This is a genomic window from Rhodococcus sp. 2G (genome assembly GCF_001886355.1).
Lineage (GTDB): Bacteria > Actinomycetota > Actinomycetes > Mycobacteriales > Mycobacteriaceae > Rhodococcus > Rhodococcus pyridinivorans.
Genome location: NZ_CP018063.1, coordinates 3965899 through 4081241, shown reverse-complemented (window position 1 = coordinate 4081241; position 115343 = coordinate 3965899). Strand labels below are relative to the sequence as shown.

The 115343-nt window shown below is 67.5% G+C and carries 106 protein-coding genes and 7 pseudogenes (2 of these 113 only partly in view); 59 read left to right on the top strand and 54 right to left on the bottom strand.

Annotated features, from left to right (window positions below; translation table 11 throughout):
* The 8 genes from BO226_RS27215 to BO226_RS19150 form a co-directional block, all read left to right on the top strand.
* Positions 1 to 72, top strand: the 3' end of a protein-coding gene (locus tag BO226_RS27215) for a glycine-rich domain-containing protein (protein WP_156895274.1). 1005 nt of this gene lie to the left of the window's left edge; 72 of the gene's 1077 nt are visible here — the last part of the coding sequence; the start codon falls outside the window, past its left edge; its stop codon occupies positions 70 to 72.
* Between the two features lies 1 nt (position 73).
* Positions 74 to 874, top strand: a complete 801-nt coding sequence (locus BO226_RS28735) for a glycine-rich domain-containing protein (RefSeq protein ID WP_373922173.1) — start codon at positions 74 to 76, stop codon at positions 872 to 874.
* Positions 875 to 877: 3 nt separating this feature from the next.
* Positions 878 to 1192 (top strand): hypothetical protein, encoded by a 315-nt coding sequence (locus BO226_RS19170; RefSeq protein ID WP_071935911.1) that lies wholly within the window; start codon positions 878 to 880, stop codon positions 1190 to 1192.
* Positions 1189 to 2835: an SGNH/GDSL hydrolase family protein gene (locus tag BO226_RS19165; protein WP_071935910.1), complete on the top strand. Its 1647-nt coding sequence runs from the start codon at positions 1189 to 1191 to the stop codon at positions 2833 to 2835. Before BO226_RS19170 ends, BO226_RS19165 begins: the two co-directional genes overlap by 4 nt.
* A gap of 3 nt (positions 2836 to 2838) precedes the next feature.
* The gene (locus tag BO226_RS19160; RefSeq protein WP_071935909.1) at positions 2839 to 5607 is read left to right on the top strand and encodes a right-handed parallel beta-helix repeat-containing protein; all 2769 of its coding nucleotides are present in this window, start codon (positions 2839 to 2841) and stop codon (positions 5605 to 5607) included.
* A gap of 199 nt (positions 5608 to 5806) precedes the next feature.
* Positions 5807 to 6703, top strand: a complete 897-nt coding sequence (locus BO226_RS19155) for a hypothetical protein (protein ID WP_071935908.1) — start codon at positions 5807 to 5809, stop codon at positions 6701 to 6703.
* Positions 6687 to 6911 carry a hypothetical protein gene (locus tag BO226_RS27205; protein WP_156895272.1) on the top strand — a complete coding sequence of 75 codons (225 nt, stop codon included), beginning with the start codon at positions 6687 to 6689 and terminating at the stop codon, positions 6909 to 6911. Before BO226_RS19155 ends, BO226_RS27205 begins: the two co-directional genes overlap by 17 nt.
* Before the next feature lie 139 nt (positions 6912 to 7050).
* A complete protein-coding gene (locus BO226_RS19150; RefSeq protein ID WP_083543686.1) occupies positions 7051 to 7968 on the top strand; it encodes a tyrosine-type recombinase/integrase in 918 nt (305 codons plus the stop codon).
* A gap of 54 nt (positions 7969 to 8022) precedes the next feature.
* Here BO226_RS19150 and BO226_RS19145 read toward each other — a convergent pair whose 3' ends face one another.
* From BO226_RS19145 to BO226_RS19100, 12 genes are all read right to left on the bottom strand, one after another.
* Positions 8023 to 8850 carry an acyltransferase gene (locus BO226_RS19145; protein ID WP_071935906.1) on the bottom strand — a complete coding sequence of 276 codons (828 nt, stop codon included), beginning with the start codon at positions 8848 to 8850 and terminating at the stop codon, positions 8023 to 8025.
* 151 nt (positions 8851 to 9001) lie between these two features.
* On the bottom strand, positions 9002 to 9259 hold the full coding sequence (locus BO226_RS19140) for a hypothetical protein (RefSeq protein ID WP_156895271.1): 258 nt from the start codon (positions 9257 to 9259) through the stop codon (positions 9002 to 9004).
* Between the two features lie 124 nt (positions 9260 to 9383).
* Positions 9384 to 10181 (bottom strand): helix-turn-helix domain-containing protein, encoded by a 798-nt coding sequence (locus BO226_RS19135; RefSeq protein ID WP_071935904.1) that lies wholly within the window; start codon positions 10179 to 10181, stop codon positions 9384 to 9386.
* The gene (locus tag BO226_RS19130) at positions 10178 to 10507 is read right to left on the bottom strand and encodes a hypothetical protein (protein ID WP_071935903.1); all 330 of its coding nucleotides are present in this window, start codon (positions 10505 to 10507) and stop codon (positions 10178 to 10180) included. The genes BO226_RS19135 and BO226_RS19130 overlap by 4 nt, the downstream gene beginning before the upstream one ends.
* A complete protein-coding gene (locus BO226_RS27200) occupies positions 10504 to 10677 on the bottom strand; it encodes a hypothetical protein (RefSeq protein WP_156895270.1) in 174 nt (57 codons plus the stop codon). Before BO226_RS27200 ends, BO226_RS19130 begins: the two co-directional genes overlap by 4 nt.
* Entirely contained in the window at positions 10677 to 11468 is a 792-nt protein-coding gene (locus BO226_RS19125) for a replication protein (protein WP_232237996.1), read from the bottom strand. Before BO226_RS19125 ends, BO226_RS27200 begins: the two co-directional genes overlap by 1 nt.
* 360 nt (positions 11469 to 11828) lie before the next feature.
* The gene (locus tag BO226_RS19120; RefSeq protein ID WP_024102440.1) at positions 11829 to 12971 is read right to left on the bottom strand and encodes an XdhC family protein; all 1143 of its coding nucleotides are present in this window, start codon (positions 12969 to 12971) and stop codon (positions 11829 to 11831) included.
* A complete protein-coding gene (locus BO226_RS19115) occupies positions 12964 to 14076 on the bottom strand; it encodes a vWA domain-containing protein (protein ID WP_064256802.1) in 1113 nt (370 codons plus the stop codon). Before BO226_RS19115 ends, BO226_RS19120 begins: the two co-directional genes overlap by 8 nt.
* The gene (locus BO226_RS19110; RefSeq protein ID WP_006550765.1) at positions 14073 to 14966 is read right to left on the bottom strand and encodes an AAA family ATPase; all 894 of its coding nucleotides are present in this window, start codon (positions 14964 to 14966) and stop codon (positions 14073 to 14075) included. The genes BO226_RS19115 and BO226_RS19110 overlap by 4 nt, the downstream gene beginning before the upstream one ends.
* A 56-nt stretch (positions 14967 to 15022) precedes the next feature.
* A complete protein-coding gene (locus tag BO226_RS19105) occupies positions 15023 to 15235 on the bottom strand; it encodes a hypothetical protein (protein ID WP_019290577.1) in 213 nt (70 codons plus the stop codon).
* Between the two features lie 72 nt (positions 15236 to 15307).
* Positions 15308 to 15472 carry a hypothetical protein gene (locus tag BO226_RS27195; protein WP_153811622.1) on the bottom strand — a complete coding sequence of 55 codons (165 nt, stop codon included), beginning with the start codon at positions 15470 to 15472 and terminating at the stop codon, positions 15308 to 15310.
* Positions 15473 to 15597: 125 nt separating this feature from the next.
* Positions 15598 to 15927: a MerR family transcriptional regulator gene (locus BO226_RS19100; RefSeq protein ID WP_006550764.1), complete on the bottom strand. Its 330-nt coding sequence runs from the start codon at positions 15925 to 15927 to the stop codon at positions 15598 to 15600.
* Between the two features lie 157 nt (positions 15928 to 16084).
* Here BO226_RS19100 and BO226_RS19095 point away from each other — a divergent pair, with 157 nt between their 5' ends.
* On the top strand, positions 16085 to 16510 hold the full coding sequence (locus tag BO226_RS19095; RefSeq protein ID WP_064256803.1) for an Hsp20/alpha crystallin family protein: 426 nt from the start codon (positions 16085 to 16087) through the stop codon (positions 16508 to 16510).
* Between the two features lie 56 nt (positions 16511 to 16566).
* On the opposite strand, the pseudogene BO226_RS19090 reads toward BO226_RS19095, so the two are convergent.
* Positions 16567 to 17747: pseudogene (locus tag BO226_RS19090) on the bottom strand (zinc-dependent alcohol dehydrogenase).
* A 227-nt stretch (positions 17748 to 17974) separates the two neighbouring features.
* On the opposite strand from BO226_RS19090, the gene BO226_RS19085 reads away from it, so the two are divergent.
* Entirely contained in the window at positions 17975 to 18220 is a 246-nt protein-coding gene (locus BO226_RS19085) for a DUF6480 family protein (RefSeq protein WP_006550761.1), read from the top strand.
* Positions 18221 to 18254: 34 nt separating this feature from the next.
* On the opposite strand, the gene BO226_RS19080 is transcribed toward BO226_RS19085, so the two are convergent.
* Entirely contained in the window at positions 18255 to 18719 is a 465-nt protein-coding gene (locus BO226_RS19080; protein WP_006550760.1) for a response regulator, read from the bottom strand.
* Entirely contained in the window at positions 18716 to 20356 is a 1641-nt protein-coding gene (locus tag BO226_RS19075; protein ID WP_064256804.1) for a sensor histidine kinase, read from the bottom strand. The genes BO226_RS19080 and BO226_RS19075 overlap by 4 nt, the downstream gene beginning before the upstream one ends.
* A gap of 264 nt (positions 20357 to 20620) precedes the next feature.
* On the opposite strand from BO226_RS19075, the gene BO226_RS19070 reads away from it, so the two are divergent.
* Positions 20621 to 21493: an LLM class F420-dependent oxidoreductase gene (locus tag BO226_RS19070; protein ID WP_198040578.1), complete on the top strand. Its 873-nt coding sequence runs from the start codon at positions 20621 to 20623 to the stop codon at positions 21491 to 21493.
* Between the two features lie 39 nt (positions 21494 to 21532).
* On the opposite strand, the gene BO226_RS19065 is transcribed toward BO226_RS19070, so the two are convergent.
* A complete protein-coding gene (locus tag BO226_RS19065; RefSeq protein ID WP_006550757.1) occupies positions 21533 to 22303 on the bottom strand; it encodes a thioesterase family protein in 771 nt (256 codons plus the stop codon).
* Positions 22300 to 22959 carry an SACE_7040 family transcriptional regulator gene (locus BO226_RS19060; RefSeq protein ID WP_006550756.1) on the bottom strand — a complete coding sequence of 220 codons (660 nt, stop codon included), beginning with the start codon at positions 22957 to 22959 and terminating at the stop codon, positions 22300 to 22302. Before BO226_RS19060 ends, BO226_RS19065 begins: the two co-directional genes overlap by 4 nt.
* A gap of 89 nt (positions 22960 to 23048) precedes the next feature.
* On the opposite strand from BO226_RS19060, the gene BO226_RS19055 reads away from it, so the two are divergent.
* From BO226_RS19055 to BO226_RS19035, 5 genes are read left to right on the top strand one after another with little or no spacing between them, the layout of a single operon-like run.
* Positions 23049 to 24668: a carboxyl transferase domain-containing protein gene (locus BO226_RS19055; protein ID WP_064256805.1), complete on the top strand. Its 1620-nt coding sequence runs from the start codon at positions 23049 to 23051 to the stop codon at positions 24666 to 24668.
* 8 nt (positions 24669 to 24676) lie between these two features.
* Positions 24677 to 26710, top strand: coding sequence for an acetyl-CoA carboxylase biotin carboxylase subunit (locus tag BO226_RS19050; protein ID WP_064256806.1), 2034 nt, complete (start codon positions 24677 to 24679; stop codon positions 26708 to 26710).
* Positions 26710 to 27873, top strand: coding sequence for an acyl-CoA dehydrogenase family protein (locus tag BO226_RS19045; RefSeq protein ID WP_024102433.1), 1164 nt, complete (start codon positions 26710 to 26712; stop codon positions 27871 to 27873). Before BO226_RS19050 ends, BO226_RS19045 begins: the two co-directional genes overlap by 1 nt.
* Entirely contained in the window at positions 27870 to 28364 is a 495-nt protein-coding gene (locus BO226_RS19040) for a MaoC family dehydratase (RefSeq protein ID WP_019290589.1), read from the top strand. Before BO226_RS19045 ends, BO226_RS19040 begins: the two co-directional genes overlap by 4 nt.
* A complete protein-coding gene (locus tag BO226_RS19035) occupies positions 28361 to 29182 on the top strand; it encodes an HpcH/HpaI aldolase/citrate lyase family protein (RefSeq protein WP_064256807.1) in 822 nt (273 codons plus the stop codon). The genes BO226_RS19040 and BO226_RS19035 overlap by 4 nt, the downstream gene beginning before the upstream one ends.
* Positions 29183 to 29189: 7 nt before the next feature.
* On the opposite strand, the gene BO226_RS19030 is transcribed toward BO226_RS19035, so the two are convergent.
* A complete protein-coding gene (locus BO226_RS19030) occupies positions 29190 to 29963 on the bottom strand; it encodes an IclR family transcriptional regulator (RefSeq protein WP_019290591.1) in 774 nt (257 codons plus the stop codon).
* A 202-nt stretch (positions 29964 to 30165) separates the two neighbouring features.
* On the opposite strand from BO226_RS19030, the gene BO226_RS19025 reads away from it, so the two are divergent.
* Both BO226_RS19025 and BO226_RS19020 read left to right on the top strand, forming a co-directional pair.
* Positions 30166 to 30927, top strand: a complete 762-nt coding sequence (locus BO226_RS19025; protein WP_071935901.1) for a CoA transferase subunit A — start codon at positions 30166 to 30168, stop codon at positions 30925 to 30927.
* 3 nt (positions 30928 to 30930) lie between these two features.
* On the top strand, positions 30931 to 31584 hold the full coding sequence (locus BO226_RS19020; RefSeq protein ID WP_024102429.1) for a CoA transferase subunit B: 654 nt from the start codon (positions 30931 to 30933) through the stop codon (positions 31582 to 31584).
* Here the strand turns inward: BO226_RS19020 and BO226_RS19015 are convergent.
* On the bottom strand, positions 31571 to 32107 hold the full coding sequence (locus BO226_RS19015; protein ID WP_024102428.1) for a J-domain-containing protein: 537 nt from the start codon (positions 32105 to 32107) through the stop codon (positions 31571 to 31573). The genes BO226_RS19020 and BO226_RS19015 overlap by 14 nt on opposite strands.
* A gap of 138 nt (positions 32108 to 32245) precedes the next feature.
* On the opposite strand from BO226_RS19015, the gene BO226_RS19010 reads away from it, so the two are divergent.
* The 4 genes from BO226_RS19010 to dmpG all read left to right on the top strand — a co-directional run bounded on the left by BO226_RS19010 (position 32246) and on the right by dmpG (position 35919).
* Positions 32246 to 33001, top strand: coding sequence for an IclR family transcriptional regulator (locus tag BO226_RS19010; RefSeq protein ID WP_033097576.1), 756 nt, complete (start codon positions 32246 to 32248; stop codon positions 32999 to 33001).
* Between the two features lie 91 nt (positions 33002 to 33092).
* Positions 33093 to 33938, top strand: a complete 846-nt coding sequence (locus BO226_RS19005) for a 2-keto-4-pentenoate hydratase (protein WP_064256808.1) — start codon at positions 33093 to 33095, stop codon at positions 33936 to 33938.
* Positions 33935 to 34867: an acetaldehyde dehydrogenase (acetylating) gene (locus BO226_RS19000; protein ID WP_019290597.1), complete on the top strand. Its 933-nt coding sequence runs from the start codon at positions 33935 to 33937 to the stop codon at positions 34865 to 34867. Before BO226_RS19005 ends, BO226_RS19000 begins: the two co-directional genes overlap by 4 nt.
* Entirely contained in the window at positions 34864 to 35919 is a 1056-nt protein-coding gene (dmpG, locus tag BO226_RS18995; RefSeq protein WP_064256809.1) for a 4-hydroxy-2-oxovalerate aldolase, read from the top strand. The genes BO226_RS19000 and dmpG overlap by 4 nt, the downstream gene beginning before the upstream one ends.
* Positions 35920 to 35938: 19 nt before the next feature.
* On the opposite strand, the gene BO226_RS18990 is transcribed toward dmpG, so the two are convergent.
* The 6 genes from BO226_RS18990 to BO226_RS18965 all read right to left on the bottom strand — a co-directional run bounded on the left by BO226_RS18990 (position 35939) and on the right by BO226_RS18965 (position 39254).
* Complete coding sequence (locus tag BO226_RS18990; RefSeq protein ID WP_064256810.1) at positions 35939 to 36229, bottom strand: GNAT family N-acetyltransferase; 291 nt, start codon at positions 36227 to 36229, stop codon at positions 35939 to 35941.
* 91 nt (positions 36230 to 36320) lie between these two features.
* The gene (bfr, locus tag BO226_RS18985; protein WP_016693088.1) at positions 36321 to 36797 is read right to left on the bottom strand and encodes a bacterioferritin; all 477 of its coding nucleotides are present in this window, start codon (positions 36795 to 36797) and stop codon (positions 36321 to 36323) included.
* A gap of 48 nt (positions 36798 to 36845) precedes the next feature.
* Entirely contained in the window at positions 36846 to 37043 is a 198-nt protein-coding gene (locus BO226_RS18980; protein WP_019290600.1) for a (2Fe-2S)-binding protein, read from the bottom strand.
* A gap of 151 nt (positions 37044 to 37194) precedes the next feature.
* Positions 37195 to 37944 (bottom strand): AIM24 family protein, encoded by a 750-nt coding sequence (locus BO226_RS18975; protein WP_016693090.1) that lies wholly within the window; start codon positions 37942 to 37944, stop codon positions 37195 to 37197.
* The gene (locus tag BO226_RS18970) at positions 37941 to 38645 is read right to left on the bottom strand and encodes an AIM24 family protein (RefSeq protein WP_019290601.1); all 705 of its coding nucleotides are present in this window, start codon (positions 38643 to 38645) and stop codon (positions 37941 to 37943) included. Before BO226_RS18970 ends, BO226_RS18975 begins: the two co-directional genes overlap by 4 nt.
* 6 nt (positions 38646 to 38651) lie before the next feature.
* The gene (locus BO226_RS18965; protein WP_071935900.1) at positions 38652 to 39254 is read right to left on the bottom strand and encodes an AIM24 family protein; all 603 of its coding nucleotides are present in this window, start codon (positions 39252 to 39254) and stop codon (positions 38652 to 38654) included.
* 50 nt (positions 39255 to 39304) lie between these two features.
* Between BO226_RS18965 and BO226_RS18960 the strand changes: the two are divergent.
* Positions 39305 to 40677 (top strand): annotated as a pseudogene (locus BO226_RS18960) (ISL3 family transposase).
* Positions 40678 to 40826: 149 nt separating this feature from the next.
* On the opposite strand, the gene BO226_RS18955 reads toward BO226_RS18960, so the two are convergent.
* From BO226_RS18955 to BO226_RS18945, 3 genes are read right to left on the bottom strand one after another with little or no spacing between them, the layout of a single operon-like run.
* Complete coding sequence (locus tag BO226_RS18955; protein WP_019290603.1) at positions 40827 to 41984, bottom strand: acyl-CoA dehydrogenase family protein; 1158 nt, start codon at positions 41982 to 41984, stop codon at positions 40827 to 40829.
* A gap of 42 nt (positions 41985 to 42026) precedes the next feature.
* Positions 42027 to 43220, bottom strand: a complete 1194-nt coding sequence (locus tag BO226_RS18950) for an acyl-CoA dehydrogenase family protein (RefSeq protein ID WP_064256811.1) — start codon at positions 43218 to 43220, stop codon at positions 42027 to 42029.
* Positions 43217 to 44461, bottom strand: coding sequence for a CoA transferase (locus BO226_RS18945; RefSeq protein WP_064256812.1), 1245 nt, complete (start codon positions 44459 to 44461; stop codon positions 43217 to 43219). Before BO226_RS18945 ends, BO226_RS18950 begins: the two co-directional genes overlap by 4 nt.
* Before the next feature lie 304 nt (positions 44462 to 44765).
* On the opposite strand from BO226_RS18945, the gene BO226_RS18940 reads away from it, so the two are divergent.
* The 4 genes from BO226_RS18940 (at position 44766) to BO226_RS18925 (ending at position 49884) form a co-directional block, all read left to right on the top strand.
* Positions 44766 to 46112: an MFS transporter gene (locus tag BO226_RS18940; RefSeq protein WP_024102418.1), complete on the top strand. Its 1347-nt coding sequence runs from the start codon at positions 44766 to 44768 to the stop codon at positions 46110 to 46112.
* A 166-nt stretch (positions 46113 to 46278) separates the two neighbouring features.
* Entirely contained in the window at positions 46279 to 47409 is a 1131-nt protein-coding gene (locus tag BO226_RS18935; RefSeq protein WP_064256813.1) for a thiolase family protein, read from the top strand.
* A gap of 40 nt (positions 47410 to 47449) precedes the next feature.
* Entirely contained in the window at positions 47450 to 48214 is a 765-nt protein-coding gene (locus tag BO226_RS18930; protein ID WP_024102416.1) for an SDR family NAD(P)-dependent oxidoreductase, read from the top strand.
* Between the two features lie 14 nt (positions 48215 to 48228).
* On the top strand, positions 48229 to 49884 hold the full coding sequence (locus BO226_RS18925; protein ID WP_064256842.1) for an AMP-binding protein: 1656 nt from the start codon (positions 48229 to 48231) through the stop codon (positions 49882 to 49884).
* Positions 49885 to 50010: 126 nt separating this feature from the next.
* Here the strand turns inward: BO226_RS18925 and BO226_RS18920 are convergent, their stop codons facing one another.
* Positions 50011 to 51195, bottom strand: coding sequence for an acyl-CoA dehydrogenase family protein (locus BO226_RS18920; RefSeq protein WP_019290607.1), 1185 nt, complete (start codon positions 51193 to 51195; stop codon positions 50011 to 50013).
* Positions 51196 to 51361: 166 nt separating this feature from the next.
* Between BO226_RS18920 and fabG the strand changes: the two genes are divergently transcribed.
* The 3 genes from fabG to BO226_RS18905 all read left to right on the top strand — a co-directional run bounded on the left by fabG (position 51362) and on the right by BO226_RS18905 (position 54387).
* On the top strand, positions 51362 to 52102 hold the full coding sequence (gene fabG / locus BO226_RS18915) for a 3-oxoacyl-ACP reductase FabG (protein ID WP_064256814.1): 741 nt from the start codon (positions 51362 to 51364) through the stop codon (positions 52100 to 52102).
* Positions 52103 to 52142: 40 nt separating this feature from the next.
* Positions 52143 to 53354 carry an acetyl-CoA C-acetyltransferase gene (locus BO226_RS18910; protein ID WP_006550728.1) on the top strand — a complete coding sequence of 404 codons (1212 nt, stop codon included), beginning with the start codon at positions 52143 to 52145 and terminating at the stop codon, positions 53352 to 53354.
* 172 nt (positions 53355 to 53526) lie between these two features.
* Entirely contained in the window at positions 53527 to 54387 is an 861-nt protein-coding gene (locus BO226_RS18905; protein WP_064256815.1) for an endonuclease domain-containing protein, read from the top strand.
* A gap of 77 nt (positions 54388 to 54464) precedes the next feature.
* On the opposite strand, the gene BO226_RS18900 is transcribed toward BO226_RS18905, so the two are convergent.
* From BO226_RS18900 to BO226_RS18860, 9 genes are all read right to left on the bottom strand, one after another.
* Positions 54465 to 55565 (bottom strand): class I SAM-dependent methyltransferase, encoded by a 1101-nt coding sequence (locus BO226_RS18900; RefSeq protein WP_082921073.1) that lies wholly within the window; start codon positions 55563 to 55565, stop codon positions 54465 to 54467.
* 56 nt (positions 55566 to 55621) lie between these two features.
* A complete protein-coding gene (locus tag BO226_RS18895; protein ID WP_064256816.1) occupies positions 55622 to 56533 on the bottom strand; it encodes a LysR family transcriptional regulator in 912 nt (303 codons plus the stop codon).
* Between the two features lie 4 nt (positions 56534 to 56537).
* Positions 56538 to 57407 carry a LysR family transcriptional regulator gene (locus BO226_RS18890; protein ID WP_064256817.1) on the bottom strand — a complete coding sequence of 290 codons (870 nt, stop codon included), beginning with the start codon at positions 57405 to 57407 and terminating at the stop codon, positions 56538 to 56540.
* Positions 57408 to 57451: 44 nt separating this feature from the next.
* Positions 57452 to 58246 (bottom strand): enoyl-CoA hydratase/isomerase family protein, encoded by a 795-nt coding sequence (locus tag BO226_RS18885; protein WP_064256818.1) that lies wholly within the window; start codon positions 58244 to 58246, stop codon positions 57452 to 57454.
* 2 nt (positions 58247 to 58248) lie between these two features.
* Positions 58249 to 59010, bottom strand: a complete 762-nt coding sequence (locus BO226_RS18880) for a crotonase/enoyl-CoA hydratase family protein (RefSeq protein WP_006550723.1) — start codon at positions 59008 to 59010, stop codon at positions 58249 to 58251.
* A 1-nt stretch (position 59011) separates the two neighbouring features.
* Positions 59012 to 60076, bottom strand: a complete 1065-nt coding sequence (locus BO226_RS18875) for an MBL fold metallo-hydrolase (protein ID WP_064256819.1) — start codon at positions 60074 to 60076, stop codon at positions 59012 to 59014.
* Positions 60073 to 61638, bottom strand: a complete 1566-nt coding sequence (locus BO226_RS18870) for a long-chain-fatty-acid--CoA ligase (RefSeq protein WP_064256820.1) — start codon at positions 61636 to 61638, stop codon at positions 60073 to 60075. Before BO226_RS18870 ends, BO226_RS18875 begins: the two co-directional genes overlap by 4 nt.
* Positions 61639 to 61836: 198 nt before the next feature.
* Entirely contained in the window at positions 61837 to 62160 is a 324-nt protein-coding gene (locus BO226_RS18865) for a putative quinol monooxygenase (RefSeq protein WP_006550720.1), read from the bottom strand.
* Positions 62161 to 62285: 125 nt separating this feature from the next.
* Positions 62286 to 63413, bottom strand: a complete 1128-nt coding sequence (locus BO226_RS18860) for a DUF418 domain-containing protein (protein WP_442977163.1) — start codon at positions 63411 to 63413, stop codon at positions 62286 to 62288.
* A 172-nt stretch (positions 63414 to 63585) separates the two neighbouring features.
* Between BO226_RS18860 and BO226_RS18855 the strand changes: the two genes are divergently transcribed.
* Positions 63586 to 64110 carry a pyridoxamine 5'-phosphate oxidase family protein gene (locus tag BO226_RS18855; protein ID WP_064256822.1) on the top strand — a complete coding sequence of 175 codons (525 nt, stop codon included), beginning with the start codon at positions 63586 to 63588 and terminating at the stop codon, positions 64108 to 64110.
* Positions 64111 to 64131: 21 nt separating this feature from the next.
* Here BO226_RS18855 and BO226_RS18850 read toward each other — a convergent pair whose 3' ends face one another.
* The 7 genes from BO226_RS18850 to BO226_RS18820 form a co-directional block, all read right to left on the bottom strand.
* Positions 64132 to 65619 (bottom strand): TerD family protein, encoded by a 1488-nt coding sequence (locus tag BO226_RS18850; protein ID WP_064256823.1) that lies wholly within the window; start codon positions 65617 to 65619, stop codon positions 64132 to 64134.
* Between the two features lie 3 nt (positions 65620 to 65622).
* Entirely contained in the window at positions 65623 to 66840 is a 1218-nt protein-coding gene (locus BO226_RS18845) for a TerD family protein (protein WP_064256824.1), read from the bottom strand.
* Positions 66841 to 66882: 42 nt separating this feature from the next.
* Entirely contained in the window at positions 66883 to 67659 is a 777-nt protein-coding gene (locus BO226_RS18840) for a hypothetical protein (RefSeq protein WP_052227205.1), read from the bottom strand.
* Between the two features lie 65 nt (positions 67660 to 67724).
* Positions 67725 to 68831: a cysteine protease StiP family protein gene (locus BO226_RS18835; protein ID WP_071935898.1), complete on the bottom strand. Its 1107-nt coding sequence runs from the start codon at positions 68829 to 68831 to the stop codon at positions 67725 to 67727.
* Entirely contained in the window at positions 68828 to 70123 is a 1296-nt protein-coding gene (locus BO226_RS18830; protein WP_064256826.1) for a phosphoribosyltransferase family protein, read from the bottom strand. Before BO226_RS18830 ends, BO226_RS18835 begins: the two co-directional genes overlap by 4 nt.
* Positions 70120 to 71277, bottom strand: a complete 1158-nt coding sequence (locus BO226_RS18825; protein ID WP_064256827.1) for an HpcH/HpaI aldolase/citrate lyase family protein — start codon at positions 71275 to 71277, stop codon at positions 70120 to 70122. Before BO226_RS18825 ends, BO226_RS18830 begins: the two co-directional genes overlap by 4 nt.
* Positions 71278 to 71306: 29 nt before the next feature.
* Entirely contained in the window at positions 71307 to 72428 is a 1122-nt protein-coding gene (locus BO226_RS18820; protein ID WP_064256828.1) for a hypothetical protein, read from the bottom strand.
* 292 nt (positions 72429 to 72720) lie between these two features.
* Between BO226_RS18820 and BO226_RS18815 the strand changes: the two genes are divergently transcribed.
* The 3 genes from BO226_RS18815 to BO226_RS18805 all read left to right on the top strand — a co-directional run bounded on the left by BO226_RS18815 (position 72721) and on the right by BO226_RS18805 (position 75279).
* Positions 72721 to 73296, top strand: coding sequence for a TerD family protein (locus BO226_RS18815; RefSeq protein ID WP_006550710.1), 576 nt, complete (start codon positions 72721 to 72723; stop codon positions 73294 to 73296).
* A gap of 104 nt (positions 73297 to 73400) precedes the next feature.
* The gene (locus BO226_RS18810) at positions 73401 to 74507 is read left to right on the top strand and encodes a DUF475 domain-containing protein (RefSeq protein ID WP_071935897.1); all 1107 of its coding nucleotides are present in this window, start codon (positions 73401 to 73403) and stop codon (positions 74505 to 74507) included.
* Between the two features lie 112 nt (positions 74508 to 74619).
* Positions 74620 to 75279 (top strand): TerD family protein, encoded by a 660-nt coding sequence (locus BO226_RS18805; protein ID WP_006550708.1) that lies wholly within the window; start codon positions 74620 to 74622, stop codon positions 75277 to 75279.
* Between the two features lie 155 nt (positions 75280 to 75434).
* On the opposite strand, the pseudogene BO226_RS28600 reads toward BO226_RS18805, so the two are convergent.
* Both BO226_RS28600 and BO226_RS18795 read right to left on the bottom strand, forming a co-directional pair.
* Positions 75435 to 75581, bottom strand: a pseudogene (locus tag BO226_RS28600) (nitroreductase/quinone reductase family protein); the annotation flags it as partial.
* Positions 75582 to 75652: 71 nt separating this feature from the next.
* A pseudogene (locus BO226_RS18795) lies at positions 75653 to 76476 on the bottom strand (helix-turn-helix transcriptional regulator).
* A gap of 141 nt (positions 76477 to 76617) precedes the next feature.
* On the opposite strand from BO226_RS18795, the gene BO226_RS18790 reads away from it, so the two are divergent.
* Genes BO226_RS18790 through BO226_RS18780 form a run of 3 tightly spaced genes read left to right on the top strand, consistent with a single transcriptional unit; the run spans position 76618 to position 79053 of the window.
* The gene (locus BO226_RS18790) at positions 76618 to 77349 is read left to right on the top strand and encodes an Atu4866 domain-containing protein (RefSeq protein ID WP_064256831.1); all 732 of its coding nucleotides are present in this window, start codon (positions 76618 to 76620) and stop codon (positions 77347 to 77349) included.
* A 22-nt stretch (positions 77350 to 77371) separates the two neighbouring features.
* Positions 77372 to 78772, top strand: coding sequence for an amidohydrolase family protein (locus tag BO226_RS18785; protein WP_064256832.1), 1401 nt, complete (start codon positions 77372 to 77374; stop codon positions 78770 to 78772).
* 23 nt (positions 78773 to 78795) lie between these two features.
* Positions 78796 to 79053, top strand: a complete 258-nt coding sequence (locus BO226_RS18780; RefSeq protein ID WP_197481872.1) for an Atu4866 domain-containing protein — start codon at positions 78796 to 78798, stop codon at positions 79051 to 79053.
* A gap of 21 nt (positions 79054 to 79074) precedes the next feature.
* Here BO226_RS18780 and BO226_RS18775 read toward each other — a convergent pair whose 3' ends face one another.
* On the bottom strand, positions 79075 to 79809 hold the full coding sequence (locus BO226_RS18775; protein ID WP_232237994.1) for a nucleotidyltransferase domain-containing protein: 735 nt from the start codon (positions 79807 to 79809) through the stop codon (positions 79075 to 79077).
* 957 nt (positions 79810 to 80766) lie between these two features.
* On the opposite strand from BO226_RS18775, the gene BO226_RS18765 reads away from it, so the two are divergent.
* The 12 genes from BO226_RS18765 (at position 80767) to BO226_RS27190 (ending at position 95723) form a co-directional block, all read left to right on the top strand.
* The gene (locus BO226_RS18765; protein ID WP_230831874.1) at positions 80767 to 81513 is read left to right on the top strand and encodes a TnsA-like heteromeric transposase endonuclease subunit; all 747 of its coding nucleotides are present in this window, start codon (positions 80767 to 80769) and stop codon (positions 81511 to 81513) included.
* Positions 81513 to 83621 (top strand): Mu transposase C-terminal domain-containing protein, encoded by a 2109-nt coding sequence (locus tag BO226_RS18760; protein ID WP_040273180.1) that lies wholly within the window; start codon positions 81513 to 81515, stop codon positions 83619 to 83621. The genes BO226_RS18765 and BO226_RS18760 overlap by 1 nt, the downstream gene beginning before the upstream one ends.
* Positions 83618 to 84646, top strand: a complete 1029-nt coding sequence (locus BO226_RS18755) for a TniB family NTP-binding protein (RefSeq protein ID WP_010596658.1) — start codon at positions 83618 to 83620, stop codon at positions 84644 to 84646. Before BO226_RS18760 ends, BO226_RS18755 begins: the two co-directional genes overlap by 4 nt.
* Complete coding sequence (locus BO226_RS18750) at positions 84643 to 85623, top strand: TniQ family protein (protein ID WP_010596657.1); 981 nt, start codon at positions 84643 to 84645, stop codon at positions 85621 to 85623. The genes BO226_RS18755 and BO226_RS18750 overlap by 4 nt, the downstream gene beginning before the upstream one ends.
* Before the next feature lie 168 nt (positions 85624 to 85791).
* Positions 85792 to 87075 (top strand): IS256 family transposase, encoded by a 1284-nt coding sequence (locus tag BO226_RS18745; RefSeq protein ID WP_064256834.1) that lies wholly within the window; start codon positions 85792 to 85794, stop codon positions 87073 to 87075.
* A 126-nt stretch (positions 87076 to 87201) separates the two neighbouring features.
* Positions 87202 to 87894 (top strand): TnsA-like heteromeric transposase endonuclease subunit, encoded by a 693-nt coding sequence (locus BO226_RS18740; protein ID WP_231912060.1) that lies wholly within the window; start codon positions 87202 to 87204, stop codon positions 87892 to 87894.
* On the top strand, positions 87891 to 89966 hold the full coding sequence (locus BO226_RS18735; protein ID WP_064256835.1) for a Mu transposase C-terminal domain-containing protein: 2076 nt from the start codon (positions 87891 to 87893) through the stop codon (positions 89964 to 89966). Before BO226_RS18740 ends, BO226_RS18735 begins: the two co-directional genes overlap by 4 nt.
* Positions 89957 to 91012, top strand: a complete 1056-nt coding sequence (locus BO226_RS18730; protein WP_064256836.1) for a TniB family NTP-binding protein — start codon at positions 89957 to 89959, stop codon at positions 91010 to 91012. Before BO226_RS18735 ends, BO226_RS18730 begins: the two co-directional genes overlap by 10 nt.
* Positions 91009 to 91950: a TniQ family protein gene (locus BO226_RS18725; protein WP_064256837.1), complete on the top strand. Its 942-nt coding sequence runs from the start codon at positions 91009 to 91011 to the stop codon at positions 91948 to 91950. The genes BO226_RS18730 and BO226_RS18725 overlap by 4 nt, the downstream gene beginning before the upstream one ends.
* Positions 91951 to 92027: 77 nt before the next feature.
* Positions 92028 to 93194 (top strand): tyrosine-type recombinase/integrase, encoded by a 1167-nt coding sequence (locus BO226_RS18720; protein ID WP_029547280.1) that lies wholly within the window; start codon positions 92028 to 92030, stop codon positions 93192 to 93194.
* 3 nt (positions 93195 to 93197) lie between these two features.
* Entirely contained in the window at positions 93198 to 94211 is a 1014-nt protein-coding gene (locus tag BO226_RS18715; RefSeq protein WP_064256838.1) for a hypothetical protein, read from the top strand.
* A gap of 381 nt (positions 94212 to 94592) precedes the next feature.
* A complete protein-coding gene (locus BO226_RS27190; RefSeq protein WP_156895269.1) occupies positions 94593 to 95723 on the top strand; it encodes a hypothetical protein in 1131 nt (376 codons plus the stop codon).
* Positions 95724 to 95748: 25 nt separating this feature from the next.
* Here the strand turns inward: BO226_RS27190 and BO226_RS18710 are convergent.
* The 4 genes and pseudogenes from BO226_RS18710 to BO226_RS18695 form a co-directional block, all read right to left on the bottom strand.
* A pseudogene (locus BO226_RS18710) lies at positions 95749 to 95988 on the bottom strand (transposase); the annotation flags it as partial.
* Between the two features lie 47 nt (positions 95989 to 96035).
* Positions 96036 to 97991: a tyrosine-type recombinase/integrase gene (locus BO226_RS18705; RefSeq protein ID WP_064257806.1), complete on the bottom strand. Its 1956-nt coding sequence runs from the start codon at positions 97989 to 97991 to the stop codon at positions 96036 to 96038.
* On the bottom strand, positions 97988 to 99043 hold the full coding sequence (locus BO226_RS18700; protein ID WP_064257805.1) for a tyrosine-type recombinase/integrase: 1056 nt from the start codon (positions 99041 to 99043) through the stop codon (positions 97988 to 97990). Before BO226_RS18700 ends, BO226_RS18705 begins: the two co-directional genes overlap by 4 nt.
* Positions 99044 to 99156: 113 nt before the next feature.
* A pseudogene (locus BO226_RS18695) lies at positions 99157 to 100176 on the bottom strand (IS256 family transposase); the annotation flags it as partial.
* A gap of 131 nt (positions 100177 to 100307) precedes the next feature.
* On the opposite strand from BO226_RS18695, the pseudogene BO226_RS18690 reads away from it, so the two are divergent.
* The 3 genes and pseudogenes from BO226_RS18690 to BO226_RS18675 all read left to right on the top strand — a co-directional run.
* Positions 100308 to 100724 (top strand): annotated as a pseudogene (locus BO226_RS18690) (aldehyde dehydrogenase family protein); the annotation flags it as partial.
* Between the two features lie 426 nt (positions 100725 to 101150).
* Complete coding sequence (locus BO226_RS18680; protein ID WP_033097879.1) at positions 101151 to 102470, top strand: alpha/beta hydrolase; 1320 nt, start codon at positions 101151 to 101153, stop codon at positions 102468 to 102470.
* A 26-nt stretch (positions 102471 to 102496) separates the two neighbouring features.
* Positions 102497 to 104977, top strand: a complete 2481-nt coding sequence (locus tag BO226_RS18675; RefSeq protein ID WP_442977408.1) for a bifunctional lysylphosphatidylglycerol flippase/synthetase MprF — start codon at positions 102497 to 102499, stop codon at positions 104975 to 104977.
* A gap of 37 nt (positions 104978 to 105014) precedes the next feature.
* On the opposite strand, the gene BO226_RS18670 is transcribed toward BO226_RS18675, so the two are convergent.
* Both BO226_RS18670 and BO226_RS18665 read right to left on the bottom strand, forming a co-directional pair.
* Entirely contained in the window at positions 105015 to 106436 is a 1422-nt protein-coding gene (locus tag BO226_RS18670) for a DHA2 family efflux MFS transporter permease subunit (RefSeq protein WP_064256889.1), read from the bottom strand.
* Positions 106433 to 107206 (bottom strand): DUF427 domain-containing protein, encoded by a 774-nt coding sequence (locus BO226_RS18665; protein WP_019290393.1) that lies wholly within the window; start codon positions 107204 to 107206, stop codon positions 106433 to 106435. The genes BO226_RS18670 and BO226_RS18665 overlap by 4 nt, the downstream gene beginning before the upstream one ends.
* 177 nt (positions 107207 to 107383) lie before the next feature.
* On the opposite strand from BO226_RS18665, the gene BO226_RS28450 reads away from it, so the two are divergent.
* From BO226_RS28450 to BO226_RS18635, 7 genes are all read left to right on the top strand, one after another.
* Complete coding sequence (locus tag BO226_RS28450) at positions 107384 to 107515, top strand: hypothetical protein (RefSeq protein ID WP_258912794.1); 132 nt, start codon at positions 107384 to 107386, stop codon at positions 107513 to 107515.
* Positions 107512 to 109131 (top strand): phytoene desaturase family protein, encoded by a 1620-nt coding sequence (crtI, locus tag BO226_RS18660; RefSeq protein ID WP_064256888.1) that lies wholly within the window; start codon positions 107512 to 107514, stop codon positions 109129 to 109131. The genes BO226_RS28450 and crtI overlap by 4 nt, the downstream gene beginning before the upstream one ends.
* Positions 109124 to 110092, top strand: a complete 969-nt coding sequence (locus BO226_RS18655; RefSeq protein ID WP_064256887.1) for a phytoene/squalene synthase family protein — start codon at positions 109124 to 109126, stop codon at positions 110090 to 110092. The genes crtI and BO226_RS18655 overlap by 8 nt, the downstream gene beginning before the upstream one ends.
* 52 nt (positions 110093 to 110144) lie before the next feature.
* Complete coding sequence (gene idi, locus BO226_RS18650) at positions 110145 to 110729, top strand: isopentenyl-diphosphate Delta-isomerase (protein ID WP_064256886.1); 585 nt, start codon at positions 110145 to 110147, stop codon at positions 110727 to 110729.
* A gap of 37 nt (positions 110730 to 110766) precedes the next feature.
* Positions 110767 to 111519 carry an ABC transporter permease gene (locus BO226_RS18645; protein ID WP_064256885.1) on the top strand — a complete coding sequence of 251 codons (753 nt, stop codon included), beginning with the start codon at positions 110767 to 110769 and terminating at the stop codon, positions 111517 to 111519.
* A gap of 72 nt (positions 111520 to 111591) precedes the next feature.
* On the top strand, positions 111592 to 114774 hold the full coding sequence (locus BO226_RS18640; protein ID WP_064256884.1) for an acetyl-CoA carboxylase family protein: 3183 nt from the start codon (positions 111592 to 111594) through the stop codon (positions 114772 to 114774).
* Positions 114775 to 114793: 19 nt separating this feature from the next.
* A protein-coding gene (locus BO226_RS18635) for a UdgX family uracil-DNA binding protein (RefSeq protein WP_024102626.1) crosses the window boundary here: on the top strand, positions 114794 to 115343 show its 5' portion. It continues 89 nt past the right edge of the window; 550 of the gene's 639 nt are visible here — the first part of the coding sequence; it begins with the start codon at positions 114794 to 114796; its stop codon lies beyond the right edge, outside the window.

Sequence of the window (115343 nt, the reverse complement as noted above, 5' to 3'; positions counted from 1 at the left end):
GGAGGCACCACTATGACCGCCGGCGGAGACGGCGGAGCGGGCCGCCTGTATGTGATCGAACGAAGAAGCTGACATGCCCTCGAGCTCACGCATCCTCGTCTTCGACACCCCGGGCGTTTTCCAGTGGATTCCAGGCCCGCACGTCTACGCGTTCGAGCCGATCGTCAAGGCAGCTGGGGGCGGCGGAGCCTCTGGCATGTCGCACACCACCACGACCTCGAGACTGTGCGGACCAGGAGGTGGCGGCGGCGCCATCGCGGTCGGTGACCGCCGACTCAGTGCCCTCGACTTCCTACGCGGCGTTGAGATCACCGTCGGAGCAGGAGGCGCCGGAGGATCAGCACCGGCCGCCGTGAACGGGGCCTGGAACCCCGGTACATCAGGCGGATTCTCCGCATTCGGTGACGTACTCCGAGCCGAAGGCGGATTCGGCGGCGGCTGGGCACTCGGCATCGACCAGCCGGACATCTCCTTCGGCGGAGACGGCGGCCATGCCATTCTTCGCGGCGGCAAAGGTGGAAGCTTCGTCACCGACCCGGGAATAACCCATTCGGGGATTGTGCGACTCCTCGCAGCCGGCGGCGGGGGTGGCCGAGGATCCGGCTATAACTCGTCCGGCGAAGTCCGCACCGCAACAAACGGCGGAAGTTCCGGCCCCAACAATATCGGCGCGGGCTGGCGAACACTACTCGGCCCCACACACACCGCAGGACACGGCGGCTCAGGAGCATTCTTCGCGGGCGCTGGCTACGACGGCCAATTCCCATGCGGAGGAGGCGGCGGAGGCGCCGGCGGAAACCCTGGCACCCCCGGCGGCCGTGGCGGAGACGGGCAGGTCGTTGTCATCGAATACATACGAGAACCAGAGGTGTAAGCAGTGCCTACCGCAACCATCATCGAAACCGGACTCACCAACTGGCCGTCGCCGGATGCTACTCGGTACCAACTCGATCCTCCGGTCGATGGTGTCGACCAGGTCGTGGTGTGGGTGTCGAAAGCGCAGCCGCACCTCCCCGCGCGCGCCGTCGCGGTACCGGTCGGCGAGCAGCAACCTTCGTCACTGAAGCCAATCGTCGAGTACGCGCATCCCGCGGGACCGAACCATTCGGGCGCGCTGTGGCTGCTCGGTGGTTACGACATCGTCGAACCCGAGCTGGAACCGGAACCTGAGTCGGAAGGGAGGACAGCATGACGCGCATCACCGGCACTGTCGTCGACATCGCAGACCGTACCGCCGACGGCATCCTCACAGTCTCCGCACCCGCTCTCCGGCACAGTTCCGACGGCAAGGTCATCGACCGCATCCGCGTTGACATCGACATCAGCGCCGGCGTCATCGCCGCCAACACCCTCGACCCGGGCCCGGCGAAGCTCGTCCTCGAAACCGGTGGTGGGTGGCAGGAGTTCGATGTCAACATCCCGGACGTCCCCGAGATCGACCTGTACGAGCTGGTGAGCGACTACGTGCGCTACACCCCACCGGTGGTCGGTGCAGCGCAGAAAGCTCTCGCCGACGCACTCGCCGCCGCGAAGCGCGCGGAGGCTGCAGCGGCGTCTGCGAACCTGCTGCCGGACGGCGGCACGGACGGTCAGATCCTCGCCAAGTCCGGTACCGGCCTGGCATGGATCGATCCACCCACCGGCGGCGGAAGCACCAGCGACGGACCACTTGCCATCGCCTCCGCCGCATACCGATCGACAGCGCTGACAGCCAAGGCCGGGACCGGGCAGCTGCGCATCCTGACGCTCGGCGACTCGACCTGCGACGGCTACGCCGGCGGTCTGTCCGGCGGTCCGACCAAGTGGTCGGGCACCTGGCCGAACCTGCTCGGCGCGAAGCTGCGGCAGTCGTGGGGGCTGCCCGCCGGTGGCGCGGGCTGGATTCCGCTGCAGAGCGCTGGGGAACAGACCCAGTACAGCTACCCGCTGCCGTCCCTCGACTCCGGCAACTGGTCCCCGATCGTCGGCGACACCGGCATCGACGGCTCACAGTGGATGATCCCCCCGGCCGAAGGCGGGCACGTCATCCGTATCCCTCTTGAGGCTGGCACCACCTCGGTCGACGTTCTGTCGACCGCGACGGGGCAGTACTGGGTGGGGCTGACCCGCCCGGACGACACTGAAGAATGGGCCGAGCACAGTGCCGATGTCATCGGGCACACGAGGGCGACGAGTCCGGGTGATCCTGTTCGGGTCGAGTCGTTCGGCGCCGGCTGGCAGGGTCTCGGCGCCGTCGCCTACTCCGGCGACGAGACCCGTGGGGTCGCCACCTACAACTGGGGCGTTGCCGGTATCTCCGCCGACGAGGTCGCGACTCGCCTGGTGAAGGAGGAAGCGCAGGACACTCTCGCCGACATCGCTCCGCAGGTGGCGCTTGTGTGCCTGGGGTCGAACGACTTCAGTGCCGGACGCACGGTCGCGCAACTGCGCACCTCGCTCGGCACGATCTACGCATCGTTGCGTGCGGCATCGCCGGGTGTGGTGGTCGTGTTCGTGGTGCGGGATCTGCCGGACGCCGGATGGGATGAGTTCGCCGATGCGATCGTTGCGGAAGCGGCGGTGCTCGGTGCGCACGCGTTGGATCTGCGGGCGGCCGTTCCGGCGTCTACTGCTGGTGCGTATCTCGCGGACGGGGTGCATCTGACCGTCGCCGGAAACGATCGGTTCGCGGACGCGGTCGCGGACTTCATGCGGGTCGGGGTAGCGGCCGGCGGCACCGGTGTCGGCGGCATCTTCCTCGACTCCGACGGCGTGCCCTACTTCGATACCTCGGCCACCGGTGGTGGCTCGATTGCTCTGGACGTCGACGGCGTCCCCTACGTGACGGGAGTCTGATCCATGACATCACCAGGTACTCGGCCGGCGTCACAGCGCCTGGTCACCGAGGAGACCGTCGACGACCACATCACACGGGTCGGGAACGCCACTTACGAGCGGGTCTATCAGTACGACCTGCGGAGCTTCCTCACCCCTGGACAGCCGTTGCCGAATGATGGTGTGCTCGACGCGGCTCCGCTGATCAATGAGGCGCTGGCCCAGTTGGCTGCCCTGGTCAAGACAGTCGACGGGGTGCACGAACTCGTGTTGCCGGACGGCAAGTTCCGGCTCAACAGTGCAATCAACCTCGTCGGCTCGAGCCCGTTCGCGGAACGTCTCGCGCTCCGTGGCGCGGGCCGTGCCTCCACAATCCTCCTGCCGTACGGCACAGCATCGGGCATCCACTCGCCCGGCGCTGCGATCAACCCGGATACGCCGACGGACTTCTTCTGGTTCCGTCACTGCCACTTCACCGACTTCACCATCAACTGCCGCAACACTTCCTTTCCGGAGACCGGTCCGCTGCAGAAGGCATTCCAGGGTGGCGGCTGGCTCGAATGCTCGTTCACCCGCGTCAATGCCGTGGGCACCACCGCGACGATGTTCGGCACCGACTATCCGGTGCGCTGCGTGTTCACCGACTGCCACGCCCTCGAGGCGGGCCGCGGCACTGTCACCACCGGGGATCCGACGAAGTTCGCGGAGATGCGGTCGGGGTTCGGGATCGGCTTCGGGCACTACGAGGACGAGTCGGCCACCTTCATCGGCTGCTCGGCGAACTACTGCTCGCGGTCCGGGTTCTTCTTCGAACGGCAGGACTCGCGAGGATCGCTCAAGCGCAACTCCGTCATTCGCCTGATCGGCTGCGAGGCATCGTTCAACGGCAACGGCATCACCGATGCCGGGTGCGGCGGTGTCGTGGTGGAGAACTGCAAGATCACCGACAACAAGGCTGCCGGGTTCTACGAAGGCCCGAACACGCAGGCGGTGCAGTCCGGCATCTACGGCCGCATCACCGGATCGACGATCCTGCGCAACGGCTACGGCATCTACATGACCGGATCGTTGCAGGCCAGCCCCGCAGACATCCCGGTCGGTTCCGGCGGCGGATATGTCGTGGAGAACAACCGCATCCAGGACAACATCCTCGACGGGTTCCTCGCGCACGACTTCGAACTCGAAGAAGGCGGCCTGACGGTGCGCGGCAACCAGTTCGTCCGCAATGGCGGCTACGGCCTGTGCGCCCGATTCGCGTCGAAGCCCCTGCGTGATCTCGTGATCTCGCAGAACTTCTTCGACGGCAACGGCAAGGTCGGCCTCGGTCTGCTGGTGCCGATGAACGCGCCTCGCATCACGGGCAACGACTTCGCGAACAGTGACGGCGTGGCACGGCAGCTCGATGCGATCATGTTCCACCCGGCCGAGCCTGTCTCTGTTCCTCGGGTGCAGGGCAACACGTGGCGGCGGCACGCTCGCGGCCTGGTCAACGCCGATCGGCTCGATCAGGACTTGATCACCGGAAACCTCGCGGTCGATGCCCCGGACGATCCGGATGCGCCGGAGTTGTTCGATGCGTATCTGTCGACGAAGCCGGACAACATCACCGCACCCACTCTCGGCGACGGCTGGACCGCTGCGGCGACCGGTGCGACCCCGGACTGGATCCGGTCGAGTGCCGGTGCACGCCCCTCGGGTGGCACCTGGGGTGCGCTGGCGATCCAGCAGCGCGATGTCGGCACCACAGGTGTGTATGCGGAGGTGCAGCTACCGGAGTCGGCGCAGGGTGCCGGCGCGAACAGGTTGCGTGGTGTCGCGATCTCCGTCAACGACGCAGACTCGATCGTGGCGGGTGTCGATGATGTGTCCAGCCAGTTCGGTGCGCGTCCGAACTACGCGATGTGGCAGGTAGTCGGTGGGACCGCGACCTTGCTGTGGGAGTCGGATGTGAGCGGCCTGGAAGGGCATCGGGTGGCTCTGGCCCGCGAGGCCGGATCGACGGTGACCACGATGTTCCTCGACGGTCTTCCCGTGCACACGGTGGATGTGCCCGCAGTCGCCGCGTCCGCCAATGCGGGTGTGGCCGGTGCAGGCGGTGTCGCAGGCACCACGGGTTCGACACCCTCGACCCGATCGATCCGCAAGGTCCGCATCCTCCCGGCAGGCGAGTTTGCTGCGGCTCCGGTGATCGTGCGGAACAAGGCGCTCAACCCGAGTTTCGAGGCGACCGGTGGTTTCACCTCCCAGTGGGGTACCGGTGGTGCAGGTTCGGCCACACGGCAGAGCGATGCGGGCGAGGCCCACTCGGGTACGTACTCGTACTTGATGACCTGGTCCACCGCGACCACGGACCCGTCCGGTGGCGGCTGCCGCCTCACCGCGATCGAGGATGTCGAGGTGGGTGCGGTCTACACGCTGTCGGTGTTCATCAAGTCGAGCGTGGCCCGCAAGTTCCGGCTGAACTCAACCTACTACAACGCGCCCAATGCGGGTGGCACGAGTACCGGGTTCAAGACAGGCACGTTCGTCGATGTTCCTGCCGGGGAGTGGACACGCCTGTCGGTGACGACGGATCCGATGCCAGCGAGCACGGTCAGTCTGCGGATCGATGTGTCAGCGGCCCCGACGTCGGGCGGTGGCACGGTGTTCGCGGTCGGGGACACCCTGCGGATCGATGACTACATGGTCACCAAGGGTTCGACGCTGACCGAGTACTTCAACGGCGACAGCCCTGGCGCTGTGTGGACGGGCACGCCTCACGCGTCGGCGTCCACGAAGGAACTCGTAGCCTGACCCGCTCGTAACGCATCCCGCGATGACAGTTACAGGGCGCCTTGAGCGATGAAGTGTCGGTGGCCTTCGCTAGCCTGGCGACCGCCTTCCCCGAGGCACGCGTCCAAGACGCAGATGCACCCCACCTCTTCGGAGGTGGGGTGCTTTCGTCGTCTTACCTCCGCGGGGCGAATGTGAGATCTGTCGCTACGATTCGCGAATGGCAGACACGCGTAAAGTTCTCGATTCGGTCACACTGCGCTTCGATGGGGACGAGAAGTCGGGTACCGACCTCCACGAACTGCGGGCAGCGGATGTCGCGCAGGTACTTCAAGGGTTGGCAAGCTTTGTCAGCGACTTCGACAAAGCTGGCGCCTTCCACGACGAGGGGCCCGCCGACTCTGTGATGTTGGTGCGGCCCCCGCAGGAGGGTTCGTTCATCATTGAAGCGATCCGTATGGCGGGTGAGAACTGGGAAGGTGTCGCTGCGGTGACTGGCATCCCGTCGGTGGCTACCCTCATCAGTTTGGCTACCAAGTCGATGCGAGCCGAGGTTCAGGACTTCGAGCACCTCGAGAACGGCAACGTCAAGATCATGTGGCAGGACGACACTGTCCAGGAGGTCTCGAGGCCGGTCTGGGAGGAGCTGAACAAGCGCAAGCATCGCCGCAAGAAGCAGTTGAGGGAGATCATGGCGCCTCTGGGTGATGATCGGGTGTCGACACTCGATGTCAGCGGAGCACCGTCGAGCGAGGACGAGCAGACGCCTCCCTCCGATGAGTTTGTCCTCACGCGCGCCGATTTCGACAGTGTTGCGCCGACCGACGAGGTCGAGGAGTCGGAGGAGACGTTTGAGGTTGACGGGCAGATGCAGGCGATCGACTTCGGTGACCCGACGAGGTGGAAGGTGAGGGCGGCCGGTCAGACACGGAAGGCTACAGTCGATGACGCGGATTTCCTTCGACGTGTTGCTGAAGGACTCGCGATCAGCAGCAGCGACATCTTTCAGCTGCGGATCCGCGCCGATAAAATCGTGAAGAACGGGCGCACACGTACTACATGGACTGTACTGAAGGTTGAGAACCATAGGAGGAGGGCAGGTGACGGCACCTCTTAAGCCACAGTCGCGGCGCCGCCTCGACGTCTTCAGCCTCGTTCTGATGGTGATCGGGCTGCTGTTCGGCACCATCTCGTACGTCCTGGTCACGTACTCCGATACCAATGTCTTGGTCATCGTTCCGTCCGTCGTCGCGGTCACCATCGGTGCGATGAATCTTGTCAAGCACGAGGCCCCACGCGATGGGCGCCACATGTCGAGTAAGTAAGACAGCACCCGCGATAGCGGTTACAAGGTTGCTCTCAGGAACCGCGGGTAGCTTCCGGAAGCGTCAAACAAGATCGGCCCCGAACCGGTGATTCGAGCACCGGCCGGGGCCTTGCCACCACGCCACCCGTAATGGAGTGATGACCGTGCATGACGCTACCCCGACAGAGGTTCTCCCGCCCCGCTCGATGACCAAGCACGACCTGCTGGTGGCGGGATTCCTCGCTCGCTACACCGGACAGTCCTTCACCGCCTACGAGACCGACATGCGCCTGTGGTTCCAGTGGTGTCGCGGCTACGGCCTCGACCCGATCTTCGGCATCGAACGCGCGCACATCGAGCTCTGGGCGCGCTACCTCGAGATCGAACGCGGCAACGCGCCGGCGACCGTGCACCGTCGCCTGGTGTGCCTGCGCGTGTTCTTCTGGCTCATGCAGGAAGACGGCCTCATCCCGAAGTCCCCGGCGGTCAACGTGAAGATGCCTCGGTGGACGACGGACCTGACGAAGAAGATCGGACTCGAGCGGCAGGACTTCCAGTCGCTGATGTTCACGGCGCGGCAGTCCACGCCGGCCGATGAGGCTCTCGTCGCGATGCTCGGTCTGCTCGGTCTCCGTGTCTCGGAAGCCTGCTCGATCAACGTCGAGGACTTCCAGGACACCGAACGCGGACACCGCGTCGTGCGCTTCACCGGCAAGGGCACCAAGTCCGCTTCGATCCCGCTACCCGTTCCGGTGCTGCGCTCGATGGAGCGCGCCGCCGGCGAACGTCGTCGCGGTCCGCTGCTGTTGCGACGCGACGGCTCGCGTATGACGCGACGATCCGCGGATCGTGTCGTGAAGCGTCTCGCGCGACACGCTGGGATCGCCAAGCCTGTCTCGTGTCACACGTTGCGACACACCTTCGTTGTCGCGGCCCTGGATGCGAAGGTTCCTTTGCGACAGGTGCAGCTCGCAGCGCGACACTCCGACATCCGGCAGACCTTGGCTTACGACCGCGGCCGGGTCAGTCTCGACAACCATGCCGCGTACGTCGTGTCGACGTTCATGGCCGCGTAGCGCCTGCGACAGCAAAGCGCCCCACCTCTTTCGAGGTGGGGCGCTTTCGTCGCGTCAGGAGGTCCACTGGTCGGCGCACTCCTGCGTCCAGCCAGTGGTGCCGTCGGTGAACTGCGTCGTGCCGGTCTGCGACACCGACGGATCCATGCAGTAGTCGATGACCTTCCCGACGAGCGGCTGCGGATCACCGATCGGAGCTCCGGTGTACCCGACGGGCGGCTGCTCGGCGGCCGGCGCTTCAACGGCCGGTGCAGACACCTCCTCCGACGTGGTGGTGGGCGCGTTGTCCGCGGCCGCTTCGTCTAGCTGCTCTTCCGGAAGAGTCCATTCGATGCGGATGTCGTTGCCACCCTGGGTTGTGTGGTAGCCGATGGACCGGGACGCGTTGGGCACGTCGAGCGTGACTCGTCCGTCCGCTGATGAGTTCGGCGGCAGGTCTATGAATGCCCCGCTACCTCCGCCAGTGCACGGCGTCGCGTCCGACGTATCGGTGTTCTTCGCGATCTTGCCGTTCTCGTCCACATAGTAGAAGTCGGACTGCCACAGCCACTCCGGGATGGACTCTGGTCCGACCGCGATGGTCGCACGGAACGACTGCTTCGTCACCTCACCAGGCAGCGTGGTGTTCTCGGCGCATTCGTCGGTGGACAGCGACGTGTCGGACACCTCGAGTACCGTGACGCCGTTCTGCACCACGGTGGCCGTCTCACCGAGTGCGACCTCAACTGCGCCGCGGACGTTGAGGTCGGGTGTCTCGCTGCCGACCTCAACGGAGCCGGAAGCCGTAGTGCTCGTCTCGGGCTCATCGGCGGTGTCGGAGCTGCCGCACGCGGCGAGTAGGAGAGCGACGGATCCGAGGGCGGATGCAGCGCGGAGTTTCACAGGGCGTGCCTTCCAGGTTGGTTTCGAGTCCCGGATGACAGTAGTGCCGAGGACGTGAAAGTGACGGACATTGTCGCGTCGCGGTCCCGATTGTGTGCGGGACCGCGACGGGTTCGGGTCAGACTGCGACTGTCTCGCGATGGGGTAAAAGTCAATCCTTGAGGTAGCGCGCGTTCTGCTCGTCCTCTCGCGTGGGGATTGGCGTTTTCGCCGCCACGGCCGATCGCCGCTTCGCTACAAGCAGGTACCACACCGCCCCGCAACCCACGAGTATCCACACGAGGGTACCGACGACAGGGTCGTACGCCATGCCGTCCCTCACACCCATCGTCACGCCGCCGAGTATGCCCAGAGCTGCCAATACGATCAGGAGCCAGGCGGCCCCCACCTTCAATTTCGGTAGATTCATCTCGGTGCTTCCTGATTAGCTGCCACGTCGGCGCATGTCCGCTTCATGCCCGGATCATCCTCTTCGGGGCGTTCAGTGTTACGGCGTCGGGGCCCGCACACCAGCGGGGCCCCGACGGGTGCGGTCAGACTGCGACTGTCTCGCGTTGGAGTGTCTCGCGGCTCGCGGTGACCCACCGTTGCACCTTGTCTTTTGAGACACCGAGCTCTGCTGCGACGTCGCGCCGCGTTCGGCCCTCTGCGACGAGCTGCAGCGCGCGACGCTTGACCGCGTCGTCTGTATCGGACATCGGTGCGACGGTGGGTGTCGTTCGCGGTGCGACGATTGTGGTCTCGCGTTGTGGTGCTGCTGGTCGTGTCGCGACCGGTGGTGTCGCAGCAGGTCGCGGCGTTGTCGCGGACGCGACACGGAGCCGGGTTACTGGCCGCGGTGTCGCGTCCTGCTCGCTTTCGTTGGTGACTGTCGCGCGGATCGGTTCGGGCCCGGTGTCGCAGACCGGTGCTGTCGCGGTGTCGCTGTCCTGTCGCGCGAGCAGGATTGTCAGGTGCACGGCGGCGAGCGTGACGAGCGGTGGGATGACGGCGATGCCGACACCGATCGGGGATTCGGTGAGCTGCCAGGCGTGGATGCCGTTGCCTGCGACAGAGACGATGGTGCCCGCGACGAGCAGCGCCCACGAGTACGCCCGTGCGACGCGGTGTCGTGCGACGGCGGCTGCGACGGTCGCGACAACGACCAGGCCGTCGACTGCGACGGGGATCATCCACGCCTGATCGGCCGGCACCTTGTAGTCGACGGCGAGTTCGGCGATCGAGGTGAAGGAACGCCAGAAGCTGGTGACCGCGACGGCGACGGCCGCGACAGCGGCGAGTGTGACCGCGATGGTGGCGCGCGTCGGAAGGTGCTTGCGGATCTCAGTCACTGGGTGTCTCCGTTCGCGTTCTCAAGAAGGCGTGCAGCAGCAAGGCGGTGTGCGGCGTCGCTGATAAGTTCCCAGGAAGCTGTTTCGACCTCCCCGATGTAGACCTCGGGGCCGTGCTGGCCGGTCATGTCGACGCGAATGAAATCGTTCAGCCCGAGGTATCGCTGTCCGTCGTCGTCCTCGTCGGTCGCTTCGGGAAGATCTACGACGACGTAGCGGTCGAGAATCGCGTCGATGACGGCACGCACAACGGTGACGGTGTCGTCGGAGTCGGTTTCGGCAATGACTCGCGCAGCGAACATGTGGAGGGTGTTGGGGGCGATCATGCGGTTCTCCCGGTGATGTCGTAGATGCCGGCGCACAGCGTGGTGAACGCGTCGCGGTATGCGTCGGCGAAGGTGTCGACGCCGTCCTCGAGCAGGCGGTTGTGGGCGGTGTCGATGAGGATCTGGGCTTCGGAGACGAGCTCGATGAGCGCGCGGTCGTTGGTTCGCATCACGCGACTCCTCGGCATTCGCAGCGAGCGATCGGATCGCGATCCTCATTCTCGATCCAGCCGTTCACACATCCACCGCAGTACGGAATCGCAGTGCTCTGTGCGGTGCCGCTTCCGGAGGACATTGCCTTCCAGAGGCGTATCCAGCCCTGCGCGTACAAGGTCGGGTTGTCGTCGCGATGCATGGACTTTGCGCGGTCAGCCAGCGCCTGGATGCCGTGCCGGTCGATGAGTTCGAGGATCTGGGCCTTCTGCTCGGGCTTGACGTGTTCGAACGATCCAGGCAGTCCGGCATCAGCGCATGCCTTGATGAGCAAGGCGTAGTTGGTATCGAGCCTCTCCAATTCCTTGCGGGCATCTTCCGACAACGACACGGTTACTCCCGCGAGAGTGGCACGTGACGTGTCTGCCTGGCTGGTGTTGTTGTTGGTTTCAGTACTTAGTGATCCGGACTTTGTAAAAGCACCCGTTCGTCCGTCTCGCGGCTGACCGGGATTCGATTTCCTGGTCTTCGGCTCAGGATGCGGGTTTCCGCTGGTGGCAGGCTCTTCATAGACAGTTTGGATGGTTGCCCACTGGCCCAGTTCGTTTTGGATCTTCTCGCGAACAAGGTAGCCCTGCTCTTCGAGTTCACGCATCGCCGTACGTACAGCTGTGCGGCCTTCGCTTGGGGACTGTGCGGCGATCGCTTCGGATCGAATGGACCAGTCAGCTGGCTTGGACAGCAGCCAAACGAGGATCCCGCGTGCACGAAACGACAGGTTTTCATCGTTGAGTACACGGTTGGACATGACGGTGTAATTGTCAGCAAGTCTCGGTCCGCGACGTATTCCGCCCGGGGTGTGAGCACGGGTATGCTGGGACATGTTCGACTCCCTTTCAGTCGGACATCCAGCCCGTTCGCGACTGCCATCGCGGCGGGCTTCTTTTTCTTTATCCCCGGTATTGAACCGTGAACAACCCGATGGGATCCGGTTCGATGCGCGACCGCATCGCCCAGACCGCCGAGAGCAACCCCCGGCTCGGCGGCATGACCATGCCCTTCCTGAACAAGTACATGGCCGAGGCGGACGAGATCGCGAACATGGTCGCCTCGCGTCCGACGAGTCCGTCTTCGTCACCGCCCAGAGCTTCGCGATCGACGGTGGTGCTCAGTACTTCTGAGCGCCGATGTGCTCCTCGTGGCCGTGGATCGGTCCGCGTGTCTCCGCGAGGCGGCCGCCGCCCCCGCCCCAGCGCAGCGCGATGATCTCCGCGGCGATCGACACCGCGGTCTCCTCCGGGGTGCGGGCCCCGAGATCCAGACCGATCGGCGACGACAGGCGCGCCAGTTCCTCCTCGGTCAGTCCCGTCTCCCGCAGACGCTCCATCCGGTCGTCGTGTGTGCGGCGCGACCCCATCGCCCCGACGTAGGCCACGTCGAGCCGTAGGGCGACTTCGAGGAGTGGCACGTCGAACTTCGGGTCGTGGGTGAGTACCGTGATGACGGTGCGGGCGTCCACACGTCCGGCCTCGGCCTCGGCCGCGAGATAGCGGTGCGGCCAGTCGACGATCACCTCGTGGGCGCCGGGGAAGCGGGCCTCGGTGGCGAACACCCCCCGCGCGTCGCACACCGTCACCGTGTAGCCCAGGAACGAGCCGAGCCGGGCCATCGCCGACGCGAAGTCGATCGCCCCGAACACGATCAGCCGCGGCGGGGGCTGGAAGACGTTGACGAACACCGACATCCCCTCGCCGCGACGCTCACCGTCGGTGCCGTAGTGAAGGGTGCCCGAGCGTCCCACCTCGAGCAGGCCGCGCGCGTCGTCGACGACGGCGTCGTACATGCGGGACGAGGCGAGCTGTCCGTCGGCGCGGTCGCGCCACACGACCATCCGTCGTCCCCGTAACGCCGGGTCGGGATGGGCGGTGACGGTCGCGAGCGCGACGGGTTCGCCCGCGCGGACGGAGTCGAGCAGGTCGGTGAAGGCGGGGAAGGACGCGGCGTCGATCCGTTCGACGAAGACGTCGATGATGCCGCCACAGGTCAGGCCGACGGAGAACGCGTCGTCGTCAGAGACCCCGTAGCGTTGCAGCACCGGCTGCCCGCTGTCGATGACCGACCGGCCGAGTTCGTAGACGTCGCCTTCGACGCACCCGCCAGAGACGCTGCCGGTGACGGTGCCGTCCTGCGCGACCAGCATCGATGCACCCGGCCCCCGGGGCGCCGAACGGAAAGTCGAGACCACGGTGCCTACCGCGACGGCCTCCCCGTCCCGGTACCGCCGGTCGAGCTCGTCCAGAATTTCACGCACGCCGAACCTCCTCGAGAAGTTCTTCCAGTGTCGCAAGGCTGTGTCCCGCGAGCAGACGATCGATGTGCGGCAGGGCCGCGGAGATACCCGACTGGATCGGTTCGTATCCGGCGCCGCCGGCGTGCGGGTTCACCCACAGCACGCGGTGCGCGAGGCGATGCAGCTGCGCCATGCGTTCCCCGAGCTGCGAGGTGTCGCCGCGCTCCCAGCCGTCGGAGAAGATCACCACCACCGCGCCGCGCGCGAAACCTCTGCGCCCCCAGCGGTCCAGGAACGCGCCGAGCGTGTCGCCGAGACGTGTCCCGCCCGCCCAGTCCGGTACCGCACGCGAGGCCCCGGCGAGCGCGATCTGCGGGTCGCGGGCACGCAGCGCACGCGACAGGCGGGTCAGCCGCGTGCCGAGGGAGAACACCTCGGTGGACGACGGCGCGGCACGCGTGACGACGTGCGCGAACCGCAGGAGCGCGTCGGCGTAGGGACTCATCGAGCCGGACACGTCGATCAGCAACACCACCCGGCGCGGTCTCGTCGCTCGTGCCCGGTGCCGCGGCCGGACGGGTTCGCCTCCGCCCGCCAGCATGTCGTGCAGGGTGTGCCGCGGGTCCACCGGCCCGCGGCGGGAGGGCTTCGACCGCAATCCCCGACGCGTCGGGGGTCGGGGCTGCAACCGCGCGAGCAGTTCGGCGAGGTGAGCGCGTTCGGCGGTCGTCAATTCGGCCACGTCGCGGTGCCGGAGGACGTCGGTGTCGTCCGCCGCGACCTGCAGGCGTGGCGCGTCGTCACCGGAATCGCCCTCGGCGCCCTCGCTGCGGGACAGCGCGGCGATCCGTGCGGTGCGGGTGCGTTGCCCGTGGGTACGCGAGCCGGTGGGGACGGTGTCGCCGAACCAGTGGACGAAGACCACGTCGTAGCGGGCCGTGTCGTCCGGTGTGCGGCACAGCGTGGCGCGGCCTGCCCAATAGACCTGCACGGGATCCCCGACGTCGACGTGTGCGAGGGCGTCGAGATAGGTGGCGGTGGCGTCGAGGGCGACGGGCAGACCGGCGGCGGCGAGGGCGCGGCAGAAGCCGGCCAACCCGGCGACCGGTCCGGGGGCGGTCGTCATCCGGCCCTCGAGAGGTCGAGTCCGGCGCGGGTGACCCGGTCGATGTCCTCGCGGTACTTCAGTACGGCACCGAGTGTCGCCGCAGCGGTCGCTGCGTCGAGGACGTCGCGGTCGAGGGCGACCAGTGCGCGCGCCCAGTCGAGGGATTCGGCGATCCCTGGTGGCTTCAGGAGGTCCTGTTCGCGGAACGAGCGCACCGCGCGGGCGATCTGCTCGGCGAGCGGGTGCCCCAGACCGGGCAGCCGCCGCTGCAGGATCGCGACCTCGCGTTCGAGATCGGGATGCTCCACCCAGTGGTACAGACAGCGGCGCTTGAGTGCGTCGTGCACCTCGCGGGTCCGATTGGAGGTGAGCACCACCAGCGGTGGGACCTCCGCGCGGATCTCGCCCAATTCGGGGATCGTCACCGCGTTCTCGTCGAGCAACTGGAGTAGGAAGGCCTCGAACTCGTCGTCGGCGCGGTCGATTTCGTCGACGAGCAGCACGCACGGTGAGTCGGTGAGCGCCTGCAGCAACGGGCGGACGAGGAGATAGCGCTCCGTGTAGAGGGAACGCTCGGCGGTGTCCGCATCGAGCACACCGTCGCTCGCCGCTTCGAGCGAGCGCAGATGGAGCAACTGCCGGGGAAAATCCCAGTCGTAGAGGGCCTGCGAGGCGTCGATGCCCTCGTGGCACTGCAACCGGACCATCGGCAGATCCAGGGCCTGAGCGAGAGCCGCTGCGAGCGAAGTCTTCCCGGTTCCGGGTTCGCCTTCGCAGAAGAGCGGCCGGCCCATACGCATCGCAAGGAAGACGACGGTCGCCAGTCCGTCGTCGGCGAGATATCCCGTGGTCTCGAGAGCAGCCGAGAGTTTCTCGGGTGAATCGATACGTGTTGCGTCGCCGGTCATGAAGCGAGCCTAGATGCTCACCCGCCTCCCGACCGGCGACTGCGACAACTATCGGATCAACCGTCGGCGTGCGCGAGCGGCGCGAACTCGCCGGTGAACAGTGTTGCGCATCCGGGGCACAACGTCGTGGGATGGATGGCCCAGCCGTTCATCTGGGCATAGAGCTCTGCCTGCAGCTTGCTCTGTGCGGCAGTGCGGTAGCAGTGATCGCAATGGTCGCAACGGAAGACCCACCGGCCACCGGAGATCGGGTCGCGGTGCGGCGTCATGTCCACCTCGATATCAACAACTCGGTATCCGCGAATCGATGTCGTGGAATGGTCGGATCGTGCCGGTTCCTCTCAGGGAACCGACTTGCCCATGACGCGGGCCCACCATCCGTCCAGCGGGCTCGGATCGGGCCAGCGGATCGTGTCGTCTGCGATGTGATTGGGCCGGGATGCCATGTCCTGCTGTCCCTGTCCGGTATTCGGTGAATCGTGCTGTGCGTTGCGCACTGAGGTCACCCCTTATTGCTATCGGTGCGTCATTGGCGGACGCACTCCTACGCACCTCTGAGGCGTTCTTGAATCTTAGCCCGGTTCTACTGAACCGGCCCGGTCTTTCTGCTGTTTGCACAGGTAGAGGCGGTCTAGGAAGTATGCGGCGGGGGAGGGGGTCTGCTGTCCAGGGTGGAGCGCAGACGGTCGTTGTCCTCCTTGAGGGCCGCGTTGTTCGCCTCGAGTTCGAGGATCCGGGCGATTCCGGCGATATTGATTCCGGAGCCCACCAGTTCGACGATCCGTTGGACGATCTCGAGATCGTTGTCGCTGTAGCGGCGCGTCCCACCCGCTGTGCGTGCGGGGTTCAGCAGCCCTCGGCGTTCGTACAGGCGCAAGGTCTGCGGGTCGAGTCCCGACAGTTCGGCGGCCACCGAGATGCCGTAGACCCCGCGCCGGGCGCGTAACGGATCTGGCGTCATCGTTTCCTCCGGAGTCGGTCTTCTCGGGTCGCGCTGCGGTCACCCGCGACTTGACCGAACCTTATCACAGGTCCATAATAAATCTGTGTCTACGGACACAGGTAATCAACAAAGCGTGGCCGTCACGAACGGCCGGACAGTCGGAGGTGACAGACCGATGTTGATGCGCACCGACCCCTTCCGCGATATCGATCGCTTCACGCAGCAGGTGCTCGGCACCATGGCACGGCCCGCGGTGATGCCGCTCGATGCATGGCGAGAAGGCGACCGTTTCGTCGCCGAGTTCGATCTCCCGGGCGTCGACGCCGACTCGATCGACCTCGATGTCGAACGCAACGTGCTCACCGTGCGCGCGGAACGTCCGGAAGTCGACCGGGACAAGGAATTCGTCTCGACCGAGAGGCCGCGAGGCATCTTCACTCGTAGGCTGTTCCTCGGTGACACCCTCGACACCGATCGGATCGAAGCGCAGTACCGCGGTGGTGTTCTACGGGTGACGATTCCTGTCGCAGAGAAGGCGAAGCCCCGCAAGATCTCGGTGATCGACGCGGAGGCGAACGGCCAGGCCGCGATCGAGAAGTGAACCGCTACGGCGAACCGGGCCCGGGATGATTCCCGGGCCCGGTTCGGCTGCGTCCACTACGGTTTCAGGCAGATCTTGATGGCGCCGTCCTGCTTCTTCTGGAAGATCTCGTACGCGTGCGGTGCGTTGTCGAGCGGGAGGCGGTGGGTCGCGAAGTCGTCGACCCCCAGCGGATCCTCGTCGGTCAGCAGCGGCAGGATCTCCGGGACCCAGTTCAACACGTTGGCCTGACCCATGTGGAGACGGATCTGCTTGTCGAACAGGGTGAGCATCGGCATCGGATCCGCCGCCCCGCCGTACACACCGCTCAACGAGATCGCGCCACCACGCCGCACGACGTCGATCGCGGTGTACAGCGCGTGGAGACGGTCCACTCCGGCCTCTCCATGAACGGCTCGGCGATCGCCGACGGCAGGAAGCCGGCGGCACTCTGGGCGAGCTTCGCGACGGGCGAGCCGTGCGCCTCCATACCCACGGCGTCGATCACCGAATCGGTGCCGCGCCCGTTCGTCATGTCACGGATCATGTCGCCGGGATTGTTGTCGACCTCGCGCAGATCGACGACCTCGATGCCGCGGGAGGCCGCGCGGGCCAGTCGCTCGGGGACCATGTCCACGCCGATCACGCGGGCACCCTTGTGCACCGCGATGCGGGCGGCCATCTCTCCGATGGGGCCGAGGCCGAGCACCGTGACACTTCCGCCGTCGGGGATCTCCGCGTACTCGACGGCCTGCCACGCGGTGGGCAGCACGTCGGAAAGGTAGACGAAACGGTCGTCGGCCGGCCCTTCCGGGACCTTGATGTGGGTGGCGTCGGCATGGGGGACGCGCAGATATTCGGCCTGCCCGCCGGGCACGCTGCCGTAGAGCTTCGAGTAGCCGAACAGTGCGGCGCCGGTGCCCTCCTCACGGACCTGCGTGGTCTCGCACTGCGAATGCAGGCCGTGGGAACACATGAAGCACTGGCCGCAACACACCTGGAAGGGGATCACCACCCGGTCGCCGGGCTTCAGCTTCGTGACGCCGGAGCCGACCTCCTCGACGATGCCCATCGGTTCGTGACCGAGAATGTCGCCGGGAGTCATGAAGGCTCCCAACACCTCGTACAGGTGCAGGTCGGAGCCGCAGATGTTGGTGGTGGTGACGCGGATGACGGCGTCACCGGCCTCCTGGATCGTCGGATCGGGCACCGTATCGACGCTCACGTTGCGGCGCCCTTGCCATGTCACTGCCTTCATGTCGCTCCTCGGTTCCTCGGGTGCAGGAATGTCGGGCCGTGCCCGGCACGTGTCCCTCGATGCCTACCCCCGCTCGGCGCGGGCAAACGCTGCCCGCGAGCGGGTCCCTGCCGCGCCGCACATGTTTGCGCGTGCCGGAGGAGAGGTATGTCGCCACAGAACCGAATCACCGCGACACATGTCTGTGGCCGCTCTTGCGGGAGCGCAGCCGCACAGAAGGAGGTCAGGTGACCACTTCGGACCCCGAACACCACGGAAGCCAGGATCCCGAACCTTCGCGCACCCCGGATCTCGAGCCCGGTGGCGGCGTGGCGCCCGGATCGACGCCCCCGGACTCGGGGACGACGTCCGGGCTGTCCGCTCCGGAACCGGACACGAGAAAGCGATTCCCCATCAGCGGGTGGCTCACGCTGCTCGCCGTCGCGGTGATCGTGATCATCTTCGTGGTCGCGATCTTCGGCATCCTGTCCTGACGGTTCGGCCCGAGCCGCCCCGCGGAGCTTCTCGTCAGCGTCCGCGACGCGGTAGCCGCACGACCTGCACGAAGAATTCGTCGATCTGCTTCACGGCACCGATGAACTGGTCGAGATCGACCGGCTTGGTGACGTACGCATTGGCGTGCAGCTTGTAGCTGCGGAGAATGTCCTCCTCGGCCGACGAGGTCGTGAGCACCACGATCGGGATGTCGGACAGTTCCGGATCGGACTTGATCTTCGTCAGCACCTGCCGGCCATCGTACTTCGGCAGGTTCAGGTCGAGCAGGATCAGATCCGGGCGCGGCGCACCCTCGTGGTCGCCCCGGCGGTACAGGAAGTCGAGTGCTTCCGCCCCGTCGCGGACGACGTGTAGGGCGTTGCCGATCTTGTTGTCCTCGAATGCTTCACGGGTCATCAGCTCGTCGCCGGGATCGTCCTCGACCAACAGGACGTCCACCGGTCGGGCAGCGGGATAGGTCACGATCGTGCTCCTCATGACGTTGTCCCCTGCTTCTGCTCGACGGGGCGTGATGCGGTTCCGAGGGTGAAGCAGATTCGAGTGCCCTCGGTATGAGTATCGCCGTACTCGGTGTCGATCCAGATTCTTCCCGCGTGATACTCGACGATTTTCTTGCTCAGCGCCAGTCCGATACCGGTGCCCTGGTAATCGTCGCGAGGATGCAGCCGCTGGAAGATGACGAACACCTTCTCGGCGTACTCGCTGTCGATCCCGATGCCGTTGTCGGTGACGCAGAAGTGCCACCGCGGACCGTCCGACTCGGCCTCGGCCTTTTCGCACTCGATCCTGATCACCGGGGTGCGATCGGGATGGCGGAACTTGATGGCGTTGCCGACCAGGTTCTGCCACAGCATCGTCAGCAGAGTGGGGTCGCCGGTGAGCTCGGGGAGGTCGTCGGGGCGTTCGATCTGCGCCTGTGACTCCTCGATGGAGGCGGAGAGGTTGAACAACGCCTTCTCGAGCGGTCGGCCGAGGTCGACCCGGACGTAGGCGTCGTGGACGCGTCCGACCCGGGAGAAGGCGAGCAGATCGCTGATCAGCACCTGCATCCGTTTCGCGCCGTCCACGGCGTATTCGACGTACTGTCGTCCACGATCGTCGAGGACGTCGCCGTACCGCTTCTCGAGCAGCTGGCAGAAGGACGCGACCTTCCGCAGCGGTTCCTGCAGGTCGTGCGATGCGACGTAGGCGAACTGCTCGAGTTCGGTGTTCGAGCGGCGGAGTTCCTCGGCCTGGGAATCGAGATCCTCGGTCTGTTTCGCGAGCAGGGTCTGCTGCTTCCGGGAGTCCGCCAACGCGTCCGCGATACGACCGCGCATCGTCTCGACGTCGAGGGCGAGTGCCCGGATGTCCTTCGGTCCCTGGGGGTATATGTGCTGGTAGAAGTTCTCCTCCAGCGCGACCCGGCGACTGGCGTTGCGGAGTTTGCTGAGCGGCACGGCGACGAGATTGTGGACGAGGGCCACCATCGCGAGGCCGGTGAGGATGAACGTGATCACCATGGCGATCAGGACCGAGTTGCGGATCGTCCGGGACTGCACGAGATCGTCGAGGTTCTCTTCGAGTACACGGGAGAGCGCGCTGTTCTCCCGGACGAACATCGACCGGATCTCACCGAAGGTCAGCCGGTCCTCCTCTGCCAGGTTCGCATCGACGGGGCGCGGCTGCCCGGGCACGACTGTGGCGATGATCGGCTCTGCATATTGCGTCTGCCACTGCCGGGCGGTGGCGTCGATGGAGTCGATGTCGGCGAGGAGCTCGGGATGGTCGGCGAGGAGTTCACGGAGGCGATCGAGGGCGACCTGCTGATCGGCTCGGCCGGCGCGATACGGCCCGAGGAAGATCGGGTCGGTCGTGAGCGCATACCCGCGGACCGCGGTCTGCTGATCGAGCAATGAGCTCTGCAGCCGGTAGGACTCCGTCATCGCGGGCTGGATCCGCCCGGTCACCTCGTCGGTGATCTGCACGGTGCGCTGGATGAAGATTCCGCCCACGATCGAGCCGAGGACGGCGAAGACCGCGAGGACCGCGAACGCGACCTGGAACCAGCTCTGCACGACCAGCCGCGACGAGAACCGCTCGATGCGCGGTTCGGGAACCGAAGGATCCCTCATCGCCGCACCGTCGCTCCGACCTCGGCGGAACGCACGATACCGATCACATCCACCCCAGCTTCCCGGCCCGTGCCCGATTCGCGCCTACGGGCGACGAATCCCGACGGCGGTGCGGTCCCGAACCTGTCGGTCTGCGAACACACGTATGGACGGGCTGTCTGTTGAACCCGAATGCGAACTGTAGCCGACCGGTGGAGCCGTTCCGATCCGGCCACGGGCCGAACCGGCTGCACCGAGTGCCGGAACGCGACAAGGGTCGGTCGCATGACACGACGAGTGAGTGTGTGGGGTGGCGCGTTCTGGCTCAGTCGGAAGGTTCGCGAGCAGGCGCTCGATGCAGCCCGCGAACTGGAGGAGCTCGGGTACTCCCGGTTGTGGACGTCCGGCGGATTCAAGGACGGCTTCCCCTCCGTCTACGGTGAACTGCTCGCGGCGACGACGACGCTCGAGCTGGCGAGCGGCATCATCAGCATCTGGCACGCCGACCCGGAGACCACGGCGGCTGCGGTCGCCGATCTGGAGTCGCGGTATCCCGGTCGTTTCCTGCTGGGCGTCGGAACGAGTCACGCTCCCGTCGTCGACGCGCGGGAGAACACCAGCTACACCAAGCCCTACAGCCGGATGGTCGAGTACCTCGACGGCCTCGATGTGGCGTCGACGCCGGTGCCCACCGATCGCAGGGTCCTCGCGGCGCTCGGCCCGCGCATGCTGGAGCTGTCCGCCGAGCGCGCGGCAGGAGCCCATCCGTACTTCGTTCCGCCCGCGCACACCGCGGTTGCGCGTGAGGCCCTCGGCTCGGAGCCGTTGCTCGCGCCCGAGGTGGCCGTCGTCCTCGAAACCGACGAGACCGTTGCGCGTTACATCGCCCGCGAGTACATGCGCGGTTATCTCGCGCTGCCGAACTACTCGAACAACCTGCGTCGTCTCGGGTATACCGACGAGGACCTCGCCGACGGTGGCAGCGACGGCCTGATGGACGTGCTCATCCCGTGGGGCGATCTCGACAGCGTCGTCGCCGGCATCGAGAAGCACTACGCCGCCGGTGCCGACGAGGTCGCCATCCAGGTGCTCACCGCGGATCCGTTCACCTTCCCGAGCGAGGGCTACCGGCAGCTCGCGTCCGCGCTGCTGAGCTGAGGTCACCGAACCCCGAGGTCACCGGATCGGTGTGGCCGCTCAGATCGGCCGCACCGTGAGGATCTGGGACATCGTGCCGATCGGTCCGGTCGCATCGTGCAGCACCGTGCTCGTCAGGCCGACGCCGTCGGCGCCGAACGAGACCGACGTATCGAAGCCGACCCATTCACCGCGGGGTTCGGCGAACAGGTGCGCGGTCAGGTCGACGTTGGGGAAGGCGACCGTTCTCGGATCGGCACGCACCGCCATGCCGTTGGCGATGTCGAACAGGCCGGCCGTGGCGGCGAGATCGCTGACCTTCTCGCCCTCCACGAGCGGGAGACCGGTGCGCACCCAGAACGAGGCCCGTCCGGGTGCGGTCGAGACGCGGCGCACCTCCACCGAGTCGATGAATCCTCCCGGCCACAGCGTCGTCGGGTCCCAGGGTTCGCAGTCCTCGGGCGTCGGAATCGGCTGCAGCGTGGTGCCGGCGATCTCCGCGGTGGGACGGGTCTGCATCAGCCACGCGCGCGCACGCACGATCGCGCGCCCGTCGTAGGCGAGGGTCGCTTCCACGAGTTCGATGGTGCGTCCGGGCCGCAGGACCTCGACCGTCGTGACGACGGGACCGACGGGCACGGTGCCGAGGATGTCGTACGACAGGCGTCCGATCGTGAGGTCGTCGTCGCGCCGCGCGTCGCGGTCGCATTCGACGACGTGGGCGATCAGCCCGAGAGCGGGAGCGATGTGCTGCTCCGCCTCGTTCCACGCCCCACCGACATGTTCGGTGGCGCGGAAGGAGGTCGGGCCGAGTCGTTCGAAGTAGCTCATGCGGTCTCCGTTCGTGACGGCTCTGCCGCGAGAGCCGAGGGGGTCGCGGCGAGAGCTGCCAGTGCCATGCGTCGCAGCACCGCGCGGGTGCCTTCGGGGGAACGCGGGTCGGCGCTGTGCGGTGTCGAGTTGATGAGTCCGAAGGTCGCGTGCGCCATCGTGCGCGCATCGGATTCGGGCAGTGCGGGGTCGATGCGGCGCAGGGCGTCGACCCAGATCTCGACGTAGCGACGCTGGGTCACCCTCACCTCCCGCTGCCCCTCGTCGGGGAGGGACGTGAACTCGCGGTCCTGCACGCGGATGAGATCGGGCTCGCCCAGCGCGAAGTCGAGATGGAAGTCGACCAGGCCCTCGAGGGCGTCGCGCGGGTCGGGCGTCGTCTCGGCGACCTGCGTGCCACCTGCGAGGAGGCGGCGGCTGATCTCGACGAGGATCTCGACGAGCAGGGCGTCCTTGTTGGGGAAGTGCCGGTACACGGCGGGACCGCTGATCCCCACGGCCGCACCGAGATCCTCGAGGCGGACCCCGGGGAATCCGCGTTCGGCGATCAGGTGCGCCGCGGCACGCAGGAGGTCCCGTCGGCGTTCCGCCTTGGCGAGGCTACGCCGCGTCGGGCGTCCCGATGCGGTCGAGACGTCGATCGCGGACTCGGTCATGAAAATCTCCGCTCGGTGTGGTCTGGACAACTCGGTTAATCATAACTAACCTAGATTTCAGTTAATGGCGATTAGTCGATCTACCGAGGATGGTGTCCGTGACAACCGCTGAGACGGCCTCGACAACCAGCCGCGACCAGCACGAACAGCTGGTCGGAGAGCTCCGAGACAAGCTCGCTGCCGCAGCCCTGGGTGGCAGCGAGAAAGCCCGGGAGCGGCATGTCGCCCGCGGCAAGCTGCTTCCCCGCGACCGCGTGGACGAACTGCTCGACACGGGCAGCCCGTTCCTCGAACTGTCGCCCCTCGCCGCCGACGGCATGTACGACGACGAGTGTCCCGGCGCCGGCATGATCGCCGGCATCGGCCGCGTCGCCGGCCGCGAGTGCGTGATCGTCGCGAACGACGCCACCGTCAAGGGGGGCACCTACTATCCGATCACGGTCAAGAAGCACCTTCGGGCGCAGGAAGTCGCGCTGCAGAACAACCTGCCGTGCCTGTACCTCGTCGACTCCGGTGGCGCCTTCCTGCCGCGGCAGGACGAGGTCTTCCCCGACCGCGAGCACTTCGGCCGCATCTTCTACAACCAGGCCACCATGAGCGCCAAGGGGATTCCGCAGATCGCCGCGGTCATGGGCTCGTGCACCGCCGGCGGCGCCTACGTCCCCGCCATGAGCGACGAGGCCGTCATCGTCCGCAACCAGGGCACCATCTTCCTCGGTGGCCCGCCGCTGGTGAAGGCCGCGACCGGCGAGGTCGTCACCGCCGAAGAGCTCGGCGGCGGCGACCTGCACTCGAAGGTCTCCGGCGTCACCGACCACCTGGCCGAGGACGACCGCGACGCGCTGCGCATCGTGCGAGACATCGTCTCCACCTTCGGTCCGCGCAACCCGCGTCCGTGGGACGTCGAACCCACCGTCGAACCCGAGGCCGACCCCACCGAGCTGTACGACGTGGTGCCCACCGACTCGCGCATCCCCTACGACGTGCACGAGGTCATCGACCGTGTGGTCGACGGCGCCGGCGGTGACGGCCATGGATCCAGCAGCTTCCACGAGTTCAAGGCCGAATACGGCAAGACTCTCGTCACCGGCTTCGCACGCATCCACGGCCACCCGGTCGGCATCATCGCGAACAACGGCGTTCTCTTCGGCGAATCCGCCGTCAAGGGAGCGCATTTCATCGAACTGTGCGACAAGCGCTCGATCCCGCTGGTGTTCCTGCAGAACATCTCCGGCTTCATGGTCGGCCGCGACTACGAGGCCGGCGGCATCGCCAAGCACGGCGCGAAGATGGTCACCGCGGTTGCGTGCGCGCGGGTGCCGAAGCTGACCGTCGTCATCGGCGGCTCGTACGGTGCCGGCAATTACTCGATGTGCGGTCGCGCGTATTCGCCTCGCTTCCTGTGGATGTGGCCCAACGCCCGCATCTCCGTCATGGGTGGCGAGCAGGCCGCCTCGGTGCTGGCCACGGTGCGCTCCGACCAGCTCGATGCCTCGGGCAAGCCCTGGACGGCCGAGCAGGAGGAGGAGTTCAAGGCTCCGATCCGCGCCCAGTACGAGGAACAGGGCAATCCCTACTACTCGACCGCGCGCCTGTGGGACGACGGCATCATCGATCCCGCAGACACCAGAAAAGTTCTCGGACTGGCACTGTCGGTGTGCGCCAACGCCCCGCTAGAGCCGGTCTCCTACGGCGTCTTCCGGATGTGAGTGCACCCATGACTGATACGACTCGGATCGACACGGTGTTGGTCGCCAACCGCGGTGAGATCGCGGTGCGCGTCATCCGCACCCTGAAGGCGATGGGCATCCGCTCGGTCGCCGTGTTCAGCGAGGCCGACCGCGACGCCCGGCACGTGCAGGAGGCCGACACCGCGGTGCTGCTCGGACCCGCCGCGGCGCGCGAGAGCTATCTGGTGATCGACAAGGTTATCGACGCGGCGCTCGCCACCGGTGCACAGGGCATCCATCCCGGCTACGGATTCCTTTCGGAGAATTCGGCTTTCGCCGCCGCGTGCGCCACTGCCGGTATCGCCTTCCTCGGCCCGTCCGCCCACGCCATCGAGACCATGGGCGACAAGATCACCGCCAAGGCCGCGGTGTCGGAGTTCGGCGTTCCCGTCGTGCCCGGCATCTCCCGGCCCGGACTGAGCGACGACGAACTGATCGCGGGCGCCGAGGAAGTCGGCTATCCCGTGCTCGTCAAGCCGTCCGCCGGTGGTGGCGGCAAGGGCATGCGCCTCGTCGAGGACCCGAAGGATCTGCCCGCCGCGCTCGAATCCGCCCGTCGCGAAGCGGCGTCGGCGTTCGGTGACGACACCCTCTTCCTCGAACGGTTCGTCCAGCGCCCCCGGCACATCGAGGTCCAGGTCCTCGCCGACGCGCACGGCAACGTCGTCCACCTCGGCGAGCGCGAGTGCAGTCTCCAGCGGCGGCACCAGAAGGTCATCGAGGAAGCGCCCTCGCCGCTGCTCGACGAGGCCACCCGCGCCCGCATCGGTGAGGCCGCGTGCAACACCGCGCGCAGTGTCGACTACACCGGCGCCGGCACCGTCGAGTTCATCGTCTCCGCCGACAAGCCGGACGAGTTCTTCTTCATGGAGATGAACACCCGACTGCAGGTCGAGCATCCGGTCACCGAGATGGTCACCGGCCTCGACCTCGTCGAGTGGCAGGTGCGTATCGCCGCGGGCGAGCCGCTCGGCTTCACCCAGGACGACATCACCCTCACCGGCCACGCGATCGAGGCCCGCGTCTACGCCGAGGATCCGGCTCGTGGCTTCCTTCCGACCGGCGGTGAGATCGTCGATGTCGTCGAGCCTTTCGGGGCGAGCGCAGCGACGGGGAACGTCACCGGTCCCCGCGTGCGCGTCGACTCCGGCATCCGCGCCGGCACCGTGGTCGGCAGCGACTACGACCCGATGCTCGCCAAGGTCATCGCCCACGCCGACGACCGCGCCGGAGCGCTGCGCCGCCTCGACCGGGCGCTCGCACAGACCGCCGTGCTCGGCGTCGTCACCAACGTCGACTTCGTGCGGTTCCTGCTCGCCGACGACGACGTGATCGCCGGCGCGCTCGACACCGGCCTGCTCGACCGTCGACTCGGCGACTACACCGCCCCCACGACCGCCGATTCCACGCTCGTCGCCGCGGCCATCCTGCGGTGGCTCGACCGCTGGGCGGGCGACACCACCGATCCGTGGGCGGTGCCCGACGGATGGCGCGTCGGTGCCCACCGGCCCGTCACGTCGCGGCTCACCTCCGGCGACCGCACCGCACATGTGCGCCTGACCGGAACTCCGGCGGCCGGTGTCGCCGAGGTCGAGGACGGCGAGACCTACCGGTTCAGCGCCGTGCTGCACGGCTCCGATCTGGCGGTCGTGCTCGACGGCCGGCGTCACAGCTACCGCGTCGGCGAATCCGACGGTGCGGTCTGGCTTTCCGACGGCCACGGCAGCGTCGCCGTCCGCGAGGTGCGCGAGGCATCGGTGCGCGGCGACGACGCCCACGCCGGCGACGCCGACATCACGAGCCCGATGCCCGGCGCCGTCATCGCGGTGTCCGTCGCCCCCGGCGACACCGTCACGGCCGGGCAGACGCTCGTCGTCGTCGAGGCCATGAAGATGGAACATTCGCTCACCGCCCCCATCGACGGCACCGTCGAACTGTTCGCGGCAGCCGGTGAGCAGGTCAAGGTCGATCAACTTCTCGTGCGAATCACCCCGCACGCCGACACGGAAGAGACAAAGTGATGACGGAATACCTGGCCACGGGCCAACTTCCCGACGAGTACGAGCAGCTGCGCAAGACGGTCGCCGACTTCGCCCGCACGGTGGTCGCGCCGGTCGCCGCCAAGCACGACGCCGAGCACTCGTTCCCCTACGAGGTCGTGCAGGGCATGGCCGAGATGGGCCTGTTCGGCCTGCCGTTCCCCGAGGAGTACGGCGGCATGGGCGGCGACTACTTCGCGCTGTGCCTCGCGCTCGAGGAACTCGGCAAGGTCGACCAGTCCGTCGCCATCACCCTCGAGGCCGGTGTCTCGCTCGGCGCGATGCCGATCTACCGCTTCGGCAACGAGAAGCAGAAGCAGGAGTGGCTGCCGCAGCTCGCGAGCGGCCGCAACCTCGCGGCCTTCGGGCTCACCGAACCGGGTGCGGGCAGCGACGCCGGAGGCACCAAGACCACCGCCAAGCTCGAGAACGGCGAGTGGATCATCAACGGCAACAAGCAGTTCATCACCAACTCCGGCACCGACATCACCTCGCTCGTGACCGTCACCGCCGTCACCGATGTGCGGGAGAACGGCAAGAAGGAGATCTCCACGATCCTCGTGCCGACCTCCACGCCGGGCTTCACCGCCGAACCCGCCTACAACAAGGTCGGCTGGAACGCCTCCGACACGCATCCGCTCACCTTCGCCGACGTGCGGGTGCCCGAGGAGAACCTCCTCGGCGAGCGGGGCCGCGGCTACGCCAACTTCCTGCGCATCCTCGACGAGGGCCGCATCGCCATCGCCGCGCTGTCGACCGGCGCCGCGCAGGGCTGCGTCGACGAATCGGTGAAGTACGCCAAGGAGCGCGAGGCGTTCGGCAGCCCGATCGGCAACAACCAGGCCATTGCCTTCAAGATCGCCCGCATGGAGGCACGTGCGCACGCCGCGCGCACCGCCTACTACGACGCCGCCGCCGCGATGCTCGCCGGCAAGCCGTTCAAGAAGCAGGCCGCCGTCGCCAAGCTCGTCGCGTCCGAGGCCGCGATGGACAACGCGCGCGACGCGACGCAGATCCACGGTGGCTACGGCTTCATGAACGAGTATGCCGTGGCGCGCCACTACCGCGACAGCAAGATCCTCGAGATCGGTGAGGGCACCACCGAGGTGCAGCTCATGCTCATCGGACGGGAGCTGGGACTGTGAGCGAGACCGACACCACCGTGGAGAAGCGGATCGTCCAGCGTGGTCTGTGGTTCGAGGAGTTCGAACTCGGCGCGATCTACGAGCACCGCCCCGGCCGGACGATCACCGAGGCCGACAACACGCTGTTCACGACGCAGACGATGAACACGCAGGCGCTACACCTCGACGCCGCATACGCTGCCGAGACGAGTTTCGGTGAGCGTCTGGTCAATTCGATGTTCACGCTCTCGACGCTCGTGGGACTGTCGGTCGCCCAGCTCACGCAGGGCACGATCGTCGCGAATCTCGGGTTCTCCGAGATCTCCTTCCCCAAGCCGTTGTTCCACGGCGACACGCTCTACGCCGAGACGAAGATCGTCGACAAGCGCGAGTCGAAGAGCCGGCCGGGGGAGGGCATCGTCACCCTCGAACACACCGGTCGCAACCAGCACGGCGATGTCGTCGCCGTCGCCGTGCGCAAGACCCTGGTCCAGAAGAGGCCCACGACATGACCTGGGAACTCCCCGGCCCCGGATGGCTTTTCTGTCCCGCCGATCGTCCGGAGCGCTACGCCAAGGCCGCCGAACGTTCCGACGTGGTGATCATCGACCTCGAGGATGCCGTCGCGCCGGCCGACAAGCCGGCGGCCCGTGAGGCGCTGATCGCCACTCCGCTCGACCCCGAACGCACCGTGGTGCGGGTCAACCCGGTGGGCACGGCCGACCACGAGGCCGATCTCGAGGCACTGCGCCGCACGTCGTACACGCGGGTCATGCTGCCCAAGTGCGAGAGCGGCGACGAGGTGCGCTCGCTCGCACCGCTCGAGGTGGTCGCGCTCATCGAGTCGCCCCTCGGGGTGCTCGCGGTGGAGGACATCGCCGTCGCCGAGAACACCCTCGGAATGATGTGGGGTGCCGAGGATCTCGTCGCCGGACTCGGTGGCAACGCGAGCCGTCACGCCGACGGGACGTACCGCGCGGTCGCGCAACACGCCCGGTCGGTGACCCTGCTCGCCGCGAAGGGTCACGCCCGCTGGGCGCTCGACTCGGTGTACCTGAACATCAAGGACACCGACGGCCTGTACGAGGAGGCGCTCGACGCCGTGGCGGTCGGATTCGACATCAAGGTGTCGATCCACCCGAGCCAGGTCGACGTCGTCCGCCGGGCGTACGCGCCCACCCCCGAGGAGGAGGCGTGGGCGCGGCGCGTTCTCGAGGCCGCCGAATCGGAACGCGGCGTCTTCGATTTCGAAGGGAAGATGGTCGACGCCCCGGTGCTGCGTCACGCCGAGCGCGTGCTGCAGCGCGCGTCGGCCGCCGCCTCGGCATGACCGCGTGTCACCGGGGACGGTGACGCAACAACTGAGTGAGACGGTGGGCGCTGTCGAGCAGCGCCTCACCGAGTTCGGGCACACGATCGGGCCGGAACCGGCTCTCCACGCCGGTCAGACTCAACGCCCAGGTCGGGGCGCCGCGGTGATCGAACACCGCGGCGCCCATTCCCCAACTGCCCTCGACGATCAGTGCCGGATTGACGGCGTAGCCGGTCAGCCGTGTCGTCTCGATCCGTTTCTCCAGTGCGGGTCGCGCGTGGTCCGGTCCCCAATCCTGCGTGAGATCCACCCGCGACAGATGCGCCTCGATCTCCTGATCGGGCATGTGCGCGAGGATCGCCAGCCCCGCCGACGCCACCCCGAGCGGGAACCGGATCCCGATGTGGAGCACGTGCGAACGCAGCGGGAAGCTGCCCTCCTCCATCGCCAGACAGACCGTCTCGTCGCCCCGCCGCGCGGAGAGGAAGGCGCTCTCGCCGGTCGCGCGCGCCAGATCGCGCAGCACGTCGCCCGCGAGATCGGTGATGTCGTAGCGCACGGAGGCGAGCGATCCCAGCAGGTAGAGCTCGGGTCCGAGGGCCCAGCGTCCCGACGCCGGATCCCGGTCGACGAGCCCCTCGTCGGCGAGCGAGCTGAGCAGCCGGTGCACCGTGGGCCGGGCGAGATCGGTGGTGCGGGCGACCTCCGAGGTCGTCACCCCTTCCGGTTCGTGCGACGAGACGGTGCGCAGCAGGGCGGCGATCCGCGCGACCAGTTGACCCCGTGCATCGGACGACATGCCTCGATTCTACGTCCACTCAGTGAACGCATATAGCGTCTCTGTTCGATGAACGATCAATTTCAGAGAGATTCCGGCAGGTACTTGTGTTCGCCACCTGCAGACTCTTTAGTAGAAACCAAGCATGCGACTGCGTTCATCCAGTGGACGTGATTTGTCCAGCGGAGCCCGGCGGCTCCCCCGGAAACCCGAGAGGTGAGAGTTGGCAACGAAAGTGTTCGAGACGGCGGCGGAGGCCGTCGCCGACATCCGTGACGGTGCGACGCTCGCGGTGGGCGGATTCGGACTGTGCGGTATCCCCGACATCCTGATCCGGGCCATCGCCGACGCCGGGGCCACCGACCTCGAGGTGTTCTCCAACAACTGCGGTGTCGACGGCCACGGTCTCGGAATCCTGCTGGGCAGCAAGCGCATCCGCCGGGTCACCGCGTCGTATGTCGGGGAGAACAAGGAATTCGCCCGGCAGTACCTCTCGGGTGAGCTCGAGGTCGAGCTGACCCCGCAGGGCACCCTCGCCGAGAAGCTCCGCGCCGGTGGCGCAGGCATCCCCGCCTTCTTCACCCCCGCCGGCGTCGGCACGCCCATCTCGCAGGGCGGACTGCCGTGGAAGTACCACGCCGACGGTTCGGTCGCGGTGGCGTCGCCGGCGAAGGAGATCCGCGAGTTCCGCGGCAAGCGGTACGTGCTCGAGGAGTCCATCACCGCCGACTTCTCGCTCGTGCACGCCCTCAAGGGCGACACCGAGGGCAACCTCGTGTTCAACAAGGCCGCGATGAACTTCAACCCGCTCGCCGCGATGGCCGGCCGCGTGTGCATCGCCCAGGTCGAGGAACTCGTCGAGCCGGGCGAGATCGATCCGGGCGAGGTGCACCTGCCGGGAATCTTCGTGAACCGGGTCGTGCACACCGGTGTCCAGGACAAGCAGATCGAAAAGCGCACCGTCAGCGCCGCGAAGGGAGCGTAGAACATGACCACAGCTGTCGAGACACTCGGCTGGACGCGCACACAGATGGCCGCGCGCGCCGCGCAGGAACTCGCGCCGGGGGAGTACGTCAACCTCGGTATCGGCCTGCCGACCCTGATCCCCAACTACCTGCCCGAGGGTGTGCACGTCACCTTGCACAGTGAGAACGGCATCCTGGGAACCGGGCCGTACCCCACCGAGGACTCGGTCGATCCCGACCTGATCAACGCCGGCAAGGAGACCGTGACGGTCAACCCCGGCGCTGCCTTCTTCGACTCGGCGCTGAGCTTCGGCATGATCCGCGGCGGCCACATCGACACCGCCGTGCTCGGCGGCATGGAGGTCTCGGCCACCGGCGATCTGGCCAACTGGATGGTGCCCGGAAAGATGGTCAAGGGCATGGGCGGGGCGATGGACCTCGTCCACGGCGCCCGCACGGTCATCGTGCTCATGGAGCACACGGACAAGCAGGGCAACCCGAAAATCGTCTCGGAGTGCTCGCTGCCGCTCACCGGTGAGGGCGTGGTCCAGCGCATCATCACCAATCTTGCGGTGATCGACGTGGCCGCCGACGGCCTCGTCCTGACCGAGTGCGCCCCCGGCGTCACCGAGGAGCAGGTGCGCGCCGCGACCGGAGCACCGCTCACCCTTCCCTGACGACCGGCCGGTTCCGCCTGCGGAACCACCGGAAGATCCACCCCCTGCGCACGGCCCCGGCCTCGGACTCCGTTTCGAGCCGGGGTCGCGTCGAGTTCAGAGCCGTGCGGGCCTCCTCACGACGACGCGCCCGCTCGACGGTCCACACCTCCACCATCTCCTCGGCGTCGACCTTGTGGATCGGCACGGGCAGTCCGCTCGGGAACCGCAGGCAGTCGGCGATCCGCCGGTTGAGATCGGAGACGATCTCGCGCACCACCTTCTCGCTGGGAGCCGACCCGACCGTGCCGGGCAGCCGCTCGATCTCGCGCCGCAACTGCAATTCGGGCGGCAGCAGAGCCTCCGTTGAAAGACCTTCGCGCGCCAGATAACTCTTCACCCACCACAGCTCGTCGTCGCCGTGGTCGGGGATGGGTTTGCCGTAACCGGGCAGATCGTCGAAATCGCCCCGGTCCTGCGCCACGCGGATCTGCCGTTCGATCCACGTCTCGAACGTCAGATCCCACCGCTTGCGCTCGGTCACACATCCAGGATGCCAGGGGCGGGCACCGGGTCCGGGCGGCTGTGGGTCCCGACCGCCACACGGTGCTGGTGTCCTAACCTGAGCCACGTGGAAGGACAGCGCGAGTCGCCGGTGCATGCCCGCCCGCCGGGCGACGGGGTGGACACCAACACGGTGCTCGGCAAGGTCGTCACCGTGCTGTGGGCGTTCACCGCCGACGACCACGTCCTCACCCTCGCCGAACTGGGTCGACGCACCGGTCTGCCGAAGGGGACGCTGCACCGCGTCGTCGGCGACCTCGTCGCCGTCCGGTTGCTCGACAAGGACCCGGCCGGTTACCGCCTGAGCGGGCAGCTCTTCGAACTGGGCCTGCGCGCCTCCCTCGAGCGGGGCCTGGTCGAGGTCGCCATCCCGTTCATGGAGGACCTCTACGAGCGCACCCACGAGACCGTGCACCTCGGCGTCCCCGAGGGTGTCGAGGTCGTCTATGTCTCGAAGATCGGCGGACATCGCCCCGCGTCCACGCCGTCCCGGATCGGTGGGCGAATGCCCATGTACTGCACCGGGATAGGCAAGGCTCTTCTCGCGTTCTCCCCACCGGAGCTGCTGGCCGAGGTGGTCGAGGCCGGATTGGCGCGCAAGACTCCCCGCACCATCACGACCCCCGGGCGGCTCGGGGCGAATCTCGCGACCGTGCTCGAGCGCGGGGTGGCCTTCGAGTTCGAGGAGTCCGCGGTCGGCCTGGCCTGTGTCGCCGCCCCGATCCTCGACGCGGACGAGCGTCCCATCGCGGCGGTGAGCGTCACCGGTCCCGTCACCCGGTTCCGTCCGGAGAAGCACGAGGGAGCGGTGAAGGCCGCCGCCGCGGGTATCGCCGCCACCCACGCCCGCCGCGAGGCCATTCGCAACCTCTGAGCGCGCACGTTCCACTCACCGGAACGACCCCCTGTACGGGGGCGGACCTCGCCGCCACGATGGTCGTAATCCATCGAACGACGAGGACGTGATGACTACCAGCTCCAACACCACATCAGCGGCGGATCGCACCCGCATCGCCGGTGCGGCGGCCGACCGTCTCATCGAGGCCACACGCAGCTCCACACCGTGCGGTCCGGTCCGCGACCTGCTCGGGGAGACCGACATCGACCTGGCGTATGCGGTGCAGCAGCAGCTCACCGACCGCCGGCTCGTCGAAGGTGCCCGCATCGTCGGACGCAAGATCGGCCTGACCTCCCCGGCGGTGCAGCAGCAGCTCGGTGTCGACCGCCCCGACTTCGGTGTCCTCTTCGAGGACATGGACGTCACCGCTCTCGACGAGGTGCCCAGTGAGCGCCTGCTGCAGCCGAAGGCCGAGGCCGAGATCGCCTTCGTCCTCTCCGCCGACCTCGACTCGGACGATCTCGATCTCGCGACCGTCCGCGCCGCCGTCGGCCACGCGGTTGCCGCTCTCGAGATCGTCGACAGCCGCGTCGCCGGCTGGGACATCAAGATCACGGATACGGTCGCGGACAACGCATCCAGCGGCCTGTACGTGCTCGGTTCGCAGACGCTCACCCTCGACGAGTTCGAGCCGATCGACGCCACCATGCGGATGTACGTCGACGACGAGCTCGTCTCCGAGGGCAACGGCGCAGCCTGCCTCGGCGATCCGCTGAACGCCCTGCTGTGGCTCGCGCGCACGGCACGCGAGTTCGGGCAGCCCCTGCGCGCAGGGCAGGTCGTGCTGTCGGGGGCACTCGGCCCGATGGTTCCGGCGCCGCCCGGCGTCACGGTCCGCGCCGAGATCTCCTCGCTCGGCACCGTCACCGCGCGTTTCTCTTCCGAAAGCTCCACCGCACAGGAGAACTCATGACCACCAAGGTTGCCGTCATCGGGTCGGGCAACATCGGCACCGACCTGCTCATCAAGATCAAGCGACTGGCCGACGCCGAACTCGAAACCGTCGCCCTCGTCGGCATCGATCCCGAATCCGACGGCCTCGCACGGGCGAAGCGCCTCGGCATCGACGCCATCTCGACCGGTGTCGAAGGACTCGTCGAGCACCCGCGCTTCGACGAGATCGAGATCGTCTTCGACGCAACCTCGGCGAAGGCCCACGAGTACAACGAGAAGGTCCTGCGCCCCCACGGGAAGATGCTCATCGACCTGACGCCGGCCGCGATCGGCCCGTACACGGTGCCGCCGGTGAACCTCACCGAGCACCTCGACGCCCCGAACGTCAACATGGTCACCTGCGGTGGCCAGGCCACCATCCCGATCGTCGCGGCCATCTCGCAGGTCACCAAGGTGCACTGGGCCGAGATCGTCGCCTCGATCTCCTCGAAGTCGGCCGGCCCCGGCACCCGCGCCAACATCGACGAGTTCACCGAGACCACCTCGCAGGCCATCGAGAAGATCGGTGGCGCCACGCGCGGCAAGGCGATCATCATCCTCAACCCGGCCGAGCCGCCGATGATCATGCGCGACACCGTGCTCGCTCTCGTCGGTGAGGACCGCAAGGACGAGATCGTCGCGTCCGTCGAGGCGATGGTCGCGAAGGTCCAGGAATACGTGCCCGGCTACACCCTCAAGCAGGAGGTGCAGTTCACCGAGGTCACCGAGCCCATGGAGACGCTCACCGACCACACCGGCCCTCTGTGGAAGGTCGCGGTGTTCCTCGAGGTCAAGGGCGCAGCGCACTACCTGCCCGAGTACGCGGGCAATCTCGACATCATGACTTCCGCGGCGCTGCAGGTCGCACGCGCCGTGGCGGCACGCACGAAGGATCAGGTGACGGCATGACCGCGGCAACGACGACGCCTCGCGAATTCGCAAGCGACGGAACGGCTCTGTACATCCAGGACGTGACCCTGCGCGACGGCATGCACGCCATCCGCCACCGCATCACGCCACAGGACGTCGCGAAGATCGCCGGTGCGCTCGACCGTGCTGGTGTGGATGCCATCGAGGTCTCCCACGGCGACGGTCTCGCCGGTCACTCGCTGACCTACGGTCCCGGCAGCAACACCGACTGGGAGTGGCTCGAAGCCGCTGCCGGAGCGATCAATTCGGCCACGCTCACCACGCTGCTCCTGCCCGGTATCGGAACCGTCCACGAGCTGAAGCGTGCCTACGAGATCGGCGTGCGGTCGGTGCGCATCGCGACGCACTGCACCGAGGCCGACGTCTCCGCGCAGCACATCGCCGCGGCGAAAGAGCTGGGCATGGACGTGTCCGGCTTCCTGATGATGTCGCACATGGCCCCGTCCGAGGAGCTCGCCCGCCAGGCGAAGCTCATGGAGTCCTACGGCGCCGACTGCGTCTACGTCACCGATTCCGGCGGACGCCTCACGATGGACGGTGTTCGCGAGCGTGTGCGTGCCTACCGTGAGGTCCTGAACGAGACCACGCAGATCGGCATCCACGCGCACCAGAACCTGTCGCTGTCGGTCGCCAACTCCGTGTGTGCCGTCGAGGAAGGCGTCATCCGCGTCGACGCGTCGCTGGCCGGACACGGTGCCGGTGCCGGCAACTGCCCGATCGAGCCCTTCGTCGCCGTCGCCGACCTGCTCGGCTGGAAGCACTCGTGCGATCTGTTCGGGCTGCAGGACGCCGCCGACGATCTCGTGCGCCCGCTGCAGGACCGTCCGGTGCAGGTCGACCGCGAGACCCTCACCCTCGGCTACGCCGGCGTGTACTCGAGCTTCCTGCGTCACGCCGAGACCGCCGCGAGCATCTACGGTCTCGACACCCGCGACATCCTCGTCGAGATCGGCCGTCGCGGCCTCGTCGGTGGGCAGGAGGACATGATCACCGACGTCGCACTCGACCTGCGCAACCGCGCGGGGAACTGACCAGCGCCCGCGTGCATGTCTAGTCGGTCAGATCCCGGTAGTCCGGGTGCTTCTCGATGAACTTGTCGACGTACGAGCAGATCGCGACGATGCGCTTGCCGCGTTCGCGGACGTCGTCGAGGGCGAAACCGACGAGCTTGCCTCCGAGTCCCTGACCGGAGTAACCCTTGTCGATCTCGGTGTGGTCGAAGACGAGGCGACCGTCGTCGTCGGGGTGGTACTGGGTGTATCCGACGACGGCGTCGTCGTCCCGGACTTCGTACCTCTGCTTCTCGGCGTTGTTCACCACGGTCACGGACGAATCGCTCATGGTCTTCCTCTCACCGTCGACAAGCTGGTGTGTCCCACAGCATAGAGAACGGGCCGCGGCGCAATGCCGCGGCCCGTTCTGCTGTGCCGGATTATTCCGGCGGAGAGATGTGCTGGGCGAGGTACAGCGGTTCGCCGAGCTGCTCGATCAGATCGAGCTGGGTTTCGAGATAGTCGATGTGTTCTTCCTCGTCGGCGAGGATCTCCTCGAAGATGTTGGCCGAGGTGATGTCGCTGACCGAGCGCATGTACTCGGCTCCCTTCCGGAGCCGGTCGCGGGCCTCGATCTCCACCTGCAGGTCGGCCTCGAGCATCTCCTTGACGGTCTGACCCAGACGCAACGCCCCGAGGCGCTGGTAGTTGGGGAGTCCGTCGAGATAGAGGATCCGATCGGTGAGTCTCTCGGCGTGACGCATCTCGTCGAACGACTCGTCACGAGTGTGCTTCGCGAGTTTCGCCCATCCGCGGTTGTCCTGCATCTTCGAATGCAGGAAGTACTGATTGATCGCGGTGAGCTCGGCGGTGAGTTGTTCGTTGAGCAACTCGATGACCTTCTTGTCGCCCTTCATGGCACCTCCCGGGGTGAACCATCAGGTTTACCGCCGGGTAGGGGCTGGCTACACGGCGGTCTCGAGTTCGATGGTCTCATTCCGCTCGCGAGCCTGCCGGATGATCGCGGAGATGTTCCGGACGCAGCTGCCACAATCGGTGCCGGCGCGGCACTTGGCGCTCACCTCGCGGGTACAGCGTGCTCCCGCAGCCACCTCTGCCTCGATGTGGTGGTGGGTAAGAGCGTGGCAACTGCAGACGATCATCAGAGCCACCTTTCTGCGACCGAGGGAACACTCACTTAGGTTGCCCAAACCTTACATCGGCTTAGGCTAGCCTAGCTTGTGATCGTAGTCACAGAAGGAGGGGGTCGGATCCGTGTTATGCCCAGGTCCGCCCCAGGGTGTGATACTGCAGCTACTGCTGTTGCAGGTGTTGCGAGACCACCTGGTTGATCCGGTGCAGACCGGGCGAGGTGAGGCCTGGGATCTGGTTCTCGATCGTGCGCACCAGCGACGAATCGTCGAGGACCTTCTCGCTCGACTGGATCAGGACGGTGCCGGCACCGGTGAAATCGAACTGCCGTTCCTCACCGGACTGCACACCGAAACGCCGCGCCCCGGCCGAGACGAATCCGGTGATCCACGATTCGTCGTAGTGATGGCTGGGGGACGGACAGTCGGCCCACCCGACGAGCGCCTCCGGGTCGACCCGCAGCGGCGGCTCGGCGAACATCACCGGCCCGTTCGACGACGCGAGGAAACGGCCCGTACCGATGAGGGTGAGGAAACCCGGGACGATCGACTGGTTGAGCGACAGGCCAGGTTCGAAGGCCAGCAGATTGGCCTGCCGGATCGTGAGGTTGCCGTCGTCGAGGTCGTACGAGTTGATGTCGTATCCGCGGTCGCCGATGATCAGCTTCCCGAAGCCTTCGGCCACGACGTAGTCGCCGAGATAGAGCGGAGCGGAGAACTGCTGGGCCACCATGTGCAGCAGGTGTCCTTGCAGCCCGTGGGTGAGTGCCGAGAACTGCACCTGACCGTAGTACGCGATCATCGCGCCCTTCGACAGGAACCAGGGCGTCTGCAGGTCGATGCAGTAGGCGTAGGGGTTGCCCGGCACGTTGTCGCTGCCGCCGAAGCTCGACGGGTTCAGAACGGTACTCACAGCTTCTCCTCCGATGCCTGCACGTAGACGATGCCCTGTCCGCTGCACTCGAGTTGCATGGCCTCCCCACCGGTGCGACCGACGTTCCGCCAGCTCATCGACGACTTCAGTTCGGTGCGGACCGGGCCGTAGGACGCCACGAACGCCTGCGGGTCGACGACCACGGGCGTCGGACCACCCACCTGAAGCTCGAACACGCCGCCATGGGCGAGCAGCACCGCCGCGCCCTGGCCGATCAGCTGGGTGGTGAACATGCCGGTGCCGGTCATCGCTCCGGTGGCGGCGCCGCGCAGCGCCCCGAGCAGACCCCCGCCGCCACCGCCCCCACCGGAGGCGGCGGCCACCGAGACGACCGTGGACTGCAGACCGGTGGTGTGGGCGAGCAGGCGCGACGCTTCCGCCCGCAGCTCACCGCCCGCGGACATGTCGACGATGTGCGTCTCGAGACCGCGGAAGCCGTAGTGCACGACACCGTCGCCCTGCGCGAGCATCGTGGCCTCGTGCTCACCCTGCAGCATGCGTCCCGCCATACCGGCGAGACCACCGAGACCCGGAGCGCCCCCGACGCCACCGGGAACACCGTGGGGGGAGAACCGGACGTTGCCGGTGTAGAACAGCATCGCGCCGCGGCGGGCCACGACGGGACCGGACTGCCGCAGGTCGACGCGCACGACCTTGCCGTTGATCTTCGTGAAGCTCATCTGTTCCTACCGTTCCGCCGGCTGGATGGAGACCACGCCCACGCCGACCCACTCGAGGGAGAACGCCTCGCCGCTGCCCTGACCGATGGCCGAGCGCCACGACACGTCGGTGACGAACGACTGCGTGAGCTGCCCCTTCGCGCACACGAAGGCGTCGGGATCGACGACGAGGGGATACTGCGGCGACACCTCGAGATGGATGAGCGGGCCCCCGGCGGAGAGCAGCGCGACCTGCCCGGTCCCCGTCACCGTCGTGGTGAACAGACCCTGACCGCTCATGCCGCCGCGCAGACCCGCGAACGTCACGTTCGTGTTCAGATTCCCGCTCAGCGCCAGCAGCTGCTCGGACTCGACCTGCAGCGTCTCGTTGTTCAGCTCCAGCACCGTGACGTCCTGCGCCTGGTGCGCGAAGTAGACGACGCCCGTGCCGCTGCACTCCATGAGCGAGAGCCCCTCACCCGTCGCGCGCTGCCGCAGCCCGGAGAGAACACCCTCGCCACCACCGAAACCGGCGGACTTGAAACCGACCTGGCCCTCGTACGCCACCATCGACCCCGACAGGGCCCGGACGGACGAATTGTGGCTCTTCGCACTTCGTAGGGGCGTGATGTTGTCCGACCCCGTGCCGTGTCGGTGATTGAAAAAGGGCCCGCGCCCTTGTGAGCTGGGTGTTCTTCAGGCAACCAGACCAGCAAGGAACGCGGGCATGCTCCACAGTAGTGGTTCACTGCTGCTCGATCTCGACGGCGTCGTCGTCGAATCGGTGCGGCGCCTCGACGACGGCAGCCGGATCGTCCGGCTCGGCACCGACCCCCGGTGGGTCGGGGTGTGCCCGCAGTGCGGGCAGAAATCGACACGGTCGAAGGGCTGGGTGACCACCCGTCCCCGCGACGTGCAGGTCGGCCCCGACCGCCCCCGACTCGAATGGGACAAGCGGAAGTGGTTGTGCACCAACACCTCATGCGATCGGAAGGTGTTCACCGAGTCCGTGCCCGGCATCCCTCCCCGCAGCAGGGTCACCCCGCGGGCGAAGACGATGATGGCCGCGGCCGTCCTCGACGACGACCGCTCGGTGGCCGCCGTCGCCGCCGAGTACCGGTGCGGCTGGCACACCGTCCACGATCGGGTCGTCACCGTCGCCGACACCGTCCTCGACGACGAGCCCGGGCCGGTGACCGTCCTCGGTATCGACGAGACCCGCCGCGGCAAGGCGAAGTGGGAGACCGACCCGGTCACCGGAACCCGGCGGTGGGTGGACCGGTGGGACACCGGCCTGGTCGACATCGGCGGCGATCAGGGCCTGCTCGCCCAGGTCAACGGCCGCAGCGCGGCGACGGTGATCGACTGGCTCGACGCACGCGACGAGCAGTGGCGACGGCAGATCACCCACATCACTATCGACCTGTCGTCGGTCTACGCCAAGGCGGTACGTGAGGCGCTGCCGCACGCCGAATTGGTGGTCGACCGGTTCCACCTGGTCAAGAAGGCCAACGAAGTCGTCGATGCGGTGCGCCGGCGGGTCACCCAGACCCACCGCGGTCGGCGCGGCCGCAAGTCCGATGTCGAATGGATCAACCGTCGCCGGCTGCTGCGCGGCGCCGAGACTCTCACCGCCGAGCAGCGCACCGAGCTGTTCACCAAGCTGCTCGCCGCCGACCCCAGCGAGGAGATCGCCGCCGCCTGGATCGCCAAGGAGCTGCTGCGGGACCTGCTCGCGTGCACCGCCCGCGGCGGGCTGCGGCACGAGATCCGGGCCGCGTTGTATCGGTTCTACAAGTTCTGTGCGGCCTGCTCGGTGCCCGAGGTCACCGCGCTGGCCCGCACCGTCGAGACCTGGCAGGACCCCATCGTCCGGGCCATCCAGACGGGCCTGTCCAACGCGCGCAGCGAGGGCTACAACCGAATCGTCAAGCACGTCGGGCGGATCGCATTCGGATTCCGCAACCCCGACAACCAGCGACGCAGGGTACGGTGGGCCTGCACCCGCCGCTCCCGGCGGAGCACACCCAGTCGGCGTCAATGCCACTGCTAACTGCGAAGAGCCCGAATTGTTCAGGTGGGCTTCGATCACCCTCTTGGTCTTCACGACTAGCCGCATGGCGGGAAACGATAGTCGGAAACGACTTCGGTGGAGTGAACCCCCGGTAGCGGGGCCCACTCCACCGAAGAACTACAGAAGACCTACAGTCCCAGATCCTTGGCGATGATCGTCTTCATGACCTCGTTGGTGCCGCCGTAGATGCGGGTCACGCGGGTGTCGGCGTAGAGGCGGGCGATGGGGTACTCGGTGATGTAGCCGTAGCCGCCGTGCAGCTGCAGGCACTTGTCGATGATGCGGCCGGCGGCCTCCGTCGCGAACAGCTTCGCGCGGGCGGCGTCGGGCACCGTCAGTTCGTCGCGGTCGTTGAGCTCGATCGCGTTGTCGACCATGATCTGCATGGCCTGCAGTTCGGTCGAGCACTCGGCGAGCACGAACTTGGTGTTCTGGAAGGACGCGACCGGCTTGCCGAAGACCTTGCGGTCCTTGGTGTATGCGATGGCGTGCTGGATCGCCGCGGCCGCGGTGGCGGCAGCACCGAACGCGATGGTGAGACGCTCCTGCGCGAGGTTCTGCGTCAGGTACGAGAACGCCTCGCCCTCCTTGCCGAGCAGATCGGCGACCGGCACCTTCACGTCGTCGAACGACAGCTCGGCGGTGTCCGAGGTCTTGAGACCGATCTTGTGGAGCTTCCGTCCGACCGCGAAGCCCTCGCTCTTGGTGTCCACCACCAGGATCGACAGGCCACCGCGACGGTCCTCGGGGTTGTACGGCGAGGTGCGGCCCACGACGAGAATGCGGTCGGCGAGAGCACCGCCGGTGATGAACGTCTTCGCGCCGTTGAGGACGTAGTGGCTGCCGTCCTCCGAGAGCTTCGCGGTGGTCGCGATGTTGGCGAGGTCGGAACCGGTGCCCGGCTCGGTCATCGCGATGGCGAACATCAGCTCACCCGAGGCGAACCCGGGGAGCCAGCGCTGCTTCTGCTCCTCGGTGGCGTTCTGCATGATGTACGGCAGGATCAGGTTCGAGTGCACCGACGACGAACCGAACGACACACCGGCCGCCGACGCCTCCTCGGCGAGGATCACGTTGAACTTCAGCGACGTCTCGCCGCCTCCGCCGTACTCCTCGGGAACCTGGATGCCGAGGAGCCCGAGTTCGCCCATGCGGCTGTAGAACTCGCGCGGAGGATGGCCGGTCTCTTCCCACTCGGGGTAGACGGGCACGACCTCCTTCGCGATGAAGTCGCGGACGGTCTGCCGGAACGCCTCGTGATCCTCGTTGTACAGCGTGCGCTTCACGCGTTGTCCTTCCAGGGATGGATGTGATTGTGGGGGAGCACCTTACAGTGCGTAGCTGCGCAGCACGCCCTTGCTGATGATCGTCTTCTGGATCTCACTGGTGCCCTCGCCGATGAGCAGGAAGGGAGCCTCGCGCATGAGGCGCTCGATCTCGTACTCCTTCGAGTAGCCGTAGCCGCCGTGGATGCGAAAGCCGGCCTGGGTGACCTCGGAGCAGTACTCGCTGGTGAGGTACTTGGCCATACCGGCGGCGACGTCGTTGCGCTCACCCGAGTCCTTCAGACGCGCGGCGTTGACCATCATCAGGTGGGCGGCCTCGACCTTGGTGGCCATCTCCGCGAGGGAGAACGAGATCGCCTGGTGCTGGGCGATGGGCTTGCCGAAGGTGGTGCGCTGCTGGGCGTAGCGGGCGGCGAGCTCGAAGGCGCGGATCGCGACACCGCACGCGCGGGCCGAGACGTTGACACGGCCGACCTCGACACCGTCCATCATCTGGAAGAAGCCCTTGCCGGGCTCCCCACCGAGGATCGAATCGGCCGAGGCCTTGTAGTTGTCGAAGACGAGCTCGGTGGTGTCGATGCCCTTGTACCCCATCTTGTCGATCTTGCCGGGGATGGTGACACCCGGGACGACCTCACCGAAGCCGGCAGGCTTCTCGACCAGGAAGGTGGTCAGGTTCTTGTGGGGCTTGTCGGAGCCTTCCTCGGTCTTGACCAGGACGGCGACGAGGGTGGAGCTGCCGCCGTTGGTCAGCCACATCTTCTGGCCGTTGATGACGTAGTTGCCGTCGGCGTCGCGCTCGGCCTTGGTGCGGATGGCGGCGACGTCGGAGCCGAGTTCGGGCTCGGACATCGAGAACGCGCCGCGGACCTCGCCGGTGGCCATGCGGGGCAGGTAGTACTGCTTCTGCTCTTCGGTGCCGTGCTGGCGGATCATGTACGCGACGATGAAGTGCGTGTTGATGACGCCGGAGACGCTCATCCAGCCGCGGGCGAGTTCCTCGACGCACAGCGCGTAGGTCAGCAGCGACTCGCCGAGCCCGCCGTACTCCTCGGGGATCATCAGCCCGAACAGGCCCATCTCGCGCATCTGGTCGACGATGGCCTGCGGGTAGGTGTCCGAGTGCTCGAGTTCCTGAGCGTTCGGGATGATCTCGCGATCGACGAAGGTGCGGACCGTGTCGAGGATCTCGGACTGGAATTCCGTCAGACCGAGGGTCTGGGCGAGGCGGGTCATGCGTGCTCTTTCCGGGAGATGCGGATGGTGCCGGATGCTGCGAGGGCGTCGATCTCGTCGTCGGTCAGCCCGAGATGTTCGGTGAGCACCTCGGCGGTGTCGTCGCCGTTGGCCGGCGCGGGGCGGACCTCGGGGTACCGGCCGTCGAAGGACATCGGGGTGCTCGGGGCGTGGTAGCTGCCGATGCGCGGCTGGTCGAGCTTGTGGAACATCGGGTTGTCGGTCACGCGCGGGTCGGCGGCGAGTTCGGCGAACGTGCGGTAGCGCTCGTGCAGGACCGAGGTGCCGCCCAGCGCCGTCTCGACCTCGTCGGCGGTGTGGCGCGAGAACCAGGCGCCGAACAGGCTGTTGAGCACGTGGCGGTGCTCGAACCGGGTGCCCTCGTCGCGGAAGTCGACGTCCAGGGCGGATTCGAGTGCGGCCACGGCCTCGGCGGTGCCGGTGAGCTCGGTGAGATCGCGGAAGTGGCGCGGCGTGAGCGCGACGAGCATGAAGCGTGCGCCGTCGCTGGTGGCGAAGTCGGCGCCGTAGGTGCCGTAGACGGAGTTGCCGACCTTCTCCCGGACGGGGCGGCCGAGCTGGGCCTCGGCGATGTAGCCGAGATTGCCGACGGTCGCGAACGCGACGTCCTCGAGCGGGAGAACGACTCTCGTTCCGGCGCCGGTGATCTCGCGACGGTAGACGGCCGAGGCAACCGACAGGGCCGCGTACAGGCCGCACGAGACGTCCCAGGCGGGCAGCACGTGGTTGACCGGAGTCGAGACGTTCTCGGCACCGGTGACCTGCGGGAAACCGGCGGCGGCGTTGACGGTGTAGTCGACGGCGCCGGTGCCGTCGGCGCGACCGAGGACCTGCACGTGGATCAGGTCGGGGCGGATCGCGGCGAGTTCGTCGTAGTCGAGCCACGAGCGACCGGCGGCGTTGGTGACCAGCACGCCGGCATCGATGATCAGGTCGCGGATCAGGTTCTGTGCCTCCGGGCTACGGAAATCCGCTGCAAGCGATCGCTTGCCCTTGTTCAGGCCGGCCCAGTAGATCGACTCGTTGCCGTCGGTGACCGGCCAGCGGCGGTAGTCGGCAGCGCCGCCGATCGGGTCGACCCGGATCACGTCGGCGCCGAGCGCGGCCAGGGTCATGCCGCACAGGGGTGCGGCCACGAAGCTGGACACCTCGACCACGCGCACTCCCGCGAGGGGTGCAGTGGACGAGGGCAGCTCGTCGGTGGAAGCGGTGGAGTTCATGCTGGGCTCGCTCGTCCTCGTCGCAGATTGTTTCGGGCACAGTCAGCATGCCCAGGTTTTGCCGCCCGGAACAGCACCGATCGGCTATCGCTCGGTTAGCGCAGACCAATACTCGATGCGGCCTGAATCCGCCGTGTGATGAGTCATAGGTTTCAGTGATCGATTCGTTCGCCTCCCGCTCTTTGCTTCAGGTGACATGGCTCACGTTCAATACATGCAGACGCCAGGCGTGACGTTCTTCCGACAGCGACATACCGATCGTTCGTAAGTCGGCCATCCCGCTCGAGTTCTGAAGGGACTCCCAGTGACCACAGGCGAAATCGCGCACGACAAGTCGGCAGCCGCCGGCGGGCCCGGTCGGCCGACGACCGGCTCGACACCTCTCGTGACCCCCGGCCGCGCGTGGAGCATGACCGGCCTGGTCATCTTCCTCTACGTCGTCAACTACGCCGACAAGGCCGTCCTCGGCATCATCGCCCAGCCTCTGGCGCGTGAGCTCGGCATGAGCTCCTCCCAGATCGGCCTGGTCGGGTCGCTGTTCTTCGTCACATTCACCGTCGGCGGTTTCTTCGCCGGGCCGTTGAACAAGTACATGACCCTCCGCTGGGCCCTGCTGGCCCTCGGCCTGACCTGGTCGCTCGTCATGCTGCCGCTGGTCGTCGGTGCGAGTTTCGCGATGCTGGTCGTCACCCGCATGCTGCTCGGTCTCGCCGAAGGACCGAGCTCGGCGCTCATGCACACCGCCGCGTACTCGTGGCACCCGCCGGCCAAGCGTGGCCTGCCCGGCGCCTTCCTGGCCGGTTCCGCCTCGGTCGCCAAGATCGCCCTCGCTCCCGTCCTGACCTTCATCACCGTCGAATGGGGATGGCGTGCCGCGCTGATCTCGCTGTCGATCCTCGGTGCGATCTGGATGGGCTGCTGGCTCCTCGGCTGGAAGGAAGGCCCCTACACGACCCGGGCCGTCAAGGGCGCCGAGACCGCCGCTTCCGCCGCGCAGACCGAACCGTCCGTGCCGTGGCGCAAGATCTTCCTCACTCGCACCTTCATCAGCTGCGCGATCCTGATCATGGTCGTCTACGCGCTCACCACCGTCGTCCTGACCTGGCTGCCGTCCTACTTCGAGGTCGGTCTCGGCTACAGCGCTCTGCAGGCCGGCTCGATGTTCGCCCTGCCGTCCATCATCGGTCTGTTCCTCATGATCAGCTCGGGCACGGTCACCGACCGCCTCAGCGCCAAGGGTTACCGCTCGCGGGTCGTCCGCATCATCGTGCCCGCCGTCGGTGTGCTCATCTGCGGTGCCATCCTGGTCTTCCTCCCGTCCATCGGTACGCCGGCTCTGGCCGTCGCGGTCGTCTCCATCGGCTACGGCTTCGGCGCCATCGCGTTCCCGCTGATCAACGCCGCGATCTCCGAGTTGTGCCCGCCGCAGCAGACCGCCGGCACGATGGGCGTCTTCCTCGCGCTGATGGCGGTCGGCGGTCTCGTTGCCCCCTACGGCACGGGTGTCCTCGTCGACAACGCCGCCACCGCGGCGGAGGGCTATGCAACGGCCTTCCAGGTCATCGGTGCACTCGGTGCGCTCGCCGCGATCCTGGTGCTCTTCCTGGCCGACCCGGAGCGCGACCGCAAGATCATCCGGGCAGCCGCCTGACCTGTTCGGCATAGCTTCCGCCTAACGGAAGCTTCCGCCGAAAGACTTACCCCTACCGGCCGGGTGCATGGTCTCCTCGAATGTGAGGACCACCACCCGGCCGGTCGTCTTTTCCCACCACGGTTGCCCGGCAACCGTGTCCCGCAACAGCAAAGGACCGATTCGCATGCGCGATGCCGTGATCGTCGACGCCGTCCGTTCCCCCATCGGACGTCGCGGTGGTGCACTGTCCGAGATCCACCCCGTCAACCTGTCCGCCCACGTGCTGACCGCACTGGCGGAGCGGACCGGCCTCGATCCCGCCACGATCGACGACGTCCAGTGGGGTTGTGTGAGCCAGGTCGGCGACCAGGCCGGAATCGTCTCGCGCAGCGCCGTGTTCGCGGCCGGATGGCCGGTCACCGTACCCGCCACCACCATCAACCGGGCGTGCGGATCGAGCCAGCAGGCCGTGTCCTTCGCCGCCGCGACCGTCATCTCCGGCCAGAACGACGTCGTGATCGCCGGTGGTGTCGAGTCCATGAGCCGTGTGCCGATGGGCAGCGCCGGCAAGGACGGTCAGCACTTCCCGCAGAACGTGCTCGACCGCTTCGAGGTCGGCGGCTTCAGCCAGGGCATCGGCGCCGAGATGATCGCCGAGAAGTGGGGTTTCTCCCGCACGCAGCTCGACGAATTCTCGCTGCGCTCGCACGAACTGTCCGCAGCCGCCACCGACGCGGGCGCCTTCACCGGCCAGATCGCCGTGGTCGGCGAGTTCACCACCGACGAGGGCATCCGCCGCGGCGGCACCGTCGAGTCGCTTGCCAAGCTCGAGACCGTCTTCAAGGAGGACGGCGTGATCCACGCCGGCAACTCCTCGCAGATCTCCGACGGTGCCGGCGCCCTGCTCATCACCACCAGCGAATACGCCGCGGCGCAGGGCTGGACCCCGCTCGCACGCATCCACACCGCCGTCGTCGCCGCCGACGACCCGGTCGTCATGCTCACCGGCCCCATCCCCGCCACCGAGAAGGCCATCGAGCGTTCCGGTCTGTCCATCGACGACATCGGCGCCTTCGAGATCAACGAGGCCTTCGCACCGGTGCCGCTGGCATGGCAGGTCGAGATCGGCGCGAAGCCCGACCGCCTCAACCCGCTCGGCGGCGCGATCGGTGTCGGCCATCCCCTCGGGGGCTCCGGCGCGATTCTCATGACCCGCCTCGTGCACCACATGCGCGACAACGGCATCCGCTACGGCCTGCAGTCGATGTGCGAGGCCGGCGGCATGGCCAACGCCACCATCCTCGAACTGCTCTGATCTCACGTCACCCAGCTGCTACGAATCCGAAGGAAACACTATGGAACTCAAGGGTCTGTCCGTTGCCGTCACCGGCGGAGCGTCCGGTCTCGGTCTCGCCACGGCACGTCGCGTCCTGGCCGCCGGCGGCAACGTCACCCTCATCGACCTGCCCGGCTCGAACGGTGAGGAGATCGCCAAGGAGCTCGGCGACGGCGCCGTCTTCGCCCCCGGCGACGTGACCGATTCGGAGCAGTTCGCTGCGGCTCTCGACGTCGCGCACGAGCGCGGCGGCCTGCGCGGTGTCGTGCACTGCGCCGGCGCCGGACGCAAGATGCGCATCCTCGACAAGGAGGGCAAGGCCGGTTCGCTCGAGGACTTCGAGTTCGTGATCCGCCTCAACCTCATCGGCTCGTTCAACGCGCTGCGCCTCGGCGCCGAGCGCATGGCCGAACTCGACCTCATCGAGGACGAGCGTGGCGCCGTCGTCATGACGGCCTCCGTCGCGGCCTTCGAGGGCCAGATCGGCCAGATCAACTACTCGGCGTCCAAGGCCGGCATCGTCGGCATGACGATCGTCGCCGCACGCGACCTCGCCAGCAAGGGCATCCGCGTCAACACCATCGCCCCCGGCATCATGGACACCCCGCTGCTCGCCCGCCTGCGCGAGGACGTCCGCAAGTCGCTCGAAGCGACCGTGCCCAACCCGTCGCGTCTGGGCCGGCCCGACGAGTTCGGGCAGCTGGCCACGAACATCCTCGAGAACGGCTACATCAACGGCGAGACCATTCGCCTCGACGGCGCCATCCGTATGGCACCGCGGTGAACCGGGCGTCGACCATGACCTCGGCTTCCGACCTCGCACAGCGCAGGCTGTCGTACCCGGCGACGACGATGGCGGTGTGGGCACCGAGCCTCGCCGCCGTCTACGGCGACCGTCCCGCGGTGATCGACGGCGACCGGGTGCTCACCTACAACGACCTCGACGCACGCTCGGCGCAGTTCGCCGGCGTGCTGCACGAGGCCGGGGTGCGGGCCCGCGACGTGGTGCTCCTGCACCTCGGTAACTGCGTCGAGTTCCACATCGCCTACTACGGTGCGCTCCGCGTCGGAGCGGCGGTCACGCTCGTGAATCCGCTGCAGCCCGAACCGGGTCTGCGCCGGCAGATCGAGGAGACTTCCGCAGCCGCGGCGGTCACCGGTTCCGCACAGGCCGACACCCTGTTCCGGGCTGCGTCCGGAACGAGTGTCCGGTTGATCGCGGTCGTCTCCGACGAAGCGGTCATCGCGCCGGGTGCCGTGCGCTTCGGCGATGCGCTCGAAGGACGTCCGCAGACCTTCGAACCGGTCGTCACCAGTCCGGACGATATCGCGCACATCGCGTACACCGGTGGCACGACCGGCATTTCGAAGGGCGTGCGCGTCCTGCACCGCAACGTCGTCGGCAACGTCACGCAGATGTGTGCGTGGCGCGCCGGGCACCAGCTGGTCGCCGGTGTCGACGGGCGCATCTCGCTCGAACCGATCGGCGACCTGAAAATCGCCGGTGCGGTCCCGGGTCAGGGTTCGACGATCGTGGTGTCGCCGCTGTTCCACGCGCACGCGCTGATCAACACGTCGTTCCTTCTCGCGTGCGGCCTGACCCAGGTCCTCGCGGGTCGCTTCGATCCGGCCCGGATGCTCGAGCTGATCGAACGGTACGAGGCCGGCTACATCACCGGCAGCCCGGCGATGTGGCACGCCCTCGCTACGCATCCCGACGTCGAGACCCGCGACCTGTCCACCGTGCGGGTCGTCTCGTCCGGTGCCGCTCCGATCGACCACGTGACCCTCGGGAACCTCGAGCGTGCGTTCCCCAACGCACGTATCGCGGAGGGTTACGGGCTCACCGAGGGCACCTGCGTCGTCACGGCGATGCCGCTCGTCGTCGACTCGGAGTACCGCCTCGGAAGCGTCGGCCTCCCGGTCTTCGACACCGAACTCGAGATCCGCTCGCAGATCGATCCGACCGTCGTCCTCCCCGACGGAGAGCTCGGCGAACTGTGGATCCGCGGACCGCAGGTCACCGACGGATATCTCGGACACCCCGAGATCACCGCGGAACAGTACGTCGACGGCTGGCTCGCCACCGGCGACATCGCCTACCGCGATGCCGACGGATTCGTGTACATCGCCGACCGGGCGAAGGACATGTTGATCTACAAGGGCTACAACGTGTATCCGCGTGAACTCGAAGAGATCCTGGTGACCCACCCGAAGGTGTCCACTGCGGCGGTCGTCGGGCGGGAGGCAGGCGCGATCGGTCAGGAGCCGGTAGCCTTCGTCGTCCCCGTCGACGGCGAGAAGCCCGCCGCGGAGGAGCTGAAGGCGTACGTCGCCGAACAGGTCTTGCCGTACAAGAAGATCCGTGAAGTGGTGGTGGTCGACGCATTGCCGACCTCCGCCGCGGGCAAGATCCTCAAGACCGATCTGCGATCGCGACTGACGGTCTCCTGACCCCGCACACGAGAAACCCCCGGCATCCGATGCCGGGGGTTTCTTCGTATGCGGTGGAAGGTGATTCGCAAGAATCGGTTCGGGCGCGGTTCCGGACGTACCTGTTCCGGAACCGCGCCCCGAAGGTCAGGAGTTCTTCTGTTGCTCCTGCTTGACGAGTCCACCGCCGATGATCAGACGCTGGATCTCGCTGGTGCCCTCGTACAGGCGCAGCAGACGCACGTCGCGGTAGATCCGCTCGACCGGCACCTCGCGCATATAGCCGGTGCCACCGTGGATCTGGACGGCGAGATCGGCGACCTTGCCGACCATCTCGGTGCAGAACAGCTTCGCGACCGACGGTGCGATGCGGCGGTCGGTCTCCTCGACCCACGCCTTCGCGGCGTCGCGGACGAGGGCGCGGCCGGCCATCACACCGGTCTGCTGGTCGGCGATCATCGCCTGCACGAGCTGGAAGTTTCCGATGGGGTTGCCGCCCTGCGTGGCGGTCGCGGCGTAGGCGACAGACTCGTCGAGTGCGCGCTGGGCCTGGCCGACCGACAGTGCGGCGATGTGCACGCGACCGCGGGCGAGCGAGACCATGGCGGCCTTGTAGCCGACGTCCTCGCTGCCGCCGACGAGCGCGGAGTTCGGCACACGCACGTCGTCGAAGTGCACGTCGGCGGTCCAGGCGCCCTCCTGGCCCATCTTGGCGTCCTTGTTGCCCACCGTCAGGCCGGGGGTGTCGGCGGGGACGAGGAAGACCGCGATTCCGGTGCCGTTCCCGTCTGCCGGACGGGTGCGGGCGAACACGACGAACAGGTTCGCCAGCGGCGCGTTGGTGATGAAGCGCTTCTCGCCGGTGATCACCCAGTCGTCACCGGCGCGCACGGCCTTGGTGCGCAGACCCGACGGGTTCGAGCCGGCGCCCGGCTCGGTGAGGGCGAAGGATGCGACGACCTCGCCGGAGGCGATGCCCTCGAGCCACTGCTGCTTCTGCTCGTCGGTGCCGAAGTTGACGAGCACCTGGCCGGCGATGCCGTTGTTGGTGCCGAACATCGAGCGCAGCGACAGGGTCGTGTAACCCAGCTCCATCGCGAGTTCCGCGTCCTGCTGCAGATTCAGGCCGAGGCCGCCCCACTCCTGCGGGATGGCGTATCCGAACAGGCCCATGTCCTTCGCGGCCTGGCGGATGTCCTCGGGAATCGCATTGGTCTCGGCGATCTCCTGCTCGCGCGGCACGACCACGTTGCGCACGAACGCGCGGGTCTGCGCGAGGATCTCGCGGAAGTCGTCCTCGTCGACCTCGGGGGCCGGGATGGAGAGTGTCATGTCTACAACCTTCGTGCGGCCGCGGGGAGGTGTCCAATACGAATGGCGCCATTCCCGTATAGGCATTGTCGATGGATGAGAGCCGTTCTACCGGCCGGTTCGCCGTTATATTCGGAGCATCGACTTGTCTGGGGGCCGTCCCGAGCCCCGCCGAAAGGAATCGTAGATGTCTCTGTTGGAGAACCGCACTGCCGTGATCACCGGTGGCGCTCAGGGAATCGGCTTCGCCATCGCGCAGGAGTTCGTCGACGCCGGCGCCCGCGTCGTGATCGGCGACCTCGATCTCGATGCCGCCACCGCCGCCGCCGAGAAGCTCGGAGGGCGCGACGTGGCCCGGGCCGTGCGCGCCAACGTCGTCGAGTCCGCCGACTGGGACACCCTCCTCGCCGAGGCCGTCGACAGTTTCGGTTCGCTCGACGTGGTGGTCAACAACGCCGGTATCACCCGCGACGCGACGATGCGCACGATGACCGAAGAGGACTTCGACCTCGTCATCTCGGTGCACCTCAAGGGCACCTGGCACGGCACCCGCAAGGCCGCCGCGATCATGCGTGAGGCCAAGCGCGGCGCGATCGTCAACATCTCGTCGCTGTCCGGCAAGGTCGGCATGGTCGGCCAGACCAACTACTCCGCCGCCAAGGCGGGCATCGTCGGCCTCACCAAGGCCGCCGCCAAGGAGATGGCGCACCACGGCGTCCGCGTCAACGCGATCCAGCCCGGCCTGATCCGTTCGGCGATGACCGAGGCCATGCCGCAGAAGGCATGGGACCGGAAGATGGCCGAGATCCCCATGGGCCGCGCCGGCGAGGTCGACGAGATCGCCTCCGTCGCACTGTTCCTCGCGTCCGACATGTCCTCCTACATGACCGGCACCGTCCTCGAGGTCACCGGCGGCCGCTTCATGTGACGGTCCGCCCGTCACCTCACTCTCTTCCCGAAAGGTCATCATGCGCGAAGTAGTCATCTGCGAGCCGGTCCGTACCCCGATCGGCCGCTACGGCGGAATGTTCAAGTCCCTCACCGCAGTCGATCTCGGTGTCGCGGCACTGAAGGGTCTGCTCGAGCGCACCGGTGTTGCGCCCGAACAGGTTCAGGACGTCATCCTCGGCCACTGCAACGGCAACAGTGAGGCCCCGGCCATCGGCCGCGTCGTCGCTCTCGACGCCGGTCTGCCGATCACGGTGCCCGGCATGCACATCGACCGTCGCTGCGGTTCGGGCCTGCAGGCCGTCATCCAGGCCGCCTTCCAGGTCGGTAACGGCGACCACGATCTCGTCGTCGCCGGTGGCACCGAGTCGATGAGCAACGCGGCGTTCTACTCCACCGATATCCGCTGGGGCGGCGCCCGCACCGGTGTGCAGATGCACGACGGGCTGGTCCGAGCCCGCTCGACCGCCGGTGGCCGTTTCTACCCGGTGCCCGGCGGCATGATCGAGACCGCGGAGAACCTGCGTCGGGAGTACTCGATCTCCCGCGACGAGCAGGACGAGCTGGCCCTGAACTCGCACCTGCGTGCAGTCCACGCCCAGAAGAACGGGATCCTCGCCGAGGAGATCATCCCAGTCACGGTGAGCAGCCGTAAGGGCGACGAGGTCATCGACACCGACGAGCACCCGCGTCCCGACATCAGCCTGGAGACCCTCGCCAAGCTGAAGCCGATCATGGGCAAGCAGGACCCCGAGGCCACCGTCACCGCCGGCAACGCCAGCGGCCAGAACGACGCCGCGTCCATGGCCATCGTCACCACCCCGGAGAAGGCCGCCGAGCTGGGCCTGACCCCGCTGGTGCGGTTCGTCTCGTGGGGCGTCGCCGGTGTCCAACCCAAGGTCATGGGCATCGGCCCCGTGCCGGCCACCGAGGTCGCCCTCGCCAAGGCGGGCATCACCCTCGCCGACGTCGACATCATCGAGCTCAACGAGGCGTTCGCCGCGCAGGCCCTCGCGGTGACCCGCGAATGGAAGTTCGGCAAGGCCGACTTCGAGCGCACCAACGTCCACGGCTCGGGCATCTCGCTCGGCCACCCGGTCGGCGCGACCGGCGGACGCATGCTCGCCACCCTCGCCCGCGAGCTGCACCGTCGCGAGGCCCGCTACGGCCTCGAGACCATGTGCATCGGCGGCGGCCAGGGCTTGGCAGCGATCTTCGAGCGCGTCGCGTAAGCAGACAGCTCCCGGTTCGGGGAGGTTGTGTTCGGTTTTCTCGAAAAGCCCGGACACAACCTCCCCGAACTTCTTTCGTCGCAGGTGACCGGGCTGGGGATGACGCCGGGTTGTCCACAACCGGGCCTCGACGCGGCGTCAGGAGGCGCGTCGCGCCCGGCATGCTCGGCGCGTGATCGACTTCGACGAACCGTTCTCGGGACGCGCGGCACTCGCTGCCGGCGTCGTCACGCGGCATCGGCTCGCACGCGACTTCGTCCACCTCCACTGCGACGTCTACATCCGACGAGGGATCCCGGCCACCCCGCTGCTGCGTGCGAAGGCGGCATGGTTGTGGTCGCAGGGCCGCGGCGTCCTCGCGGGAGTGTCCGCCGCTGCCGTGCACGGCACTCGATGGCTCGGCCCGGATGCGGCGGCCGAACTCGTCCGCTCCGATCACGTCCGGTCGGCGCCGGGCATCTCGGTCCGACGCACCCCGAAGCTCGACACCTGCGTGGTCGACGGGATGTTCGCGACCACACCGGCGCAGACGGCCTTCGATCTCGCCCGACGAATGCCGTTCGATCGGGCCGTCGAAACGATCGACGCGCTCTGCAACGCGACCGGCCTGAAGGTGCCTGAGATCGAGGAACTCGCGACGAGGAGCAAAGGCGCACACGGTATCGGTGCCGTGCCGCGGGTGCTCGCCCTCGTCGACGGTGGGGCTGCGTCACCGCCCGAGACCCACACGCGTCTGCTCCTCGTCCGTGCCGGTCTCCCACCGCCGGAGACCCAGATCGAGATCTTCGACGGCGAGGTGTTCGTGGCGCGAGCCGACATGGGATGGAAGCAGTGGCGGGTGCTCGTGGAGTACGACGGCGTGCAGCACTGGACCGACCCCACTCAGCGCACCCGCGACATCGATCGGTACGCGGTGCTGCCCGAACTGGGGTGGACGGTCATCCGGGTCGGCGCCGACCTCCTCTACCGGCGGCCCGAAGTCTTCGTCGAACGGGTGCGGCGTGCTCTGGGAGCGGCCGGTGCGCCCGTCTGAGCAGAACTTCGGGGAGGTTGTGTGCGTGTTCTTCGAGAAACCCGAACACAACCTCCCCGAACTTTCGACGGGCAACGCTATTCGGTGCGGAGGAGGTAGAAGCGGAAGAAGCCGAAGTCCTCGATGGGGAGCACGTCGACCTCGGTGAAACCGGCATCGAGGGCATAGCGGCGCAGGGTCGCGGGACGCATGACGGTGCCCGTCGCGGCGCTCGGTGTGTGGCTCATACCGTCAGGGAGGCAGATGGTGAGGCTGTAGCCGTACATGAGCCGTTCGACGTCGTCGCCGGGCGCGGTGAAGGTGTCGGCGACCGCTTCGTCCATGACGATCATGAACCCGCCGGGTGCGAGCGACCGCCGTACGGCAGCCAACACTTCGACCGGTCGGGGCATGTCGTGGACGCACTCGAATGCGAAGGCCGCCTGGAAGTTTTCATCGGGCAGTTCGGACGCGTCGCACTGCGTGAACGTGACGCGTTGCACCACATCGGCATTCTCCGCGAGGTTCGACCGGGCCATCTCCACCGACGGGGCGTCGATGTCGAAGCCGTGAACCTTCGCATCCGGATAGGTGCGCGCGATCGTGATCGTCGACCATCCCCCGCCGCAGCCGATGTCGGCGATCCGCGCGCCCGGCTGCCCGAGCACCCGGTCGACCTCCGGTACCGACCGCAGAGCATCGGGCAGCGCCTTCTCGAACAGCGGCCTGTTCGCGTCGGCCTGCGACTCGCACACGTCGCGGCCGAACTGGCTCCAACTCACGCCGCCACCGTTGCGGTACGCCTCGAGCAGACCGGGAAGCTGCATCGTCGCGCCGACGATCATCCGGGCGAGCGGCGCCATGTACGCCAGGCTGTGCGGATCGGTGAGTACCTCGCGACCGGCCGCAGACAGCGTGAAGCGTGGGGGATCGCCGTCGTCGACGTCGAGCAGACCGGTCAGAGCCTGCTGCTCGAGCCACTCGCGGGTGTACCGCGGGTGGGTTCCGGTGCGTTCGGCCAGTTCGCCGGCCGTCGCAGGTCCGTCGTCGGCGAGGCTTCGGTACCAGCCGAGACGGTCGCCGATCAGGATCGTGAGGGTGTCCATGGTGCCGAGGACGGAATCGAGGACGCGCTGCGCGTACGCGTCGACGGAATCGGGGTGGACGGAGGAAGTCGTCGAGGTGGACATACGGATCATCTCCCGAGGAGAAGTGGATGTCGTCCCCACCATCGTCGCCCCCGGATCCCCGGATGTCACCGTTCCGTCGGGAGTTGCTCCTCCGCGCCGGACTCCTCGGACGACCGCACGAAGTCGACGAAGGCGCGACCGGCCTTCGACAGCGAGGCCGGGTCGAACACCAGTCCGTACGACTGCGCGAAGGTCGGCTCGCACGGACGGACCACCGCGACGTCCTGCGCCGACTCGGCGAGCGACCGTTCGACGAACGACCCACCCAGACCGGCGAGCACCATCGGCAGGCGGGCCTCGCGATGATCGGTGAGCACGGAGATGGGACGGCGCACCTCGGCCTGCCGCATTGCGTAGTCGATCGCGTCGCTCACGGAGCCACCACCGCGCGGCACGAACACCATCGGGATGTCGGGGAGCTCGGCCAAGGACAGCGGCCCGGGTGGCAGGTCGGTGCCGGGGGGATAGGCGAGCCAGTACTCGGTCTGTCCGAGCTCGATGATCTCGAGACCCACCTCGTCCTCGACGGGCAGATGGGTGACGACGAACTCGCAGTAGCCGTCGTGGATGACCGACGCGGTGAACTCCTCCGCACGCAGATCACCGAGGCGCGCGGTGACTTTGGGATGGAGACGGCGGAACTCGGAGACCAGGTCGACGATCGGGCCGGTTGCGAGAGCGGGGAAGACCATCAGATCCAGTCGGCCCGTCACCTCGGTCGTCGACACGGTGAGCAGCTCCTCGACCGCCTTCACATCGCGGAGGATCTGCCGGCTCGGGCCGATCAGTGCCTTGCCCGCCGCGGTGAGCACCATGCCGCGCCCGATGCGGTGGAACAGCTGCACCCCCAGCTCGCGCTCGAGGCTGCGCAGTGCCTGGGAGACGGTGGGCTGGGCGACGCCGAGCTCGGCGGCCGCGCCGTTGATGCCGTCGTTCTCCACGACGGCGAGGAAGTATTCGACCTGACGGAACTCCATGTCGTCACGCTTCCCAGGGGGTGCCGGTGGTGGTCGCCACGAATGCGGCGGCAGCGGGGGACAGATCGCCGGGTCGCATCACCAATCCGACGGGACGCCGGAACGGTGGGTCCAGGGGCCGGACGACCGCACCGGGGATCTGTTTCTCGGCGACGCGACGCGGCACGATCGTCCCGGCGGTGCCACGCTCGACGAACTGCCACAGGGCTGCCTGGTTGGCGCAGTCGACGACGACGTTCTGATCGCCGAGCAGTTCACCGGTGCGCGCGGCGCTCGCGCGGGAGCCGAGGTCGAGGACCAGCGGGAAGTCGCGGACCTGGGCCCGGGTGACGGGGTCGGGCACGTCGGCGGCGAGGTCGGGGTGCACGGCGAGCACCATCTCCTGCTCGAGGACCGGAACGGTGATCATGCCGGCGTGATCGACGGACAGGTCGGTGATGCCGATCTCCGCCTCGCCGCGGCGCAGCGCCGCGTGGACTCCGGGAGGGCCTTCGGCGTCGTTCACCCGCACGGTCAAGTTGGGGTAGCGCCGACGGAAGCGCTGGACGAACTCGATGACGGGGTGGATCGAGAACGTCGCGAAGGTGACGATCTCGACACGACCGGCCTGGAGATCGCGCACCGCCGCGACCTTCTGTTTCGCCCGCTCGACGTCGGCCAGGATGCGGCGTGCGGCGCCCTCGAGGACACGACCGTCCTCGGTGAGGGTGAGCCGTCGGCCGGTGCGGTCGAACAGGGTCGTGTCGAGGCGGCGTTCGAGGGTGCGGATGGCCTGCGACAACGACGGCTGCGAAATGTAAAGTGACTGAGCAGCTTTCGTGATCCCGCCGTGGTCGACGACCGCCACGAAATAGGTCACGAGGTGCAAGTCCACCCGATTATCGTAGGTGACGCTCAGAACCGTCCCGGACGCAACCGTCAGGAAGGGGTGTCTACCGGGCGCGGTACCCGCCATCCGCCGGTGAACGACGGCTCGCGTTTGTCGACGAATGCACGCATCGCATCGGGGGCGTCGGTGGCGTGGTTGATCGCCTGCGAGCGGGCCTCGTTCTCGAGTGCTTCGCGGAGCGTGAGCGACGAACCCTGCTCGAGCATCCGCGCCGACATGCTCACCGCGACCGGCGGGGCAGCGGCCAGCCGCGCGGCCAGTTCGGCGGCGCGACCGGCGAGGGCGTCGGGCTCGACGAGCTCGGTCACCAGGCCCAGGTCGTATGCTTCCTCGGCGCACACGATGTCGGCAAGCATGACCAGACGCTTCGCCTGGTGCAGTCCCACGAGGCGCGGCAGGATCCACGACCCGCCGAAGTCGATCGACAGTCCGCGCCGCGCGAAGATCTGACCGAACTTCGCGGTGCGGGAGGCGACGACCACGTCGCACAGCAACGCCATGTTCCATCCCGCGCCCACCGCATACCCCTCGACCTGCGCGATCAGCGGCTTCGAGAACTCCGCGACGGCGAGCGCCGTCTCGTTGATCTCCCGCATACGGTCGAGGGGATGGGTGGACTCGCGCCGCTCCATGTCGGCGCCGGTGGAGAAGTCACCACCGGCGCCGGTGAGGATCACGGCGCGGACGGAGTCGTCGTGCTGGAGCGCACCGAACGTCTCACGCAACGACCGCCACGCCTCGACCGTCATCGCGTTCTTGCGCTCCGGTCGACTCAGCGTGATCGTGGCGACCGAGCCGTCCTGCGCGACCAGAACATCCGACATTCCTACTCGCCCTTCCAGACCGGTGCGCGCTTCTCGGCGAACGCCCGGGCGCCTTCCTTGGCGTCGGCCGACGCGAAGACCGGGTCGATGAACTTGCGCTGCGCGACGAAGGCGTCGGGGTCGGTGTAGTTGGCGGCCATCGCGACGACCTGCTTGGTGGCCTTGACGGCGAGGGGGCCGTTCGCCGCGACGCGGGCGGCGAGTTCCTTTGCCACGGTGAGTGCTTCACCGGGCTCGGTGACGCGGTTGACCAGGCCGTGCTGGTGGGCGACCTCGGCGGTGAGTGGGTCACCGGTGATGGCCAGTTCCATCGCGAGCGGGTAGGGGAGGATCTTCGGCAGGCGCAGCAGGCCGCCGGCCGCCGCCGCGAGTCCGCGCTTGACCTCGGGGATGCCGAACTTCGCTTCGCGCGACGCGACGATCAGGTCGGCGGACAGGGCGAGCTCGCATCCACCGGCCAGGGCCCAGCCCTCGACGGCGGCGATGAGCGGCTTGCTCGGCGGTGCCTCGGTGAGGCCACCGAAACCGCGGCCGGGGATCGACGGGCGCTCCCCGCGTGCGAACGCCTTCAGATCCATTCCGGCGCAGAACGTTCCGCCGGCACCGGTGAGGATACCGATGGTCAGGTCAGGGCGTGCCTCGAACTCGTCGATGGCCGCGGCCAACGCCTCCGAGACCTCCAGGTTCACGGCGTTCTTGGCCTCGGGGCGGTTGAGGGTGAACACCGCGACGCCGTCGGCGAATTCGGTGAGGACAACGCTCATGTCAGTTTTCCTTCGTATGGGTCGGAGTGGAGAGAGTCCAGTGGGCGGGAGTTCCACCGTCGGAACGGATGTCGCCTCTATCGGCGAGAACGAGCAGATGGGCCTGGGTTTCGCGGACGGCGAGTCGCTGCAGCCGGGGATCCATCACATCGATAGGACGCGACCACGTGACGCGGGTCGTGATCTCCCACGCCGTCGACTCGGGCCTGGACGCGACGGCATCGCGGATCTCGTCGAGACGGACCTCGTGGTGGTCCATGAGTTGGCGTGCGCGTTCGGTGACTCCGCGGAACCGGTACTCGTGGGCGGGCAGCACCTCGCAGTCCGGCAGAGCCGTCGTCGCATGCAGCGACAGCAGGTAGCGGTGCAACGGGTCGCCCAGTTCGCCGGGGCCGGAGGAGATGTTGGGGCTGATGCGCGGGAGCATGTGGTCGCCGCTGAACAGCAAGTCGCGGTCGCGGTCGACGAAGGCGAGGTGACCGGGCGTGTGGCCGGGCGTCCACACCGCTTCGATGTTCCACCCGGGCAGATCGAGTCGATCACCATGAGCGAGAACGACATCCGTGCTCTCGCCTCGGGGGAAGCGGACGAGTTCGAAGCGGGCGGCCTCGACGACCTCGGGCGGTGCGCCGAGTCCGGTGAGGTCTACGCGCCATGCTTCCTTGTCGGCGGCGGCGTCCTCCGGGGTGAAGTGCCCGAGGGCGGCGGCGTCGGCGGCGTGCATCGCGATCACAGCGCCGGTCGTTTCCTTCAACCGGGGTGCCAGACCGAAATGGTCGGGATGCAGGTGAGTGATCGCCGCGTAGCGCACCTCGGTGATGTGATGGCCGGTCGCGGCGACACCGGCCACGAGGGTGTCCCACGACTCCTCGGTGTCCATACCGAGGTCGATCAGGGCGAGGCCGTCGTCGAAGGCGAGCGCATAGGACAGCACGTACCGCAGCGGGTTCTTCGGCATCGGAACCGGAATCGACCACAGTCCTGGCCGCACCTCTTCGACGGGTGGCAGTACGCCGGCCGCCCACGCTTCACGCTGGACGGTACCGAGATCCTCGGTGACGATCATGACGTCGTTTCTTCCCGTGCAGGAGCGAACTCGTCGCGCAGTGTGCGCTTCAGGATCTTGCCGCTGGCGTTGCGAGGCAACTCGTCGACGAAGTGGATGTGCCGGGGCTTCTTGTAGGAAGCCAGACGTTCGACGGTGAACTCGAGGAGTTCGGCCTCGGTCGGTGTCTCGGCTCCGGGCGCGACCCGCACGACGGCGGTCACGGCCTCGCCCCACCGGTCGTCCGGAACTCCCACCACTGCGACCTCGGCGACGGAAGGATGTTCGGAGATGACCGATTCGACCTCGATCGGGTGGACGTTCTCACCCCCGGAGATGATCATGTCCTTCACGCGGTCGGTGACGAACAGGTAGCCGTCCTCGTCGATGTGCCCGGCATCGCCGGTGCGCAGAAAACCGTCCTCGGTGAACAGGGCGGCGTTCTCGGCCTCGCGTCGCCAGTAACCCTGTGTGTTGTTGCGCGACCGGCTCACGATCTCACCGGTTTCGCCGCGGGGGAGCGGTTCGCCGGTGGCGAGGTCACGGATCTGGACCTCGATCCCCGGCAGCCCGGTGCCGGCCGAACGTAGGAGGTGGGAGCGCGGACCGTGCGGGTCGTGGTCCTCGGCACGTAGCGCTGTGAGGGCGCCCATCGTCTCGGTCATCCCGTAACGCTGCACGAAGCGGCAGCCGAGGGTGTCCATGGCGCGGGCGAGTTGCGTGGGCGTGATGGGAGAGGCGCCGTAGGCGACCAGACGCAGCGCCGACAGGTCGTAGTCCGACAGGTCGGGCATCTCCACGAGCATGTTGACCACCGACGGCACGAGGAATGCGTGGGTGATGCCGTGCTCGGAGATGGCGGCCGCCACCAGGTTCGGGCGCATCTCACCGAGCAACACCAGGTGCAATCCCGCCGACAGGGTCGTGCTCATCCAGCCGGCGCCGGCGATGTGGAACAGGGGCAGCGCGTCGAGGGACACCGAGTCCTCGGTGAACTCGTACAGCGCGAAGTTCTGCGGTTCGTTGAACAGGTTGTGATGCGTCGCCACAACACCTTTGGGTCGACCCGTGGTGCCCGAGGTGTAGAGCTGCAGCACCTCGGTCCGCGGGTCGTCGCCGAAGCCGGGGTCGATGTCGTCACCGGAGGCGACGAAGTCGTCCCACGACCGTGCACCGGGAACGGTGGAGGCGTCGCCGACCACGACGATCTGTACGGCGGGCAGGACTGTGGCGGCAGCGCGGGCCGATGCGGCGAACTCGTCCTCGACGATCAGGACGTCGAGCTGCGCGTCGTCGGCGATGTCGGCGATCTCGCCCGGGTTCAGGCGCCAGTTGAGCGGGGTGAATACCAGTCCGGCCTTGGCGCAGCCGACGAACGAGGACGCGCCGGGTAGGCCCATGCGCAGCAGTGCGCCGATGCGCTCGGACGTCGCCGGAACGGTCGCGAGCGCCGAGGCGACCCGGTTGGTGAGCGCGTCGAACTCGGAGTAGGTGAGTGTGGTTCCGCCGGAGCTGACCGCCGCACGATCCGGATGTTCGACTGCCAGCTGCCGGATTCGGTTGGGAAGGTGCAACTCGCTCACATCACGCTCCTGATCGACACGGCCGACGCGCGGACATGCCGTCCACGCCGTTCCAGTCGATCACGATCGTGACTGCTGCCACAAAGACCTGCAGCCGTACGCAACGTTAGGGCAAACCTATGGGCGCGTATCGAGACCGACGTCGTGTGCGAAATCCCCGACGGGTCTCGCACACGACGTCGGTCTCGAGGCGATCGATCAGTCGATCTGCAGTTCACCCATCCGGCCCCACTCGGTGCCCGGAATCTCCGTGTTGAGGATGCGCGGGGTCTCGACCAGCGCCGGCCGCATTGCGTCGAGCCCCCTGCGGAAGTGATCGGACTTCACGTGCTCGGATCCGGCGTCCCCGTCGCGGAACGCCTCGACGAGAACGAACTCGGACGGATCGTCCACGCTGCGGGACCAGTCGAACCACAGGTTCCCGGGTTCGCTGCGAGTCGCCTCGGTGAACTCCGCGGTGGTCTCGAGCCAGCTGTCCTGGTACTCGGGCTTCACCTTGAAACGGACCACGATGAAGATCATCTTGCCTCCGGTCGGTAGATGTTGGAGGGACGGATCGTCCCTTCGTCGAACATATCGCCGTACTCACCGGTGAGGGCGTCGAATCCGTGACCGAGCGGCAGACCCCCACGAGGCAACCCGACACGTCAGCGACGTTCCGTCAGCCGCTCGTAGGACACCCGCCACACCCATTCGACCGGTCCCTGGCGGAATCGGCCGAGCCACCAACGGGATCCGACGACCATCACCGCTCCCACCGCGATGTACACCGCGATCGTGAACGGGACCCGCATGGCGGGGTCCACGGTCTTCGCCAGACCGAATCCCCAGTCGTAACAGAGCACCGACGCGACGATGTTCTGCAGGATGTAGCAACTCAGCGCGGTCCGCCCGATGCGTTCACAGGCGGTGCCGACCGTGCCGGTGGTGGACCTGCCGATGTAGAAGTGGGCGATCCACGCCAGCAGGCCGAGCGCGACGAACGGGGCGATGCCGTAGCGCGCTGCGAATACACCTGCGGCACCGCCGAACAGACTCACGGCGAGGTCGAGCGGTGCTGCGATCGCCCCGACCACCATCAGCCGCCGGCGCAGCACCGCACCTCTGCTGTCGAACAGCCCGGAGGAATACAGTGCGGCGCCGGTCAGGAACAGCGCGACCGTCATCGGGATCACGAAGATCACCTCGGCGCGGAACGCAGCGGCGTTGTCCACGCGGAAGACGATCATGTCCCACCAGGTGGCGGTGGTCAGCTCGGGGGTCTCCGCATTCGGCGGTGAACTGGCGAGCGCCACGACGAGCGCGGTCACGGCCAGCGCGTGAACAGCGACGGCCGTACCCGCGACCCACAGCCGCACACGACGGGAGGAGATCACGAGCCCGCACACGAGCATGGACGTCAGCGCATACCCCATGAGGATGTCGAACTCGGCGACGAGCAGGTAGTGCACCACCCCGTCGACGAAGAGCAGGGCGGCGCGTACCCGGTAACCGCCGGGCCACGGCCGCCCCGCTCGCTGAGCGGACGCCGCCTGCACGGCCAGGCCGATCCCGAACATCAGTGTGAGCAACCCGAGGAACTTTCCCTGCGCGAGTTGCATGAGGATGCGTTGCGGCCACGGATCGGTGCCGATCGAGGCGAGATATCCGACGATCCCGGCGGGGTCGGTGAAGATCCAGACATTGGCGGCGAAGGTGCCGAGGATGGCGATCCCCCGGGCCACGTCGAGGGCGAGGATACGTTGCTGTCGCGTCGTCGAACCGGTGACCGTCATGATCCTCACCATGCGATGCGGCGGGGTCGGCGCGCGTCGGCCGACCGGGGGATGACGGGTCCTCCATGCGGGTGACCCGCGTTCGGTGATCTCCCCGAGAGCAGACATCGGCGAGGAGAACAGAGCAGGAACTGTCGGGTCCCGTGAGCCTCGGTGATGTGAACATGGAGCCATGCACGAAACCCCCACCGAGCTCGCCGACCTCCAGGTGCTCCTCGACACGTCGCTGTCCCGGTCCACATCCCACCTGAGGTCGATCGTCGACGAGTCGCGGACCCTCACGGCCGAGCAACTCGTCGAGGTGCTCACGGGCATGTGCGTCCTCTCGATGGCGACGGTCACCGCCGGCGGGGAACCGCGCATCAGTGCTGTGGACGGACATTTCCTGCACGGCAAGTGGTACTTCGGCACCGCCCCCACTGCAGCCAAGGCCCGGCATCTCGCCGCGCGTCCCGCGGCCAGCGCGGCGCACATGCGCGGGGAGGACCTCGGCGTGTTCACACACGGCCACGTGGAGATCCTCAACCCGCGCGGCGGTGAGCCGGCCGACGACTGGCCCGAACTGCTCGCCTACCTTCAGTCGTTCTACGGCGGGGACGCGTTCGACTGGAGCGAGGAGGTGGTCTACTACCGCCTGAACCCGCACTGGATGACCGTGTACGCGCCCGATGTCACGACACTCGTCGATCGGCGCTGATCCCTCTGTGCGAAGGGACGATCAGTCCGGAAGCGAACTACCACCCAGCGCGCCGCGCAGATGCTCGGTCTCGGTGGGCAGGCTGTCGGGAACGAACGTCCATCGGCCTCCCGTCCACGGATCGGCCAGCTCCCCGTCGACGGGAAGCTTCTGCGCCTCGTCCCACAGGATCTCCGCGACCCGATCGTCCGGGGGATCACCCGCGAGGACGACCGAGACCCGGCCGGCACTGCCGGTACGCGCGATCCGGACGATCTCGAGCAGGTCGTCGTGGTCGTAGCCGTAGGGGAACCCGGCGAGGACCAGCAACACGGGTGAGGCGGTCTCCGCGTCGACCTGCCGGGCGAGCGCGTCGAGGTCCGCCGCGTCGGCCAGCCCCCGGAGTCTGGCGGGGACCCGCGACCGGTCGTGGACGGGCGGTCCGGCAAATCGGGCTGCGGTGAGGGGTTCGAGTGCGGGCAGCGTCCGCCCGGGATCGACGAGGTGCAGCAGGGTGTCGGGCCGGGCCGTGAGCAGTCGCACGACCACGGACGACACGACGGGACCGAGGTCGGCGGGGTCGCCGTCGATCCACAACGGTCGCGTGAGCGGTGCCGGCAGGCACAGGGGGATGCGCAGCGGACCCAGATCGGGCGCCGTCACCTCACCCACCCGCACGCCGTCGCTCGGCAGGTGCAGGTGCATCCAAGCCGGGGAGATCCAGGATGCGAGTGCGGGCGGCAACGTCGCGTCGACGGTGAGCAGTTCGGCGGCGAGCACCGCGCTGTCGTCGCGGTAGCGGGCCTCGGCGACACCGACGAGCTCGTCGTAGCGCTGTTGCGCACGCGCCCGGGTACGGTCGGCCTCGGGCTCCATGCGCCGGGCGGGATCGGCCACCGCTGTCGAGAGTTCGTCGTCGAAACGGTGCTGGGCGAACTCCGCACTCGACGTGTACGCGGCGGCCGATCGGGCGGCGTCCTCGAAGATCCGCCACAGCACCTCGAGAGGTGAGAGGCCGATGACCGGGCCGGGCCCGGGAGCGGCCACCTTCTCCGCGTCGGAGGGTGACTCGACCTCCACCCCGTGCGCGGTGAACATCTCGGCGAGTCCACCGGCGTATCCCTGGCCGAGGGCGCGGATCTTCCATTCGTCGTGACGACGGTAGATCTCCCAGCACAGCAGCGCCGTCTCGGTACCGACCGCCGGTTCCACGTGAAACGACGCGAGGACGGTGCCCGCCGCGTCGCACAGCGAGGTCGACACCGCTGCGGGTCGCTCGCAGCCGACCGCACACAGCACGCGTGCGCCGGGACGGACCGCGTCGACGTCGACGACGATCACCTTGCCCTCGAGCCGAACGCCCGCCGTCGTCGGTTGGTTGTAGAACACGACGTCGTCGGAGGACGCCACCTGCAGGCCGTCGTCCACGACGAACGCGCACACGTCCAGAGGGACGGATGCGGTCGCCGTGAAACGGGCCGTGCGGGTCGGCAGCGGGGCGTTGCGCCCCGCTGTGAAGAGTTCGCCCACCGGTCAGATGGCCAGGAACCGGCCCAGTTGCGGCGCGGCCTCACCGGGATGCTTCGCCTGCATGCCCTCGCCGATGGCCTGCAGCTTCCATTCGCTGCCCTGGCGGTAAACCTTCGCCATGACCATGCCCGTGAACGGCATGCCGCCCTGCAGCGTGTAGCGGGCCAGCTCGGTGTCGATCGTGCCGTCGACGAGACGGCAGAACGCGTTCTGCACCTGCTCGAAGGTGTGGCCCTTGTAGGAGGTCACGATGAACATCACCGTCGTGACATGGGCGGGGACCCGCGTGAGGTCGACGAGCATCACCTCGTCGTCGCCCTCACCGGCACCGGTGAGGTTGTCGCCTTGATGCTGGACCGAGCCGTCCTTCGACTGCAGCTGGCCGTAGTACACGACGTCGGCGATCTGGTTGCCGGCGAACATCACGGCCGAGGCGTCGAGGTCGATGTCGGCGGAACGGTTGCCGAACAGGCCACGCTTCTCCACTGGATCCCAGCCGAGCCCCATGCGCAGGAAGGTCAGCGCGACGCCGCCGTCCTTGCGGAGGGTGACCTTCTGGCCCTTCACCAGGCTTACCGGGCGGTTCTTCGTGAGGCTGACCTCCGCAGGCTGTGCCGGAGGTGTCTGCTGTGCCGGAGGCGGTGTCTGCTGCACGGGCGGGGCCGGAGCCGGCGTGGGAGCGACGGGCTGAGGTGCGGCAGCAGGCTGGGCGGGTGCGTCGTCGACGCTGACCCCGTGATCGGTCACCAACGCCGCGAAACCGCCCGCATATCCCTGGCCCACGGCGCGGACCTTCCACGCGCCCTGGCGCCGGTACAACTCCAGCGCGATCACGATGGACTCGGTGCTCAGTCCGTCGATCCGGTACTCGTACAACACCGTTCCCGCACTGTCGGACACGCGCGCGGTGGGCGGTGCGAACCGGCCGAAGCTACTCGACGCGTCGTCGAGGGTGATCACGGCGCGCACCTGATCGATGTCGGCGGGAACCTGCGCGAGCGACACGGCGAGCGAGGCCGCCTGCCCGGGCGCGCCGGATACGAGACGCACACCCGGCCCGGTGGGCTGGTTGAAGAACACGAAGTCGGCGTCGGAGCGCACCTTGCCGTCGGCCTTGACGAGCAGTGCGGACAGATCGGCGGGCGTGGTCAGCTCGAGCGAGACGACGACGTCGGACGCGGTGAGCGGTCCGTTCTGACCCTTGGAGAGCGGAGTCGGCAAGAGATGTGTCCTCACTGTGTCGGTGACCGGGCACCTTCTACTCTACGAAGCGACCGGAAGACGAGCGGATCGGGCGAACCAGGCGAGGATCTCCTCCCCGGCGGTGACGCCCGCGGCGTCGGTCACCGAGACGGTCGGGTGGCGCCAGTCCATCAGTTCGAGTTCGCCGTGGCGAGGCCGGATCGCGGCGTCGGCGGCCTTCAGCATCTCCGCATCGAGCGCACCGTCACCCGCGGCGAAGACCGGGGCGTCGTCGGTAAGCACCCCGCGGTCTCGGAGCCGGCGGTGCACCTCTGCCACCGCGCGGCTCTTGCACACGCTGTTCGGCATCGTGTAGATCTTCCGGCCCTGCTGCGACGCGTTCCAGCCGCGCGTCGAACACCACTCGTGCCAGTCGTCGAGAAATCCCGCCGGTTGCGCTGCGACGTCGACGACGAGGTAGCAGAACAACTCGTCGGCGATGCGGAACTTCGACACCCAGTCCTCGGAGATTCGGCGGCGCAGTTCGGTCGTCATCTCGTCGAGGCTCGCACCCCCCGCGCGTACCGCTGCTTCCACGGTCCTGCGCCAGTGCGGGTCGAGATGCCCGTCCTCGAGGATCGACCCACCGTTGCTCGCGATTGCATAACGCCACGGACCGCCGGGGAGGTCGATGCGGCGGAACTGTTCGGGTGTGCGCGTGGTCGTCGGCACCATCGCGACCTCGCCGGCGAGCGTCCGAAGCTGTTGCGCAGCAATGTCGGTGACGTACGACAGCGGTGCGCTCTCGTAGTACTCGACACAGAGCAGATCCTGCGTGTCGAACTGGTCGCCGGTCATCGCGGCGCGCGAATAGATGAGGGTGCGGTCGAGATCGGTGGCGACCAGTGCGGTCGCAGTGCTGGTCACGGCAGGTCCTTGATCAGTCCCATGCAGGAGTAGGCCAGGTCGGGAACCTCCTCGACGGGAACGTCGCGAGCGGCCGCGAGCATCCGGATATGGGCGTGCTCGTCGGCGGTGATGGCGCGCACCAGAACCTTCCAGGGAACGCGGCGCAACAGCACGCGGGTGGTCTCTCCGACACCGGGTTTGACGAAGTTGACGCTCGAGATGCCGTACTGCGCCCGCACCCGCTCGACGGACTCCCAGCCGGCCCAGGTGGGGGTGCGGTCGGATTCGAGCACTGCCTGCGCGGCCGATGCGACGTCGCCGCACGTGTCGAACTCCGCGGCGACGGCGTCCAGCAGATGATTCGACACGTCGTCCGCGGCCAACTCGGCGTAGAACTTGGCGCCGTGGAACTCCCCGGGGCCGATCAGGCTGTCGTTGAGGACCGTTCGTGAGACCAGTCCGGAGACGGTGGAGTTCAGGCAGGCGGAGGCGATGAGAAAGTCGTCGCGCGTGCCGTAGGTGCGGACGCAGTGGCCGGGGTCGGCGAGTACCGCGAGATCGTCGGACAGGACGGGACCGCCTCGCGCGGTGTATTCGACGAGCGCAGCGGACAGTTCACGCGCGATCGCGCCTTTGCCCGTCCAGCCGTCGACGAAGACGACCGACGCGGGAGCGTGCCGCGCGGTGATGTGGTCGAGAGCGGCGGAGTCGATGCCGCGACCCCGGACGATCGACACGGCGTAGTGCGGCAGCGTCAGACCGTGGTGGTGCAGCGCCCATCGACGGATCAGGATGCCGATCGGGGTGCCCGCCCGCGCGAGCGACACGAGGGTCAGGTCGGTTCCGCGTTCGGAGAGAAGCAGTTCGGTGACCGTGCCCACCGCGTGCGCCAACCGGCCCGCAGTGCCGGCCAGTGCCTTGTCGAACAGTTCGCGGTAGGCGGCGTCGGGTTGGTACTCGATCGGCAGGGACTCCGCGTAGTGCGCGAGACCCGCCTGGATCCGCGCCTCCCGTTCGGCGATGTCGCCCTCCAGGTCGGCGTGGGAGAGATCCTTGAGCAGCCACGTCACCTCGTCGGGCGCGTAGGAGCCGAACTCGGGTCCGGTCAGTGGCACGGTCATACGGTCTCCCTGTGGGTGCGCAGCACCGTCGGATCGGTGGCGGGCACGATCACGACGAGGACGTCCTCACCGGCAGCAGTGAGCACGTCGAGAACACCTCCCGGTGCGCGCAGGCGGTCGGTGTCGGCGGGCGAATCGATGACGAGGATCAGCTCGGCGCGGACCTCGGTGGACGTAGGCCACTGCGCGTTGTAGAGGAAGCGCGGCACCTCGTTCTCGAACTCGCTGTCGATGTGTTCGGGTGCGGTGAAACGGAATCCGCGGCGCAGCGGATATCCGTCGACGTCCATCACGTGGACGGGGGAGCGGGTCGTGGTCTGGAACAGGGCGGGAGTGCCGCGGTCGACGAGTGCCTCGGCGAGTCGCAGCGGCAGATACATCAATTCCTCGTGTCCGACGACGACGGCGGGTCGCCGGGCGTCGCGTACGTCCGCGATCGTGTCGGCGAGCGTCGACAGAGCCGCGTCGAAAGCCGCCGCGTCGGTGCGCAACATCCCGTGCCGCCCGCCGTCGGGCACATGGGACGGCCACGCCGCGTGGAGGAACCGGACGTCGCCGCGTTGCTCCCCCACCGGATTGAGGAGAGGGTCGGGTAACGCCGCGACCCGCGCGACGAGATCGTCGGGGACGACGGATCGTCCGGCGGCCAGGCTCACGTGCTCGATGCTCGTGCCGAGTTCCGCGGCGACCTCTGCCGTCCGGCGGCGATCCTGTTCCGACCGCATGTCGACGAGGGAGGCGAGGACGTAACGATCACGCGGATGATCGTGGTGCAGCGCGCGGATGGCGTCGAGGGCCGTTGCTCCCGTGGAGATCTCGTCGTCGACGAGCACGAGCGGCGCGGCGTTGGCGAACAGTGCGCCGGAGGTCGGCTGCAGCAGGTGGAAGGTCGCGTGCGAGTGCCCCTCCTCGAATCCGGTGAGCACCTCCGCTCCGGGAACCTGGCGTCGCGTCGAATGCAGACAGCATGCGGCGTCGAGGGCGTCGGCCACGCAGTGACCGAGACCCGTTGCGGTCTCGGCGAATCCCATGACGACGGCGTCGGATGCCGCATCGCCGAGGAGGTCGGTGACGAGCCGGCCGAGCCGGTGACCGGCGCCGCGCACCGCGGCCGGTTCGGTGGGGATGTGCTTGCCGAGAACCGTGGAGACGAGCAGGTGCGCACGCCGTGGATTGCGTCGCAGCCCGGGCCTGACGAGCTCGGGAACCGTGTAGCCACATGACGACTCCGCATGTTCGAGAGCGAAACCGAGCTCTGCGGTGGCCCAGGGGATGTCGAGAATATCGGTCATCGGTCCACCAACGCCGTCAGCAGGTCGACGAAGGTGATCCCCTTGCGGGTGACACCGAACACCGACGCGCGCAACAGGGTCTGCTCGGCCCACGTACGGTGGGGTCGTCGTTCGTTCATCTTGTTCCCGTATCCCGAGGCCTGCACACCACCGGTGTCGCGATCGAGGATGTCGGTCGCATCGTGGAACTCCTCGTGGGTCACGGCCGAAAGGGCATGCACCGCAGCGACATGCGACGGATGGATGACGGTCTTGCCCTGGATGCCGTTGGCGCGGTCGAGGGCGATCTCGCGCAGCAGACCGTCGAGGTCGCGGCTGACGAGCTGCTGACGGAACAGCACGGCATCCTGTTCCTCGAAGGGTGTCGAGCGCAGCATCGGTCGGAACATGCGTTCGTGGTCGGCAAAGTACTCCCAGACGGGCCCGGTGATGACGAAACCCGTTCCGTCGGTTCGCCCGAGGTGGTTGACGATGTCGGCGATCACGTCGACGACGACCCGGACGTCGTAGATCGTCAGGTCGCGGTCGCGCCGGATACCGAAGGTCGCGCACATGTCGGTCGCGCCGATCCGGACGGCGAGGATGCGGTGGCGATGTTCGGCGAGGATGCCTGAGATCGCACGCAATTCGCCGTCGCGGGTCTCGCGGTGGACGACCTCGGCCGACTCGATGACGGGCATCGCGTAGAGGTGACGGCCGAGGAGGTCCGACGCCGCGGCCACCGCCTCGAGGAAGACGGGGCCGGTGTGTGCGGTGAACTTGGGCACCACGAATCCGGTCAGCACGGCCTTGCCGGCGCCGAGCATCGACGCGATCCGCCCGACACCGTCGGCGGTGCGGACACGGACGAACAACATCATCGGCGTCGGTCCGCGTTCGGCGAGCGCATCGAGTGTCGCGACGGCGTTCTGCAGGCCCTGCTCGACCTCGTCGTCGGCGACGGCGTCCTCGAGGTCGAGCACCATCGACGTCACACCCTCGGCCGCACGTTTCGAGATGGTCGTGACGAGATCTCCGCGCGTCGCGGGTACGTAGAGCGTGGCGCCGAGAGCGGTCGCCAGGCGGTCGCGATCGTCGCTGTGCCCGAACGGCTCGGGACGGTGCAGGAACAACTCCTCCATCGTCGCGCCGTCGAGATGCCGAAAGTGCTGCATGGCGCGCACTTCGGTAAGCGTGGCCCCCCTCATGCGTTCTCGGTCCGTCCTCTCATCCGATCGACCACTCCTGCGATGAAGGTAGACACCGCATCCAAATCTCTGACGTAGGCCCAGTAGTCGGGGTGCACACCGGTGAGTGCGTCGACGGCCCTGTCGATCCGGCTCAACTGCGAGTCGAGAACGGAACCCCATTCTGCGGTGAGACCGCGTTGCACGGCCAGGTGTTGTGCGTCACGGAGGCGGAACCGTACCTCGTCGACCTTGGCCCCCGGATTCTGCCGGACGGAGCGCAGCGTGGCGAGTCGTGCGGTCACGGCGTCGACGAGTTCCTCGGCGCGTGACAGCTCGGCGCGGATCGCCGCGACCAGCTCGAGCGCTTCCTCGGGGCGGCCGTCCTTCGCCGCCGCCCGTGCGCGTCCGAGCTGGTCCTCGGCGCGAGCGAGCAGTTCGGCGGCCTGTTTCTCGTTCCCGGACAGGTCGGCGGAGCTGGCCGCATTGAACTCGCGCAACAGCGCGGAGAAGGCCGGGGCGAGACCTTCCGCACGGGTCCGGACCGCTCCGATCCTGGTGGTGACCGAGGCGAGGGTGCGAACGGCCTCGTCGCGGCGCCCCGGTGCTGCGGCGAGGGCGTCGAGCAGAGCAGTGGTCGCCTCTTCGACTCGGAGGGCCGCTGTGCGGGTCGCGCCCACGCTGTGCGCTGCATCGAGGCTGTTCAGGGCCTTCTCGAGCGCTTCGGTGGCAGATCGGACCGACGGATAGTTCGCAAAGGAAACAAAATCCGGGGTCTGCGTCGCGGCGAGGGTGTTGCGCGCTTCGGTACGCATCCGGTGCGCCAGCTCGGGCACCGTGTTCGCCACGGTCGTCATGTGCTCGAGGTGTCCCCGGTTGTTTCCGAAGAATTCATCAAGTGTTCGTGTTGCTTCGGTTATCTGCCGCAGTGCCTGCTCGTAGGCCGGAGCAGGTGCGAGCGGTTGTTCCGGATCCGTCACTGCCAGTTCAAGATACGTCTCACCGGCGCGATAACACGCCTGACGGATGGGATCCCACTGACGGAGCAGATGCCGTTCGGGTTCGAGCTCGTAGGACGCGGCCACACCGGCCTCGATGACGGACTGGCGCTTGTCCATGTCGAGGAACGCCGCGACCATCGCATCGTGTGCACGACGAGCCGCGGGATCTTCCGTGTTTCCCCCGCCGAACAGGCGGCGCGTCCATCGGCTCGCCACAGAACCGAATGGTACTGGGCGCACGTCCACCGGGCCGATCCGTCACCTTTCCGCCGGTCGGAACTGTGCTTCGTGCGGGTCACGAAGTGAGGCGCGGGACCGGGCATAGTGGATATGGGCGTACCCCACGGCAACAACTAGTGTGGGGAGAAACGCACACCGGGCGTGCCCTATACCGGTACGTCGACCGTTGGAACGATCGAAAGGACCCCGCATGGGCGTCAGCTTGACCAAGGGCGGAAACGTCTCCCTCACCAAGGAAGCTCCGAACCTGACGGCAGTGGCCGTCGGCCTGGGCTGGGACGTTCGCACCACCACCGGCACCGACTTCGACCTCGATGCCAGTGCCATCGCTACCGGGGCCGACAAGAAGGTCGTCTCCGACCAGCACTTCGTCTTCTTCAACAACCTCAAGTCGCCCGACGGTGCCATCGAGCACGCCGGTGACAACCGCACGGGTGAGGGCGAAGGCGACGACGAGGTCATCAACGTCGACCTCGCCGCCACCCCGGCGAACATCGAGAGCATCTTCTTCCCGGTCTCGATCTACGATGCCGATTCCCGCAGCCAGTCGTTCGGCCAGGTCCGCAACGCGTACATCCGCGTCGTCGACCGCGCGAACGGCAACGAACTCGCTCGTTACGACCTGTCCGAGGACGCCTCGACCGAGACCGCCATGGTCTTCGGCGAGCTGTACCGCAACGGTGCGGAGTGGAAGTTCCGCGCCATCGGCCAGGGCTACGCGTCCGGTCTCGCGGGTATCGCCCGCGACTACGGCGTCAACGTCTAGTTCGTTTCTTCCGGGTTCCGGCTTCGGTCGCAGTACCGAAGCCGGAACCGACATGCAGTAACCACCCTGCAACGCCCTGATTCCGATTAGAAAGGCCACGCTTCGTGGTTCTGCGAATATTCGGTGCATCCTTCGCGGTCACCGTCGTCTCCCTCGTGGTCGCCTTCCTCTACGGCGGCCCGCAGGCTCTGTTCCTCTGCGTGATCCTCGGCATCCTCGAGGTCTCGCTGTCGTTCGACAACGCGGTCATCAACGCGACCGTGCTGCGGCGGATGAGCGAGTTCTGGCAGAAGATCTTCCTCACCGTCGGCATCCTCATCGCCGTCTTCGGTATGCGTCTGGTGTTCCCCCTCGCGATCGTGTGGGTGGCGTCCGGACTCGGCCCCATCGCGGCACTCGACCTCGCGTTGAATCCGCCGCCGGACGGAGCCGCCTACTTCCCGGACGGCAGCCCCAGCTACGAGACCCTGATCACCGATGCGCATCCGCAGATCGCGGCGTTCGGCGGCATGTTCCTGCTGATGCTCTTCCTGCACTTCATCCTCGAAGATCGCGAGATCAAGTGGCTCGAATGGCTCGAGCGTCCCCTCGCGAAGGCCGGGAAGCTCGAGCAGCTCGAGGTCGTCGTCGCCACCACGCTGTTGCTCATCACCGCCACCGTGATCGCACCCGAGGACAAGGTCTCGACCGTCATGATCGCCGGCGCGCTCGGCATGATCACCTACATCGCGGTCAACGGACTCGGCGAGATGTTCCACATTCCAGAGGAAGGCGAAGAGCCCAGCGGCGGACCGAGCGGCCTCGCGAAAGCCACCGGTAAGGCCGGCTTCTTCCTGTTCCTCTACCTCGAGGTGCTCGACGCGTCGTTCTCGTTCGACGGTGTCATCGGAGCCTTCGCCATCACGTCCGACCCGATCATCATCGCCCTGGGCCTCGGCTTCATCGGCGCGATGTTCGTCCGCTCGATCACCATCTTCCTGGTGCGCAAGGGCACGCTGTCCGACTACGTGTACCTGGAGCACGGTGCTCACTGGGCCATCGGTGCGCTGGCACTGATCCTGCTGTACTCGATCGGCACCCACGTACCGGAGGTCATCACCGGCCTCGTCGGTGTCGCCCTGATCGGTGCGGCATTCGCCTCGAGCATCTACCGCAACCGCATGATCGCGGCGAGGGAAGGCGAAGATGCTGTGAAGACCAGCATCCCCTGATCCTCGACAGTTCGAACCACATGCCGATGGGAGCCCTCGATCCGACACCTCGGATCGGGGGCTCCCATCGCTTTCCCGTCCCGTGCGCAACCACTCCGACGAAAGGCTCGACATGGCCATCGACTACAACAAGAAGCCCGAACAGAACGCCGGCGGCGTCAACCTGAGCAAGATCAACCTCACCAAGGAATCCCCGACCGTGAGCCTGTCGAAGGCCGGGTCCGGGCAGGGCGTCACGCGGGTGAACCTCAATTGGTCGCGCGGTGAGCAGAAGAAGGGCTTCCTCGCGAAGCTCACGGGCGCGAGCGGCGGCGTGGACCTCGACCTCGGCTGCCTGTTCGAACTCGCCGATGGTTCCAAGGGAGTCATTCAGGCGCTCGGGAACAGCTTCGGCGCGCTGAACACCCCGCCGTACATCCACCTCGACGGCGACGACCGCACCGGCTCGAACACCGGTGGCGAGAACATGCACGTCAACCTCGAGCGCCCCGAACTGTTCAAGCGTGTGCTGATATTCGCGATGATCTACGAAGGCGCGCCGAACTGGGCTGCCGTGGACGGCGTCGTGACGCTGACCCCGCCGTCGGGTCCGCAGATCGAGGTGCGCCTGGACTCGCCGAACAACGGCGCGCGCATCTGCGCGATCGCGATGCTGCAGAACACCGGGCAGGGCATCACCGTCGAGCGTCTCGTGCAGTACATCGACGGCAGCCAGTCCGACCTCGACCGCGCGTTCGGGTGGGGCATGCAGTGGCAGGCGGGGCGTAAGTAGCCCCTAGTGCGAATTTCTTTCCGGCCTGGTGGCCGGTCACGGGAGATCCCGCCGGCGCATGTCGGCGGGATCTCGGTGATTCCAGGGGTGCAAGCAGGTCAGCGTCGTCGGAGAGCGAGGACCGGAATGGTGCGTTTCCCGCGCGTCTTCTCCTCGACCTCTGCTCGACCGGTCTTGCGGCCACGATGATGCACGAGCGCCATGGGCGCACCCTCGAAGTTGCCGCCGACCCGGCCTCCGTTGGCCCGGGACTCGGCGATCACCTGCGCATTCCAGTCGTCGGACGAACTCGTGGGAGAAATCCTCCTGGCTACTGCAGTCGGCTACGAACCACCGTAATCATGTAGAGGACCACGGGGTCCGGAACGAGGAATCACGAGCGGTCGGTGGTCGCCGCCAGGGATCCCAATAGCCGAAGTTTGTCGTCACTGGGCGAGCCGGCAGAGGCCGGTACACGATCAACTGATGTCCAGGTGCGCTGCGAACGTCGAATGCGTTGTATTCGAGGACGAGATCGCCGACGGCAGGATGCCGGAACTCCTTGGCCTCGTGTGTTTTGCCCCGCACATCGTGCCGATTCCACAGTTCGCGGAACTCCGCGCTCACATCGTGCACCTCGAGAACGAGGGCACGAACGTCGTCGACCGAGCCGGTGTGGCCCAGAGCGAGCCGGAGATTCGCGACGCACGACGTCGTGGCGCGCTCCCAATCGGTGAAGAAGCGGCGCCCGAAGGGATCGAGGAAGGTCATGCGCACGAGATTGTCGATGCGCTCGAAGCCGCTGTAGAGCGCACCGGCGAGCTCGTTGTACGCGAGAACATCCAACCGACGGTCGATGATGAGCGCGGGTGTGTGCGACCAGGATGAGAGAAGCTCCCGAAGTGAATCGTCCACGGTCTTCCGCACCGGAGTGGGCGGTGTCGGAGCCAGTCCGGTGAGACGGAACAGGTGCTCGCGCAGGTCGGTGTCGAAAGCCAGTGCGCCGGCGAGGGCGTTGAGAACCGCCGGAGACGGGTTCCGTTCGCGACCCTGTTCGAGTCGCGTGTAGTAGTCGACGCTGACACCGGCGAGCATGGCAACTTCCTCGCGACGCAGACCGGAGACCCGCCGCCCCGACTGCGCCGTGATACCGACATCCGACGGCTGCACGTGTCCGCGTCGCGCCTTGAGGAAGGTTCCGAGTTCGGTGGAGACCATGAGACGACGCTAGCTCCCCGGATGCGGTACAGACAGGCTCTGGTGCACCCAGGCACACACCGGCCTGTTCCGGCCGCCCATCCGCCCCGACAGTGGAACTCGCCGGATCTCCCGGCAACCAGATCCTCATCTGGAGTACACATGACCATCCCCTTCACTCCCGAATTGTTCGAACTCATCCGCGAGAACGCCGGCGGGCATCGTCCGCTCCTGTTCGGCAATGCCCGGATCATCACCGGCGACTCCCTGATCAGCGATTTCGACCGCGGCGACGTCCTGCTCGGTGGCGCTCGTGTGGTCGGTATCGGCCCCGGCCTGTTGACCGCTGCCGACGACGACGGTGCCATCGTCATCGATTGCGCCGGGTACGTCATCGTGCCCGCAATCGTCGACGTCATCCGGCTCCGTGGATTGCGTCCGACTTCCTTCCGGTCACCATCCGCGCTTGCACCCGGCAATCCGGCAACCTTCGCAATCCTGCCCGTTTCTCGCGACGACTCGGAAACAGATGTGCTGCAACGATTCATCGATGATGCCGACGCCGCGCACACGGTCGTCGTCGACGGTGAGATAGCCCTCTGGGGCGGTCGATCGGTCCACGCCGACGACCCGACGGAGACCCCGACCGCCACGGACGTGGCATCGGACCGTCATCTCGGAACTTGGATCGACGAAACGGATTTCGTGCACCAGCACCTGACCGCGGACGGTCGCTACGACGAGACCCGCGGTGGACGCCCGCATGCATATCAGGGCTCCTATCGGATCACCGGCGACCGCATCGACTACCGCGACGACCTCGGATTCTGGGCCTTCAGCGAATTCGTCGACGGCACCCTGCAGCACGCCGGTTACACCTTCCACCGCGCCTGACACTCATCGGAAAGCCACCACAATGAAGACAACTCTCGCCGATTTCACCGCGGCCCACGACAGCGACCGTCCGATCCTGCTGACCGGTGGCGCCGTCGTCACCATGGACCCCTCGATCCCGGACCTCGACGCCGGCGACGTCCTGCTCGTCGGCCCGCAGATCATCGCGATCGGCGCCGACCTACGCTCCGATCCCGGGCACGGTGCCGCAGCAGCCTCGGCACTCGTGGTCGACACCCGCGGTGCGATCGTCGGCCCCGGTTTCGTCGACACCCACCGTCACGCCTGGGAAGCGCAACTGCGCCGGAGCATTCCCGACGTTTCCGACCTCGGCGAATATGTCATGTCGACCCTGGCCGGCGTCGCCCCGAACTACGCACCGGAGGACATGTACATCGGTACCCGTCTCACCGCGCTGACCGCGCTCGACTCGGGCATCACCACCATGCTCGACTTCTCGCACAACTCCCGCACTTCCGCGCACTCCGATGCCGCACTGAATGCGCTCATCGACACCGGAATTCGGGGCGTGCATGCCTCGATGGGTCCTCACTTCGGTGAGTGGGATCGTCAATGGCCCAAGGATATGAACCGGTTGGTGAGCGACTTCCACGGCGCCGCAGACGGTCTCGTCACGGTGCGGCTGGCCGCCCTGGCGACCGACGAGATCGCCGGACCTGCGATCGCCTACGGGCCCGAACTCGCTGCTTTCGCACGTGATCTCGGTGTGTGGACGAGCATCGACGCGGTTTTCGGGATACCGTCGTCGGAGGCGATCCTGCGCTGGGCACGGATGGGGATCCTCGATCCGACCCTCACCTTGATCCACGCGACCGGCCTGACCCCCGAGGCATGGACGGCGATGGGGGATGCCGGTGTCACGGTTTCCCTCGCCCCGACCTCCGACGCCCAGATCGGCCTCGAATCAGCGGTGCCCGCTGTGGACGAGGCTCTCGCCGTCGGGATCCGGCCGGGTCTGAGCATCGACGTGGAGGTCGCGCTCGCGAGCGACATGTTCACCCAGATGCGGACCCTGCATGCCATCCAACGCATGCGCGCCACCAATGCTGCATACGGAACGGAGGAGACCCGCAACCGGATCACCACCCGCGACGTCCTCGACTTCGCCACCCTGCGAGGCGCGCAGGCCAACGCGCTCGGGCACGTCACCGGTTCGCTGACACCGGGCAAGGAGGCCGACCTGCTCATCGTCCGCGCCGACGACATCAACAACATGCCGCTCAACGACGCCGTCGGCACCCTCGTGCTCGGCTCCGACGCACGCAACATCGACACCGTCCTCGTCGCCGGCAACCCGCGCAAGTGGGCGGGTTCGCTGGTCGACGAGGACATCGACGCCCTACGCGAGGCCGTGATCCGTTCCCGCAACGCCATCATCGGGCGGGTGGCGGCGACACTGTGACGACCTCCAGGGAAGTGAAGGACATGAAACAAGCCGAGCACCCGTTCGTCGGACTGTGGGCGACCGCCGACGGTAACATCCGCCAGCGTCTCCTGCCGGAGGGGCGATACGTCGAGGCCCGCGGCAGCCGGGAAGCTGCCTACACCGGTGACTACCGGATCGAAGGAACGATGATCTACTACCGTGACGACACCGGCTTTTCCGCCGACGGTGAGTTCCGCGACGACGTGCTGTACCACGCGGGAATGGTCATGTATCGGCACCTGAGAGCGCGGCAATAGGAGTGCCGATCCGGACGATGGTCATGCGGGCCGTTCGGTCGCAGTCAGGAGCTCGTGCAGCACGCCTTCCTGAAAAGTCCGTGCTTGCCGACCTGAAGGCGGAAGCTCACCGGAGCGTGCTGCGATGGACTGTTCGATCGCCTCGACCGGCTGGTAGCCGGTCCCGATTAACCGTCGGCCGGCATCGATTTTGGACAGCCACTTCCCGTAGCGATGTCGAACCAGCGCGCGACAGGCTCCGAGGACCGCGTCGTCGGCTCCGGGTGCGGGCCGGTCATCGGCTGGGCCGGGCAGCGCCATCCACCAGCGCAGCGAGTCGACCAATAGGCTCTGTAGTTCCTCCGGTGCCAGCTCGGCGAATGTCTCCGGGGCCGGCCGTCCCGCCAACACCCGGCCGCTCTGGTGCAGGATGCTGCGGTCCAGTCCGTACCAGAACGTCCCGTCGGCTGCCGGGCGGTCTGTGGGCTGAAGTGTCTGCCGGAAGGCCATGTCCGGCCCGTCGTTCAACTCGAGCTCGAAGCCCGGTTCTCCGGTGCCCGACTGCGCCGTAGCCATGGTGTAGACCACCAGTTCCAGGCCCCGGGCCGGACATGGCAGGGCGCTGTGCCGCAGCCGAGCAATCAACTCCCGCTTCATTATTTCGCTCAGGGAGGCGCGGCAGAGCAGGGCGATGTCGATGTCGCTGCGGCCGGGACGGAAGGCGTTCAGGGCGAGCGACCCGGCCGCGTACGCCCCGACGAACTCCGCACCGAGCACCTCCCGGGCAGTGTCCACGACGGCTTCGAGGTATGGCTCTACATCGATATTCGGCACCACCCCATCATGCGCGGCACACCGTGCCGTGCACACGATGCATGCCTCTACGTAGTGAGGCGCACGATGCAGGCCACCCAAGTATGGTCACTGAGCTTTCCGGTCTCCTCCGTGATGGCCCACGTCCGCAGACCTGTGCAGGCCAGGTCGGAAGCGATGTGATCGATCCACGGCCCGTGCTCGACCTCACCACCGGTATGCAGACTCCATCGGCTCATTACCGCCATGGATCGTGGATTACCCCGGTAACCGTGGTTCGTGTCGACAGGCCGCGCGAGCATGCCACCGAAGCGCCTCGATCCGCAACCGAGAGGCGACCAAATTACTGGTTGACACAACAAGTTCTTGGTATCTGGCACAGCACATCGACAGTCTGATCTCGGTCGCACGTTTTGGTAAGGAATGACAGGGCACGTGTGCCGAAAACTATTGTGGGAAAATCGGTTTAATCATAAGGCTATGACTTGGTGTATCTGATGTGGCCCGATCGGTTCGGATGGGGCTGAAGAGTTGAGACGCTCTACTTCCGGAGGGAAGGACTGGGTCGGGGATGAGCGCTGGAGTTTGGCTGCTTATGTCAAACACGTGTGGTGGTGCGCTAATTGCCATTTACGCAGCTATTCCCGCGAACCCCGAGGTGAGCGTGTTTTCGGTCGCCGGGACGGTGTCGGCGCCGTCCGGTAGCGTCCCCACCCGTGGATATCGAGACGGAACCGGCCGACACCGTGCCGCTCCCGGTGCCCGGTGTCGGTTCCCGATCGAGGTGGCGGATTCCCGGGAGAAGTGGCGGATCGGTGGCGGGTTCCCACCGGAAGTGGCGAAGATGTTCCGGTGCTGACTGCTTCCGAGCTCCGAGACGATGCGAGTGCCCGGGGTGATTGCTGGGTCGAGGTGGAGTTCGTGACGGTCTCCGGTGACCGGCGGAGGCTGCCGTGGCAGTCGTTTCCACAGGTCGCTGCGCAGATCGGGGGTCCGGTGCGGTCGTTCTCGTCGTACCGGGGGCAGAAGAACTTCCCCGGCTGGTACTGGTCGGCGACGCTGGGCCGGCGGATCGGGTTCGAGTCGTGGGTGGAGCGGGATCATCTGGTGGCGTTGGATTTCGACCCGACCGTGTCGGATGTGGTGTCGCAGCCGTTCACACTGCTGTGGGACGCCGGCACGCGCCGGAGGCGGCGGCACACCCCGGACTTCCTGGTCCGGCTCGACCACGGGCGCACCCTGGTGCTGGATTCACGGCCGTCCGAGCGGATCAAGGACCGGGATCGGGAAGCGTTCGCGGCGACGGCACGGGCCTGCGGCGATGTCGGCTGGGAGTACGCGGTGTGGGACCGGCTGGACCCGGTGCTGGCGGCGAACCACCGTTGGTTGGGCGGCTACCGGCATCCCCGCTGTTTCGACGAGCCGACGGCACGGGACCTGCTGCAGGTGTTCGCATGCCCGCAGCCGCTGCTCGACGGCGCGGAGGCGGCCGGGGATCCGCTGGGCACCTTGCCGGTGCTCTATCACTTGATGTGGCGACGTTGGCTGCTCGCGGATCTGGCGCTGGTGTTGTCCCATCGGACGGTGGTGCGGGTGTCGCCGCACGTGGCGGACGTGGCGGATCTGGCGAGTGCCCGGTCGGTGCCGTTGTCCGAGCAGGGGTGGTGATGAGGTCGCCACGTCCGGTGGTGTCGGTCGGCGACCGGGTCGTGTTCGAGGGCACGGCGCACGCGGTCGTCGCGCTCTCGGGTACCAAGATCCGCTTGTTGTCCGAGGCGGGCGAATCGAGCGTGGTGGCGTTGTCGTTCCTGCTGGCAGCGGAGGACTTCGAACTGGTCGGTGCGGCTCCGGCACCGAAGATCGAGCCGAGCAACTTGCTCGCCTCGCTGCCGGAGAAGGTGCTGGAGGCGGCCAGGGACTGGGAACGTCACGTGATCGAGGTCGAGACGGGTCTGCTTCCGGACACTCCGGAGGATGCGCAGCCGCGGCCGGGGTACGACCCGACGGTGTTCTCGCTGAAGTCGAGGGAGACGCGAAAGGCCGCGGAGCTGACCGCGGCCGGCCGCCAGACCAGCGCCCGCACGGTGCAGCGGATGCGGCAGCGCTACCGCGAGCAGGGGTTGTGGGGGCTGGTCGACACCCGCTACACCAGGACGGCCGCGCCGACCGGGCAGGTCGACCCGCGGGTGATTGCCGCGGCGACGGCGGTGATCGACGCCCAGACCGGCACGTCGACGGGCACGAAATCGCGGGTCATCGCGAGGGTGAAGCAGATGCTCGACGACGAACACGGGCCCGGGGTGGTGCCGATGCCGTCGAAGACGACGTTCTACCGGCTGCTGGACGTGCTGGCCCAGGGCCGGCACACGTTCGGTTCGGCGCTCACCCGCCGGTCGGCGGCGCACAGGCCCGACAAGGTCTACACCCCGGCCACCGCCGCGCGGCCGGGGGAGCTGGTGCATCTGGACACCACCCCGATCGATGTGATGGCGGTGATGGACAACGGGGTGATCGGTCGCGCCGAGCTCGTGCTGGCCGTCGATATCGCCACCCGCACCATCGGCGCGGGAGTGCTCCGGCCGGTCGGCGCGAAAGCCGTCGACGCTGCGCTGATGCTGGCGCGGATGAGCGTTCCCGAGCCGATGCGGCCGGGCTGGGACCATGCGCTGGCGCTGGCGGCGTCGCGGATCCCGTATCGGCGGCTGGTGACACTGGACGCGCGGATGGCGATGGCGGCCGCCAAACCGGTGATCGTCCCGGACACCGTCGTGATCGACCACGGCAAGGTGTTCATGTCGGAGGTGTTCGCCCGCGCCGCGGACACCTTGGGCATCTCGGTGCAGCCCGCGCACGTGCTGACCCCGACCGACAAGGCCATCGTCGAACGCACCTTCTCCTCGATCAATACCCTGTTCTGCCAGCATGTTTCCGGCTACACCGGCCGCGACGTCACCCGCCGCGGCACCGACGTCGACGAGCGCGCCGTCTGGTCGCTGGCGGATCTGCAGGAGTTGTTCGACGAATGGGTGCTGGCCGGTTGGCAGACCCGCCCGCACGAGGGGCTGCGGCACCCCTTCACCCCCACCGAGAACGCGTCACCGAACGATGTCTACGCGGCGCTGATCGCCGCGGCCGGGTATGTCCCGGTCACCTTGACCGGCGAGGACTATATCGAGTTGTTGCCGGCGCAATGGCGCGCCATCGGCGATGCCGGTGTTCAGATCGACTACCGCACCTACAACAGCAGCGAGCTGCGCGGTTTCGCCGGGGAATCCTCGGGCATCGTCACCAAGGGCGGCCGCTGGGAGGTCCATTACGACCCCTACGACGTCTCGCGGGTCTGGGTCCGGAACCACCGCGGCCGCGGCTGGATCACCGTCCCGTGGACGCACCGGAACATCGTGCGGCAGCCGTTCGCCGATTTCACCTGGCGCGCAGCACGGAAACTGGCAGCGCAGCGCGGCGTCGACGACGCCAACGAGATGGCGGTCGCGGTGATCCTGGCCGCGCTGCTGCGCCGCGCCGAAGCCGGCCCCGACACCCGCCGTCCGCTGGCTCGCCATGCGTGCACCCGCGAGATGCCCAACCACCTGCCCGTGGAGGTCACCGAGGTCGGCCGATGGCCCACCGCCCTGCCCGAACCGGCCCGGCCCCCGGCGTTGCCGCCCGCACCGCCGGTCCAGGCGGAATCGGATCCGACGATCGAGGCCGACGCCGAGACCGTGGTGCCGTTCGGGCTGCTCGATGCCTTCGACGAGCAGGAAGGCCGCTGGTGAGCTCGATACATCTCGATGCCCGGCACCCGCTGGCCACCAAGGAGGGCTGGTCGTCGTTCGTCGGCACGGCCCATCCTCAACCACCGCAGATGCTCTCCGGCAGCGATCGTGAGCGGATGGACGAACTCGAGCGGGAACTCTACGACGAGGCCCGGCAGGACTATCACTCGTCGTTGCTGCTGGTCGCCACTCCCGACATCCGCAAGGTTCTGCACACCGGGCAGAAACTGATCGTCAACAACCGCGGCAAGCAGCTCGGCCGGCGGGGCTTGCTGGTCTCCGGCGGCAGCGGGACCGGAAAATCGACGTCGATCACGCACTTGGGTCGCCGGTTCCAGCTCGACTTCGAACGCCGCAATCCCGGGATCCCCGACCGCATCCCGGTGGTCTACATCGTGATTCCACCCGACGCCGACCCGAAGGCCCTGGCCGGGGAGATGGCGGTGTTCCTGGGACTGCCCGTCGGCCGCCACGACTCCCCACAAGCCCTCGCGCACGCGGTCGCCGCGGTGATGCGCCGGGCCGGCACCCGGCTGGTCCTGGTCGACGAGATCCACCGGTTGGATCTGTCGACGAAGAAGGGAAAAGACGCATCCGACCAGCTGAAATACTTCTTCGACTCGATCTCCGCCACGTTCGTGTACTCCGGTCTGGACCTGGAAGAAACCAACCTGTTCTCCGGCGTCCGGGGCCGGCAGATCGCCGGCCGGTTCATCCCGGTCACCACCGGGCCGTTCTCCTACCACACCATCGCCGCCAAGAACGACTGGAAGAAGCTGGTCGCCACGATGGAGCAGTCACTGCGGCTGCACCGCCACACACCCGGAACCCTGATCGACTGGGCACCCTACCTGCACGCCCGCACCGGCGGCATGATCGGCAGCCTCGATCAGCTGATCTACGAGGCCGCCAACGACGCCATCAGCGACGGCACCGAGAAGATCACCAAAGCCCACCTCGAAGCGGTCATCCTCGACATCGCTGCGGGCAATCAATACGACCCGCGCCGCAAGCCGCTGTCATGACCGTTCTTCCGCTCTGGCACAAGCCCGCCGTCCCGCTGCCGTTCCGGGTTCGCCCGGTCCGCGGCGAGACGACCCTGTCCTTCGTGTTCCGGCTCGCTGCCGCGAACGAACTGGTCAGGCCGACAACACTGCTCCGGTCGATCGGGCACCCGGACAACACCAGCCCGGACCGATTCATGGTCCTCAAGAACTGGGACGTCCAGCTCAACCTCGCCGCCCGGCAGCGGCTCGCGATATTCGCGGGCATCCCGCTGAAGCAACTGGCACGCAGCCTGCCGATGCCCGGTCCGCGGCGCGATGCCATCGACCCCGCCACACCCAGCCTGCATTTCGCCGGCGTCAGCTCACATACGCGCACGCACTGCCCTCGCTGCATCGCACAGATTCCCGGCGCTCCCGTGATCAGGGTCTACTCGTCGGCGGCCGAGGGCTACTGCCGCCGGCATCAGCTCTGGCTCGGGGAGTGCGCCGCACAGCCGCCGGTGAACCTCAGCTCCGCACCCGAGATCGCGAAAGCGATCCATCGGCGCGACAAGCTGTTTCGCAGCGACGAGGACCCCGACTGGATTTCCAGCCATGTCAACACCGCCCAAGACATCATGATCGCCTGGCGGCGGAACCCCGATCCGCTCCTGCACCGGCGGCTCACCCGGCGATGGAACGCGCGTGAGGACGCGGTCAACGCCGTCAACCACGCCCCACAGCTGCTGCCGACCCGATTGCTCGTTCTGCCCGAGACGGTGATCCTCGCCGAAATCCTGATCGATCCGACCTGGCGTCGCCGGATCGGGCTCGCGGAGCTGGTCCACGAACAGCGACCGTTCTACCTGCACATCGCCCACCGTCTCGGATTCCTCGGCTGGACCGCAGGCCTGCACACCGACAACGACCCCCTACGCCGCTGGGTCGACCAACACCAAGCCCAGCACCGACACACCTACAGATTCACCTACCGACACCACACCCCGAGCCGATGACACATCCCGGACCGCCACGCGCACGAACCCACCACCCCGACCAGAAATCCGCCACTTCAGACGGGAAACAACGACACATGGCAGCACAGACCCCGCATGGCGAGCCGCAGTTCACCGAGAATGGGACTGTAAGAACAACGGTGTAACTCTGAAAGGAGATGCACCACCATGACCGATGTGATTGATCGTGAGGACGAATCGAACTCGGCACCTGTGGGTGTCAGCGATACCCGGCTGCAGGAACTGGTGGATCAGGCGCGGGCCGAAGGCCTCCAGCTCACCGGCGAGGGCGGGTTGTTGGCGAAGTTGACCAAGCTGGTGGTGGAGTCCGCCCTCGAGGGCGAGATGGACGACCACCTCGGCTACGGCAAGAATGACCCGGCCGGCAGGGGCAGCGGCAACTCCCGCAACGGCAGACGCGCCAAGACCGTGCTGACCGAGGCCGGCCCGGTCGAGCTCGACGTACCCCGGGACCGGGAGTCCTCGTTCGAGCCGAAGATCGTGGCCAAGCGGCAGCGGCGGCTGACCGGGGTGCAGGACATGGTGATCTCGCTGTCGGCCAAGGGACTGACCACCGGTGAGATCTCTGCGCACCTGGCCGAGGTCTACGGCGCCGAGGTGTCCAAGCAGACGATCTCGACGATCACCGAACGGGTGATGGACGGCATGGCCGAGTGGCAGAACCGGCCGCTGGACCCGGTGTATCCGGTGCTGTTCATCGACTGCATCCACGTCAAGATCCGCGACGGCAACGTGGCCAACCGGCCGATCTACGTCGTGATGGGGGTGACTGTGGACGGCACCCGCGACATCCTCGGATTATGGGCCGGCGAGCACGGCGACGGGGAGGGGGCGAAGTATTGGCTTCGGGTGTTGTCGGAGCTGAAGAATCGTGGTGTGCAGGATGTGCTGATCGTCGTGTGCGACGGTCTGAAGCATCTGCCCGACTCGATCGGGCAGGTGTGGCCGCAGACCATCGTGCAAACCTGCGTGGTCCACCTCCTCCGCAATACCTACGCCTACGCCTCCCGCAAGGACTGGGCCGAGATCGCCAAGGACCTCAAACCGGTGTACACCGCGCCGTCGGAGCAGGCCGCGCTGGACCGGTTCGCCGAGTTCAGCGACAAATGGGAGAAACGCTATCCCGCGATCATCCGGCTCTGGACCAACACCTGGGCCGAGTTCGTGCCGTTCCTGCAGTTCGACAACGCCATCAGACAGGTCATCTACACGACCAACGCCATCGAGAGTGTCAACGCCCGAATCCGCAGGGCCGTCAAGGCCCGCGGTCATTTCCCGACCGAGGCCGCGGCCCTGAAATGCGTGTACCTGGCCATCATGAGCCTCGATCCCAAAGGCACCGCCCGCCAACGCTGGTCCAACCGCTGGAAGGCAGCACTGAACGCCTTCGAGATCACCTTCGACGGACGCCTGTCCGCTGGACGAAAGTAGCTACAGTTCAACCAGTTACACCGTTAACTTGACAGACCCCCGAGAATCAGCCTCGCCACACCAGACGGGACCTGACAGCACGCGGTGTCCGGTGGTGCGTCTGGAGCGGAGCTGCAGGATTTCGAGGTGGTGTTCACGGACCCTGCCGGTGGTGAGGTTCGTGGGCCGTTGTCGGCGGCCGCGGATGTCGCATTCGAGAAGGTTTCGCCGGTTCGGCGGTTCCCGTCGTATCGGGGACAGCGCAGCAACCCGGGCTTCTATTACTCGGCGTCGACGGGCGCACATGTGCCGTTCGAGTCGTGGCTGGAGCGGGACGAGGCGATGGCGCTGGATTTCGACCCGAATGTGGTGGGGTTTGCCGCGCAACCGTTGTGGCTGTCCTGGCCGGACGGGGTGCGCGCGCGGTGGCACGCGCCGGACTTCTTTGCCCGACTGTCCGGCGGGCGGGGCGTGGTGATCGACTGTCGTCCGGCGGAGCGGATCAAACCGAAAGATGAGGCCGCGTTCGCCGCGACCGAGCGTGCCTGCGGGCAGCTGGGTTGGGGGTATCGCCTGGTGACCGGGCACGATCCGGTGTGGTTGGCCAACCTCGCGTGGCTTGCCGGATACCGGCATCGACGGCACCGGATCGAGCCGGCGGTGTCGGCGCTGCTGGCGGCGTTCACGCAGCCACGGCCGCTGATCGAGGGAGCCCGTTCGGTGGGTGATCCGATCGCTGTCCTGCCGGCGCTGTATCACCTGCTGTGGTCGAGGGAGCTGATCGTGGATCTGGCTGTCCGTCTGGAGGGGTGGTCGATCGTGGCGGGAGGGAGTCGATGACGCGGGTGCTCGAGGTCGGCGATCGGGTGGTGTTCGACGAGGACGAGTATCAGGTGGCCGGCCTGTCCGGAACGATGGTGCGGCTGGTGAATCCGGGTGGGGAGCCGATGGCGGTGTCACTGGTGCACCTGGTGGGATCCGACGGGTTCCGCATCGTCGGAGGGGGTGGTCCGCCACGATCTTCGGGGACCTTGGCCGGTCAGGGACTCGACGATCTGTCCCGTGAACAGGCTCAGCTCGCCCGTTTCTGGGAACGTCACCTCGTCGAGTTGGAGACCGGCCTGCCGCCGGACGGCGCCCCGGACGATCGACCGCGGCCGGAATACGATCCTGGTCTGCGGCCCCTGAGCGAGCGCGAGGCCGCCAAGGCCGCCGAGCTCACGGCCGCCGGAACCCCGACCAGCGTGAGAACCGTGCAGCGCATGCGGGCACGCTACCGCGCGGCGGGACTACGAGGGCTGGTCGACGGCCGTTCGACGCGGTCGCCGTCGGCCTACGGACGCACCGATGCGCGGGTGGTCGACGCGATCCGGGAAGCCCTCGACGGGGAGACGACGCGGTCGACCGGCACCCGGGACCGGCTACGCCGACGGGTGGAGGCGATCCTGGCCGAGCGGCACGGGGATACCGCGGTGGAGTTGCCGTCGAAGGCGACGTTCAACCGCCTGGTCGCGACGATGTCCACGGGCAGACACACCTTCGCCGCCGCCACGACACGGCGGTCGGCGGCGAATCGGCCGACCGGGCCGTTCACGGTGACCTGGGCGTCGCGTCCGGGTCAGCACGTTCAGATCGACACGACCCCGCTGGATGTGCTGGCGATGTTCGACGACGGGATCGCACGGCGAATCGAGCTGACGGCCGCGGTCGATGTCGCGACCCGCACGCTCGCCGCCGGGGTACTGCGGCCGATGGGCACGAAAGCGGTGGACGCGTCGTTGCTGCTGGCGCGGATGCTGGTGCCGGAACCGATGCGCCCCGGATGGGCGGAGGCGCTGCGGATGTCGGTCTCGCGGCTGCCGCATCGCAGCCTGGCCGATATCGACGCGCGGATGGAGCAGGCCGCGGCGAAACCGGTGATCGTGCCGGAATCCATCGGCTGCGACCGCGGCAAGGTCTATCTGTCGGAGACGTTCGTGCGGTCCTGCGAGTCGCTGGGTGTCTCGGTGCAGCCGTCGCATCCGCGCACCCCGACCGACGACGGCGTGATCGAACGGACATTCGCGTCGATCAACACCCTGTTCTGCCAGCATGTCGCCGGCTACACCGGCCGGGACGTGACCCGCCGCGGCACGGCGGTGGAATCGGAGGCGGTGTGGTCACTGGCGCAGTTGCAGGACCTGTTCGACGAGTGGGTGATCCACTGGCAGCGGCGGCCGCACGAAGGCATGCTCAGCCCGGACAGCGCCCGGGCGTGCTCACCCAACGAGATGTATGCGGTGCTGGTCAGCGCCGCCGGTTATCTGCCGCTGATGCTGACCGGTGAGGACTATCTCGAGCTGCTGCCCTCGCACTGGCGCACGATCAACGACTACGGCGTCCGGATAGACCGGCGCACCTACGACGACCGCGCACTGAACCCCTACCGTCGGCAGCATTCCGGTGTCACCGCCCGAGGCGGTTTGTGGGAGATCCGCTACGACCCCTACGACCTGACCCAGGTGTTCATCCGAAACCACCACGACGGCGGCTGGATCCGGGCGGCGTGGACGCATCTGCCCATGGTGTCGGCGCCGTTCGCGGACTTCACCTGGCGCCACGCCCGCCAGCTCGTCGCCGACACCGCACCGGGCGAGGAGGAGGTGGAGACCGCGACCGCGCGGGCGTTGGCCGATCTGCTCGACCGGGCCGGCGCGGGCCCGGACACCGGAACGCAGACCACAGCGGATCGGAAGATCGTCGCCCGCACCCACGCGGCGACACCGGCGCGATCCGCGGTGCCCCCGGTCGATCCGGGAGAACCCGAACCCGATGACGACGTCGACGATGACGGCGGCGAATCCGCCGAGATGGGCACGGTGATCCCGTTCGGTGTCTTCGACGCGGCCGCGGAGGCGCAGCGATGGCCGTGACCGACACCGACGCAGTCGACCCGCCCCCGGACGAGCCGCTGACCACCAAGGAGGGCTGGTCCCGCTGGGTCGGACGCGATCGCAGGGCGCCCGAGTTGCGTTGCGAATGGGCAGATCTGGACTCGTTGGAGCGGGTCGCCTACGACGACGCCCGGCTGGACTATCACAGCGATCTGATCGTGGTGAACACCCCGACCATCCAGGAGGTCGTCAAGACCGTCCGCCGCTTGCTGATCCTGAACCGTCGACAGATCTCCGCCCGCCGCGGGCTGATCGTCACCGGCGGCGCCGGCACCGGCAAGACCACCGCGATCACCCAACTCGGCCGCGCCCACGAACTCGGCGCCCGGATGCGTACCCCGGTGCGCGGGCCGCGGATCCCGGTTCTCTACGTCACCCTGCCGCCCGCGGCGACACCGCGGATGGTCGCCGTCGAGTTCGCCCGGTTCCTCGGCCTGCCGGTCACCGGCCGCGCCAACCTCACCGACATCACCAACACCGTCTGCGCGGTGCTCTGCGATGTCGGCTGCGATCTGGTGCTGGTCGACGAGATCCACAACATCTCACTGCACACCCGGGCCGGCGCCGAGGTCTCCGACCAGCTCAAATACTTCACTGAACGCATCCCGGCGACGTTCGTCTACGCCGGTATCGACGTCGAACAGGCGGGCCTGTTCACCGGCGTCCGCGGCCGGCAGATCGCCAGCCGCTTCGCCACCATCTCGACCCACCCGTTCGCCTACGGCACCGGCCGGCAACGCGAACACTGGCAGGCACTGGTCGTCACCCTCGAACAGGCGCTGCGCCTGCACCGACACAACCCGGGCGCGGTGGCCCGGCACGGTGAATACCTCTACCAGCGCACCCACGGCATGCTCGGCAGCCTCTCGCACCTCATCCGCGGCGCCGCCATCGACGCGATCCTCGACGGCACCGAGAAGATCACCAAAGCCCACCTCGAAGCCATCCTCCTCGACCGCACCGCCCAATCACTGCCCGCGCCCACGGCATCGAAGCGAACCCGCAAAAGCACCGGAGCGGCGTGACCTCGGCGCCGGCACCGGCGCGGCCGCTGCCGATCCCCGCCCCACCCACAACCGACGAGACGATCGAGTCCTACCTGCAGCGCATCGCCCACCTCAACCACGTCCACATCGACGAACTCAAGCTCCATCTCGGCCTCAACCACACCCGCTGGGTCGAGACCATGAACGCCACCGGCATCGGCAGGCTCACCGCTGTCACCGGCCGATCGCGTGCCGAGCTGATCCGGGCGCTACCGGAACTCGATGAGCGGCACAAGAATCCGGCACTGTTCCGGGACACCCGGCGACCGGCATGCCCCGACTGTGTTCGCCGCCACCGCGGCGGGCCGATCCTGCGCTACTACCCGCCGCACATCCACGTCTGCACCAAGCACCGCATCTGGATCGGTCACGCATTCGCGCTCAGCTCACCCCGGCCCGATACCTGCCTGGACATCAGCAAGATCCCAGAGATCCCGGCCGCCCAGCGCCGCCACCGGCGGCTGGCTCAGTGCCACGGGACATTGCGCACTCACGACGCCTTCACCTGCGCCCGCCGCATCTGGGACCACACCGTCGACCCTCTCCTGACCAACCCGGTCGCGGACACCCTGACCCTCCTCAACCCCACGGCAGTCAGGCATTTCACCTCCGACCAGGCCTATCCGGCTGCCATCTACCCCAAGCTCGTCACGATCACGACGATGCTCCTCTCGTCCCACTGGCGACGCGTCGCAGCACACCCCGACAGTCGCAACGAATTCTTCAGAGAAGCCAACAGGCGAATCCACGGCGGAGACCACGACTGGATATCCGGCAGCCACCCCCTCAACCAATGGGTCGAACACCTTGTCGACCAACGCAACGAACACCACCAGTTCCACGCTCGCCAGGTTCATCGAGTCACAACCCACCACGGCGACTCGATGAACCTGGCGAACAGCAGGAAGAAGATCTGAACTTTCGCCAAATCCATTGCACCAGAACATTTCGGTCGCCGGGACGGTGTCGGAGCCCTCCGGTACCGTTCCCACCCGTGGATATGGAGACGGAACCGGCCGACGACGGCCAGATCGTGGTGCCCGAGGCGGTGTCGGGGCCGGCGCTGCCGGACCTTGCGCCCGGTACGGCGGCGCGGATCGCGGAGTCGGTGGCGTCGGCGCGGGCGGCCGGCACCCGCCGCACCTACGCCTCGGCGTGGCGGGCCTTCACCACCTGGTGCCAGCGGGAAGGACACACCGCGGTGCCGGCGCACCCGGTCACCGTCGCCGCCTACCTCATCGCGTGCGCCGACACCGTCACCGAGGCGGGGGAGCGGGCCTACGCCCCGGCCACCCTGGCGCACCGCCTCGCCGCGATCGCCCACCACCACCGCCAGACCGGGCACCCGAGTCCGACCGGCGACGACCTGGTCCGCCAGGCGATGTCCGGGATCCGCCGCGGCTACGCCACCGCCGGCGAGCGGCCCCGCAGCCCGCGGGCGCCGCTGCTCACCGCCGACATCCTCGCGATCGTCGACAAGGCCCGCGCCGACTGCCGGGGCTGGGCCGATGAGGTGGTCGAACGCCGCGACACCGCGATCCTGCTGCTCGGCTTCGCCGGGGCCTTCCGCCGCAGCGAACTCGTCGCCCTCACCTGCAGCGACGTCGCGCTGCATCGGCTCGACGGCCTGCACATCCGGCTGCGCAAGACCAAGACCGACCAGGAGGGCCGCGGCACCGTCCGCGCCCTGCCGTTCACCGCCTCGCACACCAGCTGCCCGCCGTGCGCGTGGCTGCGGTGGGCCCAGATCGTCGCCGCGTTCGACACCGGCGGCCGCCCCGCCGTCATCCGGCTGCTCCGCAGCGCCGAGCCGTTCGCGGCGCACGTGTGCCGCGGCACCCGCCCCCGCACTGTCCCTACCTCTCCGTTGTTGCGCGCGATTCGCAAAAACGGCAACCTCTCCGAGACGGCACTCTCGGGGGCGGCGGTCCATGCGGCGATCCGCCGCCGCGCCGCCCACGCCGGCTACGACCCCGAGATCGTGACGCAGTTGGGTGGGCATTCGCTGCGGGCCGGGTTCGTCACCCAGGCCTTCCGTAACGGCGCCTCCGCGCACGCCATCATGCGCCAGACCGGGCACAGCACCCCCGCCATGCTCGAGGTCTACGCCCGCGAACACGCACCCCTCCTCGGGAACGCTGTCACCAATCTGGGCTTGTGAGCGATGACCAGCACCGGCACCTCCCCGCGGCGACCCGACGACATCCACGACACGGAGCGTGGGCTGCGGGTCCCGGCGCGGTACCGCCACGACTGGGCCCTGTTTACGGACTGGTGCGCTGCCGCCGACCGGTCGCCGATTCCGGCCAGTCCTGACACGCTCGCGCTGTTCCTGCACGAACACCCCGCCGTGGCGGCGACCCAGCGACGCCGACTCTCGGCGATCAATGCCGTCCACACCCGGCACGGCTATCCCGCCCCGGGGCGCACCGAGACGGTGCGCCGGCACCTCGACACCGCTCGTGCTCAACGCCTCGATCGGCTCGGATGCCTTCTGATGCAGCGAGCGCGTGAGCTACCCACCGAGGGCTGGCCGAGCGGACTGTTCGGCCGTCGCGACGCCCTCCTGCTGGTTCTCGCCGCTACCGGGATGACCTTCACCGACACCACCCGCCTGCGCCGCCGCGACATCCGCCTCGACGGGAATACCCTGGTGGTCACGACCCGCGCTGGTGAACGCTTCCTGCTCGCACCGGATCCCGAGGCCGGGGACAATCCCGTGGTTGGGATCTACCGGCGGTGGGCAGAGATTCAGGCGTTTCTCGACCAGTATCCCGGCACCCATCTCCTGCGCCATCACCTCACCGACCCGATCGAGGTCTTCGCGGATCCGCTCGATGCGGAGCAGGCCAGGGAACCGTTGCTGTGTCCGATCGACCGCTGGGGACACCTCCCGCACGGGCAACCAATGACCCCACAGTCGGTATCGACGCTGGTGCGGGCGCACCTGTTGGGTCGGGCACCCGTCCGCAAGGTCTTGTCGACGCCACCGCAGGAAAACCTCGATACACGGGACGAGCCAAAGGTTCACCTGGACTCGACTTACTACGAGCGCGGCCTCGCTGCGCGTCGCCGCGACCACGAGGCTCTCGAAGACCTCGCCGATATCTTCGACGAGATCGAAGTCCGCGCCGACGCGCTCCTTGAGGACCTGGTGAGTGTGTTGGAGGGGCTGTAAACGGTACAGCGGCCGAACTCCGTACCCGACACCGCCTCAGGTTGGACACCACGCCATGCGCCGCCTCGACCTGCTCTATGGCCCATAGAATTTGGCAGCACAACCACTCCCGCTCAAGTGTCTCGTGTACCCCGCCTGCAGGGCCGTGATCCCCCACTCCGGAGGTAGTTCCGCCGTCGTTTCTCACATAGAGCATGATTCACCTGTGGCCGACTACGACTTGCACAAATTGAACACTCGTGAATTCGAACACCTGGCGCAAGCTCTTTGCATAAAGGAGTTCGGCGTTTCCGTCGAGATCTTCGGGGATGGCTCCGACAACGGGCGCGAGGCGATGTACGTCGGTCGTATCATCTGGAGTGGCCACGACAGTTCCCTTGATTGGATGGGGGGACTGTCATTCAGGCAAAATTCCTGCAAGAACCTCATGGCACCGTCAAGGACACCGCGTGGTTCAAAAACGAGATCACGAAAGAGATGGCCATCTGGAAGAACCCCGAGTCTGCTCGCAGGCGAGCGATTGGCCTTCCTGACAACATACTATTCATCACGAACGCTACCCTCGGACCGGGCAAAGGTGGCGGCATCGACACCGTCCGAACCCAGCTAAGGAAGGAAATTTCCGATGCTGGAATGACGGGGGCTGAGTGCTGGCACTTCGACAAACTCTGTCGGCTTCTAGATGGGCAGAAGGACGTTCGGCGCGCCTTCGCCGGTTTTATAACCCCCGGCGACATCCTTGAAAACCTAAGGATCATCCTCGAAGGAAATTCCGTAGACGTAGGAACCGAGCTGATCAAGCACGCTGAAAACAGCATTCTATCCGACCAATTCATTCAACTAAGCGAGTCTGGAGACCCTCAGCAAACTCGGCTGCGAATCAACCAGGTCGCCATCGACCTCCCGGTGGTTGTACCAGCAAGTCGCAGCCAGCTGCAGGCCCACGATAGTGGCACGTCGGAAAATCCAATGTACAGCGGTGCTGCGGCGACGATAATTGATCGGGGAAATAGGGTATTGCGACCGAGCATTCTCGAGAAAGATCTACACCATCCGCCGCACATGGTAATCGTCGGGGGCCCTGGACAAGGGAAAACAACTCTCAGCCAACTAATCGTAACGGCGTACCGTTCCGCTTTCGTTGACGATCGATCGGAACTGTCCAACAAGGCAAGGGTCCCCGGCCTTGCTGAGACAAACAACCATCTTCAAAGCATTGGGTTGCCGACACCGAGCAACCGGAGGTGGCCTTTGCGTATTGATCTAGCAAAATTTGCACGAGACGTCGCAGGAAAGGACAGCGACGTCAATCTTCTCAGGTGGGTAGCGAATGAAGTATCTAAGAATTCCTACAAAACTACCACCGCTGCAGATCTTTTCGAATGGTTGAACGGCTGGCCATGGTTGATTGTACTGGACGGATTCGACGAAGTTGCCTCACACATAGCTCGCGAGACGGTAACCAACTCCGTTCGGGTGCTCCTTAAGGTCAAGCCCCTGGTAGTGGTGTAACTCGTTTTTGATCCTTCGTTGGTGGTCAGGCGGGTAGTTGCATCAGTTCATCGGTGCTCACCTCCGTCGCCTGGCTGGTGTCGGTGTTGGTGGTCAGGGTGAGCCGGCAGCGGCTGAGCACTTCTAGGCCGAGGTATCGGCGGCCTTCGGCCCATTCGTCGGTCTGCTCGGCCAGGACGGCGCCGATGAGGCGGACGATGGCATCCCGGTTGGGGAAGATGCCCACGACGTCGGTGCGGCGGCGGATCTCGCGGTTGAGCCGCTCGGTTATCCGGCCCTCAGGGATGAGATCAACCCTGATCTCACATCGAATCAGCGATCGAGACGCTGCAAGTGGTCGGTCAACGCCTCAGCGACACGATGATGCCGGGCAGCTTCATCGGGCCATCCACGGTCACGAGCATCGACCTCGAGAGCCTGGATGTCGGTGCGTTGCGCCTCGAGCGCGCCGCGGAACTCAGGTCCGGTGACGAAGTTGTCGCAGGTCTCGCAGATGTTGGCATAGGGACACGCACCCGCGCTCTCGTGACGGGAACAGTAACCGTGGGCAACACGCGTTTTGAGCATCTCACTGCCGAGCCAACTCACCGCGTCGGGGACGATCGGTTTGCCGACCGGAGTGAGCGTGAACCGCCGCCGCATCTTGCCCATCGCCTGGTCATAGGCATCCCGCAACGTCGGTGAAGCCAAAGTGGCGTAACGCAAAGTCATCTGCGGAGTGACATGCCCGAGCAACGCCATCAACGCCTGCAGGCTCATCCCGGCGTTGGCGAGTTCGGTGGCCCAAGTATGCCGCAGCTGATGCGGGGTCACCACCAACGGCGCACCCCCGGCCCCACGCAGTCCGCAAGCCTCGACGGCAGCGAGCAGACCGTTGCGCAGCCGGGTCTGGCTGAGACGGCGGCCGTGTGCGACGAACAGGAAATCGGTCAACTCTCCGGTGCGGGGATGCGGCAATGGCCGACAGATACCACGCCCGCCGGTCCACTCGTCCAACGCGGCGATAGTGGTCGCCGAGAGCGGGACCATGCGTTCGGTGGCGAGCTTGCCCAACGGAACCTTGAGCCAGGTCCCGGCCGGGCCGTAATCGATGACGCTGCCGAGCTCGAGATCCAGTAGCTCCCCGACCCGCAGACCGGCTCCGCGCAGCACCGTCAACCCGATACGAGCGAACGAATCATCCAGCTGGGAAACCGCATTCATCACCGCAGCATCGATGTCGGGCGGCAATGCCCGCGGAAGCGGTTGGTCGAGTTTCGGGACGTCGGCGGCGAAGACCAGACGGCGCGGTGGGGCCTGCTCCCAGCCCCATTCGGTGATGTCCTCGAGCAGGTTGCGCACGCTCAGTACCGTCGATTGGATCACGGCCTTGGAGATGATGCGCCCGGCCCCGGCAGCGGCGCGTTGCCCACGCCAGGTGCGGGTGCGATTCCAGACGAGGAAGCCCTCGATGTGACTGCGGTCGAGATCCTCGAGGGAGGTGACCTCGGGATGGTTGGTGGTGAGGTAGTCCGCGAACGGCAGCAGGTCGTTGATCAGCGATTCGGCCGATTTCGGGCGGAGCACCGATGCCCGGACGGTGACGTAACGCAACAGGGCCTCGCGGATCGGATCGGCCATCGGGGCGTCGGCGAAGCGTTGGGCGTAGGTGCGGGCCCACGGTCGGCGCCGTGGTGGGGTGTCGACGATGCGGGCCTGAAACAGCATTTGTCGCAGTCCCGCGATACGGTTGCGGTAGGCGCGTTTCGATGTATCCGGGATTGACTGTGTGGCAGCCAATGCGGCGTCGAACTCGCCGACGGTCTCGGCGCTCACACCGCTGACGGAACCGCCGTGCCAGGCGAGCAGCACCGCCAGGCACTCGCCGAGGACGGTCTCGACCCATTGCGGTGTCCACCCCAAAACCAGGCCGGCGGCCCGGACCGCGGCGAACCCGTCCGGGTCGCGGTCCTCGACGGCCCGGCCGAGTCCGGTGAGGTTCTTGACGGCCGCGAGTTCGAGGTCGAGCCGCAGGTTGCCGCGTCCGATGAGGTGACACAGCAGTGGCCAGGCCCCGGTGCGGCGTAGTTCGGCCAGCCGGTCGGCAGCGGGTCGGGTCATCCAGTCCCGCAAGTCCGGATGCGTGGTGAGGAAGGTGGTCGCGATGAGGGTGCGAGCGCGCACCGACCTGTCGCTGAGCCCGAGGCTGGCGACGTGCTCGAGGTAGTCGGTGAGCACCGCACCCGGTCCGGCCGGCAGGACGACCGTCGCAACCACCGCGGTGCTCATTGTCGTGTTCCGGCGAGACTGGCGCGGGCCGCGCCGTATTCGGCGGCGAGCTGCTCGACCGACAAATGCACATATTCGGCAGTGGTGTCCGGAGACACATGCCCCATCAATTCTCGCAGCACCATCAGATCGATTCCGGCGGCAGCGAGTTCGGTGCCGTAGGTGTGGCGCAATCGGTGCGGACGCACCCTCGTCGCACCGGAGAGGTCCCGGTGCCGCCGGAACAGCGACCGCAGTCCCGCCTCGGTCACCGGCGCCCCCGCGGTGGGGCCGCGCAGCACCACGAAACACTCCTCGGTCGCCAACCCCGGTGGCCGTTCGAGGCGCAGATAGGCCGACAGTTCGGTGAAGAACACCGCATCGACCGGCACCACCCGTTCCTTGCAGCCTTTGCCGAGCACCCGGAGTCGTCGCTGGCCGAAATCGACGTCTGCCAACCGCAGGGATCGCACCTCGGCGTTGCGCAGCCCGCCGAACAGCATCGCCCACAACATCGCTCGATCCCGATGGGTGCGCAGCGACGCCGCAAACTGCTCGATCGCGTCGGCGTCGAGGGACTCGGGCAGTAGCCGCGGTTGGCGTACCAGCCTGCCTCCGGCTCGGGGTCGGCCCGGCCCGAGGTGTCCGAGCAGTCCTCGCGCTGGTGGTCGCAGTCCCTGTCCGCGCCGCGGTGAGGGCACCGGATTTTCGGTGCGTATCCCGGTCATCACCAGGTATTCGAACAATGCGCGTATCGCCGCGACTCGTCGGTTGATCGTCGATGCCGCAGTGCCCCGATCACCTCGTGTCGCCATGCCTGGGCGGGGTTTGCGGTGCACGTTCTGCCAGTCGACCCACTCGAACACCGTCACCGGCGTCACCGCAGCCACCGTGAGGTCGCGATCGAGCAGGAATCGGGCCAGATTGAGCACGTCGAACGCATATGCCCGCACCGTTGCCGAACTGAATCCGCGTCCGGCCAGATGCGTCAGGAACGCGTTTGCTGCTGCGCATCCTTCCCATTGGCCGTCGATCACATGCCCGTTGCTGCTGATGCGCACCCGAACGGTCATTGTCCGCCGCCTTTCGATCGGAGCCGACACCGCCAGCATGCGCCTCAACCGGTCGTCGGCTCAGGACCTCACGCTGCAACCGTGATCGTGTCGTGGGAGGGCCGGTTAACCGAGCTGGGGTTGTTGGACCAGATCTGTCGCCACACGTCGTCGGGAAATGCGGTGAAGGCGAGCAGGTCTTCGCGGGCGTCGCCGAGGTGGTCGGCGACCTCGGGCAGCCGGTGCTCGGCGTACTCCAGCAGCCGGTCGAATTGCGCGTTGACCGCCTCCGCGGTGGGCTGGTCGTAGACGCTGTGCAGCATCGCCTTCACGGCCGGCCACATGGACTTGGGGCACACGGCCATGAGGTTCGCCGAGTAGTGGGTGCGGCAGCGTTGCCACGCGGCGCCGGGCAGGTTCGCCGCGATCGCCTCGATGAGCCCGGCGTGGGCATCGGAGGTCACCAGCCGCACCCCGCCCAGGCCGCGGGCAACCAGGTCGGCGAAGAAGGTGTTCCACGAGGCCGTGGTCTCACTGGTGGCGACCTGTATGCCCAGCACCTCGCGGTGGCCGTCGCCGTTGACGCCGGTGGCCAGCAGCACGGAAGCCTTGACGACCTGCTTGTTCTCGCGGACCTTGATCGTCAACGCATCGGCGGTGACGAAGGTGAACGGCCCGGCCTCGTCCAGGCGGCGGTGCCGGAACGCGGCGACCTGCTCGTCCAGGTCCTGGGCCATGCGTGAGACCTGCGACTTGGACAGCGAGTCGATACCCAGGGTCTTGACCAGCTTGTCCATCCGGCGGGTAGACACCCCGGCCAGATAGCAGTCGGCTACGACGGTGATCAGCGCGGACTCGGCTCGCTTGCGGCGCTCGAGCAGCCACTCGGGGAAGTAGCTGCCCGAGCGCAGCTTCGGGACGGCGACGTCGACGGTGCCGACCCGGGTATCCAGGGGCCGGTGGCGGTAGCCGTTGCGGTGGTTGGTGCGCTGTTCCGAGCGGGCGTTCCACTCGGCGCCGCACACGGCGTCGGCATCGGCGGAGAGCAATGCGTTGATCATGGTCTGCAGTAGCTCGCGCATCAGATCCGGCGACGCGTCGGCGAGGGCTTGGCCAAGCAGGCCTGCAGGGTCGACAATATGAGGTGCGGTCATCGTGATGACTCCGTTCGAGGATTCGGTAGAAGGTTGACTCGAAGGATCACACGGTGGCCGCTCTACACCCGTGCACAACACGGAATCGCAGACGATCTCGGCCACCGAGTTACACCACTCTATGGGGCACTACTGAGTGCTACCGGAACGAGACGTTCGGCCCGGTGGTGTCGATCTATCCGGTGGAGAATGTCGAAGAAGCGATCCGCGAGGCCAACGACACCGAGTACGGGCTCAACGCATCGGTGTGGGGCGCGACGAAGGCGCAGGGCGAGGCCATCGCCGCGCGGGTGCGTGCCGGCACGGTGAACGTCGACGAGGGATACGCCCCGGCATGGGGCAGCACCGACGCACCGATGGGCGGTATGGGCATCTCCGGCATGGGACGCCGCCACGGCGCGGAGGGCCTGTACAAGTACACCGAGGCGCAGACGATCGCGACGACGCGCCTGCTCAATCTCGACGGCCCGCGCGGACTTCCGCGGCGGGTGTGGGCGAAGATGCTCGCCCCCTTCGTCAAGTCGATGCAGTGGCTGCCGGGTCGCTAGGAGCCGGATCGCTCTTCCGCACGATGGTGGTCGCGAGGGGTTTCTCGACGACGAGGCACAGCAGGACCCCGGCGACCACCATGAGCGGCACAATGTACAGGTAGATCGGCACGAGCGCGTCGTTGTACGCCTCGAGAACCGGAATTCTGCACGATCAGCACGAGAAGCTGCATGGACGTGCCGAATCCGATGCCGAGCACCGTGAACCAGCAGCCCAGCACCCAGATCGGGGTGTCCGCGCCGAGGGTCGACAGGAGCACCAGCCGATCGCGGGTTCGGCGACGCGTCGTTCCACCGCGACGAACAGCACCGCACCGGCCGCCGTAGCGGCGATCAGCGCGTGCGTGTAGAAACCTCCGCTTGTTCTGCGATGGTCTCGACGGTGATGTCGGACAGGTGGGTGTAAGGCCGCGCATACTGATCGCCATGTCCTCGACCAGGATGGTGAACGGAGTGCTGGGAATACCGCTCACCACCCCCACGGCGACCGCGGTGTTCGCGATCCTCACGGTCATCGGTCTGATCGTGTTGCTCCTCCGCCGCTACCGGGTGTGGTTCGCACACGGAGTACCCCTCGCAGTAACCGCCGCCCTCGGCTCGACGGTGGTAGCCGCGCTCCTGATCGAGAAGGTGTGGAAACCGTTCCCGGATCGTCTGCCGTGGGCGGTGTACGGGTGGGCGGCAACGGCACTGCTCGCCGTCTCCCTACTGATCGGACGATGGTTCGTGCGACGTCGCGACCGGGCCCGACCACTCGTCGCGACGGCACTCGTGGTGTCTGCGGTACTCGTCGTGATCTCCGCCGCGGGCCGGATCGACGCGGTCTACGACGCCTATCCCACCGTTCGGACTGTTCTCGGAATCAGCGACTACCGGACCGTCCCCTTCGACGACCCCTCCCTCCGGGCATCGCAGACCGTGCCGGTGGAGGACTGGTCGGCGTCGGACGATCTGCCTGCGACCGGTGCGGTCACCTCTGTGACAATTCCCGGAACAGTCTCCGGATTCCGGGCGCGGGAAGCCCGCGTCTACCTCCCGCCGGCCTACTTCTCGGATCCACGACCGGAACTGCCGGTGCTGGTACTGCTCGCCGGACAGCCCGGCAGTCCGGAGGACTGGCTCGTGGGCGGACATCTCCCGTCCACCATGGACGCCTATGCCGCGCAGCATCACGGCCTGGCGCCGGTCGTCGTGCTCGCGGACGGCACCGGAGGTCAGTTCGACAACCCGTTGTGCGCCGACTCGCATCTCGGCAACGTGGCGACCTATCTGGCCGTCGACGTTCCGGCGTGGGTACGGGACGACCTGCAGGTCGACGACGACCCACGGGCACGGGCCGTGGGCGGACTCTCGTACGGCGGAACGTGCGCACTGCAACTCGCGACCACCCGGCCAGATGTCTACCCGACCTTTCTGGACATGTCGGGACAGGCCGAGCCGACCATCGGTGACCGGGCGTCGACGATCCGGGACGTGTTCGGTGGTGATGCGGAAGCATTCGCGCGCAACAATCCTGCCGACCTGCTCGCACGCAATCGGTATCCCGATTCCGCCGGTGCTTTCGTGGTGGGACTCGACGATTCCGAATACCGTGCCGGGGTGGAACAACTCGCTTCGTTGGCTCGGAGCGCGGGGATGGACGTCCACCTCACCGAACTGCCGGGCACACACAGCTTCGCCCTGTGGTCCGCAGGGCTCGAGAAGGAGTTGCCATGGCTCGCACAACGGCTCGGGCTCGGCAACTGATGCGCCGCACAGGGGCGGGGGTGCTGATGTCCCGCACCGGGACGGGGGTGCTCCGGGCGCCCGTCTCGTGCGGACTGCTCGTGCTGACCTGGTTCCTGGCGGTCGTCACCGGTTCTGTGAGGAACGGGCCGTCGCACGCAACGGCATCCGAGATGTCGCTCGGGATCCCGAATATCACCGACGGCCACCTGTGGACACTGTGGACTTCAGGGTTGTTCGCCTCCGGTCCCGGTGAGTATGTGCTCGGAAGCATTGCGATCCTCGCCGTCGCGGTGCCGGTCGAACGTCGCATCGGCAGTCGCAGGTTCACGCTCGCCGCGCTCGTCTCACAGGGCCTGGGCGCGGCACTCGCATTGCTCGTTGCTCAGGTCGCCTCCCTGGTGCCGAACCTGTGGGGCAGGGAGCTGCACACCCACCTCACCGAGGACCCGCTGGCGTGGGTGCTCGGCGTCCTGCTCGCCTCCACCACCGCGATGGGCACCCTGTGGCGTCGCCGCATCCGGACACTCCTGCTGGTTTTCCTGGTGACCGCAGCCTTGTTCGCCGGACACCTGCAGGACGTGAACAGGGTGACCGTCGCGCTGGCCGGGTTGCTCGCCGGCCCGCTCCTGTTCGGACGCGGTGTGCGCCGTCCTGTGCTCGGCGGCACCATCCGGGAGCGCCGCACGCTCGTCGCGCTCGTGGTCGCAGCGAGCGTGCTCGGCCCGATCTTCGCGGCGCTCTCCCCACACTCGATCGGACCGCTGGCCGCGCTACGCGAGCTGTTCGAGCAGGTTCCCTACACCCCGCGAGAACTCGTCGAGGTGTGTGCCGATCCCGCGCTGCACGACGAGTGCCGGAAAGGGCAACAGGCCCTTCGGCTCTCCGGTGCAGGTCCGCTCGTCGCGAATCTCATGCCGTCGGTACTGCTGCTGATCGGTGCCGAAGGGCTGCGTCGAGGGCGGCGGGCAGCATGGTTCCTCTCGGTCGGAGGACACATCGTGCTGATCGTCGTGGCCGCCGCGAGCACGATCGTCCGCGTGACCGAACAGGACGAGACCCGCTCCCTGTTGTACGGAATCCACCGGCACAGCTCCGTATCCATGGAACTCGCGCCACTCCTCGCGCTGGTCTCCGTGCTCGCCCTGTTACTGCTGACCCGCACCCTGTTCGATGTCCGTGCACCGCAGGGAACCTATCGCCGGGTATGGGCCGGAACCGCAGCCGCCGCAGGCATCGCGCTCGTGACGTACGTGGTGGTGGGCACGCTGGTGGCGGACGGGTTCGATCGTGATCCCGGCATCGGCACCTTGCTCCGCGACGCGCCGCGCCGGCTCCTTCCACCGGTCTACCTCCAGCTCTTCGAGCCTCCCGTGATGCCCCTCGACACCGCCGCCACCCTGTTGTTCGAGTGGATCGGCGTGATCGTCTGGGTCGCCTTCTGCGTGCTCCTGTGGCGCAGCTTCCTCGTGCCCCCTGCCGGGGTCGACCTCGGCGACGAGCAGCGGGTGCGAGAACTCCTGCACGACCCGGGCGGCGGATCGATGTCGTGGATGACCACCTGGGCGGGGAATCGGTACTGGTTCGGCACCGACGGCAGGCACGCCGTGGCGTATCGGGTCCACTCGGGTGTCGCCCTGACGGCGACGGATCCGATCGGTGAGCGCGCCTCGATGACCGAGACGATCGACGAGTTCGCGGCGTACTGCCTCGGCAACGGATGGACACCGTGCCTGTACTCGGTGGGCGAGGAGACGGCGACGATCGCCCGGGACCACGGTTGGACCTGTTTGCAGGTGGGTGAGGAGACCGTCGTCGATCTCGCGGACCTCGCCTTCAAGGGCAAGAAGTTCCAGGACGTCCGCACCGCCCTCAACCGTGCTGCCAAGGACGGGATCGAAGCGCGATGGACGACCTTCGCCGCCGCGCCCCTGTCGGTGACCGAGCAGATCGTCGACATCTCCGAGGAATGGGTGGCCGACAAGGGACTGCCCGAGATGGGGTTCACGCTCGGAGGAGTCGCCGAACTGCGCGATCCCGAAGTCCGGTTGCTGCTCGCGGTCGACGCGAACGACCACGTCCATGCGATCACGTCGTGGATGCCGGTCCACCGGGACGGGAAGGTGGTCGGGCTGACGCTGGACTTCATGCGGCGACGTTCGGACGGCTTCCGGCCGGCCATGGAATTCCTCATCGCGTCCGCGGCACGGTCCGCCGCCGACGAGGGCCTCGAATTCCTGAGCTTGTCGGGGGCGCCCCTCGCGAGTATGGACGGTGGGTCCGGACTCGACCGAGGAGCCCTCGACGCCCTGCTCGATCTGCTCGGCCGCACGCTCGAACCGGTATACGGATTCCGCTCGCTGCTGGCGTTCAAGGCGAAGTTCCAGCCCCGTTACCGCCCGCTGTACATGGTGTTCCCGGACCCGGCGGCGCTGCCGACCATCGGGATCGCGGTCGGTCGTGCCTATCTTCCCCACATGTCCCTGGAGGAAGGCGGACGCCTGGTCACGCACCTGCTGCGCCGATGACGGTTGCTCACGCACCCGTTGCGCCGATGACGGTTGCTCACGCACCCGTTGCGCTGGTGACGGTGGAACTCTCTCGGAAACGGGAGACCGCCACCAGTCCCACCAGGAGGAAGACCACCGGGAGCAACACCGCATTGCCCATCGCGGCACCGAACCCGAGCGTCCCCTCACCCATCTGCATCACCGCACCGAGGGCGGCCGCACCGAGTACCGCACCGACCTGCCGGGCGGTGTTGTACACACCCGATCCGGCGCCTACGAGGTCACCGGGCAGGTCGCGCAACGCGATCGTCGAGTTCGGGGCCCAGCACAACGAGTTCGCGAAACCGAGCAGCACGATCGGGATCAGGAGCCAGCCGACGGTGGCCTCGAGATGCATCGCCACACCGAACGACAGCATCGCCGCGATCATCGCGGAGAAACCGATCCGGGAGATCCGGCCCGGCGCGACCCGATCGGTGACCCGCCCGATCAAGGGCGCCATGATCACCGAGATCACGCCCATCGGTACCAGCATCAGACCTGCGACCTGCGCGGACAGTCCCTGACCCACCTGCAGGTAGAGCATGATCGGCAGGTTCACGGCGTAGACCGTGAAACCCAGCGTCGCCACGGCGGTCACCCCGAGGGTGAAGTTGCGGCGGGTGAACAACCCGAGCGGGGCCAGCGCCTCGGTGCCGCGGGCCACCGCGGTCCGCTGCAGACGCACGAACATCCCGAACGCCACGATCCCGATACCGAGGACGACCCACACCCACACGGTCCAGCCGACATCGGGACCCTGCTGCAGGGAGAAGATCACGCCGGTGACCGCGACCAGCGAGACGACGGCGCTCAGCACGTCGATGCGACGCGCCCCGGTCGGCAGTTTCGGCACGTACCGCGCGACCATCACCAGAGAGATCAGGCCCAGCGGGATGTAGACGAAGAAGACCCACCGCCACCCACCGGTACCGACGAGCACCCCACCGAGGACGGGCCCGAACAGACCCGCCGAGCTGGCCACCGCGCTCCACACACCGGTGGCCGCACCGCGCCGGTCGTGCGCGAAGATCCGGTGAATGATGCTCAGCGGTTGCGGGTTGATCAGCGACCCGCCGAGCCCCTGCACCGCACGCAGCGCGATCAGCCACTCGATCGTCGGAGCCATCGAGCACGCGAAGGCCGCGGCCGTGAAGATCGCCATGCCCACCAGGTAGACGTTGCGCTGACCGAAACGGTCGCCGAGACGACCGGTGACCAGCAGCGGCACCGCGAAGGTCAGCAGATAGGCCGCCGACACCCACACCACCTGGTTGATGCTCGCGTCCAGATCCTCGCGGATACGCGGCAGCGACACCGCGACGAGCGATTGGTCGAGCAGGGTGATGAACAGACCCACGCACAGGGCCGCCAGTGCGCGCCAGGCCCGCGGCTCGGGGATCGGGGCAGCGCTGCGTCCCGCAGCCGACGCACTCACTCCTCGACCGTGATCTCCGCGGCGTCGTCGTAGAAGCACACGTATCCCTCGATGGGCTCCATGCCGGGGAACGGCTCGGGATACGACCATGCGACATTCTCGGCAGGCGGTGTGCCGGAGAACGACCAGTACCGGGCGACGCCCTTGTAGGGGCAGCTCGTCCGCCACTCGGATTCCTCGAGCACCGAGAAGTCGACGTCCTCGGGAGGGAGGTAGTAGCGGGTCGGGAGGCCGGTCTCGAACACGAGTACGGGGTTGCGGGTCTCGGCGACCACGACGTCGCCGATGGTCACCCGCACGTGCCGGGAGCTGCGCAGGGCGTCGACGCGGTGATAGGGATCGCGTGGATGGGTGAACACTTCGGTCTCCTCCTCGAACCACCGTTCGCCCTCGTCGACGTCGTCGCCCGGCCCGGTCTCGCCCCACCGGAACCACTGGAAGACGAGACGGTCGTCGAGACCGTCGACGTCGAGCTGGCAGACCGGTGAATAGGCCCGATGGTCGCGGACGACGATGTCGTACCACTGCCAGACGTCCTGTCGGGAGCGGCTCGGTGACAGGGAGGCCGCGATCAGGTCGAGCCGGACGTCCTCGCGGGGGAAGGCATAGAACGGAACGGGCTTGCCGGGTGCCCACACCAGCACGGCCCGGGTGCTGTCGACCACCGTCCGGCCGAACCACTCACCTCTGATCCTGCGATCGACGGGTTCGTAGAGGTAGTCGTCGGTCTCCGACGGCCGTCGGAGCACAGCGGTCTTGCGGGCAGCCATACCTCGACCGTATCGCGCCCGTCCAGGGCCGGGACGAATCCGCAGACCCGACCCATCCGCTCGACGACGGGCTCCGAATACGGGGAGAGACGGCGTGAGGGCCGTCACCCGAACCGACCGACACGAACCACTACGCACGCCCACGCCGCTCAGGCGACGACCAGAGGAAGACCGATCATGCCCAACTACGAAGCCCGGCAGAACGAGAATCGGCACCCGCACCCGTCCGTGGGTTTCCTCCAGCTGTTCATGGAAGCGCGCACGCGCACCGAGCAGACGACCCCGCGCGCGCAGGTAGGCAAGGCGTGAGGTCGGTCGGCGGCTCCGTCGAGTCCGTCGTCGTGGTGGGTGCGGGCCTCGCGGGACTGTCCGCGGCGCTCCACCTCACCGGTGCCGGCAAGCGCGTCACCGTCCTCGAACGCGAGAACACGGTCGGTGGTCGCGTGGGAACGTACCCGGTGTTCGAGGACGGGCGGCATCTCTACGACATCGACAACGGCGCCAGTGTGCTGACGATGCCGAACCTCATCGCCGACGCGCTCGCGGCCGTCGGGGAATCCTTCGACTCGACCATCCCGGCGCTCGACCTCACCCCGCTCGCACCCGGCTACCACGCGCGCTTCGCCGACGGCACCGCCCTGAACGTGTACTCCGATCCGGACGAGATGACCGCCGAGATCGCGCGCGTGTGCGGTTCCGAGGAGGCCGGCGGATATCGGCGGCTGCGCCGCTGGCTCGCGTCGATCTTCGACGCCGAGTTCGACCGCTACATCGACTCCAACTTCGATTCGCCGCTCGACCTCGTGTCGACACCCGCGGCGCTGCGCGACACCGCCAACCTCGTCCGGCTCGGCGGCTTCGGCCGGCTCGGATCGCGCGTCGGGTCGTTCATCCGGGACGACCGGCTCCGGCGAATCTTCACCTTCCAGGCCCTGTACGCGGGCACCGCACCGTCGACGGCCCTGGCGGTCTACGGCGCCATCGCCCACATGGACACCTCGCTCGGCGTCTACTTTCCGAAGGGCGGCATGTCCACCATCGCCGCCGCGATGGTCGATGCGCTCGTCCGCAACGGCGGCACCGTGCACACCGGGGTCGAGGTGTCGGAACTCCGCGTCGACGGCGGCCGCGCGAAGAGCGTGCGTTCCGCGGACGGCCGGGAGTTCGCCGCCGACGCCGTCGTCCTCACCGTGGACCTGCCCGTGGTCGACGACCTGCTGCTGCGCGCCGGGGTCCCGCCGCGCCGCCGCGCCCGCAGCGCCACCGTCGCGTCGCCCTCGGCCGTCGTCTTCCACGGCACGGTACCCACCGAGGTGACACAGGCCTGGCCGGAGTCCCACCACACCATCGATTTCGGTGAGGAGTGGGCGGAGACCTTCGCGCGGATCACCGCCCCGCGCGGCCGCGGCCGGTTGATGGCCGATCCGTCCCTGCTCATCACGCGACCTGCCGTGACCGATCCGTCCCTGCGGGTCGTGCGCGGCGGTATCGAGTGCGAACCGGTCTCGGTGCTGGCGCCGTGCCCGAATCTCGCTGCCGCACCCCTCGATTGGGGCCGACTCGGCAGGCCGTACATGCGGGAGATCCAGCAGGTCCTCGAGCAACGCGGCTATCGGGGACTCGCGAGTTCGATGCGAGTCGACCACATCGACACCCCGCGGACCTGGGCCGACAAGGGCATGCTCGACGGCAGCCCCTTCTCGGCGGCGCACCTGTTCCGGCAGACCGGGCCCTTCCGCCGCCCGAACCTCGTGCACGGCGTCGACAATGTCGTCCTCGCCGGGTCGGGTACCACGCCGGGTGTCGGCGTCCCGACCGTGATCATCTCCGGACGTCTTGCCGCAGAACGTATCTCCGGTGGCGCGACTGCCGGGCTCACGACGATGTCGATTCCGATGGAAGCAGGTGCGGTTGCCCATGGGTGAACTCGACGGGATCGATCCCGATCTGCACGAGGCGTATCAACTGTGCCGTGAGCTCAACCGGCGCCATGGCAAGACCTACTTCCTCGCGACCCGCATCTTCCCGGCGTCCAAACGGGCCGGGGTGCACGCCCTCTACGGTTTCGCGCGGATGGTCGACGACATCGTCGACGTGAAACCGGTCGACGCGGCACCGGTTCTCGACGCGCTCGAACGCCGTCTGTCCGACGCGCTCGGGGGCAGACCGCCGACCTACGACGAATTCGGTCTCGTGCTGCGGGCCCTCGTCGACACCACGCAGCGGTACGACATCCCGCACGAGTACTACTACGCCTTCCTGCGGTCGATGCGGATGGACATCCCCGGCACCGAACTGTTCCGGTCGCGGTACCGCACGATGGACGAACTGTCGGAGTACATGTACGGCTCGGCCGCCGTCATCGGGCTGCAGATGCTGCCCATCCTCGGGATCGAGGGCGAACGCGAACAGGCCGAGGCTCCCGCCGCCGCACTCGGTGAGGCCTTCCAGCTCACCAACTTCATCCGCGACATGGGTGAGGACCTCGACCGCGACCGCATCTACCTGCCCACCGACATCCTCGCCGCCTTCGACGTGGACGAGGACCTGCTGTGGCACTGCCGCCGGACCGGACAGCGCGACGTGCGGTTCGAACGCGCCCTCGCGCACCTGATCGCGCACACCCGCTCGATCTACCGTGTGGCCGAACCGGGCATCGACCTGCTCGACCCGAAGGTGCGTCCCGCGATGCGGACCGCCTTCGTCCTCTACGGCGACATCCTGCGGGTGGTGGAGGAGAGCGGATACCGGGTACTCCACCAGCGCGCACGCGTGTCGCGGCGCCGGCGGTTGTCGGTGGCGGCACCGCGGCTGGCCTCGGCCGGTTGGACCACGCTGCGTTCACGGTCGAGACTGGGGATGCCCACCGCGCCGCTCGGCCGGTGAGGCCCGACCGGCCGAGCCGGCATTCGGACACGAATACAGAACAGGACATCACATGGAACAGGTCGTGCTGCTCGACGACGCAGGCCGCGCGGTCGGGATCGAGCCGAAGGCCACGGTGCACACCACCGACACCCCGCTGCACCTCGCCTTCTCGTCGTACGTCTTCGACCACCACGGCAACGTTCTGCTCACCCGGCGGGCCCTGGACAAGTCGACCTTCCCCGGTGTCCTGACGAACAGCTGCTGCGGTCATCCGGCGCCCGACGAGCCGCTCATCGAGGCCGTGCGCCGCCGGCTGCGTCAGGAACTCGGGCTCGACGTGCACGACATCGAGGTCGTCCTGCCGTCCTTCCGCTACCGGGCGGTGATGGACAACGGCATCGTCGAGAACGAGATCTGCCCGGTCTTCCGCGTGCTCTACGACGGGCCGGCGCCCACCCCCGAACCGTCGGAGGTGCACGACACCGAATGGGCCGACTGGACGGAGTTCTCCGAGGACGTCGTCGAGGGACGCCGTGAGGTGTCGGTGTGGTGCCGCGAGCAGGTGGAGCAGCTCCGCACGCTCGGCCCCGATCCGCTGCACTGGCCCGTGGCGTCCACCGCGGATCTGCCGCACGCCGCGCCCGAGCGACGATAGGGCCTCACCCGGCGACCGGGACGTTAACGTCGACCCTGTGATCGACCCGACCGTCCTGATCCCCACGATCATCGGCATCCTCGCCCTCGCCGTGATCTCGTCGGCGGTGCTGTGGGCGTTCCGGGTCCCGCACCGATTCGCGCCCGTCGGTGCCATCGCCCGCGGCGCGGTGCAACTCGCGCTCATCAGCGTCGTGCTCTCCGGCGTCATCACCGACGCCCGGTGGGTCGCGGTGGTGCTCGTCGTGATGTTCACCGTCGCGTGGTGGACGGCCTGCCGGCGGATCGGGAACGAGGCCGTCGTGCGCGGGGCGACGGCCGTCGCGATGTCGACCGGCGTAGTCGTCGCGGCGGGCATCGTCTTCGCGACCGGCGCGGTGGAGGCCACCCCGCGCTACGCGCTCGCGCTCGGCGGCATCATCATCGGCAACACCATGACGGTCGCGGCCCTCGCCGGTCGCCGCTTCCACGAAACCGTCGACGGCCATTGGCCCGAGGTGGAGGGCTGGCTCGCACTCGGCGCGACGATGCGGCAGGCGACACTCTCACCCGCACGCTTCGCCGTGCACGCGGCGATGATCCCGTCGACCGACCAGACGAAGACGACCGGTCTGGTGACGCTGCCCGGGGCGTTCGTCGGCGCGATCTTCGGCGGGTTGTCGCCGGTGGAGGCCGGACGGTTCCAGGTGGTCGTGCTCGCCGCGATCATGGCGACGGCGTCGATCACGTCCGTGCTGATGGCGCTCGGTCTCGGTCGCGCCCTGCGCCACCGTCCCGTGGTCGTTGCGTGAGACGGCGGTCTGCGGTGCGGGTGCCGACCGGAGTAGGAGTTGATACAACCGCTGCCGAGGGAAGGATCGTCGATGTTGCTCGTAGCCAACCGGGGTGAGATCGCGTTGCGTGTCGTCCGCACGGCCGGGGACCTCGGACTCGACACCGTCGCCGTCCACGCCGCGGACGACGCCGACGCTCCGCACGTCCGCGCCGCCACGCGAGCCGAGGCCCTGCCGGGGACAGGTCCCTCGGCCTATCTCGACCCCGGGGCGATCGTCGGGGTCGCCCGGACGACCGGATGCACGCTCGTGCATCCCGGTTACGGATTCCTCAGCGAGAACGCCGCCTTCGCGCAGGCCTGCGCGGACGCCGGGCTCACCTTCGTCGGGCCGTCCCCGGAAGCACTGCGCGTCCTCGGCGACAAGCGGGCCGCCCGCTCGGTGGCGGAGGAACTCGGCATCCCGGTGACCGCTGCCGTCGAGACGACGGATCCGGAGTCCGTGCGGGCCTTCCTGCGCGACCGTCCGGGCGGGATCGTCGTCAAGGCACTGTCGGGTGGTGGCGGTCGCGGCATGCGCGTGGTCCGCGATGCCGCCGATCTCGACGAGGCGCTCCGGCTCGCCGCCGCCGAAGCACACGCCGCCTTCGACGACGACCGGCTGTACGCCGAGGTGCTCGTCGAGCGTGCCCGCCACGTCGAGGTGCAGGTCGTGGCCGCCGAGTCGGGGTCGGGTACCCGCGCGGTGGCGTTGGGCGATCGCGACTGCAGCGTGCAGCGCCGGCACCAGAAGCTCGTGGAGATCGCACCCGCGCCCGACCTGTCCGACGCCCTGCGGGAGGCGCTGCACGGCGCGGCGGTCCGGCTGATCGGGCAGGTCGGGTGCCACGGGCTGTCCACCGTCGAATTCCTCGTCCACGACGACGGTTTCGTGTTTCTCGAGGTCAACCCCCGGATCCAGGTGGAGCACACCGTCACCGAGGAGGTGACCGGCGTCGACCTCGTGGCGACCCAGCTCGCGGTCGCTCGCGGGACGGGATTCGACGAACTCGGTCTCCCGAAAGGAATCACTTTCGACGGCAAGAAGATCGGCGGACGTCCTGCGGCGGCGCAGGGCATCGCGGTGCAGGTGCGCGTCAACGCCGAGACGCCGCGCGCCGACGGGATCGCCCTGCCCACAGCCGGGACGCTCACCGCGTTCACGCCACCCACCGGACCGGGCATCCGCGTCGACACCCACGGCCGGCCCGGCCTCGAGGTGACCGGACGTTACGACTCGCTGCTCGCCAAGGTCGTCGCGTACGTGCGTTCCGGCGATCGCGCGGCCGTGCTGCGCAAGGCGTCGACGGCACTCGGCGAGTTCATCGTCGACGGTGTCGGCACCAACCGCGACCTCCTGCAGAAGATACTGGACGACAAGGAGTTCCGGTCCGGCAATGTCCGCACTACGTGGCTGGGGGAGCGGCTCGCGGATTTCGTCGACACCGCCCCGACCGCACCGGTGGAGTACACGGATCTGCGCGCCGACGAACAGGCGGTGCACGCCGAGATGGTCGGCACGGTCGTGGAGATCGCTCGCGCGGGCGACACCGTTCCGGCCGGTGCGCCGCTCGCCGTGCTCGATGCGATGAAGATGCAGCACGAGATCCGGGCACCGGGCAGTGCCGTGGTCGAACGTGTGCTCGTCGAGCCGGGACGCACCGTCGAGCCGGGCACCGTGCTCGCGGTGGTCCGCGTGCTCGACACGGACACCGCGACGGACGACATCGCCGCGGCCGACCTCGACGCCGACCGTGCCGACCTCGACGAGATCCGCCGCAGGCACGAGGTCACCACCGATGCGGCGCGGCCCGAGATCGTGGCGAAGCGGCACGGGCGGGGCCGGCGCACGGCGCGCGAGAACATCGCCGACCTCGTCGATGACGGTAGCTTCGTCGAATACGGACCGCTCGTCCTCGCCGCCCAGCGCGGCCGCCGCAGCGAGGAGGACCTGATCGCGAACACCCCGGCGGACGGACTTGTCGGCGGCACCGCACGGATCGGCGGGGCCGAGGTGGTCGTGATGTCCTACGACTACACCGTCCTCGCAGGTACCCAGGGCCGCAACAACCACCGCAAGACCGATCGGCTGCTCGAACTCGCCGCCCGGCGGCGGGTGCCGCTCGTGCTGTTCGCCGAGGGTGGTGGCGGGCGACCCGGGGACGTCGACGCCGGTTCCGGTGCGGGCCTCGACCTGCCCACCTTCCGCTCGATGGCGTCGCTGCGCGGACGCGTGCCCACCGTCGCGGTCGTCTCCGGCCGCTGCTTCGCGGGCAACGCCGCGCTCGCCGGGGTGTGCGACGTGCTCATCGCGACCCCCGACGCCAACATCGGCATGGGCGGCCCCGCGATGATCGAGGGCGGAGGACTCGGCGTGCACCGCCCCGAGGACATCGGGCCGATCGACGTGCAACGCCGCAACGGCGTCGTGCACGTCGCGGCGCGCGACGAGGCGCACGCCGTGGACGTCGCCCGGCGATATCTCGCGTACTTCACCGCGCCGCACGAGGACCGGCAGGCACCCGATCCGCGTCTCGCGCGACATGTGGTGCCGGAGAACCGTCTCCGCGCCTACGACGTGCGGTCGGCGATCGACGCGATCGCCGACCTCGGATCGGTGCTCGAACTGCGCCCGGACTACGGCGTCGGCATCGTCACCGCTCTGATGCGCGTCGAAGGCGCCTCCTACGGCGTGCTCGCCAACAGCAGCGCCCACCTCGGTGGGGCGATCGATGCCGAGGCCGCCGACAAGGCCACGGACTTCCTGGAACTGTGCGAATCGCACCGGCTGCCCGTGGTGAGTCTGTGCGACACACCGGGATTCATGGTCGGACCGGAATCGGAGAAGGACGCCACCGTGCGCCGCTTCGGGCGCTTCTTCGTCGCCGGCGCACGCCTGACGGTCCCGTTCGGCATGATCATCCTCCGCAAGGGCTACGGCCTCGGCGCGATGGCGATGGCCGGCGGATCTTTCCACGCACCCGAATTCACCGTCGCGTGGCCGACGGGGGAGATCGGCGGAATGGGACTCGAAGGGGCCGTGCGTCTCGGATTCCGCAAGGAACTCGACGCCGCGGAGACACCCCGCGAGCGCGAGGAGTTGTTCGGCCGGCTCGTCGCCCTCGCCTACCAGCAGGGCAAGGCCCTGCAAGCGGCGACGAGCTTCGAAGTCGACGACGTCATCGACCCCGCCGACAGCCGCGCCTGGATCGAGCGACTGGTGCAACCGCGGTGAAGCCGGGTATGCGACAGCCATGGTGACCTATCCCGGCGCACAGGATTACGTACCCGACAGCCGCGACCTCGCCGAACTCGCCGCCGCGTCCGCGGGATGCCGGGGATGCGATCTCTACAAGGCCGCCGAGCGGACGGTCTTCGGGGCAGGGGTGCGCGACGCACGCATGCTCTTCGTCGGCGAACAACCGGGCAACGAGGAGGACCTCGCGGGAGAACCGTTCGTCGGGCCCGCGGGGCACCTGTTCGACAAGGCCCTCGAACGCGCGGGCATCGATCGCGGGACGGTGTACGTGACCAACGCCGTCAAGCATTTCCGCTTCGACCGGTCCGCCAACGGCCGCAGACGCATCCACAAGAAACCGTCGGGTGGGCAGGTCGCGGCGTGCCGGCCGTGGCTCGAGGCCGAACTCGACGCCGTCCGCCCCGACGTGGTGGTGTGCCTCGGAGCCACGGCCGCGCAGTCGCTGCTCGGTAAGGACTTCAAGCTCACGCAGCACCGCGGGGAGGTCCTGCACCTGCCAGAGGAGCTGTGCGGGTCGTGCGATCCGGCGGTGGTCGTCACCGTGC

Coding starts and splice junctions, on each gene's coding strand:
- BO226_RS19055 (WP_064256805.1), top strand. CDS start 23,049: ATGGTGTCCGTGACAACCGCTGAGACGGCCTCGACAACCAGCCGCGAC.
- BO226_RS19080 (WP_006550760.1), bottom strand. CDS start 18,719: ATGAGGAGCACGATCGTGACCTATCCCGCTGCCCGACCGGTGGACGTC.
- BO226_RS19110 (WP_006550765.1), bottom strand. CDS start 14,966: ATGACCGGCGACGCAACACGTATCGATTCACCCGAGAAACTCTCGGCT.
- BO226_RS18735 (WP_064256835.1), top strand. CDS start 87,891: ATGACGCGGGTGCTCGAGGTCGGCGATCGGGTGGTGTTCGACGAGGAC.
- BO226_RS18895 (WP_064256816.1), bottom strand. CDS start 56,533: ATGGAGTTCCGTCAGGTCGAATACTTCCTCGCCGTCGTGGAGAACGAC.
- BO226_RS19045 (WP_024102433.1), top strand. CDS start 26,710: ATGACGGAATACCTGGCCACGGGCCAACTTCCCGACGAGTACGAGCAG.
- BO226_RS19100 (WP_006550764.1), bottom strand. CDS start 15,927: ATGACGCCAGATCCGTTACGCGCCCGGCGCGGGGTCTACGGCATCTCG.
- dmpG (WP_064256809.1), top strand. CDS start 34,864: ATGACCGCGGCAACGACGACGCCTCGCGAATTCGCAAGCGACGGAACG.
- BO226_RS18640 (WP_064256884.1), top strand. CDS start 111,592: ATGTTGCTCGTAGCCAACCGGGGTGAGATCGCGTTGCGTGTCGTCCGC.
- BO226_RS18935 (WP_064256813.1), top strand. CDS start 46,279: ATGCGCGATGCCGTGATCGTCGACGCCGTCCGTTCCCCCATCGGACGT.
- BO226_RS19095 (WP_064256803.1), top strand. CDS start 16,085: ATGTTGATGCGCACCGACCCCTTCCGCGATATCGATCGCTTCACGCAG.
- BO226_RS18830 (WP_064256826.1), bottom strand. CDS start 70,123: ATGACCGATATTCTCGACATCCCCTGGGCCACCGCAGAGCTCGGTTTC.
- BO226_RS18880 (WP_006550723.1), bottom strand. CDS start 59,010: ATGAGCGTTGTCCTCACCGAATTCGCCGACGGCGTCGCGGTGTTCACC.
- BO226_RS18980 (WP_019290600.1), bottom strand. CDS start 37,043: ATGATCGTCTGCAGTTGCCACGCTCTTACCCACCACCACATCGAGGCA.
- BO226_RS19020 (WP_024102429.1), top strand. CDS start 30,931: ATGACCACAGCTGTCGAGACACTCGGCTGGACGCGCACACAGATGGCC.
- BO226_RS18675 (WP_442977408.1), top strand. CDS start 102,497: ATGTCCCGCACCGGGACGGGGGTGCTCCGGGCGCCCGTCTCGTGCGGA.
- BO226_RS19140 (WP_156895271.1), bottom strand. CDS start 9,259: ATGAATCTACCGAAATTGAAGGTGGGGGCCGCCTGGCTCCTGATCGTA.
- BO226_RS19075 (WP_064256804.1), bottom strand. CDS start 20,356: ATGAGGGATCCTTCGGTTCCCGAACCGCGCATCGAGCGGTTCTCGTCG.
- BO226_RS18860 (WP_442977163.1), bottom strand. CDS start 63,413: ATGACGGTCACCGGTTCGACGACGCGACAGCAACGTATCCTCGCCCTC.
- BO226_RS18790 (WP_064256831.1), top strand. CDS start 76,618: ATGACCATCCCCTTCACTCCCGAATTGTTCGAACTCATCCGCGAGAAC.
- BO226_RS28450 (WP_258912794.1), top strand. CDS start 107,384: ATGCCCAACTACGAAGCCCGGCAGAACGAGAATCGGCACCCGCACCCG.
- BO226_RS28735 (WP_373922173.1), top strand. CDS start 74: ATGCCCTCGAGCTCACGCATCCTCGTCTTCGACACCCCGGGCGTTTTC.
- BO226_RS19005 (WP_064256808.1), top strand. CDS start 33,093: ATGACTACCAGCTCCAACACCACATCAGCGGCGGATCGCACCCGCATC.
- BO226_RS19130 (WP_071935903.1), bottom strand. CDS start 10,507: ATGATCGCCCCCAACACCCTCCACATGTTCGCTGCGCGAGTCATTGCC.
- BO226_RS18875 (WP_064256819.1), bottom strand. CDS start 60,076: ATGATCGTCACCGAGGATCTCGGTACCGTCCAGCGTGAAGCGTGGGCG.
- BO226_RS18730 (WP_064256836.1), top strand. CDS start 89,957: ATGGCCGTGACCGACACCGACGCAGTCGACCCGCCCCCGGACGAGCCG.
- BO226_RS18750 (WP_010596657.1), top strand. CDS start 84,643: ATGACCGTTCTTCCGCTCTGGCACAAGCCCGCCGTCCCGCTGCCGTTC.
- BO226_RS18785 (WP_064256832.1), top strand. CDS start 77,372: ATGAAGACAACTCTCGCCGATTTCACCGCGGCCCACGACAGCGACCGT.
- BO226_RS18990 (WP_064256810.1), bottom strand. CDS start 36,229: ATGAGCGATTCGTCCGTGACCGTGGTGAACAACGCCGAGAAGCAGAGG.
- BO226_RS18885 (WP_064256818.1), bottom strand. CDS start 58,246: ATGTCGGATGTTCTGGTCGCGCAGGACGGCTCGGTCGCCACGATCACG.
- BO226_RS18760 (WP_040273180.1), top strand. CDS start 81,513: ATGAGGTCGCCACGTCCGGTGGTGTCGGTCGGCGACCGGGTCGTGTTC.
- BO226_RS19060 (WP_006550756.1), bottom strand. CDS start 22,959: ATGACCGAGTCCGCGATCGACGTCTCGACCGCATCGGGACGCCCGACG.
- BO226_RS18950 (WP_064256811.1), bottom strand. CDS start 43,220: ATGACCCGCCTCGCCCAGACCCTCGGTCTGACGGAATTCCAGTCCGAG.
- BO226_RS19065 (WP_006550757.1), bottom strand. CDS start 22,303: ATGAGCTACTTCGAACGACTCGGCCCGACCTCCTTCCGCGCCACCGAA.
- BO226_RS18920 (WP_019290607.1), bottom strand. CDS start 51,195: ATGACACTCTCCATCCCGGCCCCCGAGGTCGACGAGGACGACTTCCGC.
- BO226_RS18780 (WP_197481872.1), top strand. CDS start 78,796: ATGAAACAAGCCGAGCACCCGTTCGTCGGACTGTGGGCGACCGCCGAC.
- BO226_RS19050 (WP_064256806.1), top strand. CDS start 24,677: ATGACTGATACGACTCGGATCGACACGGTGTTGGTCGCCAACCGCGGT.
- BO226_RS19030 (WP_019290591.1), bottom strand. CDS start 29,963: ATGTCGTCCGATGCACGGGGTCAACTGGTCGCGCGGATCGCCGCCCTG.
- BO226_RS18820 (WP_064256828.1), bottom strand. CDS start 72,428: ATGGTCGCGGCGTTCCTCGACATGGACAAGCGCCAGTCCGTCATCGAG.
- BO226_RS18805 (WP_006550708.1), top strand. CDS start 74,620: ATGGCCATCGACTACAACAAGAAGCCCGAACAGAACGCCGGCGGCGTC.
- BO226_RS19035 (WP_064256807.1), top strand. CDS start 28,361: ATGACCTGGGAACTCCCCGGCCCCGGATGGCTTTTCTGTCCCGCCGAT.
- BO226_RS18700 (WP_064257805.1), bottom strand. CDS start 99,043: ATGACCGTTCGGGTGCGCATCAGCAGCAACGGGCATGTGATCGACGGC.
- BO226_RS19125 (WP_232237996.1), bottom strand. CDS start 11,468: ATGTCCAACCGTGTACTCAACGATGAAAACCTGTCGTTTCGTGCACGC.
- BO226_RS19155 (WP_071935908.1), top strand. CDS start 5,807: ATGGCAGACACGCGTAAAGTTCTCGATTCGGTCACACTGCGCTTCGAT.
- BO226_RS18840 (WP_052227205.1), bottom strand. CDS start 67,659: ATGACCGGCGACCAGTTCGACACGCAGGATCTGCTCTGTGTCGAGTAC.
- BO226_RS18945 (WP_064256812.1), bottom strand. CDS start 44,461: ATGAACTCCACCGCTTCCACCGACGAGCTGCCCTCGTCCACTGCACCC.
- BO226_RS18715 (WP_064256838.1), top strand. CDS start 93,198: ATGACCAGCACCGGCACCTCCCCGCGGCGACCCGACGACATCCACGAC.
- BO226_RS19105 (WP_019290577.1), bottom strand. CDS start 15,235: ATGACGCCGCACCGCGACCCGATCTCCGGTGGCCGGTGGGTCTTCCGT.
- BO226_RS18745 (WP_064256834.1), top strand. CDS start 85,792: ATGACCGATGTGATTGATCGTGAGGACGAATCGAACTCGGCACCTGTG.
- BO226_RS18970 (WP_019290601.1), bottom strand. CDS start 38,645: ATGAGCTTCACGAAGATCAACGGCAAGGTCGTGCGCGTCGACCTGCGG.
- BO226_RS19150 (WP_083543686.1), top strand. CDS start 7,051: ATGACCGTGCATGACGCTACCCCGACAGAGGTTCTCCCGCCCCGCTCG.
- BO226_RS18930 (WP_024102416.1), top strand. CDS start 47,450: ATGGAACTCAAGGGTCTGTCCGTTGCCGTCACCGGCGGAGCGTCCGGT.
- BO226_RS18705 (WP_064257806.1), bottom strand. CDS start 97,991: ATGAGCACCGCGGTGGTTGCGACGGTCGTCCTGCCGGCCGGACCGGGT.
- BO226_RS18665 (WP_019290393.1), bottom strand. CDS start 107,206: ATGGCTGCCCGCAAGACCGCTGTGCTCCGACGGCCGTCGGAGACCGAC.
- BO226_RS18865 (WP_006550720.1), bottom strand. CDS start 62,160: ATGATCTTCATCGTGGTCCGTTTCAAGGTGAAGCCCGAGTACCAGGAC.
- BO226_RS19160 (WP_071935909.1), top strand. CDS start 2,839: ATGACATCACCAGGTACTCGGCCGGCGTCACAGCGCCTGGTCACCGAG.
- BO226_RS18835 (WP_071935898.1), bottom strand. CDS start 68,831: ATGACCGTGCCACTGACCGGACCCGAGTTCGGCTCCTACGCGCCCGAC.
- idi (WP_064256886.1), top strand. CDS start 110,145: ATGGAACAGGTCGTGCTGCTCGACGACGCAGGCCGCGCGGTCGGGATC.
- BO226_RS19070 (WP_198040578.1), top strand. CDS start 20,621: ATGACACGACGAGTGAGTGTGTGGGGTGGCGCGTTCTGGCTCAGTCGG.
- bfr (WP_016693088.1), bottom strand. CDS start 36,797: ATGAAGGGCGACAAGAAGGTCATCGAGTTGCTCAACGAACAACTCACC.
- BO226_RS18900 (WP_082921073.1), bottom strand. CDS start 55,565: ATGATCCGTATGTCCACCTCGACGACTTCCTCCGTCCACCCCGATTCC.
- BO226_RS18680 (WP_033097879.1), top strand. CDS start 101,151: ATGTCCTCGACCAGGATGGTGAACGGAGTGCTGGGAATACCGCTCACC.
- BO226_RS27200 (WP_156895270.1), bottom strand. CDS start 10,677: ATGCGAACCAACGACCGCGCGCTCATCGAGCTCGTCTCCGAAGCCCAG.
- fabG (WP_064256814.1), top strand. CDS start 51,362: ATGTCTCTGTTGGAGAACCGCACTGCCGTGATCACCGGTGGCGCTCAG.
- BO226_RS18815 (WP_006550710.1), top strand. CDS start 72,721: ATGGGCGTCAGCTTGACCAAGGGCGGAAACGTCTCCCTCACCAAGGAA.
- BO226_RS19115 (WP_064256802.1), bottom strand. CDS start 14,076: ATGACGACCGCCCCCGGACCGGTCGCCGGGTTGGCCGGCTTCTGCCGC.
- BO226_RS18910 (WP_006550728.1), top strand. CDS start 52,143: ATGCGCGAAGTAGTCATCTGCGAGCCGGTCCGTACCCCGATCGGCCGC.
- BO226_RS18825 (WP_064256827.1), bottom strand. CDS start 71,277: ATGCAGCACTTTCGGCATCTCGACGGCGCGACGATGGAGGAGTTGTTC.
- BO226_RS18655 (WP_064256887.1), top strand. CDS start 109,124: ATGGGTGAACTCGACGGGATCGATCCCGATCTGCACGAGGCGTATCAA.
- BO226_RS19000 (WP_019290597.1), top strand. CDS start 33,935: ATGACCACCAAGGTTGCCGTCATCGGGTCGGGCAACATCGGCACCGAC.
- BO226_RS18855 (WP_064256822.1), top strand. CDS start 63,586: ATGCACGAAACCCCCACCGAGCTCGCCGACCTCCAGGTGCTCCTCGAC.
- BO226_RS19165 (WP_071935910.1), top strand. CDS start 1,189: ATGACGCGCATCACCGGCACTGTCGTCGACATCGCAGACCGTACCGCC.
- BO226_RS18925 (WP_064256842.1), top strand. CDS start 48,229: ATGACCTCGGCTTCCGACCTCGCACAGCGCAGGCTGTCGTACCCGGCG.